Consider the following 115,003-nt stretch of genomic DNA (forward strand, 5'->3'; position numbering starts at 1 on the left):
CAGGAGCCCAAAGCGCTTCTTATAGTCGGCTGCGAAGCGGCCGAGATGGGTGAACCCCCATTTCAATGCGATATCGGCGACGCTTTGGGCCTCATGCGTGTTCATGAGATCCTGGTGCGCGGCGGTCAGCCGCAATTCGTGCAGATATGCCATGGGCGTCGTCATGCGGAACTGTCGAAATCCCTGCTGCAGGGTGCGGACACTCACCTTCGCCGCCGCGGCAATATCGGCCATGGTGATCGGCTCGGATATATGCGCATGCATGAAATCGATCGCCCATTTCACATGCCGCGGCGCCGGCAGGGGGACCGGGCTTGCGAGTTGGTCCGAGTAGCGGTGCGGAGCGGCCTCCAGCAGGAGATGGGTCACCGCATCGCCGAGCGAGGCAAGAGCCAACGGGGATTGCCGCAGCGGGGCGTTTCCCCGCAGGCCGCGGCACGTGGTCTCGACAAGTTGTGCCAAGGCGAACCCCGGCCCAGCGGTGAGATCGATGTGCGGGTAGAATTCGAGGTTGCCGGGGATCGTCCGCTCCAGCATGTTGATCAGGTGGTTGGCGATCTTGCGGTGGTCAATGAACAAGGTGAGGTGCCGGCGGGGGCCATAGATCCGGACGCCTTCGCTGCGCGCCCCGTCGAGGATCGTGCCCTGACCGGGCCGCGACCAGATCTCTTTCGCACCGGGTTCAAACAAGGCGGCTCCCCGAGTCGGAAGGAAGATCAATAGCTTGTCGCTTGGTGCCTGCCTTGTGCATTGCAATTCGCCTTCATAGGCGCAACTGCCGAAGGTTATCGGCCCTGTCGAAAAGAATTCGCAGTCGAACGAAAGAGCTTCGCCGCTCAGCCGTTCGACCTTGATTGGAGAAGCGGGTGTGGACAAGACAGCCGCGAGTTCGTCCGGATCGTCGCCGCGAAACGAGGTGGCTGCAATAGAAATCCTGTCCACTTCGCGGCTTCCCTCCCTCTGGAGGCGGGCCTGACCACGGGCGCAACCTGAAATGGGGGCGCCGCTGCCGCGCTACCCACGTCCAGGTCCCGGGGCGCATGAAATGATCCCGCCCGTGCAATCCTCTGCGAACCAAGAATCGCACGGCGCTATTCGTCGTTCCGGAAGATTTAAAGCTCCACAAAAATGTCGCGCGGCCGGGACATCTCGGCGCCATGCGGACAGAGTTTGCGCGCAGTGGATATTGCGCTTCAGGAAGCCGAGAAGGTAATCTACCTGCGATCGAACTTGCTTTGCGGCACGTGTCTTCCTGGTCGGGGCGGCGTCGATTCCGATTTAAGGAATCATGCAGTAGGCGCGACATCGTGCCCGTTCCGCGCGGCAAAAAGCGATTGTCGGTCAATCGCGATTACCGGAGCCGGGATCTCGCGTGTTCGTCCGGTTTGGTTCCGGTGCCGGGGGGTGATCGGGAAACAGATCGTAGATCTTGTAGGCGACCTCGGTCCTGTTGGCTGCCTTGATCTTCTTCATGATGTTGCGGACGTGAACTTTTACGGTGCTTTCCCGCAGGTTGAGTTCGTAGGCAATGACCTTGTTCGCCTTTCCGCGCCGCAGGGCCTCCACGACCTCCGCCTGACGATCGGTGAACAAGCCGGCCAGGGGGCGTTCGGCGACGTCTCCCGTTTCGAACAGGTGACGCATGGCGAAGACACTGCGCGCCGGAACGAAGATGCCGCCAGCCAGGGAAAGCGAGATCGCCTCGATACAGACGTCCACGCTGACAGAGGACGGAATGTAGCCTTTTGCTCCACATTCCAGTGCTTTGACGATCTGTGTCAGGTCCTCCCTGTCCGCCAGGACGATTACCGGAACCGGAGCGAACTCGGACGCAAGTATCGTGATTTCCTCTTCAACAGCCGGATCATCGACCTTCCTGTCCGCGATGTTCAAGAGGATTGCCGACGGCGGCGTGCCTTCCTCGCGCTGCCGCCTCCATTCCTCGGAGGACTCGAACGTCAGAATGGGCTCGTCCGGATTGTCGGCGGCGATGTTTCGCGCAAGGCTGTCGCGCCAGAGAGCTCGCCCGTCGATGATCACAAGGTGCCGCTCTTGCAGCGGCCGCGCTTCCGTTTCCGTCGTGCGTGGTTCATCGCCGGCGTCCTCGTGAGCAGGCTTGGCTTGGGGGGCCCCGCCATCCCTCGGGCTCTCTGAGTTCATGGCCGTTGCCCCTCGGCAGCTCGCGCAACGTCCGCTGCGGTCGAGAGGTTTGGTCTTGCATATTCGCTTGATTGGCCTGCTTCGATAAACACATTCGCCTCGAAAAAGCATACTAAATAAAAATATAATAAAGCATCGATTACTTCAAAAGGAGCTCGGAGAAAAAATTCCAAAATGACATATCAATGATCTCTGCCATAAGTATCGGCTATTTGTAACCTTGTGAATAGTGCAAAAATATGCGTACGCTTGAAGCATGCAAGTGTGAAATTACGTACCTCTTTTGGGGCAGGTCGGCCCTGCTTTAATCTCCGCTCCTCGCGATGCAAAGAAAACTTCCGGACGCATTCTGTCGTCAAACAATTCCAGGCTCCACGCGGCCTGACCCGGCATCGACAGGGCGCTGCAGACCGCGGCGTTGGGTCGTGTCGCGTCCTATCGGTAGTTGTAGAGCTTCTCAAGGCTTCACAAGATGGATGTCGCCACGGTGCCGGTCTCGTTCATTTGGATGAAGCGGAGCAGAACAAAGCTCCGCCGCCAGGTAGACTTTCAACGGATAGTTCACACCTTTTGCGTTGTCGCGACTGCGCGCGCCGTGGGCTAGAGTTCGCGGAAGCGCCGTGGTTTGCGCAGATTCGATCGACCAGCAGTTGCCGATCGATAGAGCGGGTGAGGGGTATGGCGTTACGGAACGTGGCTGAGCAGGGTAAGGTCGGGTGTGGGACCTTTGCAGAGGGCAGACGACGTGCCGAACCCCGGCGCGTCATTCTGATCGTATCGAGCGGCGGAAGTGTTTCCGAACGGCTGATCGATGCGATGGAACGCGAATTTCCATGGGTGCTCGTCGACCAGGTCGACGACGTCGATGCGGCGTGCCGGGCCTTTTCGCATCCGGTGTCGTTGATCCTTGTCGACTCGGCCTGGTGAAGGAGGTCGAAGCGGCCTCGTCCCGAATTATGCGGCTGCATCCGCAAGCTCTCACGGCGGTCATCGAGCCACATGGCCAGGGCCACAATTCGTCCTTCGCCGATATCCTGAGGTCGCCCCTCCTTCGCGGCATGCTGCCGATGAACGTCAAGCTTGATGTATGGCTGTCGGTGATCCGGCTAATGCTTTGCGGCGGCGCCTATTTTCCGCCCGAATTCATGCTTCAGGCAAGCAGGGGCAATTTCCATTTGCCGTCCCACAACGGCGTCGCGGCAGGCTCGCGTGGAGAGGTCGAGGGCGTCGCAGATTTGACGGCTCGCGAACTGCAGATTCTCGAGATGGTTTCGCGAGGGTTGCAGAACAAGCTCATTGCGGCCGAATTCCGGTTGTCGGAACATACCGTCAAGATCCACCTGCATAACATCATCACCAAGCTGGGCGCTCATAACCGGACCGAGGCAGCGGCCCGATATCGCACCTTCCAGGACCGGAAGTCATCGGCGCTCAAGGAGTTGCGCTCCTCGATCTGAGCACATCGGGCAAGGCTATGCGCCCGTGAGCCTGCAGCGTTTGCGCCGGACTGGTCGCCGTTTGCGGCGTCCGGGGCTTGGCTGTGTATCCTACGAAAGGCGGATGGGCAGATACCCGATCTGTCGCCAAAGGCGGTAGACATCGTCTCATTTCGTCAATTGTCAAATACCACGCCGTGCCACTTAATCCGATGCTTCGCCTGAAGTATCGGGGGCTGATCTCATGGCACGGCGCGTTGGAGGGGAGAAACAGCTCCCCCTTTCACTCGGGACAGACCTGTCCTTACCCCTCCGCCACCTCCTTCGGGGAATTGCCTCGGCCGGCCGCGTCGCGCCACACACTCGGCCGGTTTTCGTCGCCAACTGACGCGACGATTCGATCTTCGTGCATACCCCCTTCATTTTTTGGGGGTGTTATACTAGACTATCGAGCATTACATGTTTATTTCTGATGATGCAGTGTCGATGAGAAGGTTTGTTCCTAAAGAGCGACACCAAAAGTGTTAATTCGAAAGAAGTATTTAGAGTATTTTCGAGAAAACTTTTATGGATAAGACCTTCGGTCTGAGGAATTTGTCTCCCACGGGGCATTATTGTTAAGGGGATTTTGCAATGGGTTCTTTAATTTCGAGATTTGAGAAAATGCCGGCGTTTGCGCAGGAGCCGCACGGCGCGAACAGCCTAATGCAGTTCGCCAGAGATGGGGAAATGCAGCAGGTGGAAGGGGCAGACAAGCGGTGTCTGCTTCTCCTCGATAGCAGAGCCTTGGACCGCGAATGCCTGGCCAGAACCTTGACCACTCATGGCCTCGGCATGGAAGTCGGCGCCTTCGGGTCTGCCGATGAATGGCGAGAGAAGAAGAGCGCCTGCCCGCCGATCGGGGCCGTTCTCCTCAATATCGGCGCCCGCAAGGTCGCCGACGTCGCGGCCGAGATTGCAAAGCTCGCCACCGAGTTCCGACCGGTGCCGGTCGTCGTCCTGTCCGACATCGATGAATTGGGCCAAATCTTGCGGGTGCTTGAATGCGGCGCGCGTGGATATATCCCTACGTCCGTTGGCGTGGGGATTTGCATCGAAGCGATCGGATTGGCGATAGCCGGGGGGATCTTCCTGCCGGCCAGCAGCGTTCTCGCCGTTCGCCATCTGATCGAGACGGGAAAGCAGGAAGCCCCTGCACTGGCCGGAATGTTCACGCTTAGGCAAGCGGAAGTCGTCCAGGCGCTTCGCAAGGGCAAGGCGAACAAAATCATCGCCTACGAGCTCAATCTTCGCGAAAGCACCGTGAAGGTTCATATTCGCAACATCATGAAAAAGCTGAAGGCGACGAACCGGACTGAGGTCGCATACAAGCTGAACGACATCTTCACAGGTGACGCGGGCTATCATTGATCAACACCGATCCGTTCAGGGGGATCGGTTCGTATGAGCCGGTTCCTCTTTGTGCTGTCTCGGAGAGGGAACGCTAAGTCACTCCGCCAGCGACTGATCGACCGTACCCGGGAACGGCGTCATGTGCGCAAAGCCGGGGACGTCGATCAGCCGCTTTTTGTCGATCAAAGGCGCCTTCAACTGCCTTTCTCGGGTGGGGTGTCGGCATCGAGAAGTTGCATTGCTGATCTTCCTACAATGTTCAGGGTTCATCAACCATTCTGCGCCATTGTCACGCCAATAAACTTCTCCGAGTAAAACGTTGCCGATACACCGGCTTTCATTTGAGTAACGGTTTTCATCTTGCTTATGACCTCCTGTCCACTGCGTTCGGTGAATCCCGATGGACACCGCGCCCAATCGCGCTCGCTGACTTCACGAGAGCAAGGCGCGGCGCAACGGTCGCAGTTCTCCAACGCCATTCCCGCAAAGAATGCGACGGTTCGTCAGCGCCCCGTCGTCTGACGACCGTCACCGACCGGCGGAATGAATCGCGCCGGATAGCCCAAGCACCGAACGCCAGGAGCCATGACGACTTCCTGTTCATGCAAGAGGAGTATCATCATGGAAGGCTCGCCGATCTTCTCGCGTATCAGTACCAAGCTCGCCCTCATGTCCGGGGCAGGGATTTTCCTGATGTTGGCTATCATCGTTGGGGGTTGGTCCATCGAACATTCCGTCGACGAAGCGATCACCTGGAGGGAAACCCAGATGGGGGTCTCGCGCGATCTTGTTGATGCCAAGGCGTCGGCGCGCGGCATGCAGGTGGCGGCCCGCGATATGCTTCTTGCAAAATCGGACGAAGAACTGCAGGTCGCCGCCGCCACTCTCAACGCTCGACGCGACTCGGCGGTCAAATATCTCGATCTGGCCTTTGCGCCGCTGGTAATCGAGAAAAACAAACAACGCGTCGTTTCCATCAAAGCTCTTGTCGAGGACTACCACGGCGCCGCGGGAAGGCTTCAATTAGTGCTCGCGACGAAATCGGACGCCGAAGTTGCGCTGATCGTTGGGCAAATGCAGAAGGTCGCCGACGAAATGGCGCCGCTGATCGACGAGGGTGTGTCGGTTGCCAAAAAGATTGCTGAGGAGACATTGCTGAAGCGGCAGCAAGCTCAGCAATTTGCGGATGTTGTCGAGCACGGCATGGCCGTGGTCATGGTGCTGCTGTTGATCGCCTCGGCGGTATTCGGGGCGCGTGCGATCGCCCGGCCGATCGGCCGGATCACCGGCAACATCACCGTGCTGGCCGGCGGCGACCTCGATGTCGATGTGCCGTTCACGGCGCGGCGCGACGAGATCGGCGAGATGGCCCGGGCCGTCGAGGTGTTCAAGCGCAACGGCATCAAGGTGCGCGAACTGAACGCCCAGGAAGCGGCGCTGCAGGCGAAAAGCGCCGACCTGCAGGTCAGCATCGGCGAAGTGGTGTCGGCGGCGGTCGCCGGCGACTTCACCCGGCGCATTACCAAGACCTATGACAATGTCGATCTCGACCGCTTCGCGGCCAGCGTCAACGAGCTGATCGCCTCCGTCGACCGCGGCATTGCCGAGACCCGCCGGGTCGTCGCGGCGCTCGCCGACGGCGACCTCAGCGAGACGATGCGCGGCGAGTTCCAGGGCGCCTTCGGCGAACTCCAGGACAATGTCAATCAGACGATGGCCAACCTGCGCTCGGTGCTCGGCGAGGTGCGCAGCGCGATCGACACGATCAATGGCGGCGCCGGCGAGATGCGCATCGCCTCCGGGGATCTGTCGAAGCGCACCGAGCAGCAGGCCGCCTCGCTCGAGGAAACCTCCTCGGCGCTCGAGGAGATCACCGCGGCGGTGAAGAGTTCGACCGAGCGGGCGCTGGAGGCCAGCCACATGGTCGACGAGGCGCGCCGGAGCACCGAGCAGTCGAGCGCCGTCGTCAAGGACGCGGTGTCGGCGATGGGCCGCATCGAAGAGGCCTCCGGCGAGATCGGCCAGATCATCAACGTCATCGACGAGATCGCCTTCCAGACCAACCTGTTGGCGCTCAATGCCGGCGTCGAGGCGGCCCGGGCCGGCGAGGCCGGCAAGGGCTTTGCCGTCGTCGCCCAGGAGGTGCGCGAACTGGCGCAGCGCTCGGCGAACGCCGCCAAGGACATCAAGGCGCTGATCTCGCGCTCCGGCGAGGAGGTCGGCGCCGGGGTGAAGCTGGTGACGGCGACCGGGCAGGCGCTGACGCTGATCGAGGGGCATGTGGTCAAGGTCAACGAGCACGTCCATTCGATCGCCACGGCGGCGCGCGAGCAGTCGACCGGCCTGTCGGAGGTCTCGACGGCGGTCAACCAGATGGACCAGGTGACGCAGCAGAACGCGGCGATGGTCGAGGAATCGACGGCGGCCACCAACCGGCTGGCCGACGAGGCCGCCAACCTCGCCCGGCTGATCGCCCGCTTCCGGCTCGAGGCCGGCGCCGCACCGCGCCTCGCCGGCCACGCCAGCACGCCGGCGGCCTCCCCCGCCCGGGCCCTCGGCGGCAGGCTCGCCAAGGCGTTCGGCGGCGCTGCGCCAACCGCAACCGCCGCAGCCGGGTGGGACGAGTTCTGATGCGAGATTGACCCGCTGCAGCGTCGTACATCTGAAAGTCACAGCGCTCTCATGCAGGAAGGGAACGGTCGGCGGTGCGGTGGAGCCGCACCGCTCACCGTTTCTCAATCACCCGGCTCCTAGAGCCTTTCCTGGTTAAATTGAACCATTCTGCCGGAGCAGGTTTTCGTCAGGGCGGAGGCGATCGCCTCTGAGCCTGGCGGAAAGATGCCCAGCCCTTCGGGTTGGCTGAAGCGGGCGGCCTGTTTGCTCGGCTGGCTTGGCCGTATGCTTGGGCTACGACGCGCGCCAGCCGAGCAAACATTCCACTCCGCTTGAGCCAACAGAATGCTTCAATTTAACCAGGAAAAGCTCTAGGAAAGCGCCCGTCCCTTTCGTGCTTCCGAGGGCGGGCAACCATAGCATTTCCGGTATTCGTTCGCGAAACGGCCCATATGTCTGAAGCCCCATTTTCGGGCGATCTCCGCGACCGATACTCTTTGATCCGCTTCCAGGAGGTCACGGTGGGCGGCTTCCATTCGCAACTGGGCGAGATAGCTGATCGGCGACGTGCCCTTGAACCGCTTGAAGCCCTCCTGCAGCGACCGAACGCCGATGCCGGCCGCCTCTGCAATGTCGCTCATCGAAATCGGCGCACGGAGATTGGCATGCATGAAATCGACGGCACGTTTCACATGTCTCGGGGACGGCAGCCACTCGCCCTGGCTCAAGGCCGCCGAGAACCGATGCGGTACCGTATCGACAAGCAGGCTGACGATGCTTGCCGAAAGGTAGGAAAGGGCGTGGGGCATGTCGGGTATGTCGGAGCCCGGACCCAGGGAGGTCGCCATGATCTGCGACAACTTGAAGATGATCTCGCCGGCCCCCTCGGCAAGATCGAGCTCGGGTACGAAGTCGAGCGCGCCATAGACCGGCCGTTCCAGTACGGCACCGAGCTGGCGGAAGATGTCCCCCTGGTCGATGACAGGAGAAAAGTGGCTGCGCGCTTTCTCGACCTGCAGTTCGGACAGTCTGTTGCCATCGAGGATCGCTGCGTGGCCGGGTTTGGAAATCAGGCTTTCCTTTGGTCCTATCTTCACGCAGGCAGAGCCGTGCAGCGGGAGCAATATCAGCAGCTTAGGGACCTCGTCCTTCTGGCCGATACTGAGACTGCCCTGTGACGTCACCCGGCTGAAGGCAACGCGTCCGGCGGCGACGAACTCGTAGCTATAGGAGAGATCGGTCTTCGGTGGCTGCTGTACCCTGACGGGCCCGATGCAACGCGTCAGGACATCCGATACCTCTTCGGCGTCGCTGCCGAGATATGAGAGTCTCATCCCCTGTTTCTGCCCCTGCATCGCGATCTCCGCAAGAGAAATAGAGATATCACCATTCGCCATACACCTCGGCCGTGTGTTTCCGACCGCCGATTCCTTGACGTGGCGAGCGAGGTGGCCACCGTCTGGTCACGTCACGGTTTTGTTAGCGCGCGCTTATGCAACAAAACGGCGCTTTACAAGCGGAAAGATGGAGCGCCTGTTCATATTCCTTCAGAACTGGGGTTGCCTCCGATGTCTACGCAATTGATGGCAGGCTGCCGCTGGAAAAGGCAGCGCGTCCTGCGAGGCTATGGTGGCTCCAATCACTCGAACACTATCGCCAGCGCCTTCAGCAAGAACAGTTAAATTGCGGTAATGCTTCGGGCGTCCAGCTTTCAAACAGGATATTTGCAGTCTACAAACTGTGTATGACGCCGCGCTTGCGTTTGGGGCGGCTGATGTTCCCTCGACCGTCTTGCGCGCGGCCGTGCCTTTCCTTGCTGGTACGGGCTCCGTAGAATGGCGAGCAGTGGGGCCGGCCAGCATGAGCGCGACCAGCGAACGTTTCTCCGATGCAAGCCCAAGGGAGGGCACGATCCGCCTGTTCCTGTGCGGCGACGTCATGACCGGTCGGGGCATCGATCAGGTCCTGGCCGCTCCGTGCGATCCGATATTGTACGAGGACTATGTCCGCTCGGCGCGGGACTATTTCCGTCTGGCGGAGAAGGCAAACGGTCCGATTCCTGTGCCGATGGACCCGGCCCATGTCTGGGGCGTGGCGCGCGACGAATGCGATCGCGTCCAGCCCGACCTCCGCGTCATCAATCTCGAGACGGCCATCACCCGCAGCAACGACCACGCTCCCAAAGGCATCAACTATCGGATGAGCCCGGAAAACGCCTCCTGCCTCGCTGCATTTGGCGTCGACTGTTGCGTGCTCGCCAACAACCACGTCTTGGACTGGGGGGTCGCCGGCCTGTTCGACACGCTGGCAACGCTGGATCGCCTGCGGATCGCGACAGCGGGCGCCGGACGCGACGTCGACGAGGCCAGCAAGCATGCGGCCTTCGATACCGGTGCCGGGCAGCGCGTGCTGTTGTTCGGGCTCGCGACCCCGACGAGCGGAGTGCCTCCAGGCTGGGCGGCCAGACGGGGCAGGGCAGGCGTGAATTTTCTGCCGTCTCTCGACCGGCTTTGCACAGCCGGCCTCGTCGAGAATATCCGCGACAGCAAACGGCCGCGGGACGTCTCGGTCGTATCGGTTCACTGGGGCCCGAACTGGGGCCATCGCGTCCCTGCCGCCCAGCGAGAATTCGCCCATGCGCTCATCGACGAAGCGGATGTCTCGATCGTCCACGGACACTCCTCGCATCACCCGAAGGCGATCGAAGTCTACCGGAACCGCCTGATCCTCTACGGCTGCGGCGATTTCATCAACGACTATGAGGGCATTTCCGGCTATGCGGAGTTCAGGGGCGATCTGCGCCTGATGTACGTCGTCGATATCAACAGGACAAATGGCGATCTTTCGGCTCTGGAGATCGTGCCGCTCAGGGCTCATCGCTTCAGCCTTGTCTATCCCTCCGGCCGGGACCTCGCGTGGATAGGCGAAACGCTTGCCCGTCAGAGCCGTCGGTTCGGAACTGTGATAGCCCAAGGCCCGGCCGGGCGCCTCAACGTGCGGTAATCGCGCTCGCTTCCCTTGGAACCGGTAGCGCGAAGGGCGGCGGCCGCTGGGAGAGATCCGGATTCACTTCGTCGTGAGCTCCCCGCCGCAAGGGGTGACTTCGCCGCCTGTTCGCACTAGGTCGAAGGCATGATCCGGTTGATGGCCATCGTCCTGGCACTTTTGTTGTCCTTTTCGCCCGCCGTGGCCGAGCAGTTCTCCGTCGTTCGCGAACTACTGACGGAGCTTGCCGATCGGAACGATCTGAAGCCTTTGAAAACCGTCATCGTCGCGCGCCACGGTGAGACGATCGCCGAAAAGGGATATCGCGGCCACTCGCCAGGCGAATCGACCAATATCAAATCCGCATCGAAATCGGTCATATCGGCGCTCGTCGGAATCGCGATCGACAAGGGCCTTCTCGACGGCCCTGAGCAGAAGATTGCGCCGCTTTTGAAGGAGGACCTGCCGTCGTCCGCGGATCCGCGGATCAACGACATCACCATAGGCAACCTGCTTTCGATGCAGGCCGGACTTGGCCGTTTGTCGGGGCCGAACTACGGCCGTTGGGTATCGAGCCGCAATTGGGTTCGCTTCGCCCTCGCACAGCCTTTCGCCGACGAGCCGGGCGGCCGGATGCTCTATTCGACGGCGTCCACCCACCTGCTTTCGGCGATCCTGACCAAGGTTGGCGGCAAGTCGACGCTCGCTCTGGCGCGTGATTGGCTCGGCCCGCTTCAGGGGTTCAGGATCGGTGCCTGGGAACGCGATCCGCAAGGCATCTATCTCGGCGGCAACCAGATGGCGATGAGCGCGAGATCGCTGCTCGCCTTCGGAGAACTATACCGCGAGGGTGGCCGGACGGCGGACGGACGGCAGATCGTACCGGCGGATTGGATCGATCTTTCGTGGCAGCCGCACACGAATTCCTACTTTTCCGGTGACGCCTACGGCTATGGTTGGTTCGCCCGGCAGATCGGCGGCGAGACCGTCCATTTCGCCTGGGGCTACGGAGGCCAGATGCTCTACATCATCCCGTCGCTGAAGCTCACCGTCGTCATGACCTCCGAGGAGACCGGCCCCTCCGCGCGCAGCGGATACCGCGACGCCCTGCATGGCGTTCTGGCGGAGATCGTCAGCGCCGTGAAAACGAATTGATACCACGGCTGCGCGAGCCGACAGCGGATGATGTCGGATCACGGAAGTCGCGAAAGGCTGAAACGAGCCTTTCGCGATCAGCAGTTCATGACGCGACCGAGCGCCAGCCGCCTCAGGCGGTCGGCTGCTTGGTCTTCCTGAGATAGGGAAGGACGGTATCGAAGGAGCCGAAACGCTGGATGGCGTCCTCGTTCGATACGGCCGCCGTGATGATGACGTCCTCGCCCTGTTTCCAGTTTGCCGGCGTTGCGACCTGATGCTTGGCGGTGAGCTGGATGGAATCGATGGCGCGCAGAATCTCGTTGAAGTTGCGGCCGGTGGTCATCGGATAGGTGAGGATCAGCTTGATCTTCTTGTCCGGGCCGATGACATAAACCGAACGCACCGTGGCGTTGTCGGCCGGGGTGCGGCCCTCGGACGTTTCGCCGGCGCCGGCCGGCAGCATGTCGTAGAGCTTGGCCACCTTCAGATCACGGTCGCCGATCAGCGGATATTCGACATCGAAACCGGTCGCGACCTTGATGTCGTTCTTCCATTTGGCGTGGCTGTCGACGGGATCGACCGAAATGCCGATGATCTTGACGCCGCGCTTGCGGAAATCACCTTCGACGCCGGCCATGGCGCCGAGTTCGGTGGTGCAGACGGGCGTGAAATTCTTCGGATGGGAGAAGAGAACTGCCCAGCCATCGCCGATCCATTCATGGAAGTTGATCGGGCCGTGCGTCGTTTCGGCGGTGAAATCGGGGGCGGTTTCGTTGATGCGGAGGCTCATGGCTTGCTCCTTTCGGGTCGGCAGGAATGGCCCAAGAATAGCGCAATCAACGGAGTTTTCGAGGAGGAAACGCGCGATCGGCGTCGTCAAGCGAAATAGCCGCGGCGTGTTCCTGCCGGTTCGGAGAAAATTCTTCTCTGACAAGATGTTAGTCTTCTGCCGCGAGAATCGCGCGTTGACACAGACCGACCGCTGCCGCATAGAATGCCGCCATTCCGAGGGGAGCGCCGAGCGGCGCTGAGACGGCGGTGAGCCGGACCCTTGAACCTGATCCGGGTCATGCCGGCGTAGGAACGGAACGAGGCTGCCCTCACCACGTCTTCGCCGTCACCTGGGTCTCCGTGATTTTTCGTCAGGAGATCGACCAATGCCGCCTCTTCCTTCCTTCCCGCCGATTGCACTGACGATTGCCGGATCGGATTCAGGCGGCGGGGCCGGTATCCAGGCCGATCTGAAGACCTTTTCGGCCCTTGGCGTCTACGGCGCCAGCGTCGTGACGGCGATTACGGCGCAGAACACGAAGGGCGTCACCGCAGTCGAGGACGTCTCACCAGAGATCGTTGCCGCGCAGATCGATGCGGTCTTTTCCGATCTCGACGTGAAGGCGGTCAAGATCGGCATGGTCTCGCGGCGGGAAACGATCATCGCCATCGCCGAAGGCTTGCGCCGCTTCGACAGGCAAGCGGTCGTCGATCCGGTCATGGTCGCGACATCCGGCGATGCGTTGCTGCAGCCGGATGCCATGGCCGCGCTCACGCGCGAGCTTCTGCCTCTGGCGATCGTCGTCACACCCAATCTGCCGGAGGCAGCACTTCTTACCGGTCGGCCGATCGCCGAGGATGAAGCCGAGATGGCCCGCCAGGCCGAGGCGCTGATGAGGGCGGGCGCGCGCTCCGTGTTGATCAAGGGAGGACACCTGCAGGGCAGCGACGCCACCGATCTGTTCTTTGATGGCGATCGGCTCGTCCGGTTCCCCGCAAAGCGCGTCGAGACGCGCAACGATCACGGCACCGGCTGTACGCTTTCGGCGGCGATCGCCGCCGGTGTTGCCAAGGGGCAGTCGCTCGCCGAGGCGGCGGGCGCCGCGAAGGCCTATCTGCACGCGGCGATCTCCGCCGCCGACAGGCTCAAGGTGGGTGAGGGGCGGGGACCCGTACACCATTTTCACGGGTGGTGGTCGCGCTGAGGCAGTCTGCTGCATGTTTCTATCCCTAGATCGCAGCCGATCTAGGGATAGAAACATGCAGCAATTCAAAGTGCTACAGCGACCTTTGTGCGTCTGATAAGACGCACGTCGCTGTAGTGCAGGCGACCGACATTCGGCGGCCGCCTGGACGCCGGTCAGGCGGCGGTGTGCCGGTTCGTGACGCCTTCCTCGATATAGTACTTGCCGTAGCGGTGGCGATACTTCTCTGCGCCGCCGAAGTCGCTGTATTTTTCGAGTTCGTCCATGTCGGTCTTGTTGAGGATCACGCCGAGGACCTTGGCATCGATCTGCGGCTCGGAATTGAGGAGGTCGCGAACGAGCCTCGAGGGCGTCCGGCCCCATTCCGCGACGAAGAGGACGCCGTCGGCGAGCGGCGCGAAGGCCTTCGCATCGACGACCGGAGCAAGCGCGGCAAGATCGACCACGACGTAGTCGAAGGAATTGCGGGCATTCTCGATCAGTCCCGCCATCGCCGGTGAGGCGAGCAGTTCGTTGCTCTGGTGCCTGCGATCCGACGCTCCACCGCCGGCCGGCAGGATCGCCAGCTTCGTGCGCTGGTCCACCTTGATACCGGCGGGCCAGGTCGCCTCGCCCGTCAGCGTCTCGACCAACCCCGTGCGCGGCGCAGGGGTGATCATCTGGGTGAGCCCCGGCTTGCGGATGTCGGCGTCGATCAGCAGGGTCCGCTTGCCGCTGGAGGCGAGCAACGCCGCGAAGTTTGCAGCGACGATCGACTTGCCCTCGTCCGGAAGAGCGGAGACGATCGCGATGACGCGACTCTCGTTACCGGGCAGCATGTGATCGCAGGCGAGCTTGGCATTCCGGAACGTTTCCGCGAAGGCGGAGCGCGGTGCGTCGAGCACGACGCGCGACAGGCGTTGGAACGGCGTGGCGTCGTGCGACGGATCGTGTGGTTGCCGATCCGATCCGAAGCGGGCGCGCACGAGCTCTGTCGTTTTCTTCGTCCGTGTGCCGATCAGCGGAACATAGCCGAGCGAGCGGTGGCCGAGCACGGAGCGCACGTCACCTTCAAGCCGGAAGGTCCTTTCGCGGAATTCGAGGAATGCGGCATAGGCGCCGCCGACCATCAGGCCGAGCACGGCCGAAAGTGCCAGCGTCATGGTCTTCTTGGGGCTCGATGGCGCCGTCGGAACGCCGGCCTCGGAAATGACGCGCGCCTTGGCGATCGGGAAGGACTGCTGCTGCGTCGCCTGTTCGTAGCGGCCGAGATAGGATTCGTAGAGCGTCTTTAGCGCCGCCGACTTCTGCTCGAGAACCCGCAACTGGACGAGCGACTTGCTGGATTCCGAATTCTTGCCGGCGATTCCCTCGATGCTCTTGCGCAGCGACGCCTCGCGCGAGCGCGCGACTTCGAACTCGTTCTTGTAGCTTGCCGTCAATTGCTGCAGTTCCTGGTAGATCTGCCGCCCGATGTCATCCTTCTCGGCCCGGAGCGAGACCGCCTGCGGGTGGTCCTCGCCGAAGTTTTGGGCCACCTCCTGCTCGCGCTTGCCGATGGCGAGATAGCGGGTGCGGAGGTCCCGGATCACCGAATTGTCGCCCTCCTTGGGAGAGATGGTGGCGTTGTTGACGCCGGCTTCCTGCCCTTGATCGATGATCGACTTGAACTGTTCGTAGCGGGCCGAGGCACTGGCCGAGTCCGCCTGGGCGACGATCAGCTGGCTGTTGAGGTCGGAGAGTTGTTGTTCGGACATCAGTTCGCCGCGCGCGGCCGTCAGGCCGCTCTCGCTGCGGAATTGTTCGACCTCGAGGGCGGCTGCCTGCGAGCGCTGCCGTAGATCGTCGAGCCGCTCCTGCAGCCAGACCGATGCCCGCTCCGTCGCTTCGAAGTTCGCATTCAGCTGGTCCGTCAGATAGGAGTCGGCATAGGTTCTGACGACCGTTGCAGCAAGCTGCTGATCGCTCGCGCGGTAGGAGAGTGCAATCACCGAACTGCGGCCAACGCGTTCCACATAGAGCGACTGCTGCAGGAGGGCGGCAGCCTTCAGGCGGCGGCCATTGCGCGCCGCTTCCTCGGAGACGCCCGGCCCACCGGAAAAGAGGCCGGTTGCCGTCCTCAGCCAGTCCTTGAGGACGGCGACCGGGGAACGCGGGGGATTGACGAGCGTGTCGTTCTCGGAAAGGTTGAGCTTGTCGACGACGCGCAGCGCCAGTTCCCCTGACTTCAGGATCTCGACCGCACTGGCGATCTGCGTATCGAGCATCTGGCTGTTCGTCGGCACCGGCTCTTCCTCGGCATATTTCGACAGGTTGTCGTCGAGGAGGATCTGCGTCAGAGACGTGTAGAAGGGTGTCGCGAACAGCAGATAGGCGGCCCCAAGCAGAATGAAGAGCACCACGAAAGCCGCAACGAGCCTTGCCCGGCGGACGACGACGGCCAGCAGACGATCGAGATCGATAAAGCCGTCAGACTGCTCTTCGCGGGGCACGATGCTCAAGGGTACACTTCTCTGTTTCATGGGGGCCGTTCTGTTCATCTTGTTCTCCGGTCCTCCTGCATGCTCATTGAAAACATGCAGTATTTCAAAGTGCTACAGCGACTTTGCGCGTTTCGTAAGACGCGCGGCGCCGTAGTCCCGGCCGCCCTATCGGGCGGCCGGTGGTTTCGCGCTTATGCCGCCCGGATGCGGCTTTCGTGAGACAGGACGATCTCGCGAACCGATTCGAAAACGATGTCGCCGATATCCGCGCGGGCGAGCGCAAAGGCGACATTGGCCTCGATGAAGCCCTGCTTCGAGCCGCAATCGAAGGTACGGCCTTCATAGGGATGGGCATGGAAGGGCTGGTCCGCCGAAAGGTTCAGCATGCCGTCGGTGAGCTGGATCTCGTTGCCGGCACCGCGTGCCTGGTGCGCGAGAATGGAAAAGATCTCCGGCTGCAGGATATAGCGGCCGTTGAGATAAAAGTTGGATGGCGCCTGGCCCGCCGGCGGCTTCTCGACCATCTGCGTCACCGAGAAGCCGTGCCGAACCGTGTCGCCCTTGCCGACGATGCCGTATTTCGAAGCCTCCTCGGGGGCGCATTGCTCGACCGCGACAACATTGCCGCCGACCTCGCGGTAGAGGTCCATGAGCCCGGCCATGCAGCCGCGTGCGCCATAGGAGACCATGTCCGGCAGCAGCAGCGCGAAGGGCTCGTCGCCGATCAGCTCGCGCGCGCACCACACCGCGTGGCCGAGGCCGAGCGGCGCCTGCTGGCGCGTGAAGCTGACCGAGCCGGCCTTCGGCAGCATGGCCTCGAGTTCAGAGATCTGCGCATTCTTGCCGGAGCGCGACAGCGACGAGATGAGTTCGGGCGTGTCGTCGAAATGGTCCTCGATCACCTGCTTGTTGCGGCTGGTGACGAAGACGATGTGCTCGATGCCGGCCTGACGTGCCTCATCGACGGCGTATTGGACGACGGGCCGATCGACGATCGTCAACATTTCTTTCGGCACGGCCTTTGTCGCAGGAAGGAACCTCGTCCCGTTTCCTGCGACCGGGATCACTGCTTTCCTGACGGTCCTGATGCGGTCCATTTTGTTATCCTTTGCTTGTGTGAGGATCATTGCCCAGCGGGGATCGTTCAGCCGCCACCGTGATCGGGGCGGGTTGCGGCGCCCGCGCCGCCAGGCGGCGCAATCGCGCGGCGATCGGCATCCTGAGATGCCGAAGCGCAAAGGGGTCGGCGAGCGCGGTCCTCAGCGCTCCAGCCAACGATCTCGATTTCAATTGCTCGACGAGAAGGAGAAAAGAGCGCGCCTGACGGAACCCACGCGCCCGTTTGCGTTGCATCCTTCGCGACAGCGGATCGAGAATGTGTTGGCACAGGAACGCCGCGTCGGCCGCCATCATCGCGTCAATGTGTTCGAGCTTCAGCACGCGCGAGATCGAGCCCTCGCGGATATGATAGGTGTAGCCGGCGGAGGGCTCGACGGCGCAGCGGCCGCCACAGGCAAGCGCGGATGCGAGCAGGATGTAGTCCTCGCCGATCCTCAGCGACTCGTCGAAGGAAAGGCCATGTTCGGCGAGGAAGCGGCGCTCGAACACTGGCTTCATATAGCCATAATTGTGCTCGGAGCGGAAAATCACATTCGACTCGATGAAGGCCGGCAGGGTCAGTGCGGGCAGCGCCTCGAGTTCGGCGTCTTCGAACATCCGGACATTGCTTCCGTCGAGCGACAGCACGTCGAGATTGTCGACGACGATCTGCGCTCCGGCCGCTTCGGCACGCCCAGTCATCCGCGCCAGCCGTCCGGGGCGCACCGTGTCGTCCGAATCGAGAACGGCGATCCAGCGGCCGCGCGCCGCCTCGAAGCCGGCATTGCGGGCCCCGCCCGGACCGCGATTGCGCTCAAGCGCAATGAGCCGGACCCTCGGGTCGTCGATAGCCGTGACAAGAGCGGCCGTCGCATCCGAGGAGCAGTCGTCGACAACGACCACCTCGACCGTGACGCCCTCCTGGGCAAGGGCACTGCCGACCGCACGGGTAATCGTATCGGCAGCATTGTAGGCGGCGACTACGAAGGTGACATCGGGCTCGTTCGCGGGCGAGTTCATAGGATCGTTAAGGGCGGTCATTGGGAGGTCAACTCGGCTGCTCCGTATTGCTCGAGCTCCTTGTGTCCGAGAAGGCCGCTGATCACGCCGGCATGCAGTGCGGCGCGCAGGGCATAGCGATTTCGGCGGACAGCTGAGGGTAGGAGGAGGATCGTTGCGACTGCACAGAAGGTCACCTTGGAGGTCGCCAGCGCAAGGCTCAGGGGGTACCCCGGACCGCTCGCCTTTTCTGTCAGCAGCCGGCCGTGGGTCTGGCCGGAACGGAAGCGGCGCTTGGCAAGCCAGCCAATCGATGCCCGACTTTCCGGCACCGGCTCATGCACCCAGGCGTCCTGCGCAAAGGCGATCGTTCCGCCTGCCTGGTGCATGCCGGTAAAGAAGTCGGTGTCCTCGCCTCCGCTTTTGCCGAGCGCGAGCTTGAAGCGGCGGCTATGGAGCGACGGGGCCTTGAGCCGGAGCAGGGCGTTGCAGGTATAGCCGGTGCGGATTTCGCCCCTGACCCAGACCGGAAACGTCGAGTGGAAGTCGCCGCGGCGCATCCAGGCGGGCGCCGACGGCGCGTAGTGGGCCCGGACCGGGCCGAGGATTGCGTCCGCGCCGGTCGCCTGCGCCTCTTCCAGGAGGCGCACCAGCCAATCGCGCGAGGCGGTCTCGTCGTCGTCGATGAAGGCGAGCAGGTCGCCGGTGCTGTTGTCGAGACAGGCATTGCGGGCGATCGAGATATTCGAAGCGGGGCAATGGACATAGGTGACCTCGAAAGGCATCTCCGGCCGGAGTTCCTCGACGAGCGCCCTGGCGCTCGGCGTGGCATCGTTGTCGGCAACGATGAGGCGCAGCGTCGCCCTGGCGGGGATGGTCGCCGCCGCAAGCGACCGGAGCGTTGCGGCGAGTTCGGGGCGCCGGAAGGTGCAGACGCCAATGTCGATCTGAAAGGTCGCGCTCATTGCGGCACCCGACGCCGGAAATCGAGAAGTTCCCGCCAGAAGCCGGCCGACCAGGCGAGGTGCATTACCATGGCCGAGACCGCTGCGAGCGGCCCATATGGATTGCGCTCACTGACCGCCATCCAGACGCCGTAGCCGAGGCATGCCGCCGCCCAGACGCCGAAGGGGATGATTGCCGCCCAGTTGATGATGGCGAGAAGCGCGCCGAACGCGACGGGCGCGACGCCAAGCGGCAGCATCTGCCGGAGGCCGGGCATGGCGCGGTGCTTTAGGATGTTCTTCGCGCGGCCGCGGCCATAGCCGAAATATTGCTTGAAAAGCGGTACGATCCTGGTGCGCGGGTAGTAGACCATGCTGGTCCTGTCGGTCATCCAGATGCGGTAGCCGGCCCTACCAAGGCGATAATCCAGTTCGGCATCCTCGTTGTGACTGAAGGTCTCGTCATAACCCCCGACCGCTGCGAAGGCGGCAATGCGCATCAGGGCATGATGGCCGTGCTCGGCCCAGTGCCCTGCGGCACCCGTCCGGTGCTTGGAACCGCCATTGCCGAGCTTGGAGTTCTGCGCGTAGGCCGTCGCCTTCTGGAAGGTGCTGAACCCTTCGGTTTGCATGGCGACGACCACCGAGTCGGCTCCGGTTGCGAGCGCCTCCTCCACGAGACGTTCGCAATAGTCGTCCGGGTAGGTCGCATGCGCATCGATGCGGATCAGGTAGTCGAAGCCCGGACCGAGCTCGGCGACCGCCCGGTTGACGGCGGCGCTCTGGATTCGCTTTGGATTGTCGAGGAAAAGGACGCGCGGGTCCTCTTCGCAAAGGCGCCGAGCGATGTCGCGCGTGCCATCGGTGCTGCCGCCGTCGGCGATGACGACCTTCGCCTCGAGGACGTCGAGCGAGGGGCGCAGCTTCTCGATGAGCGCCTCGATATGCAGCGCTTCATTGAGGCAGGGTATGACGATGAGGGTCGATGGCGACGCCGGACTGACCGCGGTCATAGCAATCCACTTTCGTTGTGACGGGCTTCCGCAAGGGCAGCGGCCGGGATGATCGTCTGTGGCGCGTCGTGGGTGAGCGTTGCCAGCCGCCGCACCAGTGTCTCGCAATCGGAGCGGTCAAAGACCCAGGTGGCCGGATGACAGCGGCCGATGCGATCGGCCGCTTCGGCAAAGAGGTCCGGCGTCATCGAGCCCAGGAGCGCGGCAAGACTGTCGGCGTCGGCATCGTCGAGCACCAGGCCGATGCCGCGCACGGCGAGAAAGCGCGCCGTCTCCGTGCCTTTCATGGCGATCGGTATGCGGGCCTGCCGGCACCCTTCGTAGAGCCGGTTGGGCAGCAGCCAGGACGAGTTCTGGCCTTCCTCGAAGAAGTCGATCGCCCAGGTGAAGTGGACGTCGCCGTAGATCGCGGCGAGGTCCTCCGGATTGCGATAGGCACCGCCAAACCGCATGAACGGCTCGTTCTGCACGAAGCCGTCGAAATCCTTGAATTCCGAGTAGGCCGGCCGGCCGCGCAGAATGACCTCGAAGCGACCCTCCATCCTGCGGGAAAAGTCGGCGAGAAGGCTGAGCGACTTGCGGCAGCGCAGCGCTCCGAACCAACCGATCTTCCAGGGTACGCCGGGCGGCGGATATCGGGCGGGCGCATCCCCCGGTAGCGTGCTTCCGTCGATTTCAAGCACTTTGTTCTCGAGCAGCATCGGCGGCGCCTCGATGCCCGAAAGGGGGCGGAAGTAGTGTTCGATGAAAGCTGGCGAACTGGTGATCAGTGAGCGCGCGTCGCGGCCGAGGCGGGCCTCCGCGGCGCGCAAGCTACGACCGACGAGATCCTTGCGCAGCATCAGCCGGTGAATGTCGAGACACTCGTAGACCATCGGAACGTCGCCGCCGAAGAGAGTGACGGCGCGTTGGGCGACGGCCAGCATTTCGAGATTGCGGGCGATGATGAGATCGGGCTTTCGAACCTGCCCGAGCCGGCTCTTCAGCGACAGGCAGGCGGCCGCGACCGCGCCGAGCCGCTGTGCGAAGCGGCCGTCCGCCGTCGTCCCGAGTTCGATCGCCTCGACACCGCCTACAGCCGCGAGCGGATTTCCACCGCGGCGGAAGCCTGCCAGCGTGACATGGGCGCCGCCGGCAACCAGCGTGAGCGTCCTGCGCCGCACGGCGGGATCGGCAAGGTCCTGTGCCAAATAGAGTATCTGCAGCATGAAAACATCCGTTTCCCTGCTCAGCCCGGGCCGAGCTTAGTTCGATTTTTTGTGCAGCGCAACAAGTTGTTGCGATTGCTCACTAAATGGTCATTTGCTCAGAATGTCGTCAGTCCAGCCGGCAGGCGACCGACTCGGCGAACTGGCACTTGTCGCCAGGCGCGGTGAAGGCGACGCGATCGACCTGGAGCCTTGTCGGCTCCTTGTAGGAGAAGGTGCCCATCCAATCGCTGAGGGTGTCCGTTCCCCACAGGCTGAAGAAGATCTTTTGCGCGTTCACCGGGATATTGGCGGGATCGGTGACTTCGTGAACCAACTCGCCATTGATGTAGTAGCGGAGCCGGTCCTTCTCCCAGACGAAGGCGTAGTCGTTGAAGCCCTGGTTGGCGCCGCCCGGCACGTCGGCGAGGAATTCATTGCCACCCTTCGCCGACACATACTGATTGATCTGAACTTTCGCGGTGTTCTTGCCGAGCACCTCGAAATCGATCTCGTCATGCGGCTTCTTGTCGCTCGGGCCGATATAGGTGAAGAAGGCCGAGTTCAGGCCCGAACCGTCGGCCGCCTTGATTCTCGCCTCGTAGGTGCCGTAGCCGAAGCGCTTGCGGGTCTGGATCTCGCCGCAGGCGAAATTGCGTTTGCCTTCCTTGCGCTCTTCGAAGCCCAGTTCGAGAATTCCGTCGACGATCTTCACCTGCTTCTTCGACCAGGTGCAGTTCTGGTGAGCTCCGTTGTCCCAGCCATCCGAGACAAACCAGGTCTTGCTGTCCAGCTTGTCGAAGTCATCCAGGAACGAAGCGCCGTTGGCTCCCTCCTGCGCCGTGGCATTGCTGACGCTGCAGGTGAGGGGAAGTGCGGTGACAAGGGCGAGGCACCAAAGGCGCCCATAGCGGTCGGATTTCATTGTCTTGCTGCCTTTGCTGCATTCGGTCCGGGGGGTCATGGAGGTCCGAGTAAAGCTCGACTGAGGGTTGTGATGGCCGCGCAGCAACGCGGCACCTCGAAGCAGCACAGCGCGCACGAGGTTTATCCGCGTCGAGACATAAGCGCCCATAGTCACGATATCGGTTACTCCTATCGGGCGGCGCCTCTAAGCGCCGTTTCAACGGAGCGGAATTAAGCTCACACCGAACAAACTAGGGCATTTGCAAAGAGAAAATATGGCAGTGCAGCAGAAAAGTGATGGAAGTCATGCTGCACTGCACCCAAGCGGCGAAGTTTTTGCGAACAGGCCCGGATCTGCCTGAGGCACCCATTCAGGATAAATCCCTGTTTCCTCGCATGTTGCGAAAACTGTGCCCCGCAAAATTTGGGGGCAATTACGAGTTGTGTGAAGAGGTTGTGAATTTTCCTCAACGCACCCGATTTTTTCGGCGTGGATCCGATGTCTGGGTGGCTGCGAGGGGAAATGCGGCAAGGATGAGGCGGGGCTTTGCTGGTTGGCGCTGCCGCTCAATGTAAATCGATTCGCATTCCTGACTGAATGCCGAGCCGGAGGCGGGGTGCCACTTCGGCTCACCAAGGCCCGTCTGCGGTGCGCCCAAGGGTGCGATCCACGTTAGAATGCCCCTAAAATGTTACTGGAAAATTGCTGCGCCTACGACAATAGTATATCCATACTTTAGTGCTTTCAGTACCAAAGCAAGCCCGCCGCGCAAGCGGCGGGTTTTTTGCGAGCAGCGGTTCCAAGTGCTACGACGCTGTTGGGAGACGCACCGTTGCCTGCAAATCGAGCTTGGCTACTCGCCCTTGGGCTTGGTCGAGATGATGTCGGGAGCGCTTTCCCGAAAAGGCTTCTTCAGGTCGTCAAGCTCGGCCTGACGCTCGGCCGCAACGATCGGCTCCTTTGATTTCAGCGAAGGCTTCAGGATTGCGAACAGCAGGCCTATCGGGCCCAGCACGCAACCGATCAGCAGCCAAAGTAGACTGTGCCCGCCTCTGACCGCAGCGACGAGCGCAGTCGCGATGGCGCAAAAAATCCAGAACTCGATAACCATTGACTCTCACTTGCCACCTGCGAGGGAAATCCTCGCTTACTCCTCCACCACGGCACCGGTGCGTTCTGCTCTGCGGTGCCCCCGCCACATTCCGGCCCCAATCGATCGTGCCACTTCCTGTGCGGCGGCGTACAGTCCCCTGTTGGGATTATCACGGTTTATTGCGTAGCCGGATTCAACCATCCACCGGTTGACGTCTTTCCCGTCCGCTCGGAAGCATGTGCCGACATAGCGACCGTAGCGGTCGCGGCTCGAGAATTCGCAGCGTGTGGGGCGGGATGCTGACAGAAATGCGTCCAGGGCCAGCGACGATTCCTTTCCGCACTGATAGTCTGCACCGGTTTGGTCGAGGCAGAACTGCCAGTCTTCCGGTGCATCCACCCCGGAAAGTTGGATGCGTTCGCCTGCGATTTCAATGGTGTCGCCATCGACCACGAAGGCGTCGCCGATGATCGGGCCCGTCTGCGCGGCGGCGGCCGCCGTGGCCAGCAGAACAAGCGTCACCGCCGCCGTCCTCGTCGGAAACCACGGCGAGCGCCCTCGTGCTTGCGGCCGGCAGGGTCTTGCGGTGAGAGTCATCGCGGCAATCCGACTGCCGATCATGCGCGTCCATCCAGCCCACTGTTCCGGGTGAGCCTAACTCACGGCGGGCGCGGTTCGCATCCTTCAAATGCTAGGGGGAGGCCTCGAGACCGGTGGATATTGGCAATTGCGACTGAAGCGGTCGTCGACCCCTTCAGTCGCATTCGTCAAAGGATCCAAGGATTTGCGATCAGAAGACGAACATGTAGAGCAGGATGATGACGATCAGGGGGACACCCATCAGCCAGAGAACGATGCCTTTCATTTCGATATCCCGGTAGTTGTTGACCATGCCGGGGTAACGCCGCGCGAAGAAAAGCGTTCCTGCTGCCGGCGACGCGCAACAAGGTTCAACCGGTCGGCGGCGGAGCGGCACCGTCCCGCTTCAGCAGTCGCGCCTACTCGGCTCGTTCCAACGCAAATGCGTCGAGCAGGTAGCGTATGTCGCCCGTTCCGCCGAGCGCCACCGGAGCGGCTGACCGGGAACGCCGGAACTGCTCGGTCTTGTCGCCGATGATTCCGCCGACGATTGCCGGCAGGGCGCCGGGATGCGCCAGGGCATAGGCGAAGGCGCTGGCGATCCCTTCGCTGCGCTTGAGGTCCAGGAAATGCCGCAACTCGTAGCGGCCGCGAATATGGCGTTCGTGCCGCCGCAACACCGCGGCGGCTTCGCCGCTCAGGCGGGCTTCGGCGAGGATGGCGCGATCGGCCTCGTAGAGACGCCGCAAGTCGATCGTTCGGTGGCTGCCGCTCAAGGAATCGCCCCGCACCACCGCCGCATAGCCGCAGCTATGGATGACCTTGTAGCGCGCGCCACGCGCGAGCGCCCTGGCATAGAGGTCGAAGTCCTCGCCGAGGCGCAACGTCTCACGATAGCGAAGGTCGAATTGGTCGAGGAACGAGCGCCGCATCAGCGGCTTCAGGAAGCCGATCTCACCACGCCGCACGCCGCGTCGCGAAATATTGCCTTCAACAAAGCCGACGAGGTCGAGGAGGCGGGGACTGGGCGCGAAGCGCTGGATCTTCCGTGCCGCGCCTGTTGCCTGCCCGGCATCGATGAAGGCGATGTTGTCGGCGATGAAATCCCAATCGTCCTGTGCAAGCAATTGGCCCATCCGCCCCGGAAAGAAGAAGTCGTCCGCATCCAGTATGCCAAGAAGCGGGGATTTCGAAACGGCAATCGCATGGTTGCGGGCTGCGGCGGGACCGCGGTTCTCTTCGAAGCGGACGACATTCAAACGCCCGCTGCCGTCGGCGGCGGCACGCGCTACGGCTGCGGTATCATCGGTCGAGCCGTCGTCGATGACGACGACTTCCGCGACTTCCGGTTCCCCGAGCGCCGAGGCGATGGCTCTGGGAATCGTATCGGCGGCATTCTTGGCGGCAATGATAATGCAGACATTCGTCGGCGCGGCTGCGGTCATGGGGGCCTCCAGCGGGGTCAGCGGATGCGTCTTGTTGCGCGGGTCCTGCCGCAGCTTGCCTTCGATCGGAACCGTTCGGAGGACAAAGACATGCAGCGTTCGAGGTGCTACAGCGACCTAATGGGCCTAGAAGGACGCAGGGCGCTGGAGCGGGCACGCGGGAATTTGCATCGCGATCATGTCGCAAACGCGTCAAAGGGCAAGATTTTTCCGCAGGTGCGAAAGGAGGCCGAGAGTCACTCGGTCAGGAATTGAAGCGGGGAGGGCGATTGAGCCGGCGCAGAGAAAGTTTTCTGCCCTGTTCGTCATTCGTCGATTCGGCCGGCAGATTGCCAGGGGATGACTTTCGGCGGTCACGCGCTTCCTTCCACACCAGGTAAAGCACGGCGACAAAATATCCGACCTGTATCAGAACGGCGCAAAGCAGCGTCTGAAGGGCAGTCGAGGCGATCGATCCGGTCAGGAAATAGGTGGCGATGGCAAACGCCGCCAGCGCGCCGAACATGCTCACGACGAAGCGTGGTGCGAACATCGCCTACCTCGCTCTCCGATTTTCTCGTGGACCCGTCATCGAATTCCAGACCTCGCTCCCTTTCCGACTATATTAGCGGTCGCTTGTCTCTTCAACCTGCAAAATGCAACTTTGTCGCTACAGTCCTACCCTCAAAAGCTTTCCGTCATCTTTAGGTAGACGGATAAATTCGAAGAGGTTTCCCGTTAAACGATACAATCCAAGATATGTTCAGCGATTCTAAGTAATTATTTTCGCGCGAATTTCGCTGGTCAAGGTGACTCGCGGGCGGCGCCCCTAGATTTGCAGGGGAAAATGCGAACTCGTTCTGATTGCTACGATTTCCGTCTCGGTCGGAACGATTTTTCCCAATCAACTTTTGTTACAAGCGCCAAGCGCAGCGTGAGAGAATATGTGCGGCGCAGCAAAATGATGCGATGCAAAAAAACGCCAGGATTTTACCGCTTGGCAAATTTTGTCCGCGGCGTCGTTCGTCTCGGCGAGTGAAAAATTGATCCGTCAAATACAATACTTTAGGTATCGCAAATAATGAACGGGCGCCGATGTTTGAATATGGCTATCCGCGGTGGAACTATTTTAGACGGTAACTCCAATTCGCATACTTAAAATTTGGTAATAGTGTCGCGTGGTACGGCGGCGAAATCGCTTTGAGGCAGTGCGCGTTGGCGTTGCCATCATTCCGCCTTCAAAAATCAAATTCTCACCATACACTCGCGCTAGATGACGCCCCGTCCCACGGGACCGACAATCGCCAACGTAAATGGAGTCAACTCTATGAAGTCCGCGACTCGCTCGGCCAGTACGGCTTTTTTTATCCCCCAGGAGACCGGTGCCATCCGGCCGATCGGCGGGATATCAAAGCGAAGCTTCGATATACTCATCGCCATTCTGGCACTCGTCGCCCTCAGTCCGCTTTTCCTGCTCATCACGGCGCTGGTTAAGTTCTCGGATGGCGGCAGCATTTTTTACGGTCATCGCCGAATCGGCCACAACGGCCAGACCTTCAAGTGCCTCAAGTTTCGCACGATGATGGAAAACGGCGATCGGGTACTGCAGGAATTCTTCAAGACGAATCCTGCCGCCTACGAAGAATGGCGCACGACCCGCAAGCTGCAAGACGATCCGCGCGTCACCGTCGTCGGAAGCGTCCTTCGCAAGCTCAGCCTTGATGAACTGCCTCAGCTCCTCAACATCATTCGCGGTGAGATGAGCATCGTTGGGCCGCGCCCAGTGGTGGAGGATGAACTGGAGCTCTACGATTCGGCCGCGGAGTTCTATCTGCGCTCGCGTCCCGGCCTGACCGGCCTTTGGCAGATCAGCGGCCGCAACGATGTGTCCTATGCCACCCGGGTGGCCTTCGATACGCACTATGTCCAGAACTGGTCGCTCCTTGCCGACCTCGTCATCGTCTTCAAGACGATCCCCGCCGTCTGCCTCTCCCGCGGCAGCTACTGAAATCTTGGCGTCCGCTCGCGGTAGACGACGTCAGGCAACGGGAAATCCCAAATGCAATCGATCAGAATTCCAGGGGCGCCTGCCGGCTCCCGCAAGCTTCTCCATTTCGCCCGCGTCGCACTCTGCGCGGGGCTTGTCGTGTCCGGTGCCGCCGTGGCCCGGGCGGACGACTATCGTCTCGGCGTCATGGACAAATTGCGGGTTCGCGTTGCCGAATGGCAGACCGCCGAGGGCGCGGTCCGGGATTGGTCGGCCGTCGGCGGCGAATACACGGTCGGGGCCTCTGGCAACGTCTCGCTGCCTTTCGTCGGGGATCTGCCCGCCTCGGGCCGGACGACGACGGAAGTCGCCGAGGAGATCGGCATCAAGATGCAGAAGCTCTTCGGCCTGCGCGACCGGCCGTCAGCCTCGGTCGAAATGGCGCAATACCGTCCGGTCTATCTCTATGGCGAGGTGGAGACCCCCGGCGAGTACCCCTACGCTCCCAACCTGACCGTCCTCAAGGCAATCAGCCTGAGCGGCGGGCTGCGCCGGGGCCCGAGCGGCCAGCGCTTTGCCCGCGACTATATCTCTGCAAGCGGCGATTCGTCCGTGCAGGTTGCCGAGCGCAACCGGCTGCTCATCCGCCGTGCCCGCCTGCAGGCGGAAATCGGCGCGCATGACAAGATTGCGCTGCCCGAGGAACTCAAGAACGCCCCCGGCGTCGACAAGTTGCTCGAAAGCGAGACGGCGCTGATGGTGTCGCGCGACAAGCGGCAGGAACGCCAGCTCGACGCTCTGGCAGATCTCAAGTCCCTGCTGCAAAGCGAGATCGATTCGCTGGCGAAGAAGGCCGAAACGCAGCAGCGCCAGCTCGAGCTCGCCATGGAGGACCGTGACAAGGTCGACAGCCTCGCCGAGAAGGGCCTGGCGCTGAGCCAGCGCAAGCTCTCGCTCGAGCAGCGGGTTGCAGACGTGCAGTCGCAGCTTCTCGACATCGATACGAACTCGCTCAAGGCCAAGCAGGACGTCAGCAAGGCGACACAGGACGAATCCAATCTGCGCAACGATTGGGATGCCCAACTCGCCCAGGAACTGCAGAACACCGAGGCTGAACTCGACACCCTGACGCTGAAACTCGGCACCAGCCGGGACCTGATGACCGAGGCGCTCATGCAATCGGCCGAGGCGGCTCAGCTGGACGAGCAGGCTGCAGACATCACCTATTCGATCATTCGCGAACAGGATGGAAAGTCGACGGAGGTTACGGCGACCGAAACGACACCGGTGCTTCCCGGTGACGTGATCAAGGTCAATGCCGCCGTGGCGATGCGGTGAATGCATGCAGATCCGCAAGGCGAGCCTCATAGATCCTGACGCGAATGGGCTTTACGGCACCGCGGCCGTTGCCCTTTCGCTCTTCGTCTTCGCCTATTCGACCCGTTTCGGGCCGGTTTCCGTCCTGCTCTACTACGGCCTGTGGCTGCCGCTCGTTCTCTTCGATTACCGCAAGGTGCTCGGCAACTACGGCAGGTTTGTCTGGATCTTCGCCTTCGTGATCCTTGCCTGTCTTTCGATGTTCTGGTCGGCGGCGCCCGGCGTGACGCTGCGTGCCGGCATCCAATATCTGAGCCACATCGTCTGCGCGCTCGTTGCCATGCGGGTGATCGACATCCGCACGCTCACCCGCGGCGCCATTGCGGGCGTTGCCATCGTGCTCGTCTATTCGCTGCTCTTCGGCGTCCACCACTACGACGCGCTCGACGGCACATACAGTTTCGTCGGCGCATTCGCTTCCAAGAACCAGCTGGGCTTCTATGCCTCGCTCGGCATCTACTTCGCCTTCATGGCGGTCTTCGTCCTTGGGGAACGGGGCGTCTGGCGGGCAGCCGCCGGGGGCTCCGGAGCGATCGCCGCCTATTCGCTGCTCGCGTCCCAATCGGCCACGTCGGTGCTGACGACGGTCGCGATCCTGGGGATTTGTGTCGGCATGCGGGCGATCACGGCGCTGAGGCCGGCGAGCCGAAAAGGGCTCTTTATCGGCGTGGCGGTGTTCGGCAGTGTTGCCGCCGTGGCGCTGATCTATGCCGGCGCCATCGATCTCGTCCTCGGCGCATTCGGCAAGGATTCGACTCTCACCGGACGCACCTATCTGTGGCAGCAAGGCATCGAAGCGGCGCAGGCTTCTCCTATCTTCGGCATCGGCTACCAGGCCTATTGGGTCCAGGGATTTTCCGAGGCGGAGCGCCTGTGGGAAGAGTTCTACATCACGGCCCGCTCCGGCTTCCACTTTCACAATACCTATATCGAGGCCGCGGTCGAAACCGGACTGGTCGGCCTCTTCCTGTTGACGATGCTGCTGCTCACCGCGGTCTTCGGGCAGTTGAAGCGGCTGCTGTCCGAGGATCGTGATGCGGAAGCGATGGTGCTGTTCGGCATCGCCATGCTCCTTTTCATTCGTTCCTTCGTCGAGATCGACATCATGAACCCGTACCATGTCGGGTCTTTCCTGCTGTACTTCACCGCAGGGAAATTGACGATCGCGCGCCGCCGCCAGGCGGTGACCTGGCTTTGGCCGGGCGACGGGCATGCAGCGGCCTATCGGCCGCGGCTCAGCATGTGATCACGGTCAGAGGGGGCGATGGGGACGATCCGGACGATTCAGTATCTTCGGGCGGCGGCAGCGCTCGCGGTCGTGGTCTTTCATGCCGCCGAGAAGACCGGCCACGATTTTGCAGTCGGTGCGGCCGGCGTCGACGTCTTCTTCGTCATCAGCGGCTTCATCATGTGGGTCATCAGCGACCGTCGGCCCCTGACCCCCGCGAAATTCATCTGGGATCGCATTCGCCGCATCGTGCCGATCTACTGGTTTGCCACGGCCGTGATGATCGCCGGCGCGCTGGCCGGCCTGTTTCCCAACTTGGCGCTGACCCTCGACCACGTCCTGGCATCACTGTTCTTCATTCCCTTTCGTTCCCCGAGCAGCGGCGAGATCTGGCCGCTGCTCGTGCAGGGCTGGACGCTGAATTTCGAGATGCTCTTCTACGCCGTGTTTGCGGCCTCGCTGCTGCTGCCGCGCCATTGGCGCCTGCCGGCCATCGCCGGCCTCTTCGTGGCGCTGGTGACGATCGGCTGGGTCGCTCCCCTCGAAGATGCCCTGTCGCTGACCTATACCCGGCCGATCATCCTCGAATTCGTGGCCGGTATGATCCTCGGCGAGCTCTGGCTGAAAGGCAGAATTCCCGGGGTGGCGGCCGGTTCTTTGCTGATCGCCTCTTCGCTTGGCGGCTTCGCCCTGATCGGATCCCTTCATCTCCCCTTTGATGAACGGACGACAGGGCCGCTGGCGGTTCTGTTGGTTTTCGGCGCGCTGTCGCTCGAGGCAAGCGGGCGGGTGCCGACGCTGAACTTGCCGATCCTGCTCGGCAATGCGTCCTATTCGATCTATCTGTGGCACACCTTCGCGATCTCGGTGGTCGCCAAGGCGGGAAGCATGCTCGGCATTCCTCCGGTGATGTCGATGGCCCTGGCGATCGTTTCGGGGACCGTAGCCGGTATCGCAGCCTATGCGCTTCTCGAACGCCCCCTGCTGCAGCCCAGACGCACGCCGCCTGCAGCAGTCGGTCTTGCCGGGCCTGCCGCCGATTAGGCCCGGCAGGTCCTACCGGTTTGCTCTAGCCGTTCCGGCGCGAATGCCAGTTCCAGGCCGACTCGGTGATTGCCGCCAGGTCGTATTGGGGCTCCCAGCCGAGCACTTGTCGGGCCTTGTCGTTGTTGGCGACGAGCGTCGTCGAATCGCCGTCGCGGCGCCCGACATAGCTGACGTCGAACGGTCGTCTGGAGACCTTTTCGATGGCGTCGAGCAACTCCTTCACCGTCGTTCCGGTACCGGTTCCGAGGTTGAGTTCGACGCTGTCGCCGCCCTCGAGCAGGTAGTCAACGGCGCGGACATGCGCATCGGCGAGGTCGAGGACATGGATATAGTCGCGCACGCAGGTGCCGTCGCGCGTCTCATAGTCCGTTCCGAAGACCTTGAAGCCGTCGCGCCGCCCGAGTGCCGCGTCGATCGCCAGCGGGATCGCGTGGGTCTCCGGCTCGTGCCACTCGCCGATGCGGCCCTCGAAATCGGCGCCGGCGGCGTTGAAGTAGCGCAGGATCACCGATCGCAGGCCCTTGTAGAGGCCGTAGTCCTTGAGCGCCTGTTCGCAGACCCACTTGGTGCGGCCATAGGGGTTGATCGGAGCCTGCTTGTGCGTTTCGTCCATCGGTACGCTGTCCGGCAGGCCATAGGTGGCGCAGGTCGACGAGAAGACGAAAGCCTCGATGCCGGCGGCGAGCGTCGCCGACAGCAGAGTCAGCGTTCCGATGACGTTGTTGTCGTAGAAGGCGACCGGATCCTTGACCGATTCGCCGACTTCGATCATCGCGGCGAAATGCAGCACCGCCCGCGGCTTGTGGCGGGCCAGGACCTCGTCGAGGCGCCGCCGGTCGCGGATGTCGCCCTTCTCCAGCACGCCCCAACGGACGAATTCCTCGTGGCCGTTGGAAAGGTTGTCGTAGACGACCGGGTGATAACCCTTTTCGGCCAGATGGAGGCAGGTGTGGGAGCCGATATAGCCGGCACCGCCGACGACGAGGATGTTGTTGTTCTGCACGGGCAACCTCAGGGAATGACTTTCGGACATTGGAATGGAACGCATAGGCTTTCGCAACCAATAGCGGCGAATTTCCAACGCAGTGTGTAAGTTCTGCAAAAGATGGCACTTCACACAACGGCGAATGGTGGTTCGCTTTGCAAGGTCCCGCGAAGTCGCCGTCACTGTGGCAGACATGCAGCACTTCGCTGTCGCGTGACGCGAACACAATATTTACGCTTGGCGCCAGCGCCGTCTTCAACTATAAGCCGTCCTCCGGCAATCAGATCAGGGAGGTTACGATGACTGTCAATTCCTTCTCCCTACGGACGGCTCACGATCCTGCAGTCGTGACCGGGAGCGCTTGCGCTTACTGATCACGCGACGGGATCCGCACCGTCCGGCCGCTCCTTTTCTCGGAGACGGCGCCGCGTCATCGATGCCGCACTGACCGTCTTTTCGCGGCATTTCCATCATTGACCAGATATTGAGGCCGGTGCGTCGCCACCGGGCAAGTCATATGGCGTTTACTCGTTTTGCGGCGCGTGATCGTGCCTTCCGCAATGTTTTCCGTTTTTCCTGGGCGCACTGGAAGAAGCAGCCGGCGCGGCTTGCCGGCATTCTTGGCGCAGTGCTTCTGTCCACACTGGCCGATGTGCTGACGCCGCTCTATTCCGGTCGGCTCGTCGATGCGGTGGTATCCGGTTCCGCCACCGATGCGAGTGCCTGGAATTTAGCGGTTTCGGCGTTTCTGATTCTGCTGGTCCTGTCGCTCGGCGCCGTCGTCCTGAGGCATGTCGCCTTCATGATCATCGTGCGGCTCACGCTGATCATGATGTCCGACATCGCCGCAGGCGCCTTTCATCACATCCAGCGGCTCTCCAGCGACTGGCATGCCAACAGCTTTGCCGGCTCGACCGTACGCAAGGTCACGCGCGGCATGTGGGCGCTGGACCTCTTTAACGACACGCTGCTCGTCGCGCTGTTTCCCTCGATCGTCATGCTGATAGGCTCGACGGCGTTGATGAGCTGGTATTGGCCGATCATGGGAGCGGTCGTCGGGCTTGGCTCCGTGCTCTTCATCGCGGTCACGGTTTTGCTGTCGCTCGGCTATGTCGCGCCGATGGCAAGTCTTGCCAACAGCTGGGACACGCGTCTCGGCGGCGCGCTCGCCGATGCGGTGAGCTGCAACGCCGTCGTCAAGGGCTTCGGCGCGGAGAAGCGCGAGGACGCCCGGCTCGCCCGGGTGCTGCGCAAGTGGGAAAACCGGACCGACCGGACCTGGTCGCGCGCGACGCTCAACGGCACGGTGCAAGGCGCCATGCTCCTCGTCCTGCGCGCCGCGGTCATCGGATTTGCGCTGATGCTCTGGGCCGAGGGCAAGGCGAGCGCCGGCGACATCACCTTTGTGCTCACCGCCTTCTTCATCCTGCAGGGCTATCTGCGGGAGATCGGCATGCACATCCGCAACCTGCAGCGTTCGGTCAACGACATGGAGGAACTTGTCGCCATCCACGCCCAGCCGCTCGGCGTCGAAGACCGCGCCGGTGCCCGGCCGATCCGCATCGCCGACGGCGGGATCGAGTTCCGCAACGTGACCTTCCACTACGGAGCCCATCGGGCGCCCCTCTATGACGGGTTTTCGGTGGCGATCCGCCCGGGCGAACGGGTCGGGCTTGTCGGCCATTCGGGCTCCGGCAAGACGACGTTCGTCAAGCTGATCCAGCGGCTCCATGATTTGAAGTCGGGCGATATCCGCATCGACGGGCAGGATATTGCCGGCGTCACACAGGCGTCGCTGCGCCAGCAGATCGCCATCGTCCAGCAGGAGCCGGTGCTGTTTCACCGCTCGCTTGCCGAGAACATCGCCTATGGGCGCCCCGGCGCGACGCAGCACGAGGTCGAAGAGGCCGCGCGTCTTGCCAGCGCGCACGACTTCATCACGGCCCTGCCGAAGGGCTATGCGACCCTGGTGGGCGAACGCGGCGTCAAGCTTTCCGGCGGCGAGCGTCAGCGCGTCGCCATCGCCCGCGCCTTCCTGGCGGATGCGCCGATCCTGATCCTCGACGAGGCGACGTCGAGCCTCGATTCCGAATCCGAGGTGCTGATCCAGAGGGCGATGGAACGGCTGATGACCGGGCGCACCACGCTGGTGATCGCTCACCGGCTGTCGACCGTCCGGGCGCTCGATCGCCTGCTGGTCTTCGACCGGGGCCGCATCGCGGAGGAGGGCGATCACGACACGCTCATCCGGCTCAGGGGTGGCATCTACCGGGGCCTTTTCGAAAGGCAGGCGCTGGAACTCACCAAGGGGCTCGTGCTCAGCGACGGCTGAGTGCGTTCCGTCGCCAGCCTACCGCCGGTCGGGCAAGAAAGACTTTCTTGCCCGACCGGCCATTCACAAACCATCCGCTTTGGCCTAAAAGGCCGGCAGGTAATACCGGTCGCAGCCTACCCGGTCAAAACAAGGACACCTGTCATGAAAACCATCGTAATCTGCTCCGGCGGATTGGATTCCGTTTCGCTTGCCCACAGGATCGCGGCGGAACACGAGCTTCTCGGCCTCCTGTCGTTCGACTACGGCCAGCGGCATCGCAAGGAGCTGGATTTCGCCGCCGCCTGCGCCAGGCGCCTCGGCGTGCCGCACCAGGTCATCGACATTCGCGAGATCGGCCGGCACCTGACCGGCTCGGCGCTGACCGACGATATCGACGTGCCTGACGGCCACTACGCGGAAGAGACGATGAAGACGACGGTCGTGCCTAACCGCAACGCCATCATGCTGGCGATCGCCTTCGGCGTCGCCGCGGCTCGCAAGGCCGATGCGGTCGCTGCCGCCGTGCATGGCGGCGATCACTTTATCTATCCCGACTGTCGGCCGGGCTTCATCGATGCCTTCCAGACAATGCAGAACCATGCGCTTGACGGATATGCTGACGTCACCCTCCATACGCCCTATGTCAATGTCTCGAAGGCTGACATCGTCGCCGATGGCGCGAAGCACCACACGCCCTTTGCCGAAACCTGGTCCTGCTACAAGGGCGGCGCGCGCCATTGCGGACGCTGCGGCACCTGCGTCGAGCGGCGCGAAGCCTTCCATCTCGCCGGCGTCGTCGATCCGACGGAGTACGAGGATCCGGATTTCTGGGTTGCGGCCACACGCGCCTTCTCCGCAGAGGAGGTGAAATGATGTTCCGCATCACCAAGGAGTTTCACTTCTCCGCCTCGCACCAGCTGAAGAGCCTGCCGCCCGAGCATCAGTGCGCAAGGCTGCATGGGCATAACTATGTCGTCGAGGTGGAGCTTTCGGCCGAGACGCTCAACGAGCACGGATTTGTGCGCGACTATCATGAGCTTGCGCCGCTGAAGCACTATATCGACGAGACATTCGACCACCGCCACCTGAACGACGTGCTCGGCCACGATCGGGTGACGGCGGAGTGCCTGGCACAGCATTTCTATGAATGGTGCAAGGCGCGGCTTCCGGAGACGAGCGCCGTGCGCGTCAGCGAGACGGCGAAGACCTGGGCGGAATATCGGCCATGACCGGCATGCGACCCGCCGAGATCCGCGTCAGCGAGATCTTCGGACCGACGATCCAGGGCGAAGGCGCGCTTACCGGCCTGCCAACCGTATTCGTTCGGACCGGCGGTTGTGACTACCGCTGTTCCTGGTGCGACAGCCTGCACGCCGTCGACAGCGCGTATCGCGACCAATGGCGGGCGATGACCACCGAGGAAGTCTGGAACGAAGTCACCCGGCTTTCCGGAGGTTTGCCGGTGATGGTCTCGCTTTCGGGCGGCAATCCGCGATCCAGCCGCTCGGGGCGCTGATCGCCCGCGGTCACCGAGAGGGCTATCGTTTCGCCCTGGAGACGCAAGGATCCGTCGCGCGCGACTGGTTCGCCGAACTCGACATGCTGGTGTTGAGCCCGAAACCGCCATCGAGCGGCATGGAGACGGATTGGGAGGCATTCGACGCCTGTCTTCGGATGGCTGAGGGCAAGCCGCAGACCGTGATGAAGATCGTCGTCTTCGACGAGGCCGACTATGCCTATGCACGGGCGGCGGCGGCGCGCTGTCCGCACTTGCCCATCTATCTTCAGCCCGGTAACCACACCCCGCCACCGCCGGAGGACGATGATGCGCCGATCGACATCGAGGGCGTGATGGAGCGGATGCGCTGGTTGGTCGACAGGGTCATCGAGGACAAGTGGTTCGAAGCGCGCGTCCTGCCGCAACTGCATGTGCTGATCTGGGGCAATCGGCGGGGCGTTTAAACGGCCTGGAATCAAGGCACGCTCGACCCCGCCATCTCCAGCTCGGGCACGCCAGCGTCGAGGCGGACCGGTTTCAGCGTCGGCCCTTCGGTGTCCTTGACGAGATGGATGACGCGAGAAAACAGCGCGCCATTGCGCGGCGTGCGGCCGATCTTGACGACCGCAGTTTCCTTGAGGTCGGTCTCGAAGATCGACAGCGCCAGCTTCAGCGCATCGCTGTCCATCGTCTCGAGCGCTTCATCGATGATCACCCAACGCGGCCGTTGCAGGAGTAGCCGCGCAAAAGCCAAGAGGCGCTGATCATCGTCGCTGAGTTCGCGCTCCCACCGGGCCTCGCGGTCGAGCGATGCCGCAAGGTGGTCGAGACCGACCTTCGAGAGGGCGGCGACAATCTCCGAATCGGCAAAGCCGTCGGCGCGAGGATAGGCGAGGGCATTGCGCAGCCGACCGCGCGGGAAATAGGGGTCGCGTGGAATGAAGGCGACGCCATCGTCGGCGGGCAAACCGACGCGTCCGCTGCCCCAAGGCCAGAGACCGGCAAGCGCACGAAAGAGCAATGTCTTGCCGGCGCGTGGATCGCCGCTGATGATGACGCGCTGCCCGGCAGCGATCTCGATATGGGGCTCGGCGAGCCTCGTTCGCCCCGACGGCGAGACCACTTCGAGATTGTCGAACGTCAGGCTGGCTCTGTCGTTTTCGACGAATTCGATCCGCTTTTCCTTGTCGTGCAGGGTGTCCGCCACGATCAGCGCGCGGCGGAACGCGGCGACGCGCAGGAGCGTCGCCCGCCAATCGGTAATCGCACTGACATTGGCGACGAACCATTTGAGCGACGTATGGACCTGGTTGAAAGCGCCAACCGCCATCATCAGGCCGCCGAAACTGATGTTCCCGGCGAAATAGACGGGCGCGGCGACGAGGATGGGTGCCACGACCGTGACCCAGCCATAGCCGTCCTGGACCCAGGCAAGGTTGATTTCGGCGCGGAATATGTTGCGCATGGCGCCGAGCACCGAGGAGAGATCGAGCTCCAGCCGCCGGCGCTCTCCCGCCTCACCGCCCGCAAGCGATATGCCGTCGATATGCTCGTTGGCGTGCATCATCGAGAAGCGCAGATCGGCCTCCCGCGCATAGCGGTCGCCGTTCAAGTGGATCAGGGGGCGGCCTACCAGCCAGCTCAGCCAGGATGCCGAGCCGGCGTAGAGGATCGCCGCCCAGACCATGTAGCCGGGGATTTCCAGGGACCTGTCGCCGATCTGGAAGGCGAAGCCGGATGAGAGCGACCACAGGACGCCGACGAAGGATATGAGCAAAATCGACGATTGCACAAGGCCGAAGCCGAGGCTGGTGGTGAGATCGGCGAGGTGGCCCGCGTCCTCCTGCATCCGCTGATCGGGGTTGACGCCGATGGTGCCCGCATTGGCGAGCCGAAAGGCGCGCCGCGGCCGCATCCATTGGCCGATCAGGTCCAATGTCAGTCCTTCACGCAGCTTCAGCCGCACCATCTGATTGAGCCACTGTTGGGTGACGTTGAACACCAGGAGAACACCGGCGATGACGAGGAACAGCATCAGCTGATAGAAAAAGGCGTTGAGGTCGCGCCGTTCGATCGCGTCGAAGAAAGGCCGGTACCAGCGGTTGAGAATGATCTGCCCGATCGCGGTGACGACGATAACGGTGAAACTGCCGGCTGTCAGCCACAGGATCGGCTTCAGAACAGGCGAGGCGACGAAGGCACGCCGCATCATGTCGAACTGCTGCCAGATGCTGCCCTCCGGTGGTGCGGCCGGCGGTTGGGGCGCAGTCTTCTTGCCGGTCGGTTTCGTCATCGTCAGTTCCTCCCTTTCGAGGGGCACGGCCTGTCGGGCCTAACCCGACGGTCGGTACACCGAGCCCATCGGCAAGCACGACGCACCAACAGACGGTTCAGGGTTTTTGCGATCTCGGTCGGTCCTGCAGTGGATGCAGGCTCGCAGCGATACCGAATCAACGAGGCCAATGCCCCGCGCCAGGATCGGCGGCAATCGTCCGTCCTGTGAACGTCGGAGAGGTCCGAGACTGCCGTTGCAATGCCCGCATTCAGGGGCGGGCAGCAGCCCGTTCAATGCAAATATGCGACTGAATATCCGTAGGTGCTGAAATGCAGCCAAATCAGTAACAATCATGCTGTCAGTGTACGGGCAACCGGGCCTGATGAAAACTGGTTTTGATGCCTGTGGAAGCTGTGGACAGTCCCATTTGTGATCGCCTTAGGAGCGCAATCGTAGTCCTGCCGCGCATTTCGGCTTGTTCATGTTACAACATTGACATAAAACGTTACCGCTTGTCCCAAGGCGTGTGTCACCCGCACTCAACCGCGAATTCGCAAGAATTTCATGCCAAGAGAAGGAGACATTTATGTCCATTTCACCCTCCAGCATTGGCGAAAGGCACGCCTCTGCCATACTCGGCGGCGATATCGCCGCTCGCGTCCGGGCCGCTCGTGAAGCCGTTGGCTACAGCATCGAGGATCTCGCCGTCACTTGCGGTCTCGCCAATGCTGAAATTAACGAAATTGAAAGCGGCATCGACAACAGTCCGGCAAAACTGAAGCGAATCGCCATAGCCCTTCAGGTGCCGATTTCGGACTTCCTGCCCGCCGAAATCTGACGGAACGACCGGCCGGCGAGATGCGTCGGCCGGGTCGCCCATGCCCCGCGAATCTTCTAACTTCGCCCCGAGAGTAGCCCCTAATGCAGGTGCCTGAGCTTGTCGGGGTTGCGCACCACATAGATCGCCGCGACTTTTCCATCCTCGATTTCGAGCGCAGTCGTCTGGAGTTCGCCATCGGCCTCCAGCGTGACGAAACCGGGCAGTCCGTTGACGAAACCGGCACGAACAAGCTTCGAGCCGTCCTTCCGGAACAGAGCCGCCAGATATTCGTGTAGCTTCATCACGGCATCGAACCCGACGATCGGCTGCATGGCTGCCGGGCGCTTGCCGCCGCCGTCGGAATGGACGCTGACATCGGCCGCCAGCATCGCACCGAGCCCTTTCATGTCGCCGCTGCGCGAGGCAGTGAAGAAAGCTCTCGCAAGCTCGAGGCCGCGCTGTTTCTCGATCCGGAAGCGCGGCCGCTCCTCACGGACATGCGCACGGGCGCGCGCGGCGAGCTGCCGGCAGGCAGCCGGGTCGCGCTGGATGGTTGTCGCGACCTCCTCGAAAGCCAGGCCGAACACGTCGTGCAGCAGGAAGGCGGCGCGTTCGAGGGGCGACAGGCGTTCCAGGGCCAGCATCAGCGGCAGGGTGACGTCTTCCTCTTCCTCCTCTTCGACGACGGGATCGGGAAGCCAGGGGCCCACATAGGTCTCGCGCTGACGCCGGGCCGATTTCAGCTGATCGAGGCAGAGCCGCGTCACCGTACGACGCAGGAAGGCCTCGGGCTCGCGCACCGCCGCACGGTCGGCCCCCATCCAGCGGATGAAGGCCTCCTGAATGATGTCCTCGGCATCGGCAACGGAGCCGAGCATACGATAGGCGACGCGCATGAGCTTCGGACGCAGCGGATCGAAATCCGCCGCTGCATCCTCGTGCCCGGCGCCGGCCATCAGGCGACCGCCTTGGCAGCGGCGGCTGCGGTTGCCGGATCGACCCACAGGCCGAAGCCGATCGCGATGCGGTTCCAGCCATTGATGACATTGATCATCAGCGTGAGCTTCACCTGCTCCTCCTCCGTGAACTCGGCCTGCAAGGCCTGGTAGACACTTTCATGCGTATGTCCTTCCGACAGACGTGTCAGGGCCTCCGTCCAGGCGAGCGCGGCGCGTTCGCGACCGGTATAGCACGGCGCCTCGCGCCAGGCCGACAGAAGGTAGATCCGCTGCTCCGTCTCGCCCTTCGCCCGCGCTTCCGCCGTGTGCATGTTGATGCAGTTGGCGCAGGCGTTGATCTGCGATGCACGGATCTTGACGAGTTCGATCAGCGTTGGCTCGAGACTCGACGCGACGGCGATCGATGTGCTCATCCAGTTCTTCATGAGGGAAGGGGCAGCGGCAAAAGGATCAAGTTTGGCGGTCATGGTAGCTTTCCTTTGTTGGTTACGACACCATGACGAGACAGGCTCCTGCCAGTGTGACATGCACGTCGATTTTTTCCGATCTTCCTGTTATGGCCCTATTAAGAAAAGCGGAAAGGCCATCGGATCATCTTGATCCGATGGCCTTCCGTGCAGACCGAAGAGAGGTCTGTCTATTGCGGCGGAAATCTTCCGCCGCTCCTCAGAATTCCTCCCAATCCTCGGCGGCGGCAGCCGCGGCCGTCGCCTTGCCGCCAAAGGCACTGGCGATTTTCCGGCCAAGGGCGCGGGCGGGGGAAGCGACCGGCTTGCTGTCCGGGGCGGCTGCACGCGCTGCCTGGCCCGGCGCCGACTGGGCGGTGGCGTCGAGCCTGAACTGGCCGACGAGGTCGCGCAGTTTCGCCGCCTCCTGCGCCAGCGAGACGGCGGCGGCACTGGACTGCTCCACCATCGCCGCGTTCTGCTGCGTCGTCTGATCCATCTGGTTGACGGCGGTATTGATTTCGGCAAGCCCGGTCGACTGTTCCTTGGCCGAGATCGCGATCGCTTCCATATGGGTGTTGATCTCGACGATGAAGCCGCCGATCGTCTTCAATGCCTCGCCGGTGTCGCGCACCAGCTTGACGCCGCTGCCGACATCGGCGGAGGAATTCTGGATCAGGCCCTTGATCTCCTTGGCGGCCTGGGCCGAGCGTTGGGCGAGCTCGCGGACTTCCTGCGCCACGACGGCGAAGCCCTTGCCGGCCTCCCCGGCGCGGGCGGCTTCGACGCCGGCATTCAGCGCCAAAAGGTTAGTCTGGAAGGCGATCTCGTCGATCACGCCGATGATGTTGGAGATCTGCTGCGAGCTCTCCTCGATCTTCTTCATCGCCTCTTCGGCCTGGGAAACCACCCCGGCCGAATGCACCGCCGATTGGTTGGCGCGGCTGGCGACAGTGCGGGCTTCCTCCGTGCGCTTGGTCGAGTTGCCGACATTTGCGGTGATCTGATCCAGGGCCGCGGCGGTTTCCTCCAGCGAGGCCGCCTGCTGCTCGGTGCGCTTGGAAAGGTCGTTCGCGCCGGATGAAATCTCCCGTGTGCCATTGTCCATGCTGTGCACCGAGACGGCGACGAAACTGATGGTCCGGCTCAACTGATCGACCGTCGTGTTGAAGTCGGTGCGGAGCGGCTCGTATTCGGCGGCGAAAGCGGTACTGATGGCGCAGGCGAGGTCCCCGTGGGCAAGCCGCTTCAGAGCGTCTCCGAGCGTCGACGTGGCAACGCGCAGTTGCTCCGCCTCGCGGGCGATCCGCTCCTGCTCCGCCTGGCGGTTGCGCTCGGCGGCAGCCCGCATTTCCTCGGACTGGCCTTCCAGCTCACGCGCCCTGAGGCCATTGTCCTTGAACACCTGAACAGCCGCGGCCATCTTGCCGATTTCATCGCGGCGTTCGGTTCCCTCGACATCGACATCGAGATTGCCGCCGGCGAGGGCCGCCATCAGTTCGCGAAGTGCGTCGATCGGTTTCACAACCCATGCATTCACGGCGAAATAGGAGGCCGCAAGAACGAGAGTCAGACCACCGATCAGAATGTAGAGCGTATTGTTGCTGGTCGACGTGGAAACGCCCGTCAGATCGTCGCTGGCCTTGAGCATCACCTGTTCCAGATGGCGGGTTTCGGCGACGATCCTGTCGGTCAGCTCCGGAAAGCCGGGTTGGCACTCGGTCCCGAACGTCTTGACTGCGGACATCACTTCCGCGGCATTCGTCGTCTTCGACCCTTGATCGAGAGTTCGCGCACAGCGCTTTTCAAGAATGTCCAGGCCCGTCTGCTTGAATTCCGGGATCTTTGCATTTCCGGGGCTCGCTTGAGCCGCGGTGTCCATCAGCTCTGAAAACGTCTGCTTGGCTGTGGTCAGCTCGGCATTGGCCACCTCAACCGCCTTGGGATCGGACAGCATGACGATGTCGGCGATTGCGGCTCTTGCCCGCTGCAAGGCCCGGGATGCCGAGGCCATGCTCTGCGAGGCACGAACCTGCCCGACGAGCAGGTTCGAATATGCCGTATCGATCTTCATGATCTGTGTTGAGGTGTAGTAGCCGGTACCTAGGGAAAACAATCCGAAGGCCCCGAGAATGACCAGCATCTTGAGAGTAATCGACCAGTTTTTCATTGTATCGTCCTGAACGCGGATGACATGTTGGAGAAAGGCCCTCAAATCATTCGAGCGGCAGGAGTGGGCGCGAGGTTGCCCTGGGGCAGCAGCGGCGCGACGTCGCCGCATCATCAAGGGTTGTGATGTTTAACGAAACCTCACAGCTTTGCCGCGAAAGCAACGAAAGCCTCGCGAGATGGATAGGCCTGCGCAATTTGGATACTCAATTCCGCCCAAGTGTGACGCTTCCGATTTGCGTCGACGGACACGGTGTCGGAGTGACTGCGTTCCCCGCGGCTTTTGATCTAACCAGGATAGGTCCCGGCACGCCGCCGCAGTGGCCCCACTTCTTGTATGCACCGAACCGAGTTCCGCCATCGGATAGCGGGGCCGTGTTTACACAGTTGGCAAATAGGGATATCTATTATCCGTAATAACTGTCGATCAGCATCGACCCGGTAGTCATCGATGATCCTGAAAAGTCAAGTGGAATGGGCACTGCATTGCTGCGCCATTCTCGCCGGTCTGCCCGAGGGCCGCTATTTGTCGACCAAGGCGCTCGCCGAGTTTCATGGCGTCCCGAAGGAATATCTGTCGAAGGCGCTGCAGAGCCTCTCGCAGGCGGGGCTTGTCCATACGACGCTTGGTCCCTCGGGCGGCTACCGCCTGGCCGGAACGCCAGCCGAGCTGACCTTCCTCGATATCGTCGAAGCGGTAGAGGGCAAGGCACGCACGTTCGTCTGCAACAATATCCGCGCCAACAATCCATGCCGTCCGCAAGGCTATTGTGAAAGCGGAGCTTGCGCCGTGGCGCGCGTGATGTGGGAAGCCGACGAAGCATGGCGCGACAAGCTGCGCAGCGTCCGGCTGTCGGATCTCATCGACACCCTGGCGAAGGAGATTCCGGCGGAGCTGTGGAAAAGCAGTTTCGAATGGGTGCTAGAGCGTGCCGGATGAGCGTGAGCCCATCGCCGCCTGCGGCTCTTTGCCCGGGGTGGGGAGGGCATAGAGGTAGCTCTGGGGCGGCATTGCGAAGGAAAGGCCGCTCTCCTTGCAGTGACGATCGACCTGATCGATCACTTCGTTTCTCGCCGGCGTGCGGTTGGCCGGCCCGACCACGCGAAACATGAGCTCCGCCTCGATAGCCACTGCGTCGATCGCCTTGAGACCGACGGATGGCGGTGGATCATGGACGATCCGCTCGCAGGCTTGAAGCGCAGTTCGCAGGACCTCTTCGACAACGTGAGGCATGTGCGTTGCCGCGATACGGACGATCAGGAAGATCTGATGCGTCTCGTCCGGACGGCTGAGGTTGGTCAGCCCAACCTTTGCCAACACGCTGTTCGGCAGGACGACGACATTGTTCGCGAGTGTGAGCAGGTGGGTGGAGCGCCAGTTGTTTTCAACGACACGCCCTTCGGTGCCGTCGTCGAGCTGAATCCAGTCGCCGATGGCGAAGGGCCGCCCCAGCGTCAGCGCGACGCCCGAGAACAGGTCGCTAAGGGTGTTCTGCAGCGCAAGACCCAGGATAATGGCGACCACGCCGGAAGTCGTGGTCAGCGCGCCGATGGGTGCACCGAAGACGAAGCCCATGATCGACAGCGCCACACCGAGATAGACGACGCCGATAATCAGATCCTGGAAAAGGCGCGCTTCCCTCGGTCGCCGGTCCAGGACGATGTAGATGCGCACGAATCCGATGGTCGCCCATGCGAGATGCGTCCACCAGAGGACCCTTGCGGATGTCGAGAGAAATGCAGCGAAGCCGGTCAGGTGTGTCTCGTTGACCCGGTGCGGCAGGATCCCGCTGAGGCCGAGTATGGCGGTCATGGCGGTGAAGAACAGGATCTGGACGATCAAACGGGCGGTCGGGCGACCGCGCCCCTGCAGATGCCACACGACAACGCCGGCAATCCCAAGAAGGTTTATCAGGAGGAACGGCAGCAAAACCGGATCGGCGATCATGGCGGGGCTCACTCGCGAGGATGTGCGGTTCAGCGGCAGGGCCGGATGCCAGCAACAGCATCCAGCCCTCCCTTTGAACTACTTCTCGATCGGGAAGGTCAACTCCTTCTGATCGGTATCGACGACGAAGACTGCCAGCAGCTTTGCGGGTTTCGTGTCGCTGTCGTTCGCGCTGACGCCGTGGCGGTCGCCGGGCATCTCCGAGAAACTCTCGCCGGCATGATAGACCTTTTCCGGTTCGTCATTCACCTGGCTGCGGATGGCGCCTTCCAGAACCGTCGCGTAGATAAAGGCGGAGCTCGGATGGGTGTGGGCCTCGGAAAAGCCGCCGGGACCATATTCGACCAGAACGCCCCTGATGCTCTTGCCCGGAACGTTCGGCAATTCATGCTCATAGACGAGCGTGACCTTGTTGGCCTTGCCGGCAGGCGTGTCGTGAGCCGCGGCAGTTCCAGAAAGCATTGCCGCGACCGCCAGGGCGGCGACGATTGACTTCGGCATTTCGAAACTCCTGTGATCGGTTGGACGGCGCGCCACAGGCTGCGGCGCGCCGGTGCTCGGTCATTTCCGGGCAGAAGTTGCGAACCACTCTTCAAAAGTGATCCGGCCGAGGCGAGGATTGTTGTCGGTAACGAGCGAGCCATCCTCCAGCCGGGCACCGAAATAGCGTGCCTCGGGATCCGGTTCGATCTTGCGGGCGTCACCCATCGCCTTCAGATAGCGACCGACGAGGTCGCTGAGCCGCGACCGCTCGGGTCCGGCAATCTCGATCGTGCCGTTGACGGGCCGAGCAAGGGCAACGTCTGCCATGGTGTCCGCCACGTCGTCGGAGGCGATCGGCTGCATATAGGCGGGCGACAGGTGCACCGTCTCGCCGACGGTACCGGACTGGGCAATGCCGCCAAGGAACTCCATGAACTGCGTCGAGTGGACGATCGTGTAGGGAATGCCGGAGGCCTTGATCAGCCGTTCCTGAGCAAGCTTGGCACGGAAGTAGCCGCTCTCCTGCAGGCGCTCCGTGCCGACGACCGAAAGCGCGATATGGTGCTTGACGCCGGCGACCTTTTCCGCCGCAAGCAGGTTGCGGCCCGAGGTCTCGAAGAATTCCATCACCGCCTTGTCCTCGAAGGACGGCGAGTTGGCGAGGTCGATCACCACGTCGGTGCCGGCAAGCGCTTCGGCCAGGCCTTCGCCGGTGATCGTGTTGACGCCGGTGTTGGGAGAGGCGGCAATCACTTCATGACCCTGCTTGCGCAGGCGGTCGACGGTCTTGGAACCGATGAGCCCGGTTCCGCCAATGATGACGATTTTCATGAGACTCCTCCGTTTACGGCAGCGTTCGCGCCGCGTTGTTCAACGGGTCAGCGAAGATGCGCAGAGCTAGTTCAGGCCGGCCTTGTCGAGACCGTAGAGCTTGTCAGCGGAACCGGGCACGTTCTTGAAGGCGACGCTGGCGCGGTTCCAGGCATTGATGACCATGATCGAGAAGGTCAGATCCGAGATTTCCTTCTCCGAAAGCTGGCCGCGCACCCGCTCGTAGAGTTCGTCGGGGATGCCGCCTTCGGGCAGCCTCGTTAAAGCTTCGGTCCAGGCAAGTACGGCGCGCTCGCGCGGGACGAAAAGGTTCGACTCCCGCCAGATTGCAATGTGGTAAAGACGCAACTCGCTTTCGCCGTGAATTTTAGCTTCCTTCACATGCATGTCGAGGCAAAATCCGCAGCCGTTGATCTGCGATGCGCGGATCTGGACGAGATCGTGGATCTTCTGCTCGATGACGCTGTCTTTGAGAGCCATGCTGAGGTCCGCGAGCTTCTTGAAGAGCTCCGGCGATTGCTGGGCGTAGTTCAGGCGCTGGGTCATTGGTATCTCCTCAATTAAGGATATCTGATATCCTTATGGATGGAAGATATCCGTAATATCTGGACAGTAAAGCCTTTCCTGCCTACGTTGCGGACATAAGGCTTATGCGCAAATGTATGGGGCTGAGGATGGACATCGTATCCGCACTGCGAACGTTCCTGCGGGTGGCTGAGGCCGGGTCGTTTTCCGCAGCGGCGGTCGACCTCGAGCTGACGCAGCCGGCCGTGTCCCGGCAGGTTTCGGCGCTGGAAGCGCATCTCAACACGCGCCTTCTGCATCGCACGACAAGCGCAGTCGCCCTGACGGCCGAAGGCGAGCAGATTATCCCGATGGCGCTAAGGGTGATCGAGGCGGTCGACGCCCTCGGCGAAACCACCTGTGTCGAGGGAGCAATGGCAACGGGCAAGGTGCGGCTCACTCTGCCGGCGCCGCTCGGGCTTTACGTGAGCGATCGTCTCGCGGGGCTGCTCGACAACCATCCGGGGCTTTCCGTCGAATTGGTCTTCCGCGAAGAACCGTCGGATCTGGTTGGCGAAGGAATTGACCTCGAAGTGCGCCTGGGGCCGGTCGCGGACAGCAGCCTGGTGTGTCGCCGGATCGGTTGGACGACGGCCTTCCTCGTCGCCGCGCCCTCTTACCTGCAAGGACGAATTGCACCGGAAAAGCCAAACGATCTCCGTGCCCATGAATGCATCTGCTATAGCCGGGCCGGCGACGCTCGTACCTGGTCGTTTTCCGACGGGGCGGACGAGGTTGCCGTACGGATTGCGCCCCGGCTGATCGCCAACAACGCGGTGGCCGTCCACCGCGCGACGCTGGCCGGGAGCGGCCTGGCAGTGCTCTCCCATATCCTCGTTTGCCCGGACATCGAGGCGGGCAGGCTGGTGAACGTGATGCCGGACTTCCCGCCGACCCGCCTGCCGATCAACGTCGTCTATCCATCACGCCGCAACATGCCGCTTCGCGTCAGGGCCGTGCTCGACTTCCTCGTCGAGGCCGTGCGCGAGGACCCTTTGATGGCGTCCTCATCCGCCCCTTGAGGCCCACCGCAAGACACACTCGATCTTGAGCGACGGGTTACGCCTACCGGAGTTGAGCGCTTATTTTAGTAATGATGGATATTCCGTTCCACGGGATAAATATCACTTACCGCATCCACCGCCCCTAAAATGTTACTGGACTTGTGGAACGGCGTGGCCGACCATCCGACTTTAAGAAGACCCGGGTTAAAAAGATTGGTATTTAAGAATTTGCGTTGATAAAACTTGCCATGGCAAAGCCCGCATTGGCGGGCTTTGTTTTATCCTACAGCATCAGACGCACAAAGGTTGCTGTAGGATTTTGAATTGCAGAAGCAAGCATTCGGGATTGGACTCACGAGCCACCGCAGCGTTACCAAAAGACGCCGTAAAAGGTGAGATAGACGACGGTACCGAGGGCCATCACAAGATAGAAGCGGATCAGGAACTCAACCGGCCTGAAACGGCTTGCGAAACGTCCAGTATCCGTTTTCATTGAGTTCTCTCTCATTCTTGCTGTTGTCGTTCTCGCAGAGAAGGCCGCGTGGGAGCTGTCTCTCAGCTGAGCTCACCTATCCTTACTTCGCTTGCGGGCTCCTGACGGAGGCAGAACGTCCGCGCGGCCGCAAGCAGCGCGTCTTCGTCCAACGGATAACGCCGGAACTCCGCCATGAGAAAATTCGCAAGTCTCTGAACCCGTCGACCCTTTCGGGGAATTCCGAACTCGGTACGAACCGTCTCGTATACGCGCCTGAGAGCGTTCACTTCGGCCTCACTCAGTGCCGCAACGATATTATCCGAATATCCGCGCATCGCCTAATCTGAAGCCTCTTGTGGGTTATTGAGAATGCAAAGCGCTCGCGCTGCATTTTTGCGACTGAGCCCTTCCATCTTCCAGGAACCAATCTTTGCGGCCTGTCCCGTGAAGACGTGATGGATCGTATAAGTCCCGTTTCCCTCGAAACGGCGACCATATTGATAAAGCCGTCCAGACCTATTGGGGGCCCCACCTTCCGATTCCCAGATGCTGATGGCGAGCGCGTGCTCTTCGTGTTTGCTATTCATCTTGTGTCCTCCTCGGGCGGCTCGCCAGTGCGGCAAGGGTTCCTTTAGCGAAGGGGGTCATTCCCCATTCGATGGCTCCAGATCGTCTTCCGTACTGACGCGCTCTTGCCCGAGTTCATCATTGCGGATGCGATACTGAGGCGAGTTGTCCCTCAACGGGAGTTTGGCGGTGATGCGATAGGTCTCCGCCGCGCGGGGCGAAATGTATTCTCGATCTTTCAGCCGAACCGATAGGCCGATTGGGAAACGATGGTTGCGCATTGATTGTCGCCTTACGATCTGGGTGACGGTGAGATTGCGGCTCTGTGACGATCGACTGTAATGAGGCGTTCAAGCTCCTCGGGAGCGATTGCGACGATACGCATTCGGTATTTGTTCTCGGGCGTGGCGGGCAGCTTGATAAAGGTCGCCACACGGCGATAAGCGAGCCAGGATATACCTTCGATTAACTCCTCGTCCTCATCGACCTCGTAGTCGCCAGGGGGCACCGTCTCTCCGAAATCTGGAATCACGAAGGGTTCATTGAAATGCACTCTTCGGTGTTTGGTTCGGGCAAGCATGTTGCCTCCTTCCTGTCGCGAACGCAGTTCGCAAGGTTCAGCCAAAATCGGGCTGGAGTGGCTCCAAGCCAGGGAGCAGCCGCCTTGGCCCCTTCGCGCCTTACCGCACGACGGAAGCCTCCGGCTGCTTTGCACCTGGAGGATATTCAGGATCGATGATCGGTGAGTTTGGCGGGTCTGCAGCCTCTGACGAAGCAAAAAGCCAAGCTGGCCTTAGAGCGATGCTTTATATGTATATCATGATTGTGGCCGTGGTGAGATTCTTTTCGATTTAAATCCGCGGCCGTCATGAAAAAATATCTGATAGCGTCTGTCATTATATACAATGATAAAATATTTCGCGGAGAAAAAATCTTTGCGACGCGAACTTTTGGCTGGCTAGTTAAGAAATATATTTCCTTCTTATTGTAATCCTCTGTTTACATTAAGGATTTTAAGGCGCAGGGTGAAAATATCCTGATTGCCAAGGGCCTCCGGTCTGAGCGCCGGCCTCAACGATCCCGATCATCCACCTGGTATACCAAGTTCCGGCGGGTTTCTCGTCAAGTTCAGCCCGAACTGCAAGTCGCTCTTATCCGGAAGGCGCAGCGACGCTGCGTTTTAAGTACCGAAACACTTAGGAGGTTTCTGTGAAAAACTTCATTCCCGCCAGCTTCCAGACCTATGATTACTCGCGCCTGCTCGTCTGGCTTGCGTTTATTCTCGCACTTGCTGTGGTTGCCTATTCCTCCCTGGCCGGGGAAAGCCTCCTCTGATCGTCTGGTCGCCGGTTTCTTGAACCATGCCACGCTTCGCTCGCCATGCCCGGTAGAGCAAACCCGGCGGCAGGCCGCCTCGCAAATGAAACCCGGAGGCGGTTGCTATTTCGATGATAAAGGCGCAGGGTCCAACCTTCAGTAGCAAGTGTCACGGGCGCTACTGCTTGAGGGCTAGAGACCCTAGCCCCAACCAAAGGAGGACGTCATGTCTTCCACCGTCCACTACATCTCGCCCTCCGATCGGGAGATGATCCTGTCAGTCTTGGACGAGGCTGGCTACGACGCCAGCGTCCTTGTCGAGGATCCGCGATTCTTCAACACGGCCGCATTGCTTGTAACGAAACTGTTCTTGGCGGGTGTCGACTCCCAATCGGCACTAACGGCGAAGCTTGAATATCAACTGGGCAGGGCCGGCAAGCACAGGCAACCGGGCACTTCATCGCTGTCGCGCTACGCGATCCAAGGTCTTCCACTCGAGCTTCAGCCGCGGCGCCGCGAGCAACAAAAAAGCCCGGGCTAGCCCGAGCTTGCCGAATACGCCGATCGGAAGTGCAGTTTTCTCCTCTTCGATCCCTGCGACCATGGCGAAACCGGTCCGACAAGTTGTTCGCCTATCGGTCCGCGTCTGCTGCCTGTTTCCTTGAATCGTTGCCGATTCAAGGACAAAAGCATGCAGCAATTGAAAGTGCTACAGCAACCATCGCGCATCTGATAAGACGCGCGGCGCTGTAGCGGCATCACCCCCGCGATGACGATCTCGACCCGAGTGGCAATTCGCGCCGAACGATGCTTCGGAGGAGTTCCCGCCTACATCGCCCTGCCGTCCAAGCCGAAGACGTGACAGCGGGTAGGGTCGAAGTAGACGGAGAGATTGGCGCCGCGCTCCACCTTCTGCTGGCCTTCGAGGGCTATGGTCAGCTGCTGGCTGTCGGGCGTGATGCCGTAAAGCATGGTCTCGCCGCCGAGATTCTCCACGAGCTCGACATTGACGGCGGCGAGCGCGATGCCGCTGTCGCGGGCCGAGAGGTGTTCGGGGCGAATGCCGAAGGTAACTTCCTGACCCTGCGTTGCCCCTTTGAGGTGGCGCGGCAGGCGGATCGTGCCGCCGCAGACTTCGATGGCGGTTTCCCTTTCCGTGACGCCGCCGATCCCAGCTTTCAGGAAGTTCATCTTCGGGCTGCCGATGAAACCGGCGACGAAACGGTTGACGGGGTTGTTGTAGAGGTCGAGCGGCGCGCCGACCTGCTCGATGCGACCCGAATTCAGGACGACGATCTTGTCGGCCATGGTCATCGCTTCCACTTGGTCGTGGGTCACGTAGATCATGGTGTTGCCGAGGTCGCGGTGCAGCCGCGAGATCTCGACGCGCATCTGGACGCGCAGTTCCGCGTCGAGGTTGGAAAGCGGCTCGTCGAAGAGGAAGATGCGCGGCTCGCGGACGATCGCCCGGCCGATCGCAACGCGCTGGCGCTGGCCGCCAGACAGCGCCTTCGGTTTGCGGTCGAGGAGTTTCTCGATCTGCAGGATTTCGGCGGCGCGGCGCACTTTCGGCTCGATATCGGCCTTCTTGTATCCGGCCGTCTCAAGACCGAAGGCAAGGTTCTTGTAGACCGACATATGCGGATAAAGCGCGTAGGACTGGAATACCATGGCGATACCGCGCCTGGCGGGTGCGACTTCGTTCATCCGGTCGTTGTCGAGCATCAGCGTGCCGCCGGTAATCTCCTCGAGTCCGGCGATCATCCGGAGCAAGGTGGATTTGCCGCAGCCGGACGGGCCGACGAAGACGGCGAACTCGCCGGGATCGATCGTCAGGTCGATGCCGTGGATCACGTCGAGCGCGCCATAGCGTTTCTCGACCTTCTGAAGAACGACGCTGGTAGCCATTTCAAAATTCCTCCCTGCGGCCTATCGCGTATTGGCGCGCCAATCGGCGTATTTCGGGCTGTCCGGCCCAATCGGAAGCGATATTTCCCGCCCCGTATCCGCCGACTGATAGATTGCCGTCACCAGTTCCAGCGCCCGCCGGGCGTCCTTGGTCGTGACCGGCAGCGGCGCTCCCCCGATCAAATGGGCGTGGAAATGCGCCATCTGGGTGGTGAAGCGCGGCGAGACCGGCTGCCAGTTGCCGGTGACCGCGTCGATCTGCGCCTGGACTGTCTCGTTGGCGGCGATGATCTTCCACGGATCCTTGCCGGGCGTATAGGGTTCGTGGCTGCTCTCGAACGTGACATTCTCGAAATGCAGCCTGAGCCGGCTGATCTGCTCCTGCGAGCCGAGCGTGCAGGAAAGCGACACGAAGGCGCCGTTCTGCATTAGCAGGCTTGCCGAGGCGCAATCCTCGACCTCGATATCGTTGACGCGCGTCGCGACGCGGCCGAACACTTTCGAGACGGGACCGAGGAGATGCAGCAGCATGTCGTGCAGGTGCAGCGCATGGGTCACCAGTACGCCGCCAAGCTCCGTCTCCCATTTACCGCGCCACGGGACCGAATAGTAGGCGGGGGTGCGCAGCCAGAAGGTCTCGACCGAACCGACATAGGGCTTGCCGGCAATGCCGGCCTCGATGATCCGCTTCGCCTTCTCGATGCCGTCGCCATAGCGATACTGGAAGATCGGCATCAGCACGCCCCGGGCGCGCTTCTCTGCCTCGATAATCTTGTCGACGCCGGCGAGCGAGCCGGTCAGCGGCTTCTCGCAGATCACGTGCTTGCCGGCGGCGAGCGCCGCGATCACCTGCTCGAGGTGGATGCCGGGCGGCGTGCAGATATCGATGATGTCGATCGTCTCGTCGGCAAGCACTGCCTCGAAGGAGGTGGTGCGCTGCTCGATGCCGAACTCGTCGCCGAATTCGTTGAGCCGTTCGACGTTGAGATCGCAGATGGTCTTGACCCGGAATTTGTCCGGATGCGGCAGGTAGCCCTCGATCATGTGGAGCCGTCCGATGCCGCAGCCAATGATGGCGACTGTCTTTACGCTCATGTCAGTTCTTTTCCCGGTTCTGTTCGGCGATTGCCTGGGCGCGAAGTGCGAGCTCCATGGCCTTGAAGCAGCGCTCCCGCGGCATGGCGGTTTCGGTCCTGTCGCGGATGTCATCGAGGAGCTGGCGCCCGAAGGGCAACTCGACTCCTGAGCAGTCGATATGCTCGACGCCGTTTCGGTCGGCGAGGAAGAGATGGTGTCCCCCGCTGCGACCGGCGAGGTCGACCGTCTTGCGGACCTCGATCGTACCGGTCGTGCCGACGATGAAGAGCCGGCCGTCGCCCCAGGTCGGCATGCCGTCCGGGGTCAGCCAGTTCACATGGATCGTGCCGGTGGCTTGGGCGGTCGAAAGGTGGATGTTGCCGGTATCCTGCAGCTCCGGTTTGTCGGGCACGCTGCGGTTGTCGATGCTCGCCGAAAGGATGGTCGCGTCGCCGGCACCGGTGAAGAACAGGAACTGCTCGCATTGGTGCGAAGCGATGTCGACAAGGATGCCGCCGTAGTCGGATCGGCGGAAGAACCAGTCGGGGCGGGTCTCCCGGCGCAGCCGGTGCGGACCGAGGCCGACGAGATGCACGACCGCGCCGATCGCCCCGGCGGCGACGAGCTCGCCGGCCTTCACCGTTGCCGGGCTCTCGAAATGCTCCGAATAGAGGATCGAGAAGATCCGCCCGGTCTCGGCCTGGACCCGGCGCACCTTGGCGAGCTGGTCGAGGCTCGTCATGCCCGGCTTGTCGACCAGCACGTCCTTGCGGTGCTGCATGGCGCGGATCGCCAGTTCGGCCCGTTCCGCCGAGACGGCCGCCGAGGTGATGAGGCCAATGCTGTCGTCCTCGAGGATTTGCTGGAGCGTCGCGATGCGCGGCGCATCCTTGTAGACGCCCGCAAATTCCGCGGCCAAGGCATCGTCCGGCTCGTGGAAGCCGACGAGGCGGGCGCCGGCCCGGATCAGGCAATTCACCTGGCCGTAGATATGGTTGTGGTTGAGGCCGACGGCGGCGAAACGCAATTCGGTCATGATGATCTTTGGACTCCGTCGGTCAGCGTTTCATGCCGGTGGTGGCGATGCCTTCGATCAGAAGGCGCTGGAAGAACAGGAAGAAGAAGAACACCGGCACGAGCGACAGCGTCGACATGGCGAAGAGGCCGCCCCAGTCGGACGTGCTGCTCGAGTCGACGAAGGTCCTAAGCCCCAGCTGGATCGTATAAGTGTTCATGTCGTTCAGGTAGATCAGCGGCCCGAAGAAGTCGTCCCAGGTCCAGATGAAGGAGAAGATCGCGGCCGTCGCCAGCACAGGCAGTGAGAGCGGCAGCATGATCTTCCAGTAGATGCGCCAAGGGCCGCAGCCGTCCATCATCGCCGCCTCGTCGAGTTCGCGCGGTATGCCGCGGAAGAACTGCACCATCAGGAAGATGAAGAAGGCGTCGCTCGCCAGGAACTTCGGCACGACCAGCGGCAGGATGGTGTTGACCCAGCCGAGATCGAGGAAGAGGACGTATTGGGGGATCAGGGTGACGTGATAGGGGATCATCATCGTCCCGAGCATCATCGCAAACCAGAAATTGCGGCCGGCGAAGCGAAGCCGCGCAAAGGCATAGGCCGCCAGCGAGCAGGCGACGACATTGCCGATCACCGTCAGGACCGCAATGACCAGCGAGTTCCAGGTGAACCGCCCGAAGCTGACGTCGAGCCCGAACCAGCCGCGCACATAGGAGGCAAAATCCACCGAGGAGGGCCAGAGCGTGGTCGAGGCGAAGATCTCGTCCTCCGGCCGGACCGATGCCGAGAGCATCCAGAGCAGCGGATAGAGCATGGCGAAGGAGGCAGCGATCAGCCCGGCATGGACGAGAACGGATCCCAGCGGGCTGCGGCGACCGTTCGTTGACGGAGGCGGTGCGGTGATCGAGCTCATGGTCGCATCAGTCATCGTAGTGCACCCAGTAACGAGAGGTCAGGAACGAGAAGGCCGTGAACAGCCCGATGATCAGCACGAGGATCCAGGCGAGCGCCGAGGCATAGCCCATGCGGAAGTTCCCGAAGGCTTCCTGGTAGAGATAGAGCGTGTAGAACAGCGTCGAATTGATCGGCCCGCCGGTGCCGCCGGAAATGATGAAGGCCGGCGTGAAGGCCTTGAAGGCCTCGATCGTCTGCACCACCGCATTGAAGAAGATGACTGGGGTGAGTAGCGGCAGGGTGATCTTGTAGAACTGCCGGAACTTCGATGCCCCGTCGAGGCTCGCCGCCTCGTACATGTCGGTCGGGATCTGGCGAAGGCCGGCGAGGAAGATGATCATCGGCGAGCCGAACTGCCAGACGCTCAATACGACCAGCGTCCAGATCGAATAGTCCGGATGCGAGATCCAGCTCGGGCCTTCGATGCCGAACTGGGCCAGCAGGCTGTTGATCAGGCCGTCACCGGCAAAGAGCTGCCGCCAGAGCACGGCGATCGCCACGCTGCCGCCGAGCAGCGACGGCAGGTAGAAGATGGCGCGATAGACGGTGAGGCCCTTGACGCCGCGGTCGAGAAGGATGGCAACGAACAATGCGAAGGCCAGTTTGAAGGGGACCGACAGCACCACATAGAGAAACGTCACCTTCAGCGAGGCGGCGAACTTCGGATCGGCCGTGGCGATGCGGACGTAATTGGCCGTCCCGACCCACTCCGGGGAGCGGATCAGGTCGAAGCTGGTGAAGGACAGATAGAGCGAGGCGACGGCAGGTCCGAGCGTCAGCCCGAAGAAGCCCACGAGCCACGGCAACAGGAACATGTAGCCGGCGCCGTGGTTCGTCCAGAGGGCGGCCAAGCGGCCCTGGGCGGCGGGGCGCCCCCTGGCGCCCGCACCGATAGCTACAGCGGAATCCTGCACGGCAGCCATGCTCCTCATCCTCGCGACAGGATCTGCGTGACCTCGTTCACCAGCGTCTCGCCGCCCTGCTTCACGTCGAGCTGGCCGAAGCCCACCTGTTCGGCGACGGTGCGCAGCGCAAGCTCGGCCTCGCCGGCACCGGAAGGCGGCGGCGGCGGCAGGGGACCGGCGAGCGGGCCAAGACCGGAGACGTAGTCGAGTGCGGAGCGGCCGAGTTCGTCGAGCGTCGGTGCCAGTTTCTCGCGGACCGCGGCCGATTCCGGCACGCCACGTTCGACGCCGAGGATTTCGGCGGCCTTGGGATCCGTGACGAAGAAGTTGATGTATTTGGCGCCGAGTTCCGGATCCTTGGTCTGTGCCGAGACAGAGAAGAACATCGACGGTTTGCGGTAGTGGCCGCCCTTGGCGTCCTTACCGATCAGCGGGTGGTTGCTGAGCGCCAGCTTGTCCTTGTTGATGGCCTGATAGGCGACGAGCTGGTTGGAGTGGGCGTAGGATGTTGCCGCCTTGCCGAGCGACAGCGGGCTCGTGTCGGGATTGAATTGATCGAGCGCCTGGATATCCGGCGGCACGCAGGCCTTCGCCTCGCGCATCGCCGCCCACATGGCGAACCATTCGGCCGCGTCATTCGCGTCGTAGGCGATCTTGCCGTCGGCGGTGAACAGCGCCTTGCCGCGCTGACGAAGCCAGTTTTCAAGGAGCGGTTCGACGCCGCTGCCGTCCGACAGGCCGAAATAGCCCTTGCGCTTGCCGGCCTTGGTGATCTCGGCGCCAATCCGCGCCAGATCCTCCCAGGTCGTCGAGGGGGTAGGCAGCTCGACGCCGGCTTCCTCGAAGGCGACTGTATTGACCAGCATCGTTGCCGAGTTGGCGCCCAGGCTGATGCCGTAGAGCTTGCCGTCGACGCTGCCGCCCTCGATCTGCACCTTGTCGAAATCCTCGACCTTGAGCACCGAGCCGAGATAGTCGTTAAGCGGCGCGAGTGCGCCACGTCGGGCATATTCGACGATATAGCGATAGTCCATCTGGATGATGTCCGGCGCGTTGCGACCGGCGACCTGGGTCGCAAGCCGCGGCCAGTAATCGCTCCAGCCAAGGAACTCGCCGTTGATCGAGACTCCCGAATTTGCGGATTGAAAGAGCTGGTTGACCTTGTTGGTGCGGTCGGCGCGAGCCTGCGAGCCCCACCAGAGCAGCCTGAGCCGCGCTTCCTGGGAAAGCGCGCTCGATGCCAGCATGGAATATGAAAGAAGTGCCGCGCCTCCGGCGAGCACATTGCGTCTGGTCATGCGCATTGTCATCTGTTCCTCCTCCCTCAGGAACGCCTCCACAACGTTCCGTGATGTCTACCTCTTGCAACAAATAACTAATTGGTTACAAGTTATGGACAAGCAATGATCCTGTCAAGCAGTTGTGTGCGAAGGTATCATTATCTTGTAAGATTTTTTTACAAAGTCGCATCGATTGCCGTTGATGGCAAGGGTGCCGGAGGTGACGGAATGGACAAGCTGCAGGCGGAGGGGAAGGCACGGAAGGTGGCCAATGGCGGACGGGCGGACCGGGCGGCGCAGCGCGATCCGGAGCGCACGCGCGCCTCGATCCTTGCCGCGGCGACGGTCGAGTTCGCAGAGAACGGTATCGGCGGTGCGCGGGTCGACGCGATCGCCGAGCGGGCCGGTACCAACAAACGGATGCTCTACCATTATTTCGGCGACAAGGAGCAGCTCTACCTTGCCGTTCTCGAGGAAGCCTATATCGGAATTCGAACGGCTGAGAAATCCTTGAATCTCAGCGATTTGACGCCGGAGCAGGGGGTGGCGGAGCTCGCCATGTTCACCTGGAAATACTTCCTCGAACACCCGGAGTTCCTGAGCCTCCTCGGCACCGAGAACCTGCATCGGGCCCGTTGGCTGCGCCAGTCGACGCGGCTCAAGGAACTGCATTCGCATTTCATCGACAAGCTTGCCGACCTGCTCGATCGCGGCAAGGCGAAGGGCCTGTTCCGCGTCGACGCCGATCCCCTGAACGTCTATCTGACGATCGCCGCGCTCGGCTATTTCTACATCTCCAACCAGCATACGCTGACGACGATTTTCGGCCGCGACCTCATGGAGGAGGCAAGCATCGAGGCGTGGAAGCGGCATATCGTCCAGGTGACTTTGGCCTCAATTCGCCGCTGAATCGCTGACATGTCGTTTTTAATGTTGACAAGTGGGAATTTTCTCTGCCACAAAGTAACCGTTTAGTTACTGGCTCGTGAGGGCTGGTCCGCGCCCACCAGGCCTGTCAGGGAGGAGATCGCATGCCACGTTTGGGGATAATTCTGCACGGCGTCACCGGCCGAATGGGCTACAACCAGCATCTGGTGCGCTCGATACTGGCCATTCGCGATCAGGGCGGGCTGACGCTCAAGTCCGGCGAACGGCTGGAAATCGATCCGATCATCGTCGGGCGCAACCGCGACAAGATGGAGCATCTGGCGAAGCGCCACAACATTGCCCGCTGGTCGACCGACCTCGACGCGGCCATGGCCGATCCGAAGGACCAGATCTTCTTCGATGCCGGCACGACGCTGATGCGCGCCGACCTGATCGGCAGGGCCTTGGATGCCGGCAAGCATGTCTATTGCGAGAAGCCGATCTCCGATGACTTGAAGATCGCCGTCAAGCTGGCGCGCAAGGCGCGCGCCTCCGGCCTGAAGCACGGCGTGGTGCAGGACAAGCTTTTCCTGCCCGGCCTGCGCAAGCTGGCGATGCTCAGGGATTCCGGCTTCTTCGGAAAGATCCTTTCGGTGCGCGGCGAGTTCGGCTACTGGGTCTTCGAGGGCGATTGGGGGGTGCCGGCCCAGCGACCCTCCTGGAATTACCGCAAGAACGATGGCGGCGGCATCATTCTCGATATGCTCTGCCACTGGCGCTACGTGCTCGACAATCTGTTCGGTGAGGTCAAGTCCGTCTCCTGCCTTGGCGCCACCCATATACCGCGCCGCGTCGACGAACAGGGCCGGACCTATGATTGCGACACGGACGACGCGGCCTATGCGACCTTCGAGCTCGAGGGCGGTGTGATCGCGCAGGTCAATTCCTCCTGGGCGGTGAGGGTGCGCCGCGACGATCTCGTCACCTTCCAGGTCGACGGGACGCATGGCTCGGCGGTCGCCGGCCTGACGAAATGCTGGACCCAGCACCGCGTCAACACACCGAAGCCGGTCTGGAACCCGGATCAGCCGCAGACGATCGATTTCTACAAGACCTGGGACGAGGTGCCGGATACGCAGGTCTTCGACAACGGCTTCAAGGCCCAGTGGGAAATGTTCCTGCGCCATGTCGCCGAGGACGCTCCCTGGCCCTATGGGCTCGAGGCCGGCGCCAAGGGCGTGCAGCTTGCCGAACTCGGACTCAAGTCCTGGGCCGAACGCCGCTGGCTCGATGTTCCGGAACTGGAGTTCTGAGCCATGGCAAGCATCGATCTTCCCCACGAAGGCAGGCTTGTCCGGTACGAGCTCACCGGCCGGACGGTTCCGCTCAGGAAGCGCGAGGCGGCCGCCTTTCCGCGGGTCGCCTTCGCAGCGGCGCATGTGGTCGCCGATCCTCTCGCCGACAACGATCCGTGGCTGACGCCGGCGATCGACTGGGAGCGGACGCTCGCCTTCCGCCACCGCCTCTGGGATCTCGGGCTCGGGGTTGCCGAAGCGATGGACACCGCCCAGCGCGGCATGGGGCTGGGCTGGACCGAGGCGCGCGAGCTCATCCGCCGGGCGCTTGCCGAAGCGCGCGGTCGTCCCGGCGCGCTGATCGCCTGCGGTGCCGGCACCGACCATCTGGCGCCCGGTCCGCAGGTGACGGTCGACGACATCATCAAGGCCTATGAGAGCCAGATCGAGGCGATCGAGGCTGAGAACGGCCGGATCATCCTGATGGCGAGCCGGGCGCTGGCCGCCGCCGCCAGGAGCCCCGACGACTATGTACGCGTCTATGACCGGATTCTCTCTCAGGTGAAGGAGCCGGTGATCATCCATTGGCTCGGCGAGATGTTCGACCCGGCGCTCGAAGGCTATTGGGGCAATGCCGACCACATGGAGGCGATGAGGACCTGCCTGGCGGTCATCGAGGCGCATGCGGCCAAGGTCGACGGCATCAAGATCTCGTTGCTCTCGAAGGAGAAGGAGATCGCCATGCGGCGGCAATTGCCGCAGGGCGTGCGCATGTATACCGGCGACGACTTCAACTATGCCGAACTGATCGCCGGCGACGAAAAAGGCCATTCGGACGCGCTTCTCGGTATTTTCGATGCGATTGCACCGGTGGCCTCGGCCGCGCTGGAGGCGCTGGGCGAGGGGCGGAACGGCGCGTTTTTCGAACTGCTCGAGCCGACGGTGCCGCTGTCGCGGCATATCTTCAAGGCGCCGACGCGCTTCTACAAGACCGGTGTCGTCTTCCTCGCCTATCTCAACGGATTGCAGGATCATTTCGTGATGATCGGCGGCCAGCAGAGCGCCCGCTCGCTCACGCATCTGGCCGAACTCTTCCGGCTGGCGGACGAGGCCGGCGCTCTCGCCGATCCGGACCTCGCCACGGCGCGGATGCGGCGCGTGCTTGCCGTCCATGGCGTTGCGTGAGGCGCGGCCATGACGGAAGCCCCACGCGTCAAGCTCGTTGAAGCGGAGTTTTTCGAGCGGCCGGTCGATTTCCGCTTTGCCTTCCGCTTCGGCGCGGCGCGCGTCGAGAGCGCGCCGCAAGCCTTCGTCCGGGTCCGGATCGAAGATGAACGAGGCCGCTCCGCCACCGGCTGGGCGGGCGAGATGATGATGCCGAAATGGTTCGACAAGAACCCGGAACTGTCACCGGGCGACAATGTCGAGCAACTCCGTAGGTCGCTTCGCCTGGCGTTCGAGGGGTTGCGATCGCTCAAGGCGGACACCCCCTTCGACCTGCATGCCGCCGCCGAGGCGGATCATCATTGGGCAGCAGCAAGACATGGCCTGCCGGCACTCGTGGCGTCCTACGGGCTGGCGCTCGTCGATCGCGCCATCATCGATGCGCTCTGCCGGATGAACGGCGTCAGTGCAGTGGCGGCGGTCACCGGAAATCTGCTCGGGATTACCGATGCCGCCGCGCCCGATCTTGCCGGCTTCGATCTCGCCGGCTTCCTTTCGCAGATGACCCCGTCGTCGACGCTTGCCGTCCGCCACACGATCGGCCTTGCGGACGCCTTGAATGCGTCCGAACTGAACCCCGCGCAACGCCTCGAAGATGGGCTGCCGCAGACGCTGGACGAGGTGATCGCCGCCTATGGCCACCGCTATTTCAAGATCAAGGTTCACGGCCGTCCCACCGAGGATACCGAACGCCTGGTTGCGATCGCATCGGTGCTCGATCGCCTTGCCGATGTCTACCGGGTGACGCTCGACGGCAACGAGCAGTTCGAAAGCGGCGAGGTCGTCGCCGAGCTTCTCGACCGGATCGAGAAAGAACCCCGCCTGAAAAGGTTGCGGGCGTCCGTCCTGTTCTTCGAGCAGCCGATTGCGCGTGCGGAAGCGCTGTCGAAATCGGTCGCGGCGCTCGCCGAGCACCTGCCGCTCGAGGTCGACGAATCCGACGGCGACATCGGATCCTTCCTGCGGGCCCGCGAGCTCGGCTATGCCGGCATATCGTCGAAGTCCTGCAAGGGCTTCTATCGGTCGGTGATCAATCGCGCCCGTGTCGAGAAATGGAACGGCGAGGCCGGAAATGCCCGCTACTTCATGTCCGCCGAGGACCTGACGACGCAGGCGGGCCTCGGTCTGCAGCAGGACCTCGTGCTGGCGGCGCTCATCGGCGCCGGGCATATCGAGCGCAACGGCCATCACTATGTCGACGGCATGGGCCGCGCACCGGTGGCGGAACAGGCGGCCTATCTCGCCGCCCATGGCGATCTTTACGAGGACGCCGCCGGTCGGGCCCGTCTGGCCATCCGGAACGGCGACATCACCTTTTCATCCGTCTTGCGGGCAACTGGCCTCGGCTCCTCGGTCGAGCCGGACTGGGCGTCACTGGCAGGCTGACAAACCGGGAGGAGAACATCATGCAGGTCGAGGGTCTTTCCATCAACCTGGCGACGATCCGCGAGCAATGCGGCTTTGCCGAAGCCGTGGATGTCTGCCTGAAGCACGGCATCACGGCGATCGCGCCCTGGCGCGACCAGGTGGCGGCGGTCGGTCTCGACGAGGCCGTCCGCATCGTTCGCGCCAACGGGCTGAAGCTGACCGGCCTTTGCCGCGGCGGCTTCTTTCCGGCGGCGGACGCCGCCGGGCGCGAGAAGGCGCTCGACGACAACAGGCGTGCGATCGATGAGGCCGCGGCACTTGGCGCCGATTGCCTGGTGCTCGTCGTCGGTGGTCTGCCCGGCGGCTCCCGGGACATCGATCGGGCCCGTCGAATGGTCGAGGAGGGGATCGCCGCCGTGTTGCCGCATGCGCGCGCGGCAGGCGTGCCGCTGGCGATCGAGCCGCTCCATCCGATGTATGCGGCCGACCGGGCCTGCGTGAACACGCTCGGCCAGGCGCTCGACATGTGCGAAGCGTTGGGTGCGGGCGTCGGCGTTGCCATAGACGTCTACCATGTCTGGTGGGATCCCGACGTCGCCAACCAGATCGCCCGGGCCGGCCGGATGAAGGCGATCCTCGCGCATCATATCTGCGACTGGCTGGTTCCGACCAGAGATATCCTGACCGATCGCGGCATGATGGGCGACGGCGTCATCGACCTCAAGGGAATCCGCGGCCAGATCGAAGCGGCGGGCTTTTTTGGCGCCCAGGAGGTCGAGATCTTCTCCGCCGAGAACTGGTGGAAACGCCCTGCCGAGGAGGTGATCGCCACCTGCGTCGAGCGCTTTCGAAGCTGCTGCTGAGAACGCTGACTCGGATACAATTCTTACAAGTAAGGGGCTGGCTTTGGCCATATCCGGGTTGACTTTCGTTGGGATCGGCTACTAACATGTATTCTAAATTTACATGTTGGTCTTTGCCGTCGGTCGCGCGGCGCCACTCCAGACAGGATTGCGTGAGAGATGATGGATGACAAACGTCGTTTTGCGCTGGTCGGCACCGGCAATCGCGGCACCACCATGTGGGGCAGGGACCTTCTCGCCGGTTGGCGCGGCTTCGTAGATCTCGTCGCCATAGCCGATACGAATTCCCTGCGCGCGGAACGAGCCCGCACGATGATCGCCAGCAATGCGCCGATCTATGGCGATGTCGACAGGATGCTGGCCGAAGCGCGGCCGGATCTGGTGATCGTCTGCACCCCGGACGACACCCATGACGATATCGTCGTCAAGGCGCTCGAATCCGGCGCCGACGTCATCACCGAGAAGCCGATGACGACGACGGTCGAGAAGATCCGCCGCATCCTGGACGCGGAAAAGCGCACCGGGCGGCGGGTCGACGTGTCCTTCAACTACCGCTTCGCGCCGACGGCGGCGCGCATCAAGGAACTTATCAACGCCGGCGAAATCGGCCGCGTCACCTCGGTCGACTTCCACTGGTATCTCGACACCCACCACGGCGCCGACTATTTCCGCCGCTGGCACGCCTATACGGATCGCTCGGGCAGCCTCTTCGTCCACAAGGCGACGCATCATTTCGACCTTCTGAACTGGTATCTCGACAGCGAACCGGACACGGTCAGCGCCTTTGCCGAGCTGCAGATGTACGGGCGCAAAGGCCCGTTCCGCGGCCCGCGCTGCAAGCTCTGTCCCCACAAGGGAAGCTGCGACTTTTATCTGGATATCGGAGCCGATCCGTTCCTGGACGCGCTTTACGAGCAGCCCGCCGAGATCGACGGCTATTTCCGCGACGGCTGCGTGTTCCGCGAGGACATCGACATTCCCGACACGATGGTCGCCAATATCCGCTATCGCAACGACGTCCACGTCTCCTATTCGCTGAACACTTTTCAGCCGATCGAGGGTCACCACATCGCCTTCAACGGAACGAAGGGCAGGATCGAATTGCGCCAGTACGAGGACCAGCCCTGGGAGACGCCGCCGGAAGACGTCATCCTGCTCGTGCGCAACTTCCCGAAGGGCGTCCCGGCCGTCGAGCGCATCAAGGTGCCGCATTCTTCGGGCGGGCATTACGGCGGCGACGACCGCATGCGCAACATGATCTTCAAGCCCGGCATCACCGACCCGCTCGGACAGCGGGCCGGTGCACGGGCCGGGGCGCTTTCTGTTCTCTGCGGTATCGCGGCGCTTCAAAGCGCTGAGAGCGGGACGCTCGTCCGGCTTGCCGACCTGATGCCGGATCTTTTCGAGGAGCGCTCCGTGCCGCGGTTTGCGGCGCAATCCTCCGCCTCCGTCGGTCGCCGGTGACGTACATCGGAGAGTTGCATCTTCGTTTTGGCATTACAAAAGCGTAACTTCGGTCTGGGACCGGCTTACGCTATCGGTCGGTTCGCACCTCGACCCGATAAACGGAGCGCTCCGATGCCTATGAAACGAAGAACCATCATTCTCGGCGGTGGCGTGCTGCTGGCCGGAGCGGGTGCCGTCTTTATGGCGCGCGGTAGCGGTAGCGGCGGCGCGCCCATTTCGCGCCACAGCTTCGACTGGAAGGCGTCCGACTTTCGCTCGGGCGGAACGGCCGGGATTTCCGGCGAACTGCCGGAGCCGATCTTCCGCGCCGAGCCGCAATGCATCGCGACGCTCGCCCAGACGCTCGGTCCCTGCCACACGAGCGATGTGCCGATCCGCAGCGACGTGACCGACGGCGTGACGGGACTGCCAACCCGCATCAGCCTTCGCCTCGTCGAGGCCGCGACCTGCAAGCCGGTGGAGGGCGCTGACGTCGAGATCTGGCATGCGGACGCGCGCGGCGTCTATTCCGGCGAGGCGGCGGCGATGTGCAATGCGGAGGATGCCGAGGCCAGAGGCACGAGCTTCCTGCGCGGCCGGCAGATCAGCGATGCCAATGGCATCGTCAGCTTCCTCACCGTTTATCCGGGCTGGTATCCGAGCCGGGCCGTCCATATCCACCTGCGCGCTCTGCTCGGCGACCGCGAACTGCTCGTCAGCCAGCTTCTCTTCGACGATGCGTTGAGCGATCTCGTCTATCAGGGGCATCCCGATTATGCGGCGCGTCCGGTGCGCGCCACGATGAACGGCGGCGATACGGTGTTCTCCTTGAGCGAGGCGGCGCATTTCATCTTCGATTTCGAAAAGCTCGATGCCGGCGTGCTGCAGGCGAGTTACACGGTCGGGATTGCGGCCTGATTTTCCGCGCTCATGCCACAAAAGAAGACAGCGAAAGCGGCCCGGGGCGGCTGCTGTCGCCGAAGTGTGGCCGCGTGCGCGGCCAATTTTCTGCCGGATCGCTCGAGTTGTAAGTAATTTCTGCACGGCGACTTAAAGCCTCGCGGATACCGTGCTCCCATCAGGTCGAAGGGGAGTTCGAGTTGTGAACGCGCAAGGGAAGATTTCGCGAGCGTCATTCGGCAGCCGCGGCAAGATGGCGTGCTCCGCGCTTGCCGTCCTTCTGGCCGCCACGCTCGCAGGATGCTCGGCCACCACGGATAAGAGCATCAAGACGGCTTCGCTGACGAAACAGGTCGGCTATGCGCTGCCGGAGAAGAAGCCCGACAGGATCAAGCGGGTCGCCGTCACGGAGCGGGCGGTCAAACTGGTGCGGACCACCTATCTGGGCCGTGCACCCTATGTCTGTACGCCAAGCGGGTTCGGAAGGACGTCCAGCTGCTTCCTGCGTTGAAGCCCGTCATCGAGCCGTGAAGGAAGGGTGGAGTTGCGCGCCGAGGCCGGGGCTCATCTGCGGAGCCGGATTGCATCGGTCCCGGGAATGCGCAACTCCTACTGCATGTCTCCTCAAATCGAACCGATCCAAGGGTAACGACATGCAGTATTTCAAAGAGCGACTGCGACCTTTGTGCGTCTGATAAGACGCACGGCGCTGCAGGAGCTCAATGGCACGGGTCAATCGCCGATTCTGGTCTGGATTGCGCCCAATCGGTCGCTCACATAGTTGCCGCGCCGCAGCTTGGCGAATTCGTCGTCCGCCTTTATCCGACGGTGCTTGAATACGTACCACTCGCCGTCCGGCTCGCGCTTCTGGTAGATGACGTTGCCTCGCTTCACATGGCTGAAGCAGGTGGTCGCCGGGGCCGAGCCGTCCTTGGCGTGCCAATCGGCCTTGAAGCAGAGCTTGCCGGGTTCGGTGATGAACCACCGGCCGACGCCGTAGGAGGGTTTGCCGTTCTCCTTCGACCAGGCGGTAAAGCGGCGCTCCCGAACGGAAAAATAGCCGGCGCCGTCCTTCCAGATCCACGACTTTTGGCCATAGATCGCGTGGATCTCACCGGCAGTCAGTGGTGCAGCCTTTGCGGTACCGGGACGGGCCGCGGCGGTCGATGCGGCGGCCGCGACGCCACCCACCAAGGCGGCCGTCAGGAGCAATAGGCGGAATGTCGACATCTGATGATTTCCTTCTAAAAATGTATTTTGATCAATTGGTTGAGTCCTGAACGACACGCCAATCCGGCCGGCCGTAGCCATCCGGCCAGTCATAGATCTCACGATCGTTGAAGTAGACGACGGCGGTGAGCGCCGGGAACTCCGCGTGCCGTTTCGCCACGCTTTCGGCCCAACTGCGCACATAGGTGGCGTCGCCTTCGTAGCCGAGCTCGGCGACCATGATCGGCTTTCCATAGTTTTTGACGCGCTCGTAGCCGGGCGTCAGTCGCTCGACAAAAATCTGGTCGTGACCGACCTTGTCGCGATCGTATTGCTGAAGGCCGAAGACCGAGAGGCCGATGATATCGACGACGTCGTCGCCGGGATAGAAGGCATCGAGCCCCTCGTTGCCCTTGGGCGACCACATGAACTTCGCGGTTTTCAGATGCGTCCGGCACACTTTTACCATCCGGCGAAAGGCCGCGGCGAAATCCTTGCCCTGCCAATGCGCCCATGAGAACTGGTTGTCCGTCTCGTCCATTTCCTGGCCCCAGCGGATGAGGACGGGGCTCTTGAGGGTGGCCGCCGTTGAACAGACCGCGGCCATGTTCTGATCCCGCTCGCCGCCGAGGATACTTTTGAGCAGCCCTTGCGACGACAGGCGCCATTCGGGCGACCAGGACCAGGGCTCGATCGTGATCATCAGCGTGCGTCCGCGGGCGTGGGCGTATTCGTCGGCGATGTTCAGCGTGGTGAGATCGACGTCTTCCCAGGGCAGGAAGAGATGCTCGATCCTGGACGCCGACGGCTCCGCGAAGTCGCCATGCGGATCGTAGGCGCCGAAGTCGATCGATTCCTTGGTGAGGATCGGCCGCTTCTGCACGGTTTCCGCTGAAATTCCGGCAAGGCCGGGCACGCTCGCCGCCAGCACGGCGCCCGAAAACATCAGGCCGGCGACTGCGAAGGCGATTGTCTTTGATGTCCTGTCCATCCTGTGTCTCCGAGTTCCGCTGTGGCCTGTGTTTTCAATTTGGTTCGACCTGCCTGGCGTTGAGCCGGGGTAGGGTTGCCGCATCCGTCCTGTCATCACCGGTCCTCCGCCAACGGCGCGTCGGTCGGAAGGACGATCCATCGCGGCCGGAACACGGTCTTGCGTGATGTTGCGCCGCCGGCCCCCGCCACCGAGTAGCGCTCCTCGAAGAGGCGCAGATGATCCGATCCCCAGGAGAGCGCTTCGAGGCTGTCCTTGCCGTGCTCGGCAGTTGCGAAGCCGGGCAGGATGACCAGCGACAGCAGTCCGGCCGCCATTGCCGGGCGATAGAAGCGGGGTGTCGCGGCAAGCCTGTTTTCCCGCCCATGCCGGAGAACGATGACGACCAGCAGCAGGCCGTAGATCGCCGCATTCATGATCGCGAACAGATAGAAGCCCTTGGCTTCGCCGACATCGTCGATCAGGAGGACCGGAAGTACGGCCGCGAGCGCGAGGCCGGCATAGGGCAGAAGGACACGCAAGGGCAGCGGGTCCACTTCCGACGTGCCCTTGGGGGTGACCCGGAAATCCACAAAGGACCCGGTGAGCCAGTCGCGGATGGCAGCCAAAGTCCCGGCCAGCGCCCAGGGCCAGCGGGCAAAGAGGAAGAGCATGCATTCCCAGCTCAGAATCTTCGCGTCATAGGGCCGGAAAGTCCCGGTTGCCCGCCAGCGATGGGCCATCAGGAGCAGGACGATCGAAAGCGGGGCGAAATGCGCCAGGAAATCGGGGTAGGTGACGGCGACAAGGCTTTCGGCGCGGACAAGTGCGATGACCGGCATCGCGAACATCAGCGCCATGAAGAACGCAAAGAGCGGATACCAGAGCTGCGAGAACAGGAACTGGAACTGGAGGCGGAGCGGCAGCTTGCCGACGAGGCGGGGCGAGTACTGCAGCAGCAACATGACCAGGCTGCGCGACCACTGGAATTCCTGGGTGACCAGGTCGGCGAAGGTGCGCGGCCCGTCGCCATGGGCGATCGCCTCGAGGGCATGCACGCCCCGCCAGCCGGCCGCATTCATCATCAAGGTCGTCGAATGGTCTTCCGCAAGCTCGGGGCCGAGGCCGCCGATCTCCTTCAGAGCGGCGGTGCGGACGGCGTAATGGGAGCCGATGCAGAGCGGCGCCAGGCCGCCATTGTAGCCGGCCTGCAGTGCCCCATGCATGCTTGCCTCCGCATTAAGCCTGCCGCGCGCCGACCAGCTCTCGGCGGCGTTCCTGTCGCAGATGCTGGGAGCCGAGACGTAGCCGACCTTCGGGTCGGCGAAGGGACGCAGCATCTCGAAGAGGTAACCGGGCTCCGGGACATGGTCGGCGTCGAGCTGGGCGACGAAGTCGTAGCCGTCGTAGCCGTAATGATCGTAGAAGAAGGCGAGGTTGCCTTCCTTGCAGCGGGTGCGCCGCGGCCAGGACGTGCGGTGGTAGTCGGCACGCCCCTTGCGGGTCGAAACGAAGACGCCATGCCTCTCGCACCAGTCGAGCGTTGCGGGAGAAGGATCTTCGTCGGCAAGCCAGGTGTCGTGCGACACATCCTGGGCGAGCATCGCTTCAGAGTTTCGGCAACGACGGCAAAGGGTTCGGACGGCGCCTTGGTGACGACCATGGCGACGCGGGTTCCAGCAGGCAGCCGCAAGGGGCCATTCGGCTTGCGGGCGCGATAGAAGACGGCGATGAAGTAGCCCGGCAGGAGGGTGATCCAGGCGAGCACCGCCGTCACCGTGAGGCTCCCGAAGAAATCCCGGTGGTGGTGCGGCTCCAGCCACCAGGCCCAGAAATAGGCGAGTGCGGCGAGCCAGGCGGCTGCACCGACAAGATATTCGGCGCGGCGATATCCGGTCAGCACCGGCACTGTCAGCGGTTCATCGGCGGAGTCCACGAAGCGCTTGCCGCACCTGTTCAAGAAAAGGGTCACAGGCGCGCCTCCAGTCCGAAGAAGGGCGCAGCGGTGCGCACGATGGTCTCGAGGTCGGAATAGCGCGGCGTGAAGCCCAGCACCTCGCGGGCAAGCGTCGCGTCGGTGTAGAGGATCGGCGGGTCGCCGGCCCGACGGGGGCGGATCGCCACCGCACATCCCGACCGATGACCGCACCGATCGCACTCAGCACCTCCCGGACCGAGAAGCCGCGGCCGGATCCCAGGTTGAGCGCGAGATTCTTGCCGCCCTCGGCAAGATGCCGGTAGGCGAGCACATGCGCCTGCGCGAGGTCGGCGACATGGATATAGTCACGCACGCAGGTCCCGTCGGCGGTGTCGTAGTCGTCGCCGAAGACATCGAGCTGGCCGATCCGGCCCGCGGCCGCCATAAGCGCGCGCGGAATGAGATGCGTCTCGGGGTCGTGCCACTCGCCGAGGTCTCCCTCCGGATCGGCGCCGCAGGCGTTGAAATAGCGCAGCGCCACATAGGAGAGGCCGAAGGCGCCGGCGTAGTCGGACAGCATGTGTTCGGCGATCAGCTTCGTTCGGCCATAGGGATTAATCGGCTCCTGCCGCGTCGCCTCGTCGATCGGCAGCACCGCCGGCACGCCATAGGTGGCGCAGCTCGATGAGAAGATCACTCTTCCAAGACCCGTCCGCCTGCAGGCGTCGAGCAGCGACAAGGTCCCGCCGACATTGTTGTGGTAGTATTTCGCCGGGTCCGCGACGGACTCGCCGACATAGGCCGACGCGGCAAAATGGATCACCGCGTCCGGCTCGTAGCGCTCGATCACCTCGATGAGATGGGCCGAGTCGAGGACATCTCCCTCGATGAAGGGCCCCCAACGCACCGACGAGCGGTTGCCAGTCGTCAGATTGTCATAGGTGACCGGCTCGAAACCCTCGAGCCGAAGAAGTTTTGCGGTATGGCTGCCTATATAGCCGGCGCCGCCGGTGACGAGGATGCGTGGCACGTTCATCAGGCGACCTCCATGAGTTCGCCGTCCGTCCGAGCGAGCAGCGTATCGAAATGGCCGATCGTTTGCGCAAGGCCGGCGGCAAGATCGATCCTGGGGCGCCAGCCGAGCTCCCGTTCGGCAAGCGAGATGTCCGGGCGGCGCTGGCGCGGATCGTCGACCGGCAGCGGCCGGTATACGATCCTCGATCGGGAACCGGTGAGACCGACCACCTGTTCGGCGAGCTCGCCGATCGTGAATTCGCCGGGATTGCCAAGATTGATCGGCCCGGTGAGCGATGCCGGCGAGGCCATGACGCGAACGAAGCCGTCGATCAGATCGTCGACGAAACAGAAGGAGCGGGTCTGCGAACCGTCGCCGTAGATCGTGATGTCTTCGCCCTTGAGCGCCTGAACGATGAAGTTCGAGACGACGCGGCCATCGTCGGGGCGCATCCGCGGACCATAGGTGTTGAAGATGCGGACCACCTTGATCTCGACCTGTCGGGTCCGGTGGAAATCGAAGAACAGGGTTTCCGCGCAGCGCTTGCCTTCGTCATAGCAGGAGCGCGGGCCGAAGGGATTGACGTTGCCCCAGTAGCTTTCCACCTGTGGGTGGACCTGTGGATCGCCGTAGATCTCCGATGTCGAGGCCTGCAGGATGCGCGCGCCGTGGCGTGCCGCAAGCTCAAGCATGTTGAGGCTGCCGAGCACACAGGTCTTCGTCGTGTGGATGGGATCGGCCTGGTAGTGCGGCGGCGATGCAGGGCAGGCCAGATTGTAGATTTCGTCGATCGCGAGATCGATCGGTTCCACGATATCGTGGGCGATCAGGCGGAAGTTGTCGAAACGCTTCAGAGGCTCGACATTCTGCCGCAACCCGGTTGAGAAATTGTCGGCGCAGATGACCTGGTGTCCTGCCTCGAGAAGCAGTCCGCAAAGATGTGACCCCAGGAAACCTGCGCCGCCAGTGACCAGAATCCGCTTCGGGACCTCCGGCCGCTGCAATACTTTGTCTTCGTAAATTGACTTTGCCAAATGTTCACTGAAATTGCTTAGATATGCCATTCAATTCCCCAAAAAATACCTAAACAACTTGGAGGCGTGTATCTCAGTCGATCAATATAAATAGGTGATTTAGAATTATATACAGTCAATTTTTTTTCAACGCTTTACTCAATACTTTGCGTTGTCTATGGATATATCAATACAATTGCGTGGGGCGATTGTCATTATCCCCCGATCCCGATAATTATCGCGCCGTGCATTTCTACCAAAAATGGAGTAGAACTGGGCTCTGCTAAGTGCTGAGTGGATTCTGCACGACGCCATAGACCGATGCGGCTGTGTAGGTAGCCACGCTCAGGACGTGTAATCGCCTGCATTCTACAGCGCCGCGCGTCCAATCGGACGCGCTAAGGTCGCTGTGGCACTTTGAAATGCTGCATGATTTTGTCCTTCAATCGATTCCGGTTTAAGGAATCATGCAGTAGGCGGGAGAGTCTGTATGCGTGATCGTCCCACGGGGTCCGGGTCGGAAGCAGATCAAGGCGGGGATGCGACGCAGCCGGAACGCCGCCGTTGGCCGCGTGAGGCTCCCGTTCAGCCTATCTCTCGCTCGGGTGCGCCGGCGGCGTTGACGCCCCTGCATTTCTCGACAGGGGAGCTGCAGCCTGCGGAGCAATTTCAGGCCTGGCGAGCCCACATGGCGCCCCTGGTCGAGGTCAGGTTGCCCGACAGCGTTCCATCCGAGAACGGGTTTGTCGCTGAGCAGACCGCGTGGCACTGCGGCAGTCTGCTCATCGTCCAACAGCGCGCGCCGGGCCACAGTTACCTGCGCCCCCAGGCGATGCTGCGCGCCAGCCCGATCGATCACTGGTATGTAGAACTGCTTCGCAGCGGCATGACCTGGACCGAAGTCGATCGACGCGTTGGCGAGAACGGGCCCGGCAGGCTGGCGTTCCGCTCGCTCGCCTATCCGTTTCGCGGCCGGGCGACGGCGGCGGACGCCGTTCTTCTCTTCATGCCCTACGAGCTTTTCGCCGACGATATCGCGGTACTCGGCGAAGCCAACAATCTGGTATTGTCGGGCAACCTGGCCGATCTATTGATCACCTATATCGAAGGAATCGTGCCACGCCTCGCCCGCCTGACGGCGGAGGAGATACCGCGGATCGTCCACACGGTGCACGACATGGTCGTCGCTTGCGTCGCCTCGTCGGCGAGACCGGATGCCGCCGGGCCCCAGACGAACAAGGGAATGATGGAGCGGGCGCATCGACATATCCATCTCAACCTGCATTCGGCCGAACTGACGCCGGATTCGATCGCCCGGGCGATCGGCATCTCGCGTACCCGCCTCTACCAATTGTTCGAAGCCAGCGGTGGTGTTCTCAACTATATCCGCAGGAGACGGCTCCAGCAGGCGTATGCGGCGCTCAGCGATCCAACCGACCACCGGCCAATCGCCGAGATCGCCGAGGCTGCCGGTTTCGACGTCGCCGCCAATTTCACCCGCGCCTTCAGCCATGAATTCGGGGTGAGCCCACGGGAAATCAGGAAAGCAGCGGCGACGGAACGGCCCGTCGCACCGGTCGCTCCGGCCGGGCGGCACCGTGGATCGACGATCGGCGACTGGCTGAAGGCGCTCGGAAGCTGAGGATGACGGGGGTGCCGCTCCGCCGGTTTTTCAGCCGAGCCTGAGATCAACTCCCGGGTGCAGCTTCTTGAGGTTCGGCAGCGACTTGGATTGCCAGGGAAACTCCGAGCTTCCGCGCACGGTGAATTGAATGTTGGGCCGCTTGCGCGCCTCGATCGTCAGCTTGGCAAGCAGGTTGATGCCGGAGGAATTTAGAAACTGCAGACCGGTGACGTCGACCGTCAGACGGTCCGGTTCGGTTTCGAGCAGGCTCATCACCAAGGAATATATAGGGGCGTAGGCTTCCGTGCTCGGCAGCCGCATGATGCCGTCGAAGTATATGTCCCTGTCCTCCGACCAGACGCGATACTCTTCTTCCTTGATTTCCATGTTCTTCGTTGCCCATCAATTCGAGGGTTCGGGGACTGTGATCGAAGCGTAGGTCTCCAGAGGGATCCGGCTCCCCTGTTCGCCGGATCCGAAAACCCAGGCAAAATGAGCGCCATAATCGCTCATGAGTGTCAGCAGGCCAAGTCCCGAGCCGCTGGGGCTGTCGCCCGATGCATTCTCTTCAATCCGCTGTATCAGAAGCTCGCCCGGATCCCCCGTGGTGATCTCGGAAAGCAGATGCTGGAAGCGCTGCGCCGTTTCCTTGTCGACGAAATTGGAGACCTTGGCGCGAAAGGCATTGGACCCGACCGCGGCCTCGACGACGATTTCGCCGGAGGCTCGGAACTTCACCGCATTTTCGATGAGCTCGTTCGTCAGATAGCCGACATTGTGCCGTACCTCCTTGTAGAGGTTGCGGGATGTCCGATAGCGCAAGGCGACGAACTCGGCGACGAAATCCGAGGTCATCGCGCAGTGCTTCCAGCTCAAGTCGAGCGGGCCTTCGAACAGACGAAGCGTGGTCACGTTTTCGCCGGTACCGATGGCCAAGTCTGACATTCCATATAAGGTCGTCATCCGCCTACCTGTGTCTCATCACTACGACTGTTATATCATCGTGGATCTTCTGTGTGCCGATATGCGCCATCAGATCCTCGATAATTCCTGCTTTGACTTCCTCGGCGCTCTGGCCATGGCGACGACGCGCGCTTTCGCAAAGCCTCTCTATTCCGAAGAGCTCGCCGTCCAGTCCCTCTGCCTCGGTCACGCCATCCGTGTGGAGGATGATCATGTCGCCCTGGGCGAAGGCAATCTCCTGCGTCGCCACGAAGGGCGAAATATCGGGCTCCAAGCCAATCGGCAGGCCGAGGTCGAGTGTGTCGATCCGTTCGACGCACCCGCCGCTCCTGACGACGATGAGTTCCTCGTGCTGGCCCGAAAGCATCAGACGGCTGCCGTCATAGTCGAGGAAGGAAAGGGAGAGATGCTTGTTTGCGTTGGTTCTGACGATGTTCTTGTAAAGGGCGCGATTCACCCGGTTGAGGAACTGCGACGGGTCCATGTCGCCCGCCTCCTGCAACGCCCGCGCCACTGATTGAACCATCAGCATCAGCACGCCGCTTTCCAGGCCGTGGCCGGTCACGTCGCCGATGCCGATCTTCAGCCGCTCTCCGTCCCTTAGCACGTCGTAATAGTCGCCACCGACTTCGTCGGCGGGCCGCATGTAGGCGGCAATCTCGACGGCGGGAATTTCCTCGAGTTCACCGGCCTTCGGCAGGACCATCATCTGGATGCGGCGGGCGACGGCCAGTTCGGCGCCGAGGCGCAGGTTCTCGCTGCGCAATTGCTCGTTGAGCGCCGAGATCTGCAGGTTTGCCTCTTCGATCTCCTTCGTCCGGTCTTCGACGAGCTGCTCCAGGTTCTCGGTGTGGTAGCTGATCTGCTCGGCCATGCGGTTGAAGGCGGCGCCCGCTTCGCCCACCTCGTCGCGTGTCGGAATATCCACCCGGACGGAATAGTCCTTGGTCTGGATGCGCCGGGCCGCGTCGGCGAGCGCGCTGATGCCGCCGGTGATGCGCTTCGATATGGCGAACACCGCCGAAGTGACGAAAAGCAGCGACACGAGCAGCGCCAGGACCTGGTAAATCAGGATCCTGTTGGTCGCTTCCGTGATGCCGGCCTGCGCGGCGAAGAGCGAGGCATAGATCTCCCGCTCCGGCACGACGACGCCGAGCAACATGGACTCACGACGAACGGGGCCGGAGACCCACAGGTTCGACGGCTGCAGCTGTTTCAGGACGACGAGGTAGGGGACCTTCTCGCCGTTTTCATCGAGCAGGACATGCTGCAACAGGCCGTCCTGGTCCAGCGGCAACTTGGCGATTGCGGCCTGCGCGCTGTTGCGCAGCGAGCGATCGAGACCCGTCACGCCCCCGCCGCTGGTGTCGCTCGATGACTGAAGGCCGATCACCTTTTCGCCGACCGGGTTGATGGCGACTACATTGCCGTCCGACATGGTGAGGAAGCCGAAACCATTGTCGGCGACCCGGACGTTCTCGACGATCTCTGCCAACTGGTCGAGGGTGATATCGGCGCCGGCGGCACCCGCAACCCGGTCGCGGTCGCGCGACCATAAGGGCTGGAAGAAGCTGACGATCAGCTTGCCGGTGATCGCATCCGTATAGGGCGCCGTCTGGGTAATGTCGCTATTCACCGGGCGGGACGCGGGGTTCTTTGCCCACTGCTCCCACGAATCGTAAAGACCCGGAAAGAAAAACGGCCAGAACTCGGCCTGGTTATGGCCCGGATAAAGCCGGTCAAAGGTCTGGGCCTGATCCGTGTAGGGGGCGGTCCGAAAGATCGGCCGCTCCTTCGGGCCGATATAGTACATCTGCAGCTTCGATTGACCGTTGGCCAAGAGGCTTGGAGCGACCAGGTCGAGGACCGCGCTGTTCTCGATGTCCGTCTGAACCTCGGGCAAGGGGACGTGGTTGGCATCGAGCAGATATCCCCAGACGCTGACGACCGACAGCGGACCGGGGCGGTTCTGGGCCCATCCGCCTTTTTCGTCATAGGTGACGGTCACGGTGCCGGGGGCGCCGCGTGCCATTGCCTCGCCGATTTGCGACTCTCTAACGGGACGGTCGATCTGCGCCTGGAGTACGCCGGCAAGCGTGCCGACGTCGGAGTGCACCTGGTTGAGAAGCAGGTTGACGCGAGCGGCGGTCGTTTCCGCATAGGAGCGGATATAGTCCTGGTTCGCCTTCTCCAGGCCCTGGCCGACCTCTGTCGTGGCATCGCGGGACAGGCGTTGCACATTGAAGAGGGCCAGTCCCCCGGTCACGAGCAGGTCGAAGAGCACGGCGCCGCCGACGACAAGGATGAACTTGGCGCGGAAGGAGCGCAAACCGAGGCGGGTGGTCCCTTGGTCGAACGGCTTCATAGCGGCTTGCGCCCGGATGCTGCCCAGATCGGCCAGCCAGCGTAGCCCTTGGGGTGGAGGGCTGCGAAGATGTGATCGCGGAAGCCCTGGCGGAAGCGCTCGATGAATTCCGCAGGATCGCCACGCTTCACGGCCATCTCGCCGGCATATACATTCTCCCAGGCGGTAATGACATCGGCGAAGTCCTGCGGGTCCCCGTCGTGATTGGTGACCATGAAGGATTCGACGAGGATGTCGTCAAATCCCGCATCGGCGAGATAGCGGCGGCTCTTCGGCCCGAGTTCCACATCCATCTCGAAATGGCTGAACAGCTTGGCAACCTCGTTATAGGTCCATTGAATGCTCTGCGCTCGCGGCTCGCCAAGGCAGTGCGAATTCTTCTCGTTGGTGATGTACACGCGTCCGCCCGGCTTGCAGATCCGATAGAGCTCCTTCAACAGCAGGTCGGGCTGGTTGAAGATCTGCAGCGAGTGGCGACAGGTCACCAGGTCGAACTGATTGTCCTCGAGCAGCATCTCGGATGCGTCCCCATAGGAGTATTCGATATCCGAGATGCCGAAATTCTTCGCTACGTCGCGGGCATAGGCAAGGCTTGCCTTGGAGTGGTCGAGGGCCACGATGCGTGCCGGCTGGAATTCCTTGCGCACCAGCACGGCGAAATCGCCGATGCCGCAGCAGATGTCGGCCATGACGATCCCCGGGCGCATGCCGTGACGCGGCAGGATCTTGCGCTCGTGGCGCCACGTCATCTTGGTTTGCGTGCGCAGGATCGGAATGAAGCTGGTGTCCTCGACGAAGCTCTGGCCTGGATAGAATTTCGAATCGTAGACCTCGACCCTGATCTGCGGTTCGATCTTGCCGAGATGCCGAAACATCCGTTCGGTCCAGCCGACGACGCTCGATGTGACGACGACGAAGCGGATATCGGAACGCGTGCGGCAGGCGTCCAGAACCACGCGCGAAAAGGCGTGGAAGGCCGTATTGTTCATCTGCGCGAGGCGCTTCACGTTGATGTAGAGGACGCCGCGTGCCTCGTCGATGGCGTTCCTGAACATCGAAATGCTGTGAGCGATCTCGTCGACGGAGCGCGGCCGGATGACACCGGCAAAGGAGAACTCCTGGCTGTTGGCGTCGAACTCCGCCTGGAAGGGCGCTGCAAGCATTGCCGTACTCAACTCACTATTCCTTCAAGGGGGAGATCCACAATGATGGTGATCGACGGCGGGGCTTCTTCTTCGAGACGAATCTCGGCATCAAAATTGATCGCCAGGTCCAGGAGGACGACCTCCCGGCTTGGTCCAAGGTCGGAGGAAAGAGCGTCCAGATAACGGGCGTATGCGTCGTTCCTGTGAGTTCTCGCGACCGCTTCGCGGAAGAATTGTTGATGGCCGGGCGGGCATGGGAAGGAGAGCTTCACGCGCTCCTTGGGACCTTGCCGATAGACAGCGCAGCCGATGCGACCCTCCGGCGAGCCGCCGCGAAACGATACCTCCAGGAGCTCGTTGAGGGCAGAGGAGAAAAAATTCGAGTGCCGCAGGGGATCCGTCCGATTATGACTGATCATCCGCGCCATGTAGGTCGACAACTGATCGCAATGCTGCCAATCGGACAGGAAGGTCCCCATCTCCATCTCGAACTGGAGCAGCGGCTCGTACTTCATTTCCGCTGGCTGCCTTTGGGCTGCGTTCATACTGCTTTCTCCGACTACATGAGCGAGTCCTGATTCGCTCGCTCCCATGACTATAGCCGACCGGCTGCGTTGGCCAGAACTCTCTGGCCGTTTCAAGCCGTCAGGTCCTGAGAGCCCCCGCCATGGGCACGGCCGCCGACTTGCGCAGGAAATCGCCGATCGCGGCTGCCGGGAGCGGGAAGCCCAGGAAATAGCCCTGCAGCCGGTCGCAGCCCTCCTTCTGAAGCCAGGCGGCCTGTCCTTCAGTTTCGACGCCCTCGGCGGTGACGTCCATGCCAAGACCGTGGGAGAGCGCGATGATCGACCGGACGATCGTCTGGCTCTTCTCGTCGTGCTCAAGATCCTTGATGAAATACTGGTCGATCTTGATCGTGTCGAACGGGAAGTTCTTCAGGTAGCTCAGCGACGAATAGTAGGTGCCGAAATCATCGAGGGAAATCTGGACACCCAGCAAGCTCAAGGTGTTGAGCGTATCGAGATTGTTGGTGGTGCGCTCGAGCAGCACCGACTCGGTGATTTCCAGTTCGAGCCGGTCGGCGCGGATGCCGGTCAGGTCGAGGATCTGGGCGACGCGATCCGTAAGGCCCTCGCGCAGGAACTCCGCCGGCGACAGGTTGACCGCGACGGTGAAATGGGACGGCCAGGTCATCGCGGCCCGGCAGGCCTGCTCCAGCATCCACTGGCCGATCTCGCTCATGAGACCGTCGGCCTCGGCCATCGGAATGAACACGCTCGGCGGGATGATGCCGACCAGCGGATGGCGCCAGCGCAACAGCGCTTCGAAGCCAACCACCGAGGCGCGCGGCTTCACGAAGGGCTGGTATTCGATGAAGAACTGTCCCTCCTGAAGGGCCGAGCGCAGGCTGCGACGCAGCATTTCGCGCTGCTCGAGCACGATCAGCATCGAGCGGGTGAATGTCCGTGCCCGGCCCCGGCCATCCTTCTTCGCCGCATAGAGGGCGATGTCAGCGGCTTTCATCAATTGCTCGATTTCGTTGCCATCCGCAGGTGCGATGGCGATGCCGACGCTCGCTCCCACGAACAGGTTGATGCCGTCGACGGTGAACGGATCCTTGAAGGCGTTGACGATTGCCTCGGCGAGGCGCTCCGCCTCCCTCGGCTGGTCGAATTTCCATTGAATGACGGCGAATTCGTCGCCGGCCAGCCGATAGGCAACCTCGCGCTCCCGCAATACGCCCTTTATCCGCTCTGCCGCCATCTTGAGAACGGTGTCGCCGGCGCCGTGCCCGAGCGTATCGTTGATCGGTTTGAAGTCGTCGAGGTCGATCTGCATGAGCGCCAGTTTCGCCCCGCTCGGCACCGGCAGCGTGGCCCGCAACTGATCGCTGAACTGCCGACGGTTCGGCAGTCCGGTCAACACGTCATGGGTTGCCTGGTGAAGCAGGAGCGCGCGGTCGCTCTCGCTCTGGCTGGACGTCTCGCGGCAGGTGGAGTCGCTTTCCGCTTCCGCGACGCCGATGCCGTGCGCGGTGCGAAAGACCACCAGTGTGCGGTGGACGCGGCCTCTCGCGTCGGTGATCTCGATGCTGCGCGGAATACCGTTCGCCACGACGTAATCGACCGCGGTCTTGGTCTTTGGTGCCAGCAATTCCGGGTAGACGTGCCAAAGGGTCGTCTCCACCAGCGTGTCGACCGCATAGGCTTTCCTGTGCTTCGCCGTACAATCGACGAGATGGAAGCTCTCGTCGTAAAGGGAGACGAGCTCGTCGGTATGGGCGAGAAAGTCGCTCTCGGCGGAAGATGAGGCAGACTTCGTCGCATCCGTGTCAGGCATGCCGGCCTCCGTTGCCGTTCTATTTGCGCTCGTTTGAAGGGTGCCGCAAACGGCGGCAGTATCGCATTGTCCCCATTCAGTATTGTCGCTCAATTCAACCCTTCGTCCAGAAGTTATCGCGGCCATTTTCCCGGTCAATGCCGGGCGTTCGATGAGCAACCGTTTTCTGAAGGTGCCTCCGTCGGCCCGCCCCATCGAAAAACGCTCGGTTTTGCGGGGTTAAAGCTTGGCTTTTTTATGTTCGCACTGCCGAAGCCTGCAATATTGAGGGTTGTTCAACGCTGAATGACGGTAAATTCTGATGCGTGTCAGCATGGATGAGTTTCGCTGGACAACGAGCAGGGACGGCCAAGGTGATCCTCAATCATCGTATTACGCGTATCTCGATCGGCATTCTGCTCCTGGCGCTTGCCATCGCCGTCCTGCTGCCCGGGTTGACCGGCTATACCAGCCTGGATGGCACGGTCAACGCCCGCTTTGCCGTCATCAATGCGCCGATCGATGGCGAGATCGCCAAGCCTCCGCCGCGAATCGGCACGCCGGTGACGGAAGGCGAAACCATCGCGATCATCCGCAACGAGCGCGTCAACCGCTCCATCCTCGCATCGCTTCGCGCAGAGCAGGGCACCGCGCGCGAGCGCGTCGCGGCCCTGCGACGGGAGCGGGACGAACTCGCCCTGCTGCGCGACGAGCTTGCACAACGGCTGGGCGTCTTCCAGAGCGCGACCATCGCCAGCCTCGAACGGCAACTGCGGATTCTCGAGAAACGCGTCGAGGTGTCGCGCGCCCAGGACGTGGTGGCCAAGGTCGACCTCGACCGCCGGCAGGAACTGGAGTCGAAGGGGATCTTCACGCGCAAGATGGTGGAGGCGGCCGAGGCCGCCGGCGCTGCAACGGGCGGCGAGGTCGAGATCAGCAACCTCACCGTCGACTTGCTGCAGCAACGCCTCGATGCGCTCCGCCAGGGCATTTTCGTCATGGGCGATGGCCAGAACGATGTGCCTTATTCCCGGCAGCGCCAGGACGACGTGATCGTTCGTATCAACGATCTCAACACCCGAATAGCAGAGAACGAGACGCGGGCCAGTCAGACCGAGCAGCAGGTGATCGAGGAGGACAAGCGTGTCCGCAATCTCGAGCAGGCCACGGTTCCTTCGCCATTCAGCGGCGTCGTTTGGAGCCGGAACATCGTCGGCGGCTCGAATGTCATCCTGAACAACGAGATGATGCGCATCCTCGACTGCCGTGAACTGTTCGTCGATATTCTCGTTCCCGAGGTCGACTACGACGAGATCTATCCCGGCCGCGAGGCGGAGGTCCGGCTGTTCGGTCGGGCAGAGGTCTTCAAGGGCCGGGTCCAGGCGGTCAAAGGCAGCTCCGCGGTCGTCGAGAAAGACTCGCTTGCCGCCAACGAGCCGCAAACCAACGAGCGCAATGCACGAATCCGCGTCGCGCTGACGCCGTCGGCGCTCAACACCGACTCCGCCAATTTCTGCCAGGTGGGGCGAACGGCGCAGGTGCGCTTCTCGAAACGCAATATCCGTCTTACACAGTGGTTTGAAAGCCTGTGGTTCAATCTCTTCTAGCACTGGCGCCGACCCTCCTGGTCATCGCCTTCTTCCTGCTCGGGCCATCCAATTGGTCGCGTCGTAGAAGCTGGGCGCGGGCGATCACCTGTGCTTTCGTGGCGGTCGTGGCGCTGCGCTACATGGTCTGGCGCCTCACCGAAACCGTTCTGCCCTATCCGAATGACGGCGCCAATTTCTATTGGGTCTGGTTCGTGTTCGCCGTCGAGCTCCTCGCCTTTTCCGAGGTCGTGCTGTTCCTCATCCTGATGAGCCGCTCTGTCGACCGCAGCGCCGAGGTGGACCAACTCGCGTTGAGGTTCTTCGCGCGGCCGGAAAGCGCGCTGCCAAGCGTCGACATTTTCATACCGACCTACAACGAACCTCTTGACGTGCTGGAACGAACGATCGTCGGGGCGCTGGCGCTCGACTATCCGAAGGACAAGCTTGCGGTCTATGTGCTCGACGACGGGCGGCGCGACTGGCTCAAGACCTTCTGCGAGGGGCGGGGCGCCGTCCATGTGACGCGCAGCGACAACGCCCATGCCAAGGCCGGCAACATGAACAATGGCTTGCGGGTCAGCTCCGGCGACTTCGTCGCCGTCTTCGACGCGGACTTCGTGCCATATCGCCATTTCCTCAAGCGGACCTTGCCGTTCTTCCAGGACGAGACCATCGGCATCGTGCAGACGCCGCAGCATTTCTTCAACGTCGATCCGGTGCAATCCAATCTAGGCCTCGAAAATATCTGGCCGGATGAGCAGCGCCTGTTCTTCGACGAGATCGCACCGAGCCGCGACGGCTGGGATGTGAGTTTCTGCTGCGGCTCCTGCTCGATCGCGCGCCGCGCGGCGGTCGATACGATCGGCGGCTTCCCGACCGAGTCGATCACCGAAGACCTGCTGACGACGCTTTCGATGCTCAACAAGGGTTACAAGACCCGCTATCTGAACGAACGGCTGTCGATGGGCCTGGCAGCCGAGAACCTGACCGGCTATTTCGTCCAGCGCGAACGCTGGTGCCAGGGCGGAATCCAGACGCTCTACCTGCATAACGGTCCCTTGCGCGGGCCGGGCCTCTCCCTCTTCCAGAGGGTTATGTTCCTGCCGATGTCCTGGCTGGTGCAATACCTGGTCCGCTTCGCCGTGCTCCTTGTTCCGATCGTCTATCTCTGGTTCGGCGCGCTGCCGCTCTATTTCACTAATGTCGCCGACTATGTTTCGAACCAGGTGCCGCTGCTGACCGCCTATTTCCTGCTGATGCTCTGGCTGGCGCCCACCCGATACCTGCCCCTGGTCTCCACCGCCGTCGGGACGTTCGCGACCTTTCGCATGCTGCCGACGGTGCTTTCGAGCCTGATGCGGCCGTTCGGCAAACCCTTCAAGGTGACCCCGAAGGGCAGCGGCAATGAGGAAAACCTGTTCGATGCCTATACGTTTATTTGGATTGCCGCTTTCATCGTCGTCACGGCGGCGGGATTGCTGATCAACATCGTCCCGGAGACCGCGCATATCGAGGGGTCGTTCTCGACGGTCGCGGCGCTCTGGTCGGGCATCAACATCGTCGTGCTCGTCATCGCCTCGCTGATCTGCTTCGAGAAGCCGCGCCGCCTCCTCCAGTCCTTCAAGCTCGATGAAGCCGCGGAGGTCGATGGCGGCGCGGCGCGCCTGGTCAGCCTTTCGCTCGACAAGGCGGTCGTGGCGGTGCCGACCGAAACACGGTTCAAGTCGACGCGCGTCACCCTCAATCTCGATGGCTTCCCGCCGCTTCAGACGGAACTGAAGCAGGTGACGCAGCGGCGCGGCGACATCAGCCGTTCCGGCGACAGGCGGCGCTATTACCTGCATCTCCATTTCGACTTGCGCGGTTTCGAGCGCGACAAGATGATCATCAAGCTCTACACCGGCAACTATTCCCAGGACGTCCCGGACATCGACAAGGTGGCGGTCTCGGTGAACCTGCTGTTGCGGGCCTTCGGGCGAACGCGCACGGCCTAGACCTCTGACCCTAGCTCGGACTTTTTCTACCGTGCGGCGGCGGGCGCTTGTCCAGTTGCAGCGAAAGCTGCACGCCGTGCTTCAGCGTGGGCAGGGGAAGACCCAACTGAATATGTCCGAATGTTTGCCGCCGCCGTTCCTGATCCCGCTCTCGCTGACGGCGGGCCGCGGCGACCGCGGCCATTGCACGCTCGATGACTTGCTCCGTGTGGGTCATTGAAGCCTCCGGATTTGTTCATGTTATGTTCTCACTTGCGAGTAGGCGTGTCAACAGGCCTCAAAGCGGGTTTTGCCTGAAGCGGTTCACCGACGGCATCGCGACCAGAAAGGGCGCCGCTGCGGAAAACAGGTCGTTGATCCCGTTGAACGCCAACGCTTTTAGGCTTGCGGATTGCCGCGCTGGTATGGTTTGAGTTTTGTGCAGAGGCTGCCTCTGCAGCGCCGTGCGTGGGGTCGGGCGCATTTGGGTCGATGCAGCACTTATTGCTGCATCGTTCCATGGGTCGGCTCGGATCACGCGAATCACGCAGCAGCCAGCACGGTGGACGGATCGGATCGTGGATCGAAAAACCAATCTGAAGGACGTCGCGCGCGAGGCAGGGGTCTCGCTCAGCACGGCGTCGCACGCCCTGAACGGTACCGCGCCGCTGACCGTCGAGGTGCGCGAGCGGGTGCTCGAATCCGCCCGTCGGCTCGGCTATCTCGAAAACCGGCGGAAAAAAGCGACGATCGCCACCGTGCGCGTCGTTCTGCTTGCCTTGACGAGTGATGCGGCGCCGCAGAGCGACCTCAACATGGTGAGCTGGACGATCCTCAACGGCGTGCGGCGCGAATGCGAGAGGCGGGGGATCCGCATCGTCCCTTTCGTCAGCGCCAGCACCCGCCTCGATCCCGCCGAGGTTCACCAGGCGGCCGTTGACGAGAACGTCGATGGCATCCTCGTCCTGAACGACGACCGGCCGGAACTCATCCGGGCGCTTTCCATGCTCGAAAAGCCGATGGTCATCCTCAATGGCGAGGATCCCTCGATGCTGGTCGACACGGTGACGGTCGAAAACCGTTTCGGCGCGCGGCTCGGCACCGAGCATCTGCTCTCTCTCGGCCACCGCCGCATCCTGCACCTGACATGGCAGGGGCGCACGACGATCCGCCGGCGCTACGACGGCTATGTCGATGCCCATCTGGTTGCCGGCCTGCCGGCACCGGAGAACATGGTCGTGGTCGCGGAAAGCTACGAGCCGCGCCATGGCGAGCAGGTGATCCGTTCCCTTCTGAAAGCGGACGGCAGGCTCAGGGGCGCCACGGCAATCTTCTGTGCGGCCGATAACCTGGCGCTCGGCTGCCTGGAGGCGCTTGCCGCGGCTGGCATCCGCGTGCCGGAGGATATTTCGGTGCTCGGCTTCGACGACATCGTGCCGGGCGAGTTCAGCACGCCGCCGCTCAGCACCATCCAGATGCCGGCCGACCGCCTGGGCGCCGCCGCCCTTTCGCTGCTCGAGCAACGCCTGATCGCCAACGACCCGCTGCGCCCGGCGCATCGGCTCGAGCTCGGTTGCCGAGTGATCCTGAGGGGCAGTATCGCGCCGCCGCGGAGGTAGGGCGGAAAAGTCACGTATCCTCGGAGGCGCGCAGCGCGGCACCCCTTCTCATCGGACTCGAGCCGCTTCAAGAAGCCCCTACTTCATCCCCGTGCCGGCAATGCCGGTGGTGATGTAGCGCTGCAGGAAGAGGAACACCAGCGTCACCGGGACGAGGCTCAGGAAGGTCATCGCCAGAATATAGTGCCATTGCACAGAGAACTCGCCCTGGAAGGCGTTGAGGCCGACCTGCAGGGTGAAGTTCTCGCGGCTGCTCAAGACGATCAACGGCCAGAGGAAGTCGTTCCACCGCCAGAGCACCGAGAAGATCGCCAGAACGGCGAGCGCCGGGGCGGTCAGCGGCAGGACGATGCGCCAGAAGATGCGGAACTCGCTTGCCGCATCGACCCGCGCCGCTTCGATCAGCTCGTCCGGAATGGTGAGCATGTATTGCCTGAGCAGGAACACGCCGGTCGGCGAGGCGACCGTCGGGATGATAACCCCCCAGAGATTGTCGACGAGGCCGACGCCGACGATGACGAGATAGGCCGGCACCATCACCACCGTGAGCGGGATCATCATCGTCGAGATGATCAGCACGAAGATCGTCTTGTCGCCGCGGAAGCGATATTTCGACAGGGCGAAGGCCGCGAGCGCGTTGACGATCAGCGTCAGGAGCGTCGCGATGAAGGTGACGAAGACCGAGTTCTTGAGGAAGGTCAGGAAGCTGAAGCGGGTCAGCGGATCCGTGTAGTTCTCGGTCGCGACCGTCAGTCGCTGGACCGGAGAAATGGTCCTGGTGTCGACGCTGACGGGCGTCCCGGGATTTTCAGGATCGACCATCTGCGCCTTGAGCCCGATGCGGCGGACCATCGCCATTTCGCGGGTCTCGCCATCGACGGTCACGTTCCAGAGGCTCAGGGGCTTGTCGAAGCCCTGGACCTCCATCTGCACGGCCGCCCGCGGCAGCAGCGTCGGCGGGAAGCGGGTGATCTCCGCCTCGGGTTTGAGCGAGGACATTCCGGCCCAGAGGACCGGGACGAGCACGGCGAGCGTGCCGCCGATCAGCCACAGCCAGGAGAGGACGTCGGTGATGTCGATCCGGCCGGCGCGCCGGGTGCGGGTAAAAAAGCCGATGGCACTGACATTGGCGGACATGATCAGGACTCCACCTTCTTGCCGAGGCGCAGCTGCGCCAGGGTGAGCACCAGAAGCACCAGTCCCATCAGGACGGAGGCGGCCGAGGCGAGCCCGAACAGCCGGAGGTCGCCGGCAAAGGCCATCTGGTAAATATACTGGACGAGGAACGTATTGGCCGTGCCCGGACCGCCGCCATTGGTCAGCACCCAGGCCTCATCGAAGATCTGCACCGAGCGGATCATCAGGAGGATCAAGACGACGAGCAGGTTCGGGCCGAGCAGCGGCAGGGTGATGCGGAACAGGGTGCGCGACGGCGTGGCGGCGTCGATCGCCGCCGCCTCGTAAAGGTCCTTGGGGATTGCCTGCAGTCCGGCGAGCAGGATGAGCGTATAGAAGCCCATGTGGAACCAGACGGAGACCACGACGACGAAAAATCGGGACCAGCCGACGTCGAGAAGGAAAATTTCCGGCGGCACGCCGAGCATCTGCAGGAAGACATTGAGCAGCCCATTGCGATCGAGGAACCATTTCCAGATCAGGCCGATGACGACGGGCGACAGCAGGACCGGATAGAAGAACATCGCCCGGAAGAAGCCGCGTGCGGCGATCGCCCGATTGAGGATCAGCGCCGTGACGAGGGCGACCAGGAGCGTGGCGGCGACATTGAAGCCGACGAACCAGAGCGTGTTCCAGATCGCCGTCCAGAAGAGCGATTCCTCGCAGCTTCCCGGCACGAGATAGCTGTCGCAGGTCATCAGCTTGCGGAAATTGTCGAGGCCGACGAAGGGGCGGTTGGAGATTAAGAGCTCGGTGCCGCCGGTAAAGGCGTAGCCGATGGCGATGGCGATCGGCAGGAAGGTGAAGATGCCGAAGAGCACCAAGTTCGGTGCGAGGAAGACATAGGGCATCCCCCCTTTGCCGATCAGCCGTTCGACGGCGTTGATCGGCGCTTCGAAGAGCGCCATGACGAGGTCGAGCGCGCGGTCCGCGAATCCTGTCGCCCTGGCCATCTTCAGGCCCTCCCGTGCCCGGCGCGGGCGAGCGCCAGCTCGCTTGCCGGATCGAAGACATGCAGGCGGCCTTCAAGCGGCACAATCTTCAGGATGGCGCCTGGCGCGGGCGCGAAATGGCCGGCCTGGTGGACGATGACCTGTTCGGATTGTCCCTGGAGGTTGCCGTAGACGTAGGTCTCGGTGCCGAGGCTCTCATGGTACTGGACCTCGAAGGGCAGGCCTTCGCCGTCGGAAAGGCCGAAATGCGCGGGCCGGACGCCGGCAAGAACCTCCTGTCCTGAGGTGACGGTGGCGGGATCGACGTCACTCCGCAGCAAAGTGCCGTAGCCGACGTCCACCAGAGCGCCGCCATCGTCGCCGATCACGATCCTGCCTTTCAGGATGTTCATGCGCGGCGAGCCGAGGAAGCCCGCGACGAAGAGGTTGCGCGGATGGTCGAAGAGCTCCAGCGGCGTTCCCACCTGCTCGATGCGTCCGGCCCTGAGCACGACGATCTTGTCGGCCATGGTCATCGCCTCGACTTGGTCGTGGGTGACATAGATCATCGTCGTTTGCATCTCGCGATGCAGCTTGGTGATCTCGGCACGCGTCTGGACGCGCAGCGCCGCGTCGAGGTTGGAGAGCGGCTCGTCGAAAAGGAAGATGTCGGGGTCGCGCACGATCGCCCGGCCGATCGCCACGCGCTGACGCTGCCCGCCGGAAAGCTGCTTCGGCCGGCGGTCGAGATAGGGCTCGATGGCCAGCATCCGGGCGGCCTCGGTGATCCGCGCGTCGATCTCGGCCCGCTTGAACTTCAGGTTCTCAAGGCCGAATGCGAGGTTCTTGCGCACACTCATGTGCGGATAGAGGGCGTAGGACTGGAAGACCATGGCGATCTTTCGCTCCGCCGGCGACAACGCGCTGACATCCCGCCCGCCGATGGCGATCGCTCCGGAAGTGACGTCCTCGAGACCGGCGATGATGCGCAACAGGGTCGACTTGCCGCAGCCCGACGGCCCGACGAAGACGACGAACTCGCCATTGTCGATCTGAAGGTTCACGTCGTGCAGGACGTCAACCGCGCCGAACGACTTGTTGAGGTTCTTAAGCTTGAGATCTCCCATCGCCTGCTCCCGGTAGATCACCATGGTTTGGGCCTTTGCCCGAAAATCATGGACGTGATCGAGTCTGATAAGTTGGAGCGGGATGCGGGCGGAAACCGCGCCGCGCCGCGCCGTCAATTCGTCTCTTCGACGATATCCTTTGCATTCCAGCCTTCCGGCAGAGGCGCCGGACGCTTGACCGCCACGTCCTGCGCGGTCAGCCCCTCGACGCCTTTCAGAAAGACCGCCGGCATCCCGCCGGGGTAGTCGGGAAGCCCGACGATCCGACCGTCGGCGCCGCGCGTCCAGGCATTGGCACGCCCCTCCGCCTCGGTGCTCAGGGCGATGTCGGCAAAGGTCGGCCTCAGATCATAGCGAAGGCCGGTGCCGAGCGCCCCGGGCTCCTGGGAAAGCCTGATGCCCCGGAGCGCGACATTGTGGATGCCTGCTTCGGAGGTGGAGACGAGGTTGATCGCTCCCTCCATGCGGCCGGTGATCTCCTCCACGATCAGGTTCTCGACGGCACCCGCGTGGCGCTCCGGGCGGCGATCGACCACTGTCACCGTCAGCGCCTCGCCGGAGCCCCAGAAGCCGTCCGGCGTTTCATGGCAATCGACCTCGACGCGCGAGAAGCGGACGTTTCGCATGTGGCCGCCGTCGCGCGAGAACAGCCCGAGCCCGCGGTTGGAGTCGCTGACTTTGCAATCCTCGAAGACGACATTGTCGAAATCGCCATGAGATTCCGTTCCCAGTTTCAGCGCGCAGCTCAGGCTCGAGACCGTGCAGCGGCGGACGGTTATATTCTCGCACACCCCGATCGCCTTGCTGTCCGGCCCCGCGCTCGTCTTCAGGCAGATGCCGTCATCGGCCGTGGAGATGGCGCAATCCTCGATCAGCACGCGACGGCAGGCGTCGAGCACCATCCCGTCGGTGTTCGGCAGCCGCCGGTCGTTGGTGATCGTGACATTGCGGATCACGATGTCCTCGCAATCAGCCAGATGCAGGGTCCACATCGGCGAGCCCGTTACCTGAAACCCGTCGAGCGCGACGGTCCGGCAGCCCTCGAAGACGACTACGCGGGGGCGGAACTCCGATGGGACGAAAGTGCCGACGGTCGGGTCGTCGCCGGCGATGAAATGTTCGCCACCCGCCTCGATCCGTCCCGGGCCGGTGATCCGCACGTTGTCGCCGTTCCGGGCGACGATCATGCCCCTGTTGGACTTTTCGGCGATGACGCCGACGGTCGTGTCGCGATAGGCTTCATAATCGGGGATGGGGCGAAGCAGGGCGCCTTCGGCCAGATGCAGTTCGACGCCGCTCTTCAGCAGCAGCCCGCCCGCCACGTGTTCGCCGGCCAGTAGCGACACACGGCCGCCGCCGCGGGCGGACGCCGCGTCGATCGCCGACTGGATCTCTGCAGTCGCGTTGCGGCCGGTCGCTTCTATGCTGAACTGCTGCGGCGTCGTCACGACTTTGCGTCCTCCTCGAGAAGGACATCGATCAGCAGCAGCATGGTCAGCGCCTGGCCGTAAGGGGTCGGCAGGTTGGGAATGCGCCGGTAGAAGTCGAGGTCGTGGCCCATCGGGGTTCCGTCCGAGACGCCCTGGACGACGCCTTCCGCGTCGATCTGGCCAAGCACCGCCATCAGGGCGCGATCGGCGTGAGCCCGGTCTTCCTGTTTCAGGATGCCGGCTTCGATGCCGCGCAGGATGCCGTAGGCGATGCCCGCGGTGGCGGAGGTCTCGACAGGCGAGGTAGGGTCGTTGACGAGCGTGTGGAACATGCCGTCGTCGCGCTGATGACGTTTCAGGGCGCGGACCTGGCTGGCAAGCACATTGGCCAGGAACCGCTTGTCGCTCGGGTTGAGCGAGGGCACCAGCTCGAAGAGCTCGGGGATCGCGACGGTGATCCAGGCATTGCCGCGCGCCCAGAAGGCCCTGGCGAAGTTGTGGCGGCCGTTAAAGGTCCAGCCGTGATACCAGAGTCCGGTGGCCGGATCGGAGAGATAGCGCGTGTGTACCATGAACTGGTAGACCGCCTCGTCGATCCAGTCGCGGCGATCGCAGATCACCCCGGCGCGGGCGAGGAACAGGCAGGCCATGAAGAGCGTGTCGTCCCAGAGCTCGCCATCGTTCAGCCGCTCCTTGACGACGTGCTGGAAGCCGCCGTCCTCGGTCTTGGGCAGCTTGTGAACGAGCCAGTCGGCCCAGTCCTCGACAAGGGCGCGGAAGTCGGGCCGATCGACATGCTCGGTCAGGATGACCAGCGGCAGCATCGGCGACGAACTGTTGATCTGGCGCGGCGGCAGGCCGCGGTCGATCTGCCAGGCATACCAGGCGACGAGATCGTCGATTGCCTTGCGATCATCCGTGGCCAGCGCCCGGCGCAGGAAGCCATAGAGACCGACGCCGACTTCCCAATCCCATTCGTCGAACTGGATGCCGCCGGCATGCTCGGCCCCGACGAGGCCCTCCTTGATGCCCTTTAGCCGACTGAAGGCGGCGGCGACCTTGTCGATCTTGGTCTTGAGCGTCGATCGCTCGATGCTGATCTGGTTCATCTGCATGGCCCACTCATGAATAGAAGAGACGGTCCGCCCTATCGGCGAGACCCGTGCTGTCGAAGGTGATTTCGGCCTTTGGTTGTGTGTGCTCGAAGGCCAGAGCTTCCCCGCCGAGTGAGAAGGCGCCGTCATAGGAAAGCCGTAACTCCGGGCGTCCCGGAGGGGTGGCCGAGAGCAGGCGCCGCTCGTGGTCGAAGCCTACGACAGTCGAGAGAATCCGCTCGCGGAAGCGCTGGAAATCGCTGTCGTTGCCGCATCCGATCGCGCCAATCCAGCCGCAGAGGCGCCCCTCGGAGCGGGCCTCCCGTCCGGCGGTGGCACCCGTCGTGACCATGGTGATGCCGTTGGTGGCGTGAAGGGCGGCGAAGCCGGCGCCAGAGCGGACGATCAGCCAGTTGTCCTCGACGAGGATCTCGTCGAGCCCGTCCCGGCCGAGATAGGCGTGCGTCCAGCCGTTGCGATGATCCTGCGTGTCGAAGATCACCAGCGCAAGGTCGCGGAGCTGGGCGACGCGCGGCAGGATGCCGCTGCCCGCCCAGTAGGAGGGCCGCTGGCTGCCCCAGGGGTCGTCCTCGCCCGGATGGTTCACCCAGAGCCGGGCCATCGGGTGGCCCGCAAGGCGGATGTCCATGACATGCTGCTGGTGTCCCTTCCGGCCAGTCTTGTGGTCGACGACGGTCGAAAGCTGTGCCGCCTCGTTCTTGAAGAGAATGAGCTTGCCTTCATCCAGCCCCTGCGCATAGCGGGCCTCGATGGCGCGACCGGGCTCCAGCCGCGCCAGCCGCGAGAGATGGGCCGGCGGGACATAGTTCGAGCAGCAGAACATCGGCAAAGAGGCGACGCCACCGTTCAGCCATCCCTCGCCGAAGGCGACCGCCGCGAAAGGCGCGAGCTCGGTCAGCGGCCCGGCCCGCAGTTCCTTGTCATAGGCCCGCCCCTGCGAGCCCGCCGGCACGCCGACAAGCGTATGGAGCGCGATCATTTCGAAGATCAGGTCGAGCTGATGCCGGGCGCGGCCCGCAAGCTCCGGCTCCGCCCAATGTTCGAGCGCCAGAAGGCCGATAAAGTCGATCGGGTAGTAGGCGGCCGAGTTCCATTCCGCCAGCCCGTGCGCCTCGACGCTGTCGAACCATCGGTGAAGGCGTGCCCTGGCGAGCGCCGCCTGCTCGCGTCCGCTCCGTCCGGAAGCCTCGAACACGGCATCCGGCAGGGACTCACCGGCCAGCAATTGGCTCGCATGGAAGCACAGCACATGGTTCTCGCTCCAGAACCACATGACGTCGTTGCCGGGTTCGTCCACCCAGTAGCGGTAGCCGAGGACTGATGACCGGATCTTCTCGACGGTCTCCGGGCCAAGGCGGTCTCCATAGGCGCGCACCAGCCAGAGTAGCGGCACCATGACGAAGTCGGAGCAATCCTCGCGACGGTCGATCGATCGCAGCGTCGCTGCGATGAGGCGGTCGATCGTTGCCCGGTCGGCGCTGCCGGCAGCAACCATGGCGAGGGCCCGGCCGATGCGTTCGGCGCCGTGAGCGGCGCTGAAATCGAGGGCGGCCTGCTTTCGCTCTGCGATGATCCCGGCTGTTGGGGCCGGCGAAAGCCGGCTGAGGAAGGCGGCGTCGATGACCCGGGTGACGGTGCCTGCACCGGATCCGATCGTCAGCCGCACACCGTGATAGCCGTCCGGAATGCCGAGCGTTTCGGGGATGGCAAGCCGCGTCTCGGCCGCGCCGAGCGTTGCCGCCACCCGCGCCAGAACGGCCCGATCATGGCCGTGGCTCACGACCTCGACGAGCACCGGCAGGTCAACTTCGGGCGGGGCGTCGAAGACAAGCTCGAGCGCCGAACCGACGAAGACATCGCGGCTCGGCCGGACGTCGCGCACGAGCGCGGCAAGACGGCTGACTTCATCGCCGTCGAGGGGGACCGGCAGGACGACCGTCAGCGGGGCCTCATCCAAGAGCTCGAGTTCGAAGAACCAGATTGTGTCCCTTTCGGCGAGATCCTCCGTGTGAAGCAGGATCTCGTTTTCGCCGGCTGCAAGATCGAGCGTCACGTCGGAGGTGCTTTCGACATTGCGGCGGAACGGCTCGAAACGAACCTGCTCCACGCCGTTCACCCAAATGCGGACGCCGCCGCAAGTTCGAAGCCTCAGGTGAAGCCGGCGCGGCGCATCGGTGCGGAAGGTGCCCTTCAGCCAGCGGCGGATATGGGTCGGCACATGCCAGAAGCCGGTGAATTCGACGCGGCGGTTGGAGCCCGGCAGGTTCAGATGCGCGGCCGGCCAGTCGCCGTCCGGCTCGATCGCCCGGCCGACCATCTCGGCCCAGAAGGCTTTGCGGCAGGGCAGGTCGCCGACATCGACGAAGCCGTTGATGAAGCGATAGTTGACGCGGTCTTCCGCCGGCGCCGCGATGCCGGGGAAGTCTCTGCCGCTCAGATCGGAGACGATCCAGGCGGTGATCGTCTCGCCCTTTAAGACCTCATAGGTCGGATCAAGAGACACTGCCGCAACCGGGGAATTGTCCATCATAGACCGCCTCCCGTCGATCGTATGAAAATATTTTCATTTGTGGCGAAAACGGCGTCTAAAGCGCGTCGCCGTGAAGTTGCCTCAAAACAAACAGCTTGACGTTTGTCCTGTCAAGTCGCAAAAAGGTGAAAATCGAATTTGGGAGAGGAGCTCCGGTTCGGTTTGTGAAAATGTTTTCATGAGGAGGAATGCGCATGTCGAAGCTCTTTTCAGGCGTAGGTGCACTGGTATTCGCCGGTTTTGTCGGAGTGGGCGCGGCTCATGCCGAAACCAAGACGATCACCTTCCTGTTCACCGATGACGACCAGGGCTATGTCCAGCGCATGGCCGAACTCAGCAAGGAGTTCGAGAGCACCCATCCAGACGTGAAGGTCAATTTCGTTTCGTCCGGCTATGACGCTGTTGCCAAGCAGCTGCCGGTGCAGCTTGCGGTCGGCGAAGGTCCCGATCTCGCCAAGATCACCGACTGGCAGCTTGCGCCCTATTACCTGGATATGCGCCCCTACATGAAGGATCCGGAGGCTTACGCCAAGCTCCACGGCGCCAGCCTCGAGCAGCTCCGCCTGCCGAACATCAACGAGCCGAACTCCATCAACGGCTATGTGGCGTCGCAGACGCTCAACCTCCCCTTCGTCAACAAGACGCTGTTCGAGCAGGCCGGCGAGCCGCTGCCCGGACCGAAGGCGACGCTGAAGGAAATCGTCGAGGCCTCGGCTCGGGTCGCTAAGGCGACGGGCGTCCAGGTGCCGTTCACCATGGACCGCTCCGGCCACCGCTTCTCGGGTGCGGCCTTCTCCTACGGTTCGACCTATGTGAAGGACGGCAAGTTCAGCTTCCCGGACGAGGCGGCGAAGAAATACATCGCCGACGTCTATTCCTGGACCCAGGATGGCTCCTTCCCCAAGGAGATGTGGGGCGCGGCCGGCGGATCGCAGTACAAGAACATGGGTGACGAGTTCGTCAACGGTAATGTCGTGACCTATCTGGCCGGCAACTGGATGGTCAATCCGTTCCAGACGAAGATCGGCGATGCCTTCGATTGGACGGCGATCAACGCGCCCTGCGGCGAGGCCGGATGCTACGCCATGCCCGGTGCCACGGCGATCGTCGGCTTCAAGCGGACCAAGCATCCCGAGGCGGTGGCCGAGTTCATCGAATTCCTCGGCTCAGAGAAGATCCAGCGGGAAATTGCCGAAAACTACGTCATCCTGACCGGCGCCGACATCAAGGACCCGCAGTACAAGCTTTCCAGCGAGAACGCCAAGTCCGCCATGGCGGTATTCCTGGACAACAAGAAGAACGTGCCGCAGGCGGCGCGCGACTTCGAGCGCCAGAAGGGTGGGTCGGCGATGTACCAGCAGATCGTGCAGCGCATGAGCCAGCTGATCGTCGGCGAACTGTCGCTCGAGGAAACCTACAAGGTCCTGGAGGACGACGTCCGCAAGATCAACGAGGCACGGGCGACGCAGTAAGCCGCCAATCTCATCAAGCCTCCCAGGCTGGACGACGTGCCTGATCGCGGGCACGTCGTCTCTCGCGCTCAAAGCAATAAGAGGAAAGCCATGCAATCGTCCATAACTGTCCGCCACGCGGTTCACTATACGCAGTCGGAAGCGATGACCGGAAGCGAGTTGCGGCAGAACTTCATGATCGAAGAACTGTTTACGCCGGGGAGCGCGAACGCCGTCTACACGCATTACGACCGGTTGCTCCTTATCGGAGTGATGCCGGAGCGGGACGCAATCACCTTGGGCGAGGGTATGTCCCGCGTCGTCGGCGGGGAATTCCTGCTGGAACGACGGGAAATGGGGCTGATCAACATCGGCGGCGCAGGGATCGTGCGGGCGGACGACGCGGTTTTCGAAGTCGGCTTCCAGGACGCGCTCTATCTCGGCATGGGGACCAGGAACATTTCCTTCGAGAGCGCCGATCCTGCGGCGCCCGCCAAGTTCTATATCAACAGCGCACCGGCGCATGCCGCCTTTCCGGCCCGGCATATCCGCAAGGCGGAAGCGATCGAGCTCAACCTCGGCGACGGGCAGACCTCGAACAAGCGGACGCTCTACCAATATATCCATCCGGATGTCGTTGAGAGCTGCCAGTTGCTGATGGGGATGACGCGTCTCGAACCGGGCAGCGTCTGGAACACGATGCCGGCGCACACGCATGACCGGCGCATGGAGGCCTATCTCTATTTCGAAGTGCCGAAGGATGCTTTCGTAGTCCACCTGATGGGGCGGCCGGAAGCGACGGGTCATCTGATCGTCCGGAACGAGCAGGCGGTCATCTCGCCGCCCTGGTCGGTTCATTGCGGCGCCGGAACCTCGTCCTATGCCTTCATCTGGAGCATGGCCGGCGACAACAAGTCCTTCAAGGACATGGACTTCGTGCCGATGGGAGATATCCGATGACCGCTGGCGCCGGCCTTTTCGACCTCTCCGGAAAGCGTGCGCTGGTCACCGGGGCGCGCACCGGCCTGGGGCAGGGCCTGGCTCTGGCGCTTGCTTCGGCTGGCGCCGACATCATCGGGCTGGGGTCGCAGGAAATGCCCGAGACGCGTCGTGCAGTCGAGGCACTCGGAAGGCGGTTCGAAGAGGTCGTTTACGATCTGCGCGACCCGAGCGGCATTGCGGAGATGTTCGCCGGCCTCGTCGAAGACGGCGCGGCGGTTGACATCCTGATCAACAATGCCGGTCAGATTCGCCGGTCCGACTTCACCGATTTCACGGAAGAGGATTGGGACGACGTCCTCAACATCAACCTGAAGAGCACCTTCGTGCTCTCGCAAGCGGTCGTCCGGCATATGCTCGAACGCGGCATCAAGGGGCGGATCGTCAACATCGCCTCGCTGCTCTCCTTCCAGGGTGGAATCCGCGTCGCCTCCTATACGGCCTCCAAACATGCCGTGGCGGGGCTCACCAAGCTGATGGCCAACGAGCTGGCCGCCAAGGGCATTACGGTCAACGCGATCGCACCGGGCTATATGGCGACCGACAACACGGAAGCGCTGCGTAACGATCCGGACCGCTATCGTGCCATTCTCGAGCGAATTCCTTCCGGCCGCTGGGGCGAGCCTAGCGACCTCGACACCGCCGTCCTGTTCTTTGCTTCTCCGGCAAGCGGCTATGTCACCGGGCAGGTTCTCGCCATCGACGGCGGATGGCTGGCGCGCTAGCTTCGGCAGGTTCGCTCTGAAAGGTCAGATTCAAGCCAGTCTTTAATTTGATATTTTCTGTAGATATAATCTGCTTCGCCGGTCATGCTTGCATCGGCGCGGCAAGAGTGTTCGCGCCGGCGGCAACCATCAGGAGGCGCTTTTGCTCTACGATGTCGCTGTCGTCGGTTCGGGATTCTCGGCAATCGCCGTCACGATCCACCTCCTCCGCCTGCTGCCGCGTTCCGCCTCGACAGCGGTGGTCGGCGACGATCCCGGCTTCGGCAGGGGCACCGCCTATCGAACCGAATTCTATGTCCACCGACTGAACGTACCCGCCGGCCGCATGAGCGTCTTTCCGGAGCAACCGGACGATTTCGTCCGATGGCTCGAGGAGCATCAGCGGCAGACGTCAGCCGACGGTTTCGCCACGCGCGGCGACTACGGCCTCTATCTGCGCGACCGGCTCGCTTCTCTGTTGCGCGACGAGGATCGACGGGCCAGCTTCGATTTCATCAAGGCCAAGGCGACGAATTGCATCCAATGCAGCGACACGGGGGTCGTCTTTCATCTCGACAATGGCGCCAGGCTCGGGGCCCGCAACGTGGTCCTCTGCCTCGGGGTCGGCAATGCCGACCTGCCCCTCGAACGCGGGAAAATCGATGCGGGCGCCGAAAAGCGGATTATCCGTAATCCCTGGCGGCTGAGCTGGCTTTCCAAGGTTGGCGGGGGCGACAGGATCTGCATCCTCGGCTCGGGATTGACGATGATCGATCAGGTGCTGGCGCTGAGGGTCCACGGCCATCGCGGTCTGATCCGCGTGCTGTCGCGCCGCGGGCTCTTGCCCCGGCCGCATGCGCCCGCCGGCGAGCGTTCGCCGCCGATCGAACCGGAGCTTGCCCGATCGCGCGACATCAGTGGCTTGCTTGCCGGTTTTCGCCGGCAGGTCGGCGGCGGCGTCGACTGGCGCGGCCTGATGGATGGCCTGCGGCCGATCACGCAGAGGCTTTGGCAGTCACTCACGCAAGATCAGCGCGCCCGGTTCCTGCGCCACGGGCTTGCCTGGTGGAACGTCCATCGCCACCGTATCGCCGCGGAAGTCGCATTGCGCTTCGATGCCTTGCGGAAGGACGGCATCGTCGCCGTACACGCCGGCTTCCTCGAGGCGATCGAGGAGGACGCACGCGGCGTGTCGGTCAGCGATAGGGAGAGGCAAAGCGGCCGGCACCTTTCCTTCAACGCGGACTGGATCGTCAACTGCACCGGCATGGAGCGCGCCGGCGTCGCCCATTCGCCGCTGCTCAAGCAAATGCAGCGGCAAGGCTTGATCACAAAGGACGCGCTCGGTCTCGGCCTTTCCGTCGACGGAGATTCGCGCGTCCTCGGCGGAACGGGCGAACCGCAGCCCGGCCTCTATGCGGTCAGCGCTTTGACAGCCGGCCAGTTCTGGGAGATCACGGCGGTGCCGGACATCCGGGTCCAGGCGCAGACCGTCGCCAGCGCAATCGCCACGACCTTGCTGGAATAGCCCGGTCGTTCGCCGTGCCTTGTTATCTGGCCGGCGCTCAATGTGCCGAAGCCCATGGCGCCAGCCATTTTTCAAGGGCGCGCGCGGCGATCTCGAGCAATATGGCGATCAGGGCGATGACGGCGATGCCGGCGATCACCACATCGGTGACCAGGAACTGGGCCGCCGACTGGATCATGAAGCCGAGGCCGCGCGTGGCGGCGACCAGTTCCGCCGCGACCAGGGCCGACCAGCCGGTGCCGAGGGCGATTCGTGTTCCGGTCAGGATCGATGGCAGGGCGGAGCGCAGGACGACGTGCAGCGTCACCTGGCGCCTGGTGGCGCCGAAGGCACGGGCGGCGTTGATGTGGTCCTTCGACACCGCGCGGACGCCGGCCGCCGTCGAGATGACAATCGACGGCAGCATCGACAGCGCGATGACGGTCACCTTGGAGGCTTCGCCGATGGCGAACCAGATGATGATCAGCGGCAGATAGGCCAGGGGCGGCAACGGCCTCAGGAATTCGACGATCGGGTCGAGAATCCCCCTGCCGATGCGGCTCGTGCCGATCGCAAGCCCGGCGGGGACACCGATCACCACGGCGACGCCAAGCGCGCCAAGCACGCGCCTAAGGCTGGCGAGCACCTGTTGCGCAAGGGTCGAGTCGACGAAGCCGACCGTGAGGAGGTTCCAGAGTGACGTCGCGACGACGGCCGGGGAGGGCAGGAAGACGGGCGAGACGAGCTCGGCCGCGGCGGCGGCCGTCCAGATCATCAAGAGGCTGATCACCGTCAGGAGCGAGATCAGCGAAACCGGCACCTGTCTTCTTCGGACGGGCGGTCGTGTCGGCTCGCGCGTCTCTGCAGTGATATCGTAGCCATAGAAGGCGGTCAGGTCGGTTATCAGTGTCATGCGGCAAGCTCCTCTTCCGGGCTGACGGCTTGGATCAGGCCAGTCAGGCCGTCATGCATGCGTTTGAAAGCCGGCGAGGCGCGCACTTCGACTGCCGGCGCCCCGGCGAGAATGTCGGCGGCAAAGCTGCTCGGGATATCGGCGGCGAGCCTGCCCGGATTGGGAGACAGGACCACGATGCGGGTGGCAAGGAGAAGCGCCTCGTCGATGCTGTGGGTGATCAGAAGGGCACCGGAGCGGCTCTTCCTCCAGACGTCCAGGAGAAAGATCTGCAGCCTGCTGCGCGTCAGGGCATCAAGCGCGCCGAGCGGCTCGTCGAGCAGGAGGAAACGGGGTTCGGCGGCGAGCGCCCGGGCGATGCCGACGCGCTGGCGCATGCCCCCGGAAAGCTCCCAGATTCGGCGCTGCCCGGCCTCGGGAAGGCCGACGAGCTCAAGCAATTCGTCGCCCCGGGCGCGTCGGTCGCGCTCGCCCATGCCTTTGATTTTCAGAGGAAAGGCGACGTTGTCGCGGGCGTCGAGCCACGGATAGAGGGCGTCGTCCTGGAAGACGACCGCGCGTTCCGTACCCGGCCCCTCGATGATCTTGCCGTCGAGCGTCACTTTCCCTTCGCTTGGCTCCTGGAAGCCCGCCGCCAGATTGAGGAGGCTCGTCTTGCCGGATCCCGACCGGCCGATGACGACGACGAACTCGCCGGTCGACACGGAGAGATTGATCCGGTCCAGCACCAGTTGCGCCGCGCAATGGCGGCCGCGCGCCGGATAGATGAGGCTGACCTCGTTGAACGATAATTGGCTCATGGCTCCCTCCTTGAAATTGCGACGACGCAGTCCAGGGGCGGCTGCTTCGTCGGGTTGTGCCATGCCTCAGAAGGAGAGCTTGGCTGCGTCCTTCACCCAACGCGGTGAGACATAGGCGCCGTAGTCCGCCAGCACCGCCGGGATCTTGCCCTGCTCCTTGAGGAAGGCTGCGGTCGCGGCGACTGCCTTTACCGTGCCGCCGCCGAGGAGATCGGTGCCGGCCTGTTCTTCGAGTGTCGGGAAGGTGTAGCCCTTGAGGAGTGCCGCGACCTCGTCCTGCTTGGCGCCGGTCAGCCGGGCGATCTTCTCTGCCTCGGGTGACTTGGCGTCCCAGGCCTCGGGATTGGCGCGATAGGCGGCCGTCGCATCGCCGGTCACCTTGACGAAAGCCGCGACGACGTCCGGATGCGCCTCGGCGAACGTCTTGCTGACGATCCAGGCGTCGAAGGTCGGGCCGCCCCAATTGCCGACCTCGGCCGACGTCGCCAGGACCGTGCCGGTCTTCTTGATTTCGGCGAGCACCGGATCCCAGACATATGCGCCGTCGATATCGCCGCGCGACCAGGCGGCGGCAATCTCCGGCGGGCGCAGGTTGAGGATCTCGACGGATTTCGGATCGACGTTCCAGTGTTTCAGGGCGGTCAGCAGGCTGTAGTGGGCGGTCGAGACGAAGGGTGTGGCAATCTTCTTGCCGGTGAGCTGTTCCGGCTTGTCGATGCCGCGCACCGCGAGAGCCTCGGCCTCGCTGATCAGGCCGACGAGCGCAATGGTTTCGACCGGCAGCTCACGGCTGGCGGCCGCGGCGAGCGGCGAAGAACCGACATAGCCGATGTCTAGGGAGCCTGAGGCGATTGCCGCGACGACATCGGCGCCGCCGTCGAATTTCTGCCAGTTGATCTTGGCACCGGTGGCCTTCTCATAGGTGCCGTCGGCCTGCGGAACGCGCGACGGTTCGACGATCGGTTGATAGCCGATGTTGAGCGTCACGTCCGCCGAGAATGCCGCGGAAGTGGGGAGCGCGAGGGCCATGGCCGCGCCGGCGGCGCGTGCTGCGAAGGTTCTGCGATGGATCGTCATTTTCCTCTCCTGAAGTGTCGTGGGCTATGGACTTCAGTTAAGATTATTTAATCCATCAATTTACTAGAGATAAATGAATCTCATTTTTGGATAGGGCGTGCGACTTCTTTCCTTCGATCGCAGCGCATGCGAGGCTTGGATTGCGCCGGCCGTGCAGCGGACCCCTAGCTTTGTCCAACCCGAGCCTCGAGCGCTGGAGAATTGCGGGAGTGCGCCATGCGTAAATTCGCGCCTGTGCCGGTTGTGGCGATCATTGGAGGCGGCTTCAGCGGCGCCGCCGTCGCGCTGCATCTCACGCGCATTCTCGGCGCGGAGCGACGGGTCCGCATCGTCGTCTTCGAACCGCGCGCAAGGCTTGGTGCCGGCCTTGCCTATGACACAGCCGAGCCGGCCCACCGCATCAATGTCCCCGCCTTCAAGATGACCCTCTATCCGGACGAGCCGGAAGACTTTGCCGAGTATCTAATCCGGGCCGATATCCTCGCCGCCGATCCGGGCGCCTGCAGCGCCGGGGGCACCGCCTATCCACGGCGATCGGTGTTCGGCGACTATGTCGCGGCCGAACTCGCCCCTCGTCTCGCCAGCGGGGCAATCGAACACCGGCACAAACGGGTGCGCAAGGTCACCCGCTCGAAAGGCCGGTGGACGCTTCGTTCGGAGGATGGCGAGGCATTTGTCGCCGACATCGTCGTGCTCGCGGTCACCCATCCGGCTCCGTCGCTGCCAAAGGCGTTGCTGCCGCTTTCGTCCTCTCCGAGAGTGGTCGCCGATTCGACCAGGGCCGACGCGCTGGACGGCATCGCGCAGACGGATCGCGTCCTCATCGTCGGCAATGGTCTGACGGCGGCGGATGTGGTCGCCGCACTTGCGGAAAGAGGCCACCGCGGGCCGATCGTTTCCATATCGCGGCACGGCTTGCGGTCCCGCGGCCATCCGGTCGACGCCCAGGAGCCGTTTGGCGACTTCGTCTCCGTCCCGATCACCCGCGCATCCGAACTGCTTCGCCGCATCCGCCAGACGCTGCGGATCGCCCGGCAACAGGGACTGAGCTGGCACCCCGTTATCATGCGGTGCGGGCACAGGGCCAGCAGATCTGGCAGGCCTTGCCGATCGTCGAGCGGCGTCGGATCGCCCGGTTGGCGCGCGCCTATTGGGACGTGCATCGTTTCCGCATAGCGCCGCAGGTCGAAACCGTGCTGGATCAGGCGGTCGAGAACGGCCGGCTTGAAATTCTTGCCGCGTCGATCGCGTCGGTGGCGATCGATGGCGGAGAGATCAAAGCGGAACTCAGGCAGCGGGGCCGCGACGCGTTGCGCAGCATTGTCGTGGACGCGATCGTCGTGACCACTGGCCCCGCCCATGGCGAGATACTGAAGTCGCAGTCCTTCCTGTCGGGACTCGAAAGAGCGGGCGCGCTCACCCTTTGTCAAACCGGCCTTGGGATCGCCTGCGATCTCCACGCTCGCGCCGTTGACGAGAACGGGCGGGTGGATCCCACCCTCTTCATTGCCGGACCGCTGGCGCGCGGCACTTTCGGCGAATTGATGGGACTGCCCCAGGTGACCGAGCATGCGGTTTTCGTTGCCCGCCAGATCGAGACGCTGCTTTCACGTGGCGAAGCGAACCGGCTGCAGGCCGGCGCCGGCTGAGCGCAAAGGGCGAGGCGCGACGCATTCGCCAGCTGCTCTGTCTCCAGAGGCAATATATTCCAATCAAAACAGCGGCTTGGATGCAACTTCTAGAGTGGCTCGGACCATTTTCGCCATTAAATTTGGTTTTTCCATTGCATATCTCGAAGCGGCGTCTATATATACCCCGTCGAACATTGCTTGTGACCTTTGTCTACGCGCCGAGGCGCTTCGCCAGATTTCCTTTCAAATATCGATCAAATCGGGCGAGTACTCGCTCGTAATCTCTACCGTTGAAAGGAAATCGTTATGAGTTCAGGTACCGTAAAGTGGTTCAACAGCACCAAGGGCTTCGGCTTCATTCAGCCCGATGACGGCTCGACTGACGTGTTCGTCCATATCTCTGCCGTTGAACGAGCCGGATTGCGCTCGCTCGTCGAGGGCCAGAAGGTGACCTACGATATCGTCCGCGACAACAGGTCCGGCAAGAGCTCGGCAGACAATCTGCGGGCTGCATGATTTGTCATTCGCCTCCGCTGACCACGGATGTACTGGCAGGGAGCGCTTGAATGACAGAGCGCAGTTGCGCGTCTGAAGGGATGCGCGGCGCTCAAGAGGAGGTCGGGGTAACGCCCGGCCTTTTTTGCTTGTGCCACCGGAAGGGGCGCAGACGAAGGAGATGGCGATGAGCCGGAATACCTACAGCGTCGGCGATACGGTTGTGCTGAAGGCCGACCTTTTGCGGATGCTGGCCGCCGACAGGTCCTGCCGCATCGTCGGCATCCTGCCCGCCGCCGAACACGGAGAAGCGCAGTATCGCATCCGCTTCGGTACCGAGACCTTTGAACGTCGCATCTTCGAACACGATATCGATGCTGCGGAAACGGCCTTGCCGGCCAGGGCGCACAGTCCGGCGGCAACTGTCGATGGCAAGCCCTGGCTTAAACCGTTGCGCGTCAGGACAGCCAAGTGAAATGACCGCCCTCAGCAGGTGTTCTCTAGTCCCCGCAGAGGTCGCCGCAGTGTTTTGAAATTACCCTCCTTCGGTTTGCCCGAGGGGACATGTCGTAGATCAACACGGAAAGGATATATTTTGCAGGTCCTCGTCAGAGATAATAATGTCGACCAAGCTCTCCGCGTTCTCAAGAAGAAGATGCAACGCGAAGGCGTCTTCCGCGAAATGAAGATGCGCAGCGCCTACGAAAAGCCCTCCGAAAAACGCGCTCGCGAAAAGGCCGAGGCCGTTCGCCGCACGCGCAAGCTTGCCCGCAAGAAACTGCAGCGCGAAGGCCTTCTGCCCTCGCCGAAGAGAGTGGCACGCACGCGCTGATCGCGTCTCATCCGTCGCTTGCGCGTCTGAAGAGACGCGCGGCAACGTCGACGGAAGCCGAGCCGATCCGCAAGTTCCTGATTTTCGAGCTCCTCGATAGAAATCGGGTCGGTAGGGTGTGTCGAAAGCGATCTGCATCTGCCTCTGTGGAACGCGATTCCGAGACAGGACTGGATCAGCGACAAGGGCGCCGCGGCAACCCGTTCCTGGGGGGGCAAGCGACCGGATGGAAGATCGGGCCCTGGGTGCGCGGGCGCGGAAAACCGCCCTACGGCGCCGCGCGCCTTATCAGGCGCCACACTACACGACGTCGGTTGCGGTACGGAGGGCTTCTCGTCTCTCCTTCCTGTGCTCGGCACAGGAATCTAGCCAGCCCAAGTCCTTGGGCTGCAAAGTCTCTTTCGCGCCGCGGACACGGCGCTGCTGGATCCCTGTGACAAGCACAGGGATGAGGGCGAAAGAGCATTAGCCAAGCCCAAATACGCTACTGTCGTGTACTCTGATGAAGCACGCAAAGGTCGCTGTAACACTTTGAATTGCCGCATGTCTTTGTCCTTAAATCGAGGTCGATATAAGGAGACATGCAGTAGAGGCGCCTGCCGGCGGTAACCGTAGCGCGGCAGGTCGCGCACGATCACTGCGTTGTCGTGCGGCCATGCCGCGCCATGGTGACAGCTCATCTTGAAGCGAGCTTCGGGTGACCGGCTGGTCCCCAGCCAGAAAACGGGGCGCCGGACATCAGCGTCATCGCGACCGCTTCGTTCCCCGGAACTGCGAGCCCGGGAAATAAGCGGGCCCACTGCATGTTTCCTTAAATCGTAACCGATTTAACGATCAAAACATGCAGTGGTTCAAACAGCGTCCTTAGTGCGTCTGAAAAGACGCACGGCGCTGTAGGAGCACGGGGACTTCGGCTTATCTTAGCCAACAGATGGCCAGTGCGCGACAGCGGCACTGGGTGGAAGAGGCGCGTGATTGCTCAGCTCGCTCCGCCGCCATGGAACAAGCCCGCAAGTGGCTGGTTTGAATGACATAAACAGTCATTCCGCCATGGGAGGAGCAAACATGAACAATGAGATAGGCGACCGTCGCCCGACCGACCAACCCGGTTGGCCCGCAACGACGCCGGAAGATGCCGGCCGGCAGCCAGACGCGGGAACAAGGGAAGGCGAGAGCGGCATGGATCGTTCCCTGCAGCAGGCCGTCCGTGAGGACCTGAATGAACTCCGGCAATTTGCCGATGAGCGGACGGAAGAAGCCAAGGAAGCTGTCAGCCTCGCCATCGAGGACGAGAAGAATCTGGCGGCACGCCAACTCAGCGGCGTCGCGACCGCCCTTGAGAAAGTCGGCGGCGAGCTCGAACAGTCGGATCAACGGGCGCTCGGCCGATATGCCAAGCAGATGGGCGGTTCACTTCAGGGTTTGGCGCGCGACCTCGAGGGGCGTGATCTCGGCGATATTGCCGGGATGGCGGAAGACTTCGGCCGGAAACAGCCGCTCGCCTTTCTGGGCATGGCGGCGATCGCCGGATTGGCGGCCAGCCGCTTCCTGACGGCCTCGGCTCATCGCCGCAGCAGGCGGCCCGTTTCCCAACCGTCTTCGTCCTCGCCATCGGGAAGCACCCGAACAAGTGAAAGCGGGTGGAATTTTGAGGAGGAACGGCGCAATGGCTAATCATCGGGACGACCGCCCCCTGTCGGAGCTTATGACCGGCCTGGTGGCGGATATATCTGGACTCTTTCGCAAGGAAATCGATCTGGCCAAGGCCGAGGCCTCCGAGAATGTCAACCGGGCGATAGGCAGCCTGGAGACGCTTCTCATCGGCTTGATCTTCGCAATCGGTGCGATCGGCGTGCTGTTGAGTGCGGCCGTCCAGGGCTTGGCCGCCTTTCTCGTCGCACAGGGCATGACCGAGCCGAACTCCGATGCCTTGGCTGCTGTCATCATAGGCGTCGCAATCGCGCTCCTCGCCTGGGCAATGATCGCCCGAAGTCTCTCGGCATTGCGAGGCAGCAGCTTCAAGTTCGACAGAACCGCCAGTTCCCTGCAGCGCGACATCGACGTTGTGAAGGAGAGAGTGCAATGAACGATTATTCCCACACGCACTCGGCCGCCGAACTGCAGCGCGAGATCGAGGCCGACCGCCAGCGGATCGAGGAAAAGCTGCACGCCATCCAGGAGCGTATGTCGCCCGGCCAACTGATGGACGAGGTGCTCGACTATGCCAAGACGAGCGGCGGCGCCGAATATCTGAGCAATCTCGGCGTGGCGCTCAAGGCGAACCCCATCCCCGTTGCGCTGATGGGGGTGAGCCTCGCCTGGCTGCTTGCCAATCCGGGCTCCCGCGCTCCACGGTTCTCGGACAACGCTGCGGAGGAGTATCCGCTCGCGCCTGTGAAAGGTTCCGTGAAACGTATCGGTCCGGTCGAGGAGAGCTTCGGCGAGCGGTACAGTCATTTTGCCGATGAAAGCGATAATCGCTTCAGGGCGATCACGGATGCCGCCGGGCGTCGTGCCGGACACTTCGTTGATAAGAGCGGCAAGGTCTATCGTGGCTTTGCCGACGCGGCCGGCAAGCAGATCGAAGACATACGGGACGAGACCGGGGCCATGTTCGACGAAGCCTCCGGTTGGGCGTCGAGGACGTGGCGCCAGATGAGTGCCTCGGCAAGCCGCATGTCCGACTCCATTGCGGAAACCGGCAGGTCTTTTGCCGGCAGCATGCAGTCCACCGGCCGATCGCTCGAAGATCAGGGTGCGCGTTTGAATGCGCTGATTCTCCAGCATTTCCGCGATCAGCCGTTGGTCGGCGGGGCGCTTGCCTTCGCCGTCGGCGCGGCGATCGGAGCCACACTGCCGCACACCGAGACCGAGGATGAAGCCATGGGCGAAGCGGCGGACGAAATGCGCAGCAACCTCGCCGCGAAGGCAAATGCTGCGGTTGGCGAGGCGATCGGGACGGCACAGGACCTGTTGGACCAGACGGGGAATGTCGCCCTGGAAGCGCACGACGCCGCCAGGGACCGTGTCCGCGAAACGCTTCGGGAATGACGATTTCCGCGCGGCTCGTTAACGATCAGCAATTACCGCGGAAAGCTGATCCATTTCGGCGGGCGACACCGCTTCGGCGTGTCGTCCGTTGGCGACGTTTCGCTCGTCAGTGTAGTACTGCCCGCCCTCCTGTCCGCGATAGTTTGACCCTCTCCGGCGAGAACGTGCGGCGGGCTTCCCCTAAGCCCTGCAATTCTTCTTCTCCAGCGCATTCGCTGTTTCCATCTTCGACGAGCCTTCGTGAAGGGTCCTGCAACCGGCCGACTGTTGACATTTTTTGCAGAACATGAAATTTCTTTCAATGCGCGATAAAAATATCATGCGATGCAAAAAATATCACGCGGCGCAGCAATTGGATGGAGGCGATGGCAATCACCGGCGGAACGGCGGTTCGGGATGATGAAGTAAGCATGGCGACGCGAGCGGCCTGGCTGCACTACGCCGGCGGATTGACGCAGGCGGAAGTCGCCAAGCGTTTGGGCCTGACCTCGCTGAAGGCGCATCGGTTGATCATGAAGGCCAACCAGGAAGGCCTGGTAAAGGTCTATATCGACGGCGACGTCTCCGAATGCGTCGAGCTCGAACAGAAACTTGCCGGGCGCTATGGCCTCGATTATTGCGAGGTGGTTCCGGATTTCGACAGCGACGACCTGCCGCTGAAGGCGCTCGGTATCTCGGGCGCGCAGTTTCTGAGGCGCGAGATCGAGCGCGGCGAGACGGCGCTGATCGGCGTCGGCCACGGGCGGACGCTTGCCGCCTGCGTCGAATACCTGCCGCGCACCGCCAGCAACAACACGCGCTTCGTCTCTCTGCTTGGCGGCCTGACCCGCAAGTTCTCGGCCAATCCGCATGACGTGATCCACCGCCTGGCGGAACGCACCGGTGCCGAAGCCTATGTGATGCCGGTGCCGTTCTTCGCCAACACGGTGGAGGACCGCGACGTGCTCTTCAGCCAGCGCGGCGTTCGCGAGGTCTTCGAACTGGCGAAATCGGCCGATCTCCTGATGGTCGGCATAGGTACGGCCGAGCGCGAGGCATCGCTGGTTGCGACCGGCATGATCGAGATGAGCGAAATCGAGGACATCCAGAAGAGCGGCGCCATGGGTGAACTGCTTGGGCACTTCTTCGACGAGAAGGGCCGGCCGGTCGAGACGGCGCTTTCCAACCGCACCTTCACGCTCGGCCGGGAGGACTTGAAGAATCGCCGCACCGTGGCGGTTGCCGGCGGCAGGATCAAGGCGCGCGCAATCCGCGCCGTGCTGGAAAGCGGGCTGCTGAACGGGCTGATCACCGACGAGCGGACGGCGCAGGTGCTTGCTGCCTGAGGGAAGCATTTTCGAGGGCCGCGGTAGGGGAAGGAAACCACCGCGGCCGGGAGGCATACCGGTCGGGTAGCCGGTCAGCTCAGTGGAGCATTCTTACCCGCAACGGAGGAGAGAACGAGATGTATGAGAAGGAGAAAGACCTCATTGGCGCCTTCCTGCGCGGTGAGGTGGACCGCCGCGGCCTGCTGAAGGGCCTGGGTGCGGCCGGTCTGACGGCCGGAACCGCCGGTACGTTGCTCAACATGATGTCGACTGAGGCGCTCGCCGCCGATTTCGACTGGAAGGCGCATTCCGGCAAGTCTGTGAAGCTGCTCTTGAACAAGCATCCCTATGCAGACGCGATGATCGCCAACCTACAGGCCTTCAAGGACCTGACGGGCATGGAGGTCACCTACGACGTTTTCCCCGAGGACGTCTATTTCGACAAGGTGACGGCGGCGCTCTCATCGAGCTCGACGGAATACGACGCCTTCATGACCGGTGCCTACATGACCTGGACCTACGGTCCGGCCGGCTGGATCACCGATCTCAATGAATGGATCAAGGATGCGTCGAAGACCAACCCGCAATATGGCTGGGACGATTTCCTGCCGGGCGTCAAGGCATCCTGCGCCTGGAATGGCCAGCCGGGCGGGGCGCTCGGTTCGGAAGACGCCAAGCAATGGTGCATTCCGTGGGGCTACGAGCAGAACAACCTCTCCTACAACAAGGAGATGTTCGACAAGGTCGGGGTCGGCGTTCCGAAGAACCTCGATGAACTGCTGACGACCGCCGCGAAGCTCACCAAGGACGTCGGTGGTGGCGTCTACGGCATCGGCGTGCGCGGCTCGCGCTCCTGGGCCACCATCCATCCGGGCTTCCTTTCGGGCTATGCGAACTTCGGCCAGAAGGACCTGAACGTCTCTGCCGAGGGCAAGCTTTCGGCAGCGATGAACACGCCGGAATCGAAAGCCTTCCACGCCAAGTGGGTGCAGATGATCCAGGAGAGCGGCCCGAAGGACTGGTCGACCTATACCTGGTATCAGGTCGGCACTGACCTCGGCGCCGGCGCCTCCGCCATGATCTACGACGCCGACATCCTCGGCTACTTCATGAACGGCGGCGACAACAAGATGGCCGGCAAGCTCGCCTATGCGCCTTTCGCCGCCAATCCGGCCGCGTCCGCACCGACGCCGAACATCTGGATCTGGTCCTTGTCGATGTCCAATTTCTCCAAGGACAAGGATGCGACCTGGTACTTCCTGCAATGGGCGTCGGGACTCGAGCATGCGATCTTCGGTGCGACGAAGATGGATTTCGTCAATCCGGTCCGGGCTTCCGTCTGGAAGGACGAGATCTTCCGCGAGCGGCTGAAGAAGAGCTATCCGGGCTATGTGGAGATGCACGACGTCTCGGCGCCGGGCGCGAAGATCCACTTCACCGCCCAGCCTCTGTTCTTCGACCTCACCACCGAATGGGCGGCGACGCTCCAGAAGATGGTGACCAAGGAAGTGCCGGTCGACGAGGGGCTCGACAAGCTCGCCGAGAGCATCAACCGCCAGCTCGCGGAAGCGGGTCTCGGCTGATTGCCGGCGGTGCCGGCCCGTCATGGCGGACCGGTTATCACCGATACGAATGCGCATACGAGGAGGGGGTCTGGCTGCGCCGGCCGCGGCCGGCCCCTTCGTCGCCATCGGCAAGGCATTTGAACGGAGCTGGCTATGGCTTCAGTGACGCAACCCGGGACAGCGCCTCGCGGCTTCAGGATCAGCAAGAGGGTTCTGCCCTATGTGCTTTCCCTGCCGGCGCTTCTCGTCTGCATCGGCATCCTGATCCCGTTTTTCTCAGCGGTGCTCTATTCCTTCCAGCGCTACCGGCTGAGCCAGCCCTGGGCACGCCAGTTCAACTGGGGTGAGAACTATCTGAATTTCTTCACCGATCCGGGCTTCTGGAACACGCTCAGGGTGTCGCTGCTCTACGCCGGCACCACCGTGATCCTGGAACTGCTGCTCGGCCTCGGCATCGCGCTGCTTCTGCAGCGGCGCTCGACCGTCAACAATTTCATCTCGATCATGCTGCTGCTGCCGTTGATGACGGCTCCGGCGCTCGCGGCGCTGATGTGGAAGCTGATGACCAATCCGGGCTTCGGAATCCTGAGCTACTTCGCCAGCCTGATCGGACTTGAAAACTTCCGCTGGGCCTCTTCGCCGGACACCGCGCTCCTGACCGTCGTGCTCGTCGATATCTGGGTCTACACGCCCTTCATCATGATCCTGCTGCTTGCCGGCCTCAGGTCCCTGCCGACCCAGCCCTTCGAGGCGGCAGCACTCGACGGCGTACCGCGCACCTTCGTGTTCTTCCGCATCACCCTGCCGATGCTGACGCCCTATATCCTGACGGCGACGCTCTTCCGGCTGCTCGACTCGATCCAGCAATTCGACATCATCTATGCGATGACCCAGGGCGGTCCGGGCGATACGCTGACCGTCTTCCAGGTCGAGGCCTATCTGAACTTCTTCCAGTCGACCAATGTGGGCCGCTCCGCCGCGCTGCTGATCATCCTGTGGGCGATCACCTACACGCTGTCGAACGTCTTCATCAAGAATTGGCTGCGCCTGCGCGAGCGCGCCCGCGGCGAGGCGTAGGGAGGGCAAGATGGAAACCATGTCTCCGCTCGAACGGCTCCTGCGTGGCATCGCACTGACGCTGGTCGTCGTTTTCTTCATGTTCCCGATCGTTTGGATTTTCCTGATGTCCTTCCAGACGAACGAGACGATCCTCAGGATTCCGCCATCGGTGGTCTTCACGCCGACGCTCGACAACTACGCGGCGCTGATCACCGGCAAGCTGCAGACCGCCGCCGGAACGCTCGACATCGCTTTCATGCGCAATCTCGGCAACTCGGTTTTCCTGTCGGTCGTCTCCGTCGCCGTGGCGCTGCTGCTTGGCGTGCCCGCCGCCTACGCTTTCGCGCGGCACAAGTTCAAGGGGTCGGAGGACATCGCCTTCACGCTGCTCTCCTTCCGCTTCGCGCCGCCGCTCCTCGTGCTCTTGCCGCTGACGCAATATTTCCAATGGCTCGGCCTCTCGAACACCTATTTCGGCCTGATCTGGGTCTACCAGCTGATCTGCCTGCCGCTCATCCTCTGGATCGTGCGCGGCTATTTCGAGGACATCTCGGCCGACGTCGAATATGCCTATCGGATCGCCGGGCATTCCTGGTTCGCGACCTTCCGCAAGATCGCCCTGCCGCTGGCGGGACCGGGGATCGCGGCTGCCGGCCTGCTCGCCTTCATCTTCGCCTGGAACAACTTCGTCTTCGCATTGGTGCTGGCATCGGCCGACAAGCAGCCGGTGACGGTCGGTGCGCTTGCCTTCGTCACGGCCTCCGGCATCCAATACGGCCAGATCGCCGCGGCCATCGTGCTGTCGATCACGCCGACGCTCGCTCTCGCACTCTACGCCCAGCGCTACCTCGTCGAAGGCCTGTCGCTCGGTGCGGTGAAGGGATAATCGCTGATGACGACACTGCAGTTGAAGAACATCGTCAAACGATACAAGAGCCAGACGGTTCTCGACGACCTGTCGCTCGACGTGGCCGACGGCGAACGGCTGGTGCTCTTCGGCCCCTCCGGCGCCGGCAAGACGGTGCTCCTGAGGCTCGTTGCCGGCGTCGTCGATCCGGACGAAGGCCAGGTGTTGATCGGCGGCGCGGACATGACGGACGTCGATGCGGAGTATCGCGGCGTCGGCATGGCCTTCCAGAATTTCGCGCTGTTCCCGCATATGAGCGCCTTCGACAATATCGCCAGCGCCCTGACGGCTAGGCGGTCATCGAAGGAGGCGATCGCCGCCGGGGTCGGGAAGGTAGCGAAGCTCTTGAAGATCGACCATGTACTCACCCATCATCCGAAGGCGCTGTCCAACGGGCAGAAGCAGCGCACCGCTCTTGCCCGGGCGCTGGTCGGCTCGCCGCCGCTGCTGCTGCTCGACGACCCATTGCGGAACGTCGATGCCAAGCTACGGTTCGAGATGCGTCTGGAGCTGCCGCGCCTGCTCGCCGCGCAAGGCGCCACCGTCATCTACGTCACCCAGGACTACAAGGAGGCGATGGCGCTCGGCGACCGCATCGCCGTGATGTTCGAGGGGCGCATCCGTCAGATCGGCACGCCGGCGGATATCTACAACACGCCGGCCGAGATCGAGATCGCCCGGCTGTTCGGCGACCCGACCATCAATCTCCTGGACGTCGTGCCGCAGCGGGGGCCGGATGGCGCCTTCGTGGAACTCTCCGGCGTCCGCCTCCGCCTGCCGGGCTTCGGGCCGGAGATCGTCGGCAAGGCCTGCGTGCTCGGCATCCGGCCGGAAAGTATCGCCTTCACGGATGCGTCCGCGCCCGGAGCGATACCGGTCACGGTCGAGGCTGAAACGCCACTTAACGAGAAAACCGTCACCCTCACTCTGACCGCCCGCCGCCGCGAAATCCTTGTGTCGCGCCCGGCCGGAACGCCAGGTCCGCAAACCGGGCCGGCGCACCTTGCGGTCAACAGCCGGGCGACCTTGCTGTTCGACAAGGAAAACGGCCGGCTGATGCGTCCATCGGAGCTCGCCTCCAAGCGGAATGGAGAAGCGGCATGAGCGACAGCGCGCTGTTGTTGAAGGATGTCGACAAGTTCTATGGGCCGATCGATTACGGCGTCCATGCCGTCAAGAAGCTCAGCATGGATGTCAGGAAGGGCGAGATCATCGCGCTTCTCGGCTCGTCCGGCTGCGGCAAGACTTCGACCTTGCGGATGATCGCCGGCTTCGAGGCGGTGTCGCGCGGCAAGATCTCGCTCGGGGGTCGCGAGATCCAGACATTCCCGCCGGTCCGCCGCAACGTGGCGATGGCCTTCGAAGGCTATTCGCTCTACCCGCCGCTGACGGTGCGGGAAAACATCGCCTTCGCGCTCAAGGCTTCGAAGTTGTCGCACAGCACCGTCGACGAGAAGGTGGCGGGCATCGCCAAGCTGCTCGAGATCGAGGACATTCTCGGCCGCTATCCGAGCTCGATTTCCGGTGGCCAGCAGCAGCGCGCCTCGCTGGGGCGGGCGTTGATCCGCGACGCGAGCCTGCACCTGCTCGACGAGCCGATGGGGCAGCTCGAGCCGCAATTGCGCGCCGTGCTGCGCGGCCGCATCAAGCACTACATCAAGGAACGCGGCCTGACCGCCATTCTCGTCACCCACGACCAGACCGAGGCGAATGCCCTTGCCGACCGCATCGCCGTCATGGAAGGCGGCGTGCTGCAGCAGTTCGACACGCCGCAGCGGATCAAGGAGCGGCCGGCCAATCTCTTTACCGGAACCTTCGTCGGCGAGCCGCCGATGAACGTCTTCGAGGCGAGTGTTACGGCCTCCGAGAACCGCCTAGCCTTCGGGCTCAAGGATGGTATCCGGCTGGAATACGCGGCTTCCGACTTCTCGCACACTGTCCGCGACGTGCTGAAAAGGCGCCAACGGGTGGTTCTCGGCGTCAGGCCCTATGCGGTGAAGCGCAGCGCCGACGGCGTCACCGGCCGCGTCGCCGTCAATCAGTGGCTTGGCGACCAGACACATATCGCTGCGGATTTCGCCGGCGGCACCTTGGTTCTGGTCGAGCACGATCGGTCAAATCTCGAGGTCGGCCAGCCGATCGGCATCCGCCTCGAACCGGCCAGCCTCCACGTCTTCGACGGTGAGAGCGGCATGGCGATCTCGCATGGAGAGGAGCTCGCCTGATGCGCGACATCCTGATCGGCATCGATGCGGGGACGTCGGTCATCAAGTCGGTCGCCTTCGACCTCGGCGGCCGGCAGCTCGCGATCGCCGCCGTCCCGAACAGCTATGAGGCGGTGGGGCGGACCGGCAGCGTTCAGGACCTGCGCCGCACCTGGGCGGACACTGTGAAAACCCTGGTCGAGCTCTCGGCCGGGATCGAGAACCTCCCTGGCCGTGTTGCCGCGATCGCGGTGACCGGTCAGGGAGACGGCACCTGGATGATCGACAGCGACGGCGAGCCGGTCGGCAAGGGCTGGCTGTGGCTCGATGCGCGGGCCGGCGAAACGGTCGAGCGGCTGCGCGGCGACAGCGGCGATGTCGAACGGTTCTCGCGCACCGGCTCCGGGCTTGCGGCCTGCCAGCAGGGGCCGCAACTGCGCTGGATGGTGGACAATGCGCCGGAAATGCTCCGCGGCGCCACCACGGCCTTCCACTGCAAGGACTGGCTCTATTTCAACTTCACGGGACAGCGCGCCACCGATCCCTCGGAGGCGAACTTCACCTTCGGCGATTTCCGCACCCGCCAGTATTGCGACGAGGTGATTTCCTTCCTCGGTCTAGATACTCTGAAGCATCTACTGCCGGACATCGTCGACGGGGCCGCTTCGCATCATGCGCTCTCACAGACTGCCGCGTCGGCGACCGGCCTTCCGGCCGGGACACCGGTGGTGCTCGGCTATGTCGACGTGGTCTGCACGGCGCTCGGTGCGGGGCTCTATGATCCGGGGACCGATGCGGGCTGTTCGATCATCGGTTCGACCGGCATGCATATGCGCCTGGCGACGAGTGCCGAGGACGTGCGGCTCAACCGGGATCTGACCGGCTACACGATGTGCATGCCGATCCCCAATACTTATACTCAGATGCAGTCGAACATGGCGGCGACGCTGAATATCGACTGGATCCTTTCGATTGCCGGCGGCGTGCTCAAGGGCATGGGGGTCGAGAAGTCCAAGGGCGAGCTGCTCGCCCATGTGGACGGCTGGCTTCAGGAAGCGAAGGGCACGCCGCTTCTCTTTGAACCCTATATTTCCGAAGCCGGCGAGCGCGGTCCTTTCGTCGACGCCTCGGCGCGCGCCTCGTTCGTCGGCCTGTCGAGCACCCACGGCTTTGGCGACATGGTGCGGGCCGTCTTCGACGGCCTCGCCCTTGCCGCCCGCGATTGCTATGCCGAAATGGGGCCGCTGCCCGAGTGCATTCGCCTGACCGGCGGCGCGGCGCGGAGCGCCTCCTTGCGCCGCATCCTCGGCGGTGCGCTTGGTGCCAGCATCCAGACCAGCGAACGCGACGAGGCGGGTGCGGCGGGCGTCGCGATGATCGCCGCGGTCTCGCTCGGCATCTACCCCTCGATGGCCGATTGCGTCGGCGACTGGGTGCGGCCGCACCAGCCCCTCGCCGAGCCGGCCGACGCGGAGCTCGTCCGCCGCTATGACGCGCTTTTCCCTGCCTATCAGCAGTCGCGCCTCGCGCTCAGGCCGGTCTGGCACGCGCTCTCCCACGCGGCCGGAACGGGAGATCAACAGGAAAGACCGAAATGAAGAAGATAGCCATCATCGGCGACCGGTTCATGCTGCCGGATGTGTTCCGCGACAAGATCGTCGAGGC

99 protein-coding genes, 6 pseudogenes and 1 riboswitch (2 of these 106 only partly in view) are annotated in these 115,003 nt (G+C 62.7%); of the genes and pseudogenes, 50 read left to right on the top strand and 55 right to left on the bottom strand.

Annotated elements, in window-relative coordinates; translation table 11 throughout:
• Window positions 1-942: the 5' portion of an AraC family transcriptional regulator gene (locus N181_RS19395; protein ID WP_081319012.1), read on the bottom strand. It extends 33 nt beyond the left edge of the window; only the first 942 of its 975 coding nucleotides appear in the window; it begins with the start codon at window positions 940-942; its stop codon lies beyond the left edge, outside the window.
• Window positions 943-1,341: 399 nt separating this feature from the next.
• Window positions 1,342-2,160, bottom strand: coding sequence for a response regulator transcription factor (locus tag N181_RS19400; RefSeq protein ID WP_060563713.1), 819 nt, complete (start codon window positions 2,158-2,160; stop codon window positions 1,342-1,344).
• Between the two features lie 678 nt (window positions 2,161-2,838).
• Between N181_RS19400 and N181_RS19405 the strand changes: the two are divergent.
• From N181_RS19405 to N181_RS19415, 3 genes and pseudogenes are all read left to right on the top strand, one after another.
• Window positions 2,839-3,617: pseudogene (locus tag N181_RS19405) on the top strand (response regulator transcription factor).
• Between the two features lie 612 nt (window positions 3,618-4,229).
• Window positions 4,230-5,006 (top strand): response regulator transcription factor, encoded by a 777-nt coding sequence (locus N181_RS19410; protein WP_060563714.1) that lies wholly within the window; start codon window positions 4,230-4,232, stop codon window positions 5,004-5,006.
• A gap of 603 nt (window positions 5,007-5,609) precedes the next feature.
• The gene (locus tag N181_RS19415; protein ID WP_060563716.1) at window positions 5,610-7,619 is read left to right on the top strand and encodes a methyl-accepting chemotaxis protein; all 2,010 of its coding nucleotides are present in this window, start codon (window positions 5,610-5,612) and stop codon (window positions 7,617-7,619) included.
• Window positions 7,620-7,972: 353 nt separating this feature from the next.
• Here the strand turns inward: N181_RS19415 and N181_RS19420 are convergent, their stop codons facing one another.
• Window positions 7,973-8,935 carry a helix-turn-helix transcriptional regulator gene (locus tag N181_RS19420; RefSeq protein ID WP_234886012.1) on the bottom strand — a complete coding sequence of 321 codons (963 nt, stop codon included), beginning with the start codon at window positions 8,933-8,935 and terminating at the stop codon, window positions 7,973-7,975.
• Window positions 8,936-9,461: 526 nt separating this feature from the next.
• Between N181_RS19420 and N181_RS19425 the strand changes: the two genes are divergently transcribed.
• Complete coding sequence (locus N181_RS19425) at window positions 9,462-10,604, top strand: CapA family protein (RefSeq protein WP_060563718.1); 1,143 nt, start codon at window positions 9,462-9,464, stop codon at window positions 10,602-10,604.
• Window positions 10,605-10,733: 129 nt separating this feature from the next.
• Complete coding sequence (locus N181_RS19430) at window positions 10,734-11,741, top strand: serine hydrolase domain-containing protein (RefSeq protein WP_060563720.1); 1,008 nt, start codon at window positions 10,734-10,736, stop codon at window positions 11,739-11,741.
• Window positions 11,742-11,853: 112 nt separating this feature from the next.
• On the opposite strand, the gene N181_RS19435 is transcribed toward N181_RS19430, so the two are convergent.
• Window positions 11,854-12,513: a peroxiredoxin gene (locus N181_RS19435; protein ID WP_060563764.1), complete on the bottom strand. Its 660-nt coding sequence runs from the start codon at window positions 12,511-12,513 to the stop codon at window positions 11,854-11,856.
• A gap of 208 nt (window positions 12,514-12,721) precedes the next feature.
• Window positions 12,722-12,824: riboswitch (TPP riboswitch) on the top strand.
• 56 nt (window positions 12,825-12,880) lie between these two features.
• On the opposite strand from N181_RS19435, the gene thiD reads away from it, so the two are divergent.
• Window positions 12,881-13,699, top strand: coding sequence for a bifunctional hydroxymethylpyrimidine kinase/phosphomethylpyrimidine kinase (gene thiD / locus N181_RS19440; RefSeq protein WP_060563721.1), 819 nt, complete (start codon window positions 12,881-12,883; stop codon window positions 13,697-13,699).
• Window positions 13,700-13,854: 155 nt separating this feature from the next.
• Here the strand turns inward: thiD and N181_RS19445 are convergent, their stop codons facing one another.
• From N181_RS19445 to exoX, 11 genes are all read right to left on the bottom strand, one after another.
• Window positions 13,855-16,218 (bottom strand): polysaccharide biosynthesis tyrosine autokinase, encoded by a 2,364-nt coding sequence (locus N181_RS19445; protein WP_037393325.1) that lies wholly within the window; start codon window positions 16,216-16,218, stop codon window positions 13,855-13,857.
• A gap of 134 nt (window positions 16,219-16,352) precedes the next feature.
• Window positions 16,353-17,258 carry a UTP--glucose-1-phosphate uridylyltransferase gene (locus tag N181_RS19450; protein ID WP_037428759.1) on the bottom strand — a complete coding sequence of 302 codons (906 nt, stop codon included), beginning with the start codon at window positions 17,256-17,258 and terminating at the stop codon, window positions 16,353-16,355.
• A 4-nt stretch (window positions 17,259-17,262) separates the two neighbouring features.
• On the bottom strand, window positions 17,263-18,300 hold the full coding sequence (locus N181_RS19455) for a glycosyltransferase family 2 protein (RefSeq protein WP_080579006.1): 1,038 nt from the start codon (window positions 18,298-18,300) through the stop codon (window positions 17,263-17,265).
• On the bottom strand, window positions 18,297-19,223 hold the full coding sequence (locus tag N181_RS19460) for a glycosyltransferase family 2 protein (protein WP_037428762.1): 927 nt from the start codon (window positions 19,221-19,223) through the stop codon (window positions 18,297-18,299). The genes N181_RS19455 and N181_RS19460 overlap by 4 nt, the downstream gene beginning before the upstream one ends.
• The gene (locus tag N181_RS19465; RefSeq protein WP_037434864.1) at window positions 19,220-20,215 is read right to left on the bottom strand and encodes a glycosyltransferase family 2 protein; all 996 of its coding nucleotides are present in this window, start codon (window positions 20,213-20,215) and stop codon (window positions 19,220-19,222) included. The genes N181_RS19460 and N181_RS19465 overlap by 4 nt, the downstream gene beginning before the upstream one ends.
• On the bottom strand, window positions 20,212-21,423 hold the full coding sequence (locus N181_RS19470; RefSeq protein ID WP_037434862.1) for a glycosyltransferase family protein: 1,212 nt from the start codon (window positions 21,421-21,423) through the stop codon (window positions 20,212-20,214). Before N181_RS19470 ends, N181_RS19465 begins: the two co-directional genes overlap by 4 nt.
• 109 nt (window positions 21,424-21,532) lie before the next feature.
• Window positions 21,533-22,327 carry an endo-1,3-1,4-beta-glycanase ExoK gene (exoK, locus tag N181_RS19475; protein WP_060563723.1) on the bottom strand — a complete coding sequence of 265 codons (795 nt, stop codon included), beginning with the start codon at window positions 22,325-22,327 and terminating at the stop codon, window positions 21,533-21,535.
• An 835-nt stretch (window positions 22,328-23,162) separates the two neighbouring features.
• Complete coding sequence (locus N181_RS19480; protein ID WP_037393307.1) at window positions 23,163-23,420, bottom strand: hypothetical protein; 258 nt, start codon at window positions 23,418-23,420, stop codon at window positions 23,163-23,165.
• A 36-nt stretch (window positions 23,421-23,456) separates the two neighbouring features.
• Window positions 23,457-23,924, bottom strand: a complete 468-nt coding sequence (locus N181_RS19485; RefSeq protein WP_037428832.1) for a thermonuclease family protein — start codon at window positions 23,922-23,924, stop codon at window positions 23,457-23,459.
• Window positions 23,925-24,400: 476 nt separating this feature from the next.
• Window positions 24,401-25,426 carry a glycosyltransferase family 2 protein gene (locus tag N181_RS19495; RefSeq protein ID WP_037428787.1) on the bottom strand — a complete coding sequence of 342 codons (1,026 nt, stop codon included), beginning with the start codon at window positions 25,424-25,426 and terminating at the stop codon, window positions 24,401-24,403.
• 244 nt (window positions 25,427-25,670) lie between these two features.
• Complete coding sequence (gene exoX / locus N181_RS19500) at window positions 25,671-25,958, bottom strand: exopolysaccharide production repressor ExoX (protein WP_037428788.1); 288 nt, start codon at window positions 25,956-25,958, stop codon at window positions 25,671-25,673.
• Between the two features lie 774 nt (window positions 25,959-26,732).
• Between exoX and exoY the strand changes: the two genes are divergently transcribed.
• The 4 genes from exoY to N181_RS19520 are packed head-to-tail and all read left to right on the top strand — an operon-like array spanning window position 26,733 to window position 31,041.
• Window positions 26,733-27,413 (top strand): exopolysaccharide production protein ExoY, encoded by a 681-nt coding sequence (gene exoY, locus N181_RS19505; protein ID WP_014331507.1) that lies wholly within the window; start codon window positions 26,733-26,735, stop codon window positions 27,411-27,413.
• Between the two features lie 51 nt (window positions 27,414-27,464).
• Window positions 27,465-28,730, top strand: a complete 1,266-nt coding sequence (locus N181_RS19510; RefSeq protein WP_037428791.1) for a polysaccharide biosynthesis/export family protein — start codon at window positions 27,465-27,467, stop codon at window positions 28,728-28,730.
• A 4-nt stretch (window positions 28,731-28,734) separates the two neighbouring features.
• The gene (locus N181_RS19515) at window positions 28,735-30,015 is read left to right on the top strand and encodes an O-antigen ligase family protein (RefSeq protein WP_060563725.1); all 1,281 of its coding nucleotides are present in this window, start codon (window positions 28,735-28,737) and stop codon (window positions 30,013-30,015) included.
• Between the two features lie 18 nt (window positions 30,016-30,033).
• Window positions 30,034-31,041: an acyltransferase family protein gene (locus N181_RS19520; RefSeq protein WP_037428792.1), complete on the top strand. Its 1,008-nt coding sequence runs from the start codon at window positions 30,034-30,036 to the stop codon at window positions 31,039-31,041.
• 25 nt (window positions 31,042-31,066) lie between these two features.
• Here the strand turns inward: N181_RS19520 and galE (N181_RS19525) are convergent, their stop codons facing one another.
• Window positions 31,067-32,047, bottom strand: coding sequence for a UDP-glucose 4-epimerase GalE (gene galE, locus N181_RS19525; protein ID WP_060563765.1), 981 nt, complete (start codon window positions 32,045-32,047; stop codon window positions 31,067-31,069).
• A gap of 499 nt (window positions 32,048-32,546) precedes the next feature.
• Between galE (N181_RS19525) and N181_RS19530 the strand changes: the two genes are divergently transcribed.
• The 4 genes and pseudogenes from N181_RS19530 to queE all read left to right on the top strand — a co-directional run bounded on the left by N181_RS19530 (window position 32,547) and on the right by queE (window position 36,305).
• On the top strand, window positions 32,547-34,361 hold the full coding sequence (locus tag N181_RS19530) for an ABC transporter ATP-binding protein (RefSeq protein WP_037428795.1): 1,815 nt from the start codon (window positions 32,547-32,549) through the stop codon (window positions 34,359-34,361).
• 144 nt (window positions 34,362-34,505) lie between these two features.
• Entirely contained in the window at window positions 34,506-35,216 is a 711-nt protein-coding gene (gene queC, locus N181_RS19535; RefSeq protein ID WP_037428797.1) for a 7-cyano-7-deazaguanine synthase QueC, read from the top strand.
• A complete protein-coding gene (gene queD / locus N181_RS19540; RefSeq protein ID WP_037428799.1) occupies window positions 35,216-35,572 on the top strand; it encodes a 6-carboxytetrahydropterin synthase QueD in 357 nt (118 codons plus the stop codon). The genes queC and queD overlap by 1 nt, the downstream gene beginning before the upstream one ends.
• Window positions 35,569-36,305: pseudogene (gene queE / locus N181_RS19545) on the top strand (7-carboxy-7-deazaguanine synthase QueE). The gene queD and the pseudogene queE overlap by 4 nt, the downstream one beginning before the upstream one ends.
• Window positions 36,306-36,316: 11 nt before the next feature.
• Here the strand turns inward: queE and N181_RS19550 are convergent.
• Window positions 36,317-38,134: an ABC transporter ATP-binding protein/permease gene (locus tag N181_RS19550; RefSeq protein WP_037428803.1), complete on the bottom strand. Its 1,818-nt coding sequence runs from the start codon at window positions 38,132-38,134 to the stop codon at window positions 36,317-36,319.
• A gap of 568 nt (window positions 38,135-38,702) precedes the next feature.
• Here N181_RS19550 and N181_RS19555 point away from each other — a divergent pair.
• A complete protein-coding gene (locus N181_RS19555; protein WP_014331518.1) occupies window positions 38,703-38,954 on the top strand; it encodes a helix-turn-helix domain-containing protein in 252 nt (83 codons plus the stop codon).
• Window positions 38,955-39,034: 80 nt separating this feature from the next.
• Here the strand turns inward: N181_RS19555 and N181_RS19560 are convergent, their stop codons facing one another.
• The 3 genes from N181_RS19560 to N181_RS19570 form a co-directional block, all read right to left on the bottom strand.
• A complete protein-coding gene (locus N181_RS19560; RefSeq protein WP_037428806.1) occupies window positions 39,035-39,892 on the bottom strand; it encodes a sigma-70 family RNA polymerase sigma factor in 858 nt (285 codons plus the stop codon).
• A complete protein-coding gene (locus tag N181_RS19565; protein WP_060563726.1) occupies window positions 39,892-40,362 on the bottom strand; it encodes a carboxymuconolactone decarboxylase family protein in 471 nt (156 codons plus the stop codon). Before N181_RS19565 ends, N181_RS19560 begins: the two co-directional genes overlap by 1 nt.
• A gap of 199 nt (window positions 40,363-40,561) precedes the next feature.
• Window positions 40,562-42,511 carry a methyl-accepting chemotaxis protein gene (locus tag N181_RS19570; RefSeq protein WP_060563728.1) on the bottom strand — a complete coding sequence of 650 codons (1,950 nt, stop codon included), beginning with the start codon at window positions 42,509-42,511 and terminating at the stop codon, window positions 40,562-40,564.
• A gap of 450 nt (window positions 42,512-42,961) precedes the next feature.
• Here N181_RS19570 and N181_RS19575 point away from each other — a divergent pair, with 450 nt between their 5' ends.
• The gene (locus N181_RS19575) at window positions 42,962-43,450 is read left to right on the top strand and encodes an RrF2 family transcriptional regulator (RefSeq protein WP_037428812.1); all 489 of its coding nucleotides are present in this window, start codon (window positions 42,962-42,964) and stop codon (window positions 43,448-43,450) included.
• On the opposite strand, the gene N181_RS19580 is transcribed toward N181_RS19575, so the two are convergent.
• The 4 genes from N181_RS19580 to N181_RS19595 form a co-directional block, all read right to left on the bottom strand.
• Window positions 43,433-44,458 carry a mechanosensitive ion channel family protein gene (locus N181_RS19580; RefSeq protein ID WP_037428814.1) on the bottom strand — a complete coding sequence of 342 codons (1,026 nt, stop codon included), beginning with the start codon at window positions 44,456-44,458 and terminating at the stop codon, window positions 43,433-43,435. The genes N181_RS19575 and N181_RS19580 overlap by 18 nt on opposite strands.
• A 78-nt stretch (window positions 44,459-44,536) precedes the next feature.
• Window positions 44,537-44,959 carry a cupin domain-containing protein gene (locus N181_RS19585; protein ID WP_060563730.1) on the bottom strand — a complete coding sequence of 141 codons (423 nt, stop codon included), beginning with the start codon at window positions 44,957-44,959 and terminating at the stop codon, window positions 44,537-44,539.
• Window positions 44,960-45,019: 60 nt separating this feature from the next.
• On the bottom strand, window positions 45,020-45,772 hold the full coding sequence (locus N181_RS19590; protein WP_037428818.1) for an SDR family oxidoreductase: 753 nt from the start codon (window positions 45,770-45,772) through the stop codon (window positions 45,020-45,022).
• A gap of 66 nt (window positions 45,773-45,838) precedes the next feature.
• Window positions 45,839-46,318 carry a carboxymuconolactone decarboxylase family protein gene (locus N181_RS19595; protein ID WP_060563732.1) on the bottom strand — a complete coding sequence of 160 codons (480 nt, stop codon included), beginning with the start codon at window positions 46,316-46,318 and terminating at the stop codon, window positions 45,839-45,841.
• A gap of 128 nt (window positions 46,319-46,446) precedes the next feature.
• Between N181_RS19595 and N181_RS19600 the strand changes: the two genes are divergently transcribed.
• Window positions 46,447-47,358: a LysR family transcriptional regulator gene (locus N181_RS19600; protein ID WP_060563734.1), complete on the top strand. Its 912-nt coding sequence runs from the start codon at window positions 46,447-46,449 to the stop codon at window positions 47,356-47,358.
• A 352-nt stretch (window positions 47,359-47,710) separates the two neighbouring features.
• Here the strand turns inward: N181_RS19600 and N181_RS35235 are convergent, their stop codons facing one another.
• The 4 genes and pseudogenes from N181_RS35235 to N181_RS19620 form a co-directional block, all read right to left on the bottom strand.
• Window positions 47,711-47,833 (bottom strand): hypothetical protein, encoded by a 123-nt coding sequence (locus tag N181_RS35235; protein WP_255875893.1) that lies wholly within the window; start codon window positions 47,831-47,833, stop codon window positions 47,711-47,713.
• A 320-nt stretch (window positions 47,834-48,153) separates the two neighbouring features.
• Window positions 48,154-48,402 (bottom strand): hypothetical protein, encoded by a 249-nt coding sequence (locus N181_RS19610; RefSeq protein ID WP_014331530.1) that lies wholly within the window; start codon window positions 48,400-48,402, stop codon window positions 48,154-48,156.
• A pseudogene (locus N181_RS19615) lies at window positions 48,395-48,663 on the bottom strand (hypothetical protein). Before N181_RS19615 ends, N181_RS19610 begins: the two are co-directional and overlap by 8 nt.
• Window positions 48,664-48,674: 11 nt before the next feature.
• On the bottom strand, window positions 48,675-48,962 hold the full coding sequence (locus N181_RS19620; protein WP_037428827.1) for a hypothetical protein: 288 nt from the start codon (window positions 48,960-48,962) through the stop codon (window positions 48,675-48,677).
• A gap of 629 nt (window positions 48,963-49,591) precedes the next feature.
• Here N181_RS19620 and N181_RS35240 point away from each other — a divergent pair.
• Both N181_RS35240 and N181_RS19625 read left to right on the top strand, forming a co-directional pair.
• The gene (locus tag N181_RS35240) at window positions 49,592-49,717 is read left to right on the top strand and encodes a hypothetical protein (RefSeq protein WP_014331534.1); all 126 of its coding nucleotides are present in this window, start codon (window positions 49,592-49,594) and stop codon (window positions 49,715-49,717) included.
• Between the two features lie 208 nt (window positions 49,718-49,925).
• Window positions 49,926-50,240, top strand: a complete 315-nt coding sequence (locus tag N181_RS19625; RefSeq protein ID WP_014331535.1) for a hypothetical protein — start codon at window positions 49,926-49,928, stop codon at window positions 50,238-50,240.
• Between the two features lie 287 nt (window positions 50,241-50,527).
• On the opposite strand, the gene N181_RS19630 is transcribed toward N181_RS19625, so the two are convergent.
• The 6 genes from N181_RS19630 to N181_RS19655 are packed head-to-tail and all read right to left on the bottom strand — an operon-like array spanning window position 50,528 to window position 56,871.
• On the bottom strand, window positions 50,528-51,607 hold the full coding sequence (locus tag N181_RS19630; protein ID WP_060563735.1) for an ABC transporter ATP-binding protein: 1,080 nt from the start codon (window positions 51,605-51,607) through the stop codon (window positions 50,528-50,530).
• A gap of 21 nt (window positions 51,608-51,628) precedes the next feature.
• Complete coding sequence (locus N181_RS19635; RefSeq protein ID WP_060563737.1) at window positions 51,629-52,702, bottom strand: Gfo/Idh/MocA family protein; 1,074 nt, start codon at window positions 52,700-52,702, stop codon at window positions 51,629-51,631.
• A gap of 1 nt (window position 52,703) precedes the next feature.
• Complete coding sequence (locus N181_RS19640) at window positions 52,704-53,720, bottom strand: Gfo/Idh/MocA family protein (RefSeq protein WP_037428840.1); 1,017 nt, start codon at window positions 53,718-53,720, stop codon at window positions 52,704-52,706.
• 22 nt (window positions 53,721-53,742) lie between these two features.
• Window positions 53,743-54,630 (bottom strand): carbohydrate ABC transporter permease, encoded by an 888-nt coding sequence (locus N181_RS19645; protein WP_014331539.1) that lies wholly within the window; start codon window positions 54,628-54,630, stop codon window positions 53,743-53,745.
• Entirely contained in the window at window positions 54,623-55,579 is a 957-nt protein-coding gene (locus N181_RS19650; RefSeq protein WP_050994580.1) for a carbohydrate ABC transporter permease, read from the bottom strand. Before N181_RS19650 ends, N181_RS19645 begins: the two co-directional genes overlap by 8 nt.
• Before the next feature lie 5 nt (window positions 55,580-55,584).
• Window positions 55,585-56,871 carry an ABC transporter substrate-binding protein gene (locus tag N181_RS19655; RefSeq protein ID WP_037428841.1) on the bottom strand — a complete coding sequence of 429 codons (1,287 nt, stop codon included), beginning with the start codon at window positions 56,869-56,871 and terminating at the stop codon, window positions 55,585-55,587.
• Between the two features lie 198 nt (window positions 56,872-57,069).
• Here N181_RS19655 and N181_RS19660 point away from each other — a divergent pair, with 198 nt between their 5' ends.
• The 8 genes from N181_RS19660 to N181_RS19695 all read left to right on the top strand — a co-directional run bounded on the left by N181_RS19660 (window position 57,070) and on the right by N181_RS19695 (window position 65,315).
• Window positions 57,070-57,750, top strand: a complete 681-nt coding sequence (locus tag N181_RS19660; RefSeq protein WP_037428843.1) for a TetR/AcrR family transcriptional regulator — start codon at window positions 57,070-57,072, stop codon at window positions 57,748-57,750.
• A gap of 122 nt (window positions 57,751-57,872) precedes the next feature.
• Window positions 57,873-59,021 carry a Gfo/Idh/MocA family protein gene (locus N181_RS19665; protein ID WP_060563738.1) on the top strand — a complete coding sequence of 383 codons (1,149 nt, stop codon included), beginning with the start codon at window positions 57,873-57,875 and terminating at the stop codon, window positions 59,019-59,021.
• A gap of 3 nt (window positions 59,022-59,024) precedes the next feature.
• A complete protein-coding gene (locus N181_RS19670) occupies window positions 59,025-60,188 on the top strand; it encodes a dihydrodipicolinate synthase family protein (protein ID WP_037428848.1) in 1,164 nt (387 codons plus the stop codon).
• Between the two features lie 9 nt (window positions 60,189-60,197).
• Window positions 60,198-61,613, top strand: a complete 1,416-nt coding sequence (locus N181_RS19675) for an enolase C-terminal domain-like protein (RefSeq protein WP_060563740.1) — start codon at window positions 60,198-60,200, stop codon at window positions 61,611-61,613.
• Between the two features lie 20 nt (window positions 61,614-61,633).
• Window positions 61,634-62,458 (top strand): sugar phosphate isomerase/epimerase family protein, encoded by an 825-nt coding sequence (locus tag N181_RS19680; RefSeq protein ID WP_060563742.1) that lies wholly within the window; start codon window positions 61,634-61,636, stop codon window positions 62,456-62,458.
• A 159-nt stretch (window positions 62,459-62,617) separates the two neighbouring features.
• Window positions 62,618-63,922, top strand: a complete 1,305-nt coding sequence (locus tag N181_RS19685; RefSeq protein WP_081319013.1) for a Gfo/Idh/MocA family protein — start codon at window positions 62,618-62,620, stop codon at window positions 63,920-63,922.
• A gap of 114 nt (window positions 63,923-64,036) precedes the next feature.
• Window positions 64,037-64,822: an intradiol ring-cleavage dioxygenase gene (locus N181_RS19690; RefSeq protein ID WP_080579013.1), complete on the top strand. Its 786-nt coding sequence runs from the start codon at window positions 64,037-64,039 to the stop codon at window positions 64,820-64,822.
• Between the two features lie 184 nt (window positions 64,823-65,006).
• Window positions 65,007-65,315 (top strand): hypothetical protein, encoded by a 309-nt coding sequence (locus tag N181_RS19695; RefSeq protein WP_037428862.1) that lies wholly within the window; start codon window positions 65,007-65,009, stop codon window positions 65,313-65,315.
• Window positions 65,316-65,536: 221 nt separating this feature from the next.
• Here N181_RS19695 and N181_RS19700 read toward each other — a convergent pair whose 3' ends face one another.
• From N181_RS19700 to N181_RS19720, 5 genes and pseudogenes are all read right to left on the bottom strand, one after another.
• Window positions 65,537-66,034 (bottom strand): DUF995 domain-containing protein, encoded by a 498-nt coding sequence (locus N181_RS19700; protein ID WP_014331550.1) that lies wholly within the window; start codon window positions 66,032-66,034, stop codon window positions 65,537-65,539.
• Window positions 66,035-66,065: 31 nt separating this feature from the next.
• Window positions 66,066-67,004 (bottom strand): glycoside hydrolase family 26 protein, encoded by a 939-nt coding sequence (locus N181_RS19705; protein ID WP_037428864.1) that lies wholly within the window; start codon window positions 67,002-67,004, stop codon window positions 66,066-66,068.
• A 95-nt stretch (window positions 67,005-67,099) separates the two neighbouring features.
• A pseudogene (locus N181_RS19710) lies at window positions 67,100-68,943 on the bottom strand (glycosyltransferase family 2 protein).
• 8 nt (window positions 68,944-68,951) lie between these two features.
• Window positions 68,952-69,937: pseudogene (gene galE / locus N181_RS19715) on the bottom strand (UDP-glucose 4-epimerase GalE).
• Window positions 69,937-70,980 (bottom strand): UDP-glucuronic acid decarboxylase family protein, encoded by a 1,044-nt coding sequence (locus N181_RS19720; RefSeq protein ID WP_037428868.1) that lies wholly within the window; start codon window positions 70,978-70,980, stop codon window positions 69,937-69,939. Before N181_RS19720 ends, galE (N181_RS19715) begins: the two are co-directional and overlap by 1 nt.
• A gap of 439 nt (window positions 70,981-71,419) precedes the next feature.
• Here N181_RS19720 and N181_RS19725 point away from each other — a divergent pair, with 439 nt between their 5' ends.
• Entirely contained in the window at window positions 71,420-72,571 is a 1,152-nt protein-coding gene (locus N181_RS19725; protein WP_080579016.1) for a helix-turn-helix transcriptional regulator, read from the top strand.
• A 30-nt stretch (window positions 72,572-72,601) separates the two neighbouring features.
• Here the strand turns inward: N181_RS19725 and N181_RS19730 are convergent, their stop codons facing one another.
• The 6 genes from N181_RS19730 to N181_RS19755 all read right to left on the bottom strand — a co-directional run bounded on the left by N181_RS19730 (window position 72,602) and on the right by N181_RS19755 (window position 79,366).
• On the bottom strand, window positions 72,602-72,940 hold the full coding sequence (locus N181_RS19730; protein WP_037393197.1) for a slr1659 superfamily regulator: 339 nt from the start codon (window positions 72,938-72,940) through the stop codon (window positions 72,602-72,604).
• Window positions 72,941-72,955: 15 nt separating this feature from the next.
• On the bottom strand, window positions 72,956-73,516 hold the full coding sequence (locus N181_RS19735) for a slr1658 superfamily regulator (RefSeq protein ID WP_037393195.1): 561 nt from the start codon (window positions 73,514-73,516) through the stop codon (window positions 72,956-72,958).
• 4 nt (window positions 73,517-73,520) lie between these two features.
• Window positions 73,521-75,881, bottom strand: coding sequence for a SpoIIE family protein phosphatase (locus N181_RS19740; RefSeq protein ID WP_037428874.1), 2,361 nt, complete (start codon window positions 75,879-75,881; stop codon window positions 73,521-73,523).
• Window positions 75,878-77,056, bottom strand: coding sequence for a class I SAM-dependent methyltransferase (locus tag N181_RS19745; protein ID WP_037393192.1), 1,179 nt, complete (start codon window positions 77,054-77,056; stop codon window positions 75,878-75,880). Before N181_RS19745 ends, N181_RS19740 begins: the two co-directional genes overlap by 4 nt.
• A complete protein-coding gene (locus tag N181_RS19750) occupies window positions 77,053-77,571 on the bottom strand; it encodes a hypothetical protein (protein ID WP_014331560.1) in 519 nt (172 codons plus the stop codon). The genes N181_RS19745 and N181_RS19750 overlap by 4 nt, the downstream gene beginning before the upstream one ends.
• 100 nt (window positions 77,572-77,671) lie before the next feature.
• Window positions 77,672-79,366: a putative bifunctional diguanylate cyclase/phosphodiesterase gene (locus N181_RS19755; RefSeq protein WP_037428875.1), complete on the bottom strand. Its 1,695-nt coding sequence runs from the start codon at window positions 79,364-79,366 to the stop codon at window positions 77,672-77,674.
• A gap of 353 nt (window positions 79,367-79,719) precedes the next feature.
• On the opposite strand from N181_RS19755, the gene N181_RS19760 reads away from it, so the two are divergent.
• Both N181_RS19760 and N181_RS19765 read left to right on the top strand, forming a co-directional pair.
• Entirely contained in the window at window positions 79,720-80,952 is a 1,233-nt protein-coding gene (locus N181_RS19760; protein WP_037428878.1) for an HlyD family secretion protein, read from the top strand.
• A complete protein-coding gene (locus N181_RS19765) occupies window positions 80,934-82,928 on the top strand; it encodes a glycosyltransferase (RefSeq protein WP_037428880.1) in 1,995 nt (664 codons plus the stop codon). The genes N181_RS19760 and N181_RS19765 overlap by 19 nt, the downstream gene beginning before the upstream one ends.
• Before the next feature lie 10 nt (window positions 82,929-82,938).
• Here N181_RS19765 and N181_RS32040 read toward each other — a convergent pair whose 3' ends face one another.
• Window positions 82,939-83,145: a hypothetical protein gene (locus N181_RS32040; RefSeq protein ID WP_080577324.1), complete on the bottom strand. Its 207-nt coding sequence runs from the start codon at window positions 83,143-83,145 to the stop codon at window positions 82,939-82,941.
• A gap of 340 nt (window positions 83,146-83,485) precedes the next feature.
• Here N181_RS32040 and N181_RS19770 point away from each other — a divergent pair, with 340 nt between their 5' ends.
• Window positions 83,486-84,526 (top strand): LacI family DNA-binding transcriptional regulator, encoded by a 1,041-nt coding sequence (locus N181_RS19770; RefSeq protein WP_037393186.1) that lies wholly within the window; start codon window positions 83,486-83,488, stop codon window positions 84,524-84,526.
• Window positions 84,527-84,604: 78 nt separating this feature from the next.
• Here the strand turns inward: N181_RS19770 and N181_RS19775 are convergent, their stop codons facing one another.
• From N181_RS19775 to N181_RS19800, 6 genes are all read right to left on the bottom strand, one after another.
• Window positions 84,605-85,663 (bottom strand): carbohydrate ABC transporter permease, encoded by a 1,059-nt coding sequence (locus tag N181_RS19775; protein ID WP_037393184.1) that lies wholly within the window; start codon window positions 85,661-85,663, stop codon window positions 84,605-84,607.
• Window positions 85,664-85,665: 2 nt separating this feature from the next.
• Window positions 85,666-86,655 carry a carbohydrate ABC transporter permease gene (locus N181_RS19780; RefSeq protein ID WP_037428883.1) on the bottom strand — a complete coding sequence of 330 codons (990 nt, stop codon included), beginning with the start codon at window positions 86,653-86,655 and terminating at the stop codon, window positions 85,666-85,668.
• Between the two features lie 2 nt (window positions 86,656-86,657).
• The gene (locus tag N181_RS19785; RefSeq protein WP_037428891.1) at window positions 86,658-87,761 is read right to left on the bottom strand and encodes an ABC transporter ATP-binding protein; all 1,104 of its coding nucleotides are present in this window, start codon (window positions 87,759-87,761) and stop codon (window positions 86,658-86,660) included.
• 113 nt (window positions 87,762-87,874) lie between these two features.
• Window positions 87,875-89,209 (bottom strand): polygalacturonase PglB, encoded by a 1,335-nt coding sequence (gene pglB / locus N181_RS19790; RefSeq protein ID WP_037434829.1) that lies wholly within the window; start codon window positions 89,207-89,209, stop codon window positions 87,875-87,877.
• Complete coding sequence (gene bglB, locus N181_RS19795; protein ID WP_037428899.1) at window positions 89,206-90,300, bottom strand: beta-galactosidase BglB; 1,095 nt, start codon at window positions 90,298-90,300, stop codon at window positions 89,206-89,208. The genes pglB and bglB overlap by 4 nt, the downstream gene beginning before the upstream one ends.
• 13 nt (window positions 90,301-90,313) lie before the next feature.
• Entirely contained in the window at window positions 90,314-92,833 is a 2,520-nt protein-coding gene (locus tag N181_RS19800; protein WP_037428902.1) for a hypothetical protein, read from the bottom strand.
• Window positions 92,834-93,030: 197 nt separating this feature from the next.
• On the opposite strand from N181_RS19800, the gene N181_RS19805 reads away from it, so the two are divergent.
• From N181_RS19805 to N181_RS19820, 4 genes are all read left to right on the top strand, one after another.
• Window positions 93,031-94,308 carry an ABC transporter substrate-binding protein gene (locus N181_RS19805; RefSeq protein WP_037393181.1) on the top strand — a complete coding sequence of 426 codons (1,278 nt, stop codon included), beginning with the start codon at window positions 93,031-93,033 and terminating at the stop codon, window positions 94,306-94,308.
• 90 nt (window positions 94,309-94,398) lie between these two features.
• Window positions 94,399-95,247 carry a 5-dehydro-4-deoxy-D-glucuronate isomerase gene (gene kduI, locus N181_RS19810; RefSeq protein WP_037393180.1) on the top strand — a complete coding sequence of 283 codons (849 nt, stop codon included), beginning with the start codon at window positions 94,399-94,401 and terminating at the stop codon, window positions 95,245-95,247.
• A complete protein-coding gene (kduD, locus tag N181_RS19815; protein WP_037428894.1) occupies window positions 95,244-96,011 on the top strand; it encodes a 2-dehydro-3-deoxy-D-gluconate 5-dehydrogenase KduD in 768 nt (255 codons plus the stop codon). Before kduI ends, kduD begins: the two co-directional genes overlap by 4 nt.
• Window positions 96,012-96,153: 142 nt before the next feature.
• Window positions 96,154-97,518 carry an FAD/NAD(P)-binding protein gene (locus tag N181_RS19820; RefSeq protein ID WP_037428905.1) on the top strand — a complete coding sequence of 455 codons (1,365 nt, stop codon included), beginning with the start codon at window positions 96,154-96,156 and terminating at the stop codon, window positions 97,516-97,518.
• A gap of 37 nt (window positions 97,519-97,555) precedes the next feature.
• Here N181_RS19820 and N181_RS19825 read toward each other — a convergent pair whose 3' ends face one another.
• From N181_RS19825 to tauA, 3 genes are all read right to left on the bottom strand, one after another.
• Complete coding sequence (locus N181_RS19825) at window positions 97,556-98,410, bottom strand: ABC transporter permease subunit (RefSeq protein ID WP_037434827.1); 855 nt, start codon at window positions 98,408-98,410, stop codon at window positions 97,556-97,558.
• The gene (locus N181_RS19830) at window positions 98,407-99,210 is read right to left on the bottom strand and encodes a taurine ABC transporter ATP-binding protein (protein WP_037434824.1); all 804 of its coding nucleotides are present in this window, start codon (window positions 99,208-99,210) and stop codon (window positions 98,407-98,409) included. Before N181_RS19830 ends, N181_RS19825 begins: the two co-directional genes overlap by 4 nt.
• A 66-nt stretch (window positions 99,211-99,276) precedes the next feature.
• Entirely contained in the window at window positions 99,277-100,287 is a 1,011-nt protein-coding gene (tauA, locus tag N181_RS19835) for a taurine ABC transporter substrate-binding protein (protein ID WP_037428913.1), read from the bottom strand.
• Window positions 100,288-100,503: 216 nt separating this feature from the next.
• On the opposite strand from tauA, the pseudogene N181_RS19840 reads away from it, so the two are divergent.
• The 15 genes and pseudogenes from N181_RS19840 to N181_RS19910 all read left to right on the top strand — a co-directional run.
• Window positions 100,504-101,936, top strand: a pseudogene (locus tag N181_RS19840) (FAD/NAD(P)-binding protein).
• Window positions 101,937-102,224: 288 nt separating this feature from the next.
• Window positions 102,225-102,434: a cold-shock protein gene (locus N181_RS19845; protein WP_014331580.1), complete on the top strand. Its 210-nt coding sequence runs from the start codon at window positions 102,225-102,227 to the stop codon at window positions 102,432-102,434.
• A 166-nt stretch (window positions 102,435-102,600) separates the two neighbouring features.
• A complete protein-coding gene (locus N181_RS19850) occupies window positions 102,601-102,888 on the top strand; it encodes a hypothetical protein (RefSeq protein WP_037393172.1) in 288 nt (95 codons plus the stop codon).
• Window positions 102,889-103,008: 120 nt separating this feature from the next.
• On the top strand, window positions 103,009-103,245 hold the full coding sequence (gene rpsU, locus N181_RS19855; RefSeq protein WP_014331582.1) for a 30S ribosomal protein S21: 237 nt from the start codon (window positions 103,009-103,011) through the stop codon (window positions 103,243-103,245).
• A gap of 1,065 nt (window positions 103,246-104,310) precedes the next feature.
• A complete protein-coding gene (locus N181_RS19860; RefSeq protein WP_037393158.1) occupies window positions 104,311-104,919 on the top strand; it encodes a hypothetical protein in 609 nt (202 codons plus the stop codon).
• Complete coding sequence (locus tag N181_RS19865) at window positions 104,912-105,331, top strand: phage holin family protein (RefSeq protein ID WP_014331585.1); 420 nt, start codon at window positions 104,912-104,914, stop codon at window positions 105,329-105,331. The genes N181_RS19860 and N181_RS19865 overlap by 8 nt, the downstream gene beginning before the upstream one ends.
• On the top strand, window positions 105,328-106,296 hold the full coding sequence (locus tag N181_RS19870) for a DUF3618 domain-containing protein (protein ID WP_037428918.1): 969 nt from the start codon (window positions 105,328-105,330) through the stop codon (window positions 106,294-106,296). Before N181_RS19865 ends, N181_RS19870 begins: the two co-directional genes overlap by 4 nt.
• A gap of 365 nt (window positions 106,297-106,661) precedes the next feature.
• Window positions 106,662-107,621: a sugar-binding transcriptional regulator gene (locus N181_RS19875; RefSeq protein ID WP_037393170.1), complete on the top strand. Its 960-nt coding sequence runs from the start codon at window positions 106,662-106,664 to the stop codon at window positions 107,619-107,621.
• Window positions 107,622-107,740: 119 nt separating this feature from the next.
• A complete protein-coding gene (locus tag N181_RS19880) occupies window positions 107,741-109,186 on the top strand; it encodes an ABC transporter substrate-binding protein (RefSeq protein WP_037428921.1) in 1,446 nt (481 codons plus the stop codon).
• A gap of 135 nt (window positions 109,187-109,321) precedes the next feature.
• Window positions 109,322-110,245 (top strand): carbohydrate ABC transporter permease, encoded by a 924-nt coding sequence (locus N181_RS19885; protein ID WP_037428923.1) that lies wholly within the window; start codon window positions 109,322-109,324, stop codon window positions 110,243-110,245.
• A gap of 10 nt (window positions 110,246-110,255) precedes the next feature.
• Window positions 110,256-111,113 (top strand): carbohydrate ABC transporter permease, encoded by an 858-nt coding sequence (locus tag N181_RS19890; protein ID WP_014331590.1) that lies wholly within the window; start codon window positions 110,256-110,258, stop codon window positions 111,111-111,113.
• 6 nt (window positions 111,114-111,119) lie between these two features.
• Window positions 111,120-112,238: an ABC transporter ATP-binding protein gene (locus N181_RS19895; protein ID WP_037434819.1), complete on the top strand. Its 1,119-nt coding sequence runs from the start codon at window positions 111,120-111,122 to the stop codon at window positions 112,236-112,238.
• Complete coding sequence (locus N181_RS19900; protein WP_037428927.1) at window positions 112,235-113,359, top strand: ABC transporter ATP-binding protein; 1,125 nt, start codon at window positions 112,235-112,237, stop codon at window positions 113,357-113,359. Before N181_RS19895 ends, N181_RS19900 begins: the two co-directional genes overlap by 4 nt.
• Entirely contained in the window at window positions 113,359-114,936 is a 1,578-nt protein-coding gene (locus tag N181_RS19905; protein WP_060563746.1) for an FGGY-family carbohydrate kinase, read from the top strand. The genes N181_RS19900 and N181_RS19905 overlap by 1 nt, the downstream gene beginning before the upstream one ends.
• On the top strand, window positions 114,933-115,003 hold the 5' end (the start) of the coding sequence (locus N181_RS19910; RefSeq protein ID WP_037393144.1) for a 2-hydroxyacid dehydrogenase. Its footprint extends 967 nt past the window's final position; 71 of the gene's 1,038 nt are visible here — the first part of the coding sequence; it begins with the start codon at window positions 114,933-114,935; its stop codon lies off the right edge, out of view. The genes N181_RS19905 and N181_RS19910 overlap by 4 nt, the downstream gene beginning before the upstream one ends.

It is taken from the genome of Sinorhizobium fredii USDA 205 (assembly GCF_001461695.1).
GTDB lineage: Bacteria > Pseudomonadota > Alphaproteobacteria > Rhizobiales > Rhizobiaceae > Sinorhizobium > Sinorhizobium fredii.

Excerpts from the sequence above, each read along its gene's own strand:
- N181_RS19400 (WP_060563713.1), bottom strand. The coding sequence starts at position 2,160 with ATGAACTCAGAGAGCCCGAGGGATGGCGGGGCCCCCCAAGCCAAGCCT.
- N181_RS19410 (WP_060563714.1), top strand. The coding sequence starts at position 4,230 with ATGGGTTCTTTAATTTCGAGATTTGAGAAAATGCCGGCGTTTGCGCAG.
- N181_RS19415 (WP_060563716.1), top strand. The coding sequence starts at position 5,610 with ATGGAAGGCTCGCCGATCTTCTCGCGTATCAGTACCAAGCTCGCCCTC.
- N181_RS19420 (WP_234886012.1), bottom strand. The coding sequence starts at position 8,935 with ATGAGACTCTCATATCTCGGCAGCGACGCCGAAGAGGTATCGGATGTC.
- N181_RS19425 (WP_060563718.1), top strand. The coding sequence starts at position 9,462 with ATGAGCGCGACCAGCGAACGTTTCTCCGATGCAAGCCCAAGGGAGGGC.
- N181_RS19430 (WP_060563720.1), top strand. The coding sequence starts at position 10,734 with ATGATCCGGTTGATGGCCATCGTCCTGGCACTTTTGTTGTCCTTTTCG.
- N181_RS19435 (WP_060563764.1), bottom strand. The coding sequence starts at position 12,513 with ATGAGCCTCCGCATCAACGAAACCGCCCCCGATTTCACCGCCGAAACG.
- thiD (WP_060563721.1), top strand. The coding sequence starts at position 12,881 with ATGCCGCCTCTTCCTTCCTTCCCGCCGATTGCACTGACGATTGCCGGA.
- N181_RS19445 (WP_037393325.1), bottom strand. The coding sequence starts at position 16,218 with ATGAACAGAACGGCCCCCATGAAACAGAGAAGTGTACCCTTGAGCATC.
- N181_RS19450 (WP_037428759.1), bottom strand. The coding sequence starts at position 17,258 with ATGGACCGCATCAGGACCGTCAGGAAAGCAGTGATCCCGGTCGCAGGA.
- N181_RS19455 (WP_080579006.1), bottom strand. The coding sequence starts at position 18,300 with ATGACCGCCCTTAACGATCCTATGAACTCGCCCGCGAACGAGCCCGAT.
- N181_RS19460 (WP_037428762.1), bottom strand. The coding sequence starts at position 19,223 with ATGAGCGCGACCTTTCAGATCGACATTGGCGTCTGCACCTTCCGGCGC.
- N181_RS19465 (WP_037434864.1), bottom strand. The coding sequence starts at position 20,215 with ATGACCGCGGTCAGTCCGGCGTCGCCATCGACCCTCATCGTCATACCC.
- N181_RS19470 (WP_037434862.1), bottom strand. The coding sequence starts at position 21,423 with ATGCTGCAGATACTCTATTTGGCACAGGACCTTGCCGATCCCGCCGTG.
- exoK (WP_060563723.1), bottom strand. The coding sequence starts at position 22,327 with ATGAAATCCGACCGCTATGGGCGCCTTTGGTGCCTCGCCCTTGTCACC.
- N181_RS19480 (WP_037393307.1), bottom strand. The coding sequence starts at position 23,420 with ATGGTTATCGAGTTCTGGATTTTTTGCGCCATCGCGACTGCGCTCGTC.
- N181_RS19495 (WP_037428787.1), bottom strand. The coding sequence starts at position 25,426 with ATGACCGCAGCCGCGCCGACGAATGTCTGCATTATCATTGCCGCCAAG.
- exoX (WP_037428788.1), bottom strand. The coding sequence starts at position 25,958 with ATGTTCGCACCACGCTTCGTCGTGAGCATGTTCGGCGCGCTGGCGGCG.
- exoY (WP_014331507.1), top strand. The coding sequence starts at position 26,733 with ATGAAGTCCGCGACTCGCTCGGCCAGTACGGCTTTTTTTATCCCCCAG.
- N181_RS19510 (WP_037428791.1), top strand. The coding sequence starts at position 27,465 with ATGCAATCGATCAGAATTCCAGGGGCGCCTGCCGGCTCCCGCAAGCTT.
- N181_RS19515 (WP_060563725.1), top strand. The coding sequence starts at position 28,735 with ATGCAGATCCGCAAGGCGAGCCTCATAGATCCTGACGCGAATGGGCTT.
- N181_RS19520 (WP_037428792.1), top strand. The coding sequence starts at position 30,034 with ATGGGGACGATCCGGACGATTCAGTATCTTCGGGCGGCGGCAGCGCTC.
- N181_RS19530 (WP_037428795.1), top strand. The coding sequence starts at position 32,547 with ATGGCGTTTACTCGTTTTGCGGCGCGTGATCGTGCCTTCCGCAATGTT.
- queC (WP_037428797.1), top strand. The coding sequence starts at position 34,506 with ATGAAAACCATCGTAATCTGCTCCGGCGGATTGGATTCCGTTTCGCTT.
- queD (WP_037428799.1), top strand. The coding sequence starts at position 35,216 with ATGTTCCGCATCACCAAGGAGTTTCACTTCTCCGCCTCGCACCAGCTG.
- N181_RS19550 (WP_037428803.1), bottom strand. The coding sequence starts at position 38,134 with ATGACGAAACCGACCGGCAAGAAGACTGCGCCCCAACCGCCGGCCGCA.
- N181_RS19555 (WP_014331518.1), top strand. The coding sequence starts at position 38,703 with ATGTCCATTTCACCCTCCAGCATTGGCGAAAGGCACGCCTCTGCCATA.
- N181_RS19560 (WP_037428806.1), bottom strand. The coding sequence starts at position 39,892 with ATGGCCGGCGCCGGGCACGAGGATGCAGCGGCGGATTTCGATCCGCTG.
- N181_RS19565 (WP_060563726.1), bottom strand. The coding sequence starts at position 40,362 with ATGACCGCCAAACTTGATCCTTTTGCCGCTGCCCCTTCCCTCATGAAG.
- N181_RS19570 (WP_060563728.1), bottom strand. The coding sequence starts at position 42,511 with ATGAAAAACTGGTCGATTACTCTCAAGATGCTGGTCATTCTCGGGGCC.
- N181_RS19575 (WP_037428812.1), top strand. The coding sequence starts at position 42,962 with ATGATCCTGAAAAGTCAAGTGGAATGGGCACTGCATTGCTGCGCCATT.
- N181_RS19580 (WP_037428814.1), bottom strand. The coding sequence starts at position 44,458 with ATGATCGCCGATCCGGTTTTGCTGCCGTTCCTCCTGATAAACCTTCTT.
- N181_RS19585 (WP_060563730.1), bottom strand. The coding sequence starts at position 44,959 with ATGCCGAAGTCAATCGTCGCCGCCCTGGCGGTCGCGGCAATGCTTTCT.
- N181_RS19590 (WP_037428818.1), bottom strand. The coding sequence starts at position 45,772 with ATGAAAATCGTCATCATTGGCGGAACCGGGCTCATCGGTTCCAAGACC.
- N181_RS19595 (WP_060563732.1), bottom strand. The coding sequence starts at position 46,318 with ATGACCCAGCGCCTGAACTACGCCCAGCAATCGCCGGAGCTCTTCAAG.
- N181_RS19600 (WP_060563734.1), top strand. The coding sequence starts at position 46,447 with ATGGACATCGTATCCGCACTGCGAACGTTCCTGCGGGTGGCTGAGGCC.
- N181_RS35235 (WP_255875893.1), bottom strand. The coding sequence starts at position 47,833 with ATGAAAACGGATACTGGACGTTTCGCAAGCCGTTTCAGGCCGGTTGAG.
- N181_RS19610 (WP_014331530.1), bottom strand. The coding sequence starts at position 48,402 with ATGAATAGCAAACACGAAGAGCACGCGCTCGCCATCAGCATCTGGGAA.
- N181_RS19620 (WP_037428827.1), bottom strand. The coding sequence starts at position 48,962 with ATGCTTGCCCGAACCAAACACCGAAGAGTGCATTTCAATGAACCCTTC.
- N181_RS19625 (WP_014331535.1), top strand. The coding sequence starts at position 49,926 with ATGTCTTCCACCGTCCACTACATCTCGCCCTCCGATCGGGAGATGATC.
- N181_RS19630 (WP_060563735.1), bottom strand. The coding sequence starts at position 51,607 with ATGGCTACCAGCGTCGTTCTTCAGAAGGTCGAGAAACGCTATGGCGCG.
- N181_RS19635 (WP_060563737.1), bottom strand. The coding sequence starts at position 52,702 with ATGAGCGTAAAGACAGTCGCCATCATTGGCTGCGGCATCGGACGGCTC.
- N181_RS19640 (WP_037428840.1), bottom strand. The coding sequence starts at position 53,720 with ATGACCGAATTGCGTTTCGCCGCCGTCGGCCTCAACCACAACCATATC.
- N181_RS19645 (WP_014331539.1), bottom strand. The coding sequence starts at position 54,630 with ATGACTGATGCGACCATGAGCTCGATCACCGCACCGCCTCCGTCAACG.
- N181_RS19650 (WP_050994580.1), bottom strand. The coding sequence starts at position 55,579 with ATGGCTGCCGTGCAGGATTCCGCTGTAGCTATCGGTGCGGGCGCCAGG.
- N181_RS19655 (WP_037428841.1), bottom strand. The coding sequence starts at position 56,871 with ATGACAATGCGCATGACCAGACGCAATGTGCTCGCCGGAGGCGCGGCA.
- N181_RS19660 (WP_037428843.1), top strand. The coding sequence starts at position 57,070 with ATGGACAAGCTGCAGGCGGAGGGGAAGGCACGGAAGGTGGCCAATGGC.
- N181_RS19665 (WP_060563738.1), top strand. The coding sequence starts at position 57,873 with ATGCCACGTTTGGGGATAATTCTGCACGGCGTCACCGGCCGAATGGGC.
- N181_RS19670 (WP_037428848.1), top strand. The coding sequence starts at position 59,025 with ATGGCAAGCATCGATCTTCCCCACGAAGGCAGGCTTGTCCGGTACGAG.
- N181_RS19675 (WP_060563740.1), top strand. The coding sequence starts at position 60,198 with ATGACGGAAGCCCCACGCGTCAAGCTCGTTGAAGCGGAGTTTTTCGAG.
- N181_RS19680 (WP_060563742.1), top strand. The coding sequence starts at position 61,634 with ATGCAGGTCGAGGGTCTTTCCATCAACCTGGCGACGATCCGCGAGCAA.
- N181_RS19685 (WP_081319013.1), top strand. The coding sequence starts at position 62,618 with ATGATGGATGACAAACGTCGTTTTGCGCTGGTCGGCACCGGCAATCGC.
- N181_RS19690 (WP_080579013.1), top strand. The coding sequence starts at position 64,037 with ATGCCTATGAAACGAAGAACCATCATTCTCGGCGGTGGCGTGCTGCTG.
- N181_RS19700 (WP_014331550.1), bottom strand. The coding sequence starts at position 66,034 with ATGTCGACATTCCGCCTATTGCTCCTGACGGCCGCCTTGGTGGGTGGC.
- N181_RS19705 (WP_037428864.1), bottom strand. The coding sequence starts at position 67,004 with ATGGACAGGACATCAAAGACAATCGCCTTCGCAGTCGCCGGCCTGATG.
- N181_RS19720 (WP_037428868.1), bottom strand. The coding sequence starts at position 70,980 with ATGGCATATCTAAGCAATTTCAGTGAACATTTGGCAAAGTCAATTTAC.
- N181_RS19725 (WP_080579016.1), top strand. The coding sequence starts at position 71,420 with ATGCGTGATCGTCCCACGGGGTCCGGGTCGGAAGCAGATCAAGGCGGG.
- N181_RS19730 (WP_037393197.1), bottom strand. The coding sequence starts at position 72,940 with ATGGAAATCAAGGAAGAAGAGTATCGCGTCTGGTCGGAGGACAGGGAC.
- N181_RS19735 (WP_037393195.1), bottom strand. The coding sequence starts at position 73,516 with ATGACGACCTTATATGGAATGTCAGACTTGGCCATCGGTACCGGCGAA.
- N181_RS19740 (WP_037428874.1), bottom strand. The coding sequence starts at position 75,881 with ATGAAGCCGTTCGACCAAGGGACCACCCGCCTCGGTTTGCGCTCCTTC.
- N181_RS19750 (WP_014331560.1), bottom strand. The coding sequence starts at position 77,571 with ATGAACGCAGCCCAAAGGCAGCCAGCGGAAATGAAGTACGAGCCGCTG.
- N181_RS19755 (WP_037428875.1), bottom strand. The coding sequence starts at position 79,366 with ATGCCTGACACGGATGCGACGAAGTCTGCCTCATCTTCCGCCGAGAGC.
- N181_RS32040 (WP_080577324.1), bottom strand. The coding sequence starts at position 83,145 with ATGACCCACACGGAGCAAGTCATCGAGCGTGCAATGGCCGCGGTCGCC.
- N181_RS19775 (WP_037393184.1), bottom strand. The coding sequence starts at position 85,663 with ATGTCCGCCAATGTCAGTGCCATCGGCTTTTTTACCCGCACCCGGCGC.
- N181_RS19780 (WP_037428883.1), bottom strand. The coding sequence starts at position 86,655 with ATGGCCAGGGCGACAGGATTCGCGGACCGCGCGCTCGACCTCGTCATG.
- N181_RS19785 (WP_037428891.1), bottom strand. The coding sequence starts at position 87,761 with ATGGGAGATCTCAAGCTTAAGAACCTCAACAAGTCGTTCGGCGCGGTT.
- bglB (WP_037428899.1), bottom strand. The coding sequence starts at position 90,300 with ATGAACCAGATCAGCATCGAGCGATCGACGCTCAAGACCAAGATCGAC.
- N181_RS19800 (WP_037428902.1), bottom strand. The coding sequence starts at position 92,833 with ATGGACAATTCCCCGGTTGCGGCAGTGTCTCTTGATCCGACCTATGAG.
- N181_RS19805 (WP_037393181.1), top strand. The coding sequence starts at position 93,031 with ATGTCGAAGCTCTTTTCAGGCGTAGGTGCACTGGTATTCGCCGGTTTT.
- kduI (WP_037393180.1), top strand. The coding sequence starts at position 94,399 with ATGCAATCGTCCATAACTGTCCGCCACGCGGTTCACTATACGCAGTCG.
- kduD (WP_037428894.1), top strand. The coding sequence starts at position 95,244 with ATGACCGCTGGCGCCGGCCTTTTCGACCTCTCCGGAAAGCGTGCGCTG.
- N181_RS19825 (WP_037434827.1), bottom strand. The coding sequence starts at position 98,410 with ATGACACTGATAACCGACCTGACCGCCTTCTATGGCTACGATATCACT.
- N181_RS19830 (WP_037434824.1), bottom strand. The coding sequence starts at position 99,210 with ATGAGCCAATTATCGTTCAACGAGGTCAGCCTCATCTATCCGGCGCGC.
- tauA (WP_037428913.1), bottom strand. The coding sequence starts at position 100,287 with ATGACGATCCATCGCAGAACCTTCGCAGCACGCGCCGCCGGCGCGGCC.
- N181_RS19845 (WP_014331580.1), top strand. The coding sequence starts at position 102,225 with ATGAGTTCAGGTACCGTAAAGTGGTTCAACAGCACCAAGGGCTTCGGC.
- N181_RS19850 (WP_037393172.1), top strand. The coding sequence starts at position 102,601 with ATGAGCCGGAATACCTACAGCGTCGGCGATACGGTTGTGCTGAAGGCC.
- N181_RS19860 (WP_037393158.1), top strand. The coding sequence starts at position 104,311 with ATGAACAATGAGATAGGCGACCGTCGCCCGACCGACCAACCCGGTTGG.
- N181_RS19865 (WP_014331585.1), top strand. The coding sequence starts at position 104,912 with ATGGCTAATCATCGGGACGACCGCCCCCTGTCGGAGCTTATGACCGGC.
- N181_RS19870 (WP_037428918.1), top strand. The coding sequence starts at position 105,328 with ATGAACGATTATTCCCACACGCACTCGGCCGCCGAACTGCAGCGCGAG.
- N181_RS19875 (WP_037393170.1), top strand. The coding sequence starts at position 106,662 with ATGGCAATCACCGGCGGAACGGCGGTTCGGGATGATGAAGTAAGCATG.
- N181_RS19880 (WP_037428921.1), top strand. The coding sequence starts at position 107,741 with ATGTATGAGAAGGAGAAAGACCTCATTGGCGCCTTCCTGCGCGGTGAG.
- N181_RS19885 (WP_037428923.1), top strand. The coding sequence starts at position 109,322 with ATGGCTTCAGTGACGCAACCCGGGACAGCGCCTCGCGGCTTCAGGATC.
- N181_RS19890 (WP_014331590.1), top strand. The coding sequence starts at position 110,256 with ATGGAAACCATGTCTCCGCTCGAACGGCTCCTGCGTGGCATCGCACTG.
- N181_RS19895 (WP_037434819.1), top strand. The coding sequence starts at position 111,120 with ATGACGACACTGCAGTTGAAGAACATCGTCAAACGATACAAGAGCCAG.
- N181_RS19900 (WP_037428927.1), top strand. The coding sequence starts at position 112,235 with ATGAGCGACAGCGCGCTGTTGTTGAAGGATGTCGACAAGTTCTATGGG.
- N181_RS19905 (WP_060563746.1), top strand. The coding sequence starts at position 113,359 with ATGCGCGACATCCTGATCGGCATCGATGCGGGGACGTCGGTCATCAAG.